103 protein-coding genes, 4 tRNA genes, 1 other RNA gene and 1 pseudogene (1 of these 109 running past the window's edge) are annotated in these 114,956 nt (G+C 60.8%); 89 read left to right on the top strand and 20 right to left on the bottom strand.

All coding sequences use genetic code 11. From position 1 onward, the window contains the following. The 15 genes from murG to AB5Z14_RS02750 form a co-directional block, all read left to right on the top strand. Positions 1-188, top strand: the end of a protein-coding gene (gene murG / locus AB5Z14_RS02820) for an undecaprenyldiphospho-muramoylpentapeptide beta-N-acetylglucosaminyltransferase (protein WP_368130185.1). It extends 928 nt beyond the left edge of the window; 188 of the gene's 1,116 nt are visible here — the last part of the coding sequence; the start codon falls outside the window, past its left edge; its stop codon occupies positions 186-188. 97 nt (positions 189-285) lie between these two features. After that, positions 286-1,704 carry a UDP-N-acetylmuramate--L-alanine ligase gene (murC, locus tag AB5Z14_RS02815; protein WP_099431529.1) on the top strand — a complete coding sequence of 473 codons (1,419 nt, stop codon included), beginning with the start codon at positions 286-288 and terminating at the stop codon, positions 1,702-1,704. Between the two features lie 5 nt (positions 1,705-1,709). Then, positions 1,710-2,621 carry a UDP-N-acetylmuramate dehydrogenase gene (gene murB / locus AB5Z14_RS02810; protein ID WP_117564655.1) on the top strand — a complete coding sequence of 304 codons (912 nt, stop codon included), beginning with the start codon at positions 1,710-1,712 and terminating at the stop codon, positions 2,619-2,621. Then, positions 2,578-3,834: a cell division protein FtsQ/DivIB gene (locus tag AB5Z14_RS02805; protein ID WP_368130184.1), complete on the top strand. Its 1,257-nt coding sequence runs from the start codon at positions 2,578-2,580 to the stop codon at positions 3,832-3,834. Before murB ends, AB5Z14_RS02805 begins: the two co-directional genes overlap by 44 nt. A gap of 199 nt (positions 3,835-4,033) precedes the next feature. After that, a complete protein-coding gene (gene ftsZ, locus AB5Z14_RS02800; protein WP_022094491.1) occupies positions 4,034-5,188 on the top strand; it encodes a cell division protein FtsZ in 1,155 nt (384 codons plus the stop codon). Positions 5,189-5,398: 210 nt separating this feature from the next. Continuing rightward, positions 5,399-6,199: a purine nucleoside phosphorylase YfiH/LACC1 family protein gene (locus tag AB5Z14_RS02795; protein WP_368130182.1), complete on the top strand. Its 801-nt coding sequence runs from the start codon at positions 5,399-5,401 to the stop codon at positions 6,197-6,199. Beyond that, positions 6,196-7,032, top strand: coding sequence for a phosphate ABC transporter substrate-binding protein (locus tag AB5Z14_RS02790; RefSeq protein ID WP_055251678.1), 837 nt, complete (start codon positions 6,196-6,198; stop codon positions 7,030-7,032). Before AB5Z14_RS02795 ends, AB5Z14_RS02790 begins: the two co-directional genes overlap by 4 nt. Position 7,033: 1 nt before the next feature. Beyond that, positions 7,034-7,960, top strand: coding sequence for a phosphate ABC transporter permease subunit PstC (gene pstC, locus AB5Z14_RS02785; RefSeq protein WP_368130180.1), 927 nt, complete (start codon positions 7,034-7,036; stop codon positions 7,958-7,960). Positions 7,961-7,963: 3 nt separating this feature from the next. Continuing rightward, the gene (pstA, locus tag AB5Z14_RS02780; RefSeq protein ID WP_006234250.1) at positions 7,964-8,869 is read left to right on the top strand and encodes a phosphate ABC transporter permease PstA; all 906 of its coding nucleotides are present in this window, start codon (positions 7,964-7,966) and stop codon (positions 8,867-8,869) included. A gap of 12 nt (positions 8,870-8,881) precedes the next feature. Continuing rightward, positions 8,882-9,685, top strand: a complete 804-nt coding sequence (gene pstB, locus AB5Z14_RS02775) for a phosphate ABC transporter ATP-binding protein PstB (protein ID WP_117564648.1) — start codon at positions 8,882-8,884, stop codon at positions 9,683-9,685. Between the two features lie 92 nt (positions 9,686-9,777). Then, positions 9,778-10,635, top strand: coding sequence for a phosphate signaling complex PhoU family protein (locus AB5Z14_RS02770; protein WP_006234247.1), 858 nt, complete (start codon positions 9,778-9,780; stop codon positions 10,633-10,635). A 119-nt stretch (positions 10,636-10,754) separates the two neighbouring features. Further along, the gene (locus AB5Z14_RS02765) at positions 10,755-11,492 is read left to right on the top strand and encodes a YggS family pyridoxal phosphate-dependent enzyme (RefSeq protein WP_138112193.1); all 738 of its coding nucleotides are present in this window, start codon (positions 10,755-10,757) and stop codon (positions 11,490-11,492) included. A 60-nt stretch (positions 11,493-11,552) separates the two neighbouring features. Continuing rightward, positions 11,553-12,275: a cell division protein SepF gene (locus AB5Z14_RS02760; protein ID WP_022094497.1), complete on the top strand. Its 723-nt coding sequence runs from the start codon at positions 11,553-11,555 to the stop codon at positions 12,273-12,275. A gap of 15 nt (positions 12,276-12,290) precedes the next feature. Continuing rightward, entirely contained in the window at positions 12,291-12,578 is a 288-nt protein-coding gene (locus AB5Z14_RS02755) for a YggT family protein (protein WP_040358293.1), read from the top strand. A gap of 61 nt (positions 12,579-12,639) precedes the next feature. Further along, positions 12,640-13,314: a DivIVA domain-containing protein gene (locus AB5Z14_RS02750; RefSeq protein ID WP_022094499.1), complete on the top strand. Its 675-nt coding sequence runs from the start codon at positions 12,640-12,642 to the stop codon at positions 13,312-13,314. Between the two features lie 167 nt (positions 13,315-13,481). Here the strand turns inward: AB5Z14_RS02750 and AB5Z14_RS02745 are convergent, their stop codons facing one another. From AB5Z14_RS02745 to AB5Z14_RS02735, 3 genes are all read right to left on the bottom strand, one after another. Then, positions 13,482-14,012 carry a nitroreductase family protein gene (locus AB5Z14_RS02745; protein ID WP_368130178.1) on the bottom strand — a complete coding sequence of 177 codons (531 nt, stop codon included), beginning with the start codon at positions 14,010-14,012 and terminating at the stop codon, positions 13,482-13,484. Positions 14,013-14,292: 280 nt separating this feature from the next. Continuing rightward, complete coding sequence (locus tag AB5Z14_RS02740) at positions 14,293-14,916, bottom strand: DUF47 domain-containing protein (protein ID WP_138112201.1); 624 nt, start codon at positions 14,914-14,916, stop codon at positions 14,293-14,295. A 67-nt stretch (positions 14,917-14,983) separates the two neighbouring features. After that, a complete protein-coding gene (locus AB5Z14_RS02735) occupies positions 14,984-16,033 on the bottom strand; it encodes an inorganic phosphate transporter (protein ID WP_117655139.1) in 1,050 nt (349 codons plus the stop codon). Positions 16,034-16,283: 250 nt separating this feature from the next. Between AB5Z14_RS02735 and AB5Z14_RS02730 the strand changes: the two genes are divergently transcribed. From AB5Z14_RS02730 to AB5Z14_RS02715, 4 genes are all read left to right on the top strand, one after another. Further along, entirely contained in the window at positions 16,284-16,622 is a 339-nt protein-coding gene (locus AB5Z14_RS02730) for a hypothetical protein (RefSeq protein WP_117746758.1), read from the top strand. Between the two features lie 79 nt (positions 16,623-16,701). Next, positions 16,702-17,397: a Bax inhibitor-1 family protein gene (locus AB5Z14_RS02725; protein ID WP_117746759.1), complete on the top strand. Its 696-nt coding sequence runs from the start codon at positions 16,702-16,704 to the stop codon at positions 17,395-17,397. A gap of 138 nt (positions 17,398-17,535) precedes the next feature. Beyond that, positions 17,536-18,651: a TIGR02452 family protein gene (locus AB5Z14_RS02720; protein ID WP_368130176.1), complete on the top strand. Its 1,116-nt coding sequence runs from the start codon at positions 17,536-17,538 to the stop codon at positions 18,649-18,651. Between the two features lie 78 nt (positions 18,652-18,729). Then, a complete protein-coding gene (locus tag AB5Z14_RS02715) occupies positions 18,730-19,389 on the top strand; it encodes a GDSL-type esterase/lipase family protein (protein ID WP_368130175.1) in 660 nt (219 codons plus the stop codon). A gap of 252 nt (positions 19,390-19,641) precedes the next feature. On the opposite strand, the gene thiD is transcribed toward AB5Z14_RS02715, so the two are convergent. Continuing rightward, a complete protein-coding gene (gene thiD / locus AB5Z14_RS02710; protein WP_368130174.1) occupies positions 19,642-20,472 on the bottom strand; it encodes a bifunctional hydroxymethylpyrimidine kinase/phosphomethylpyrimidine kinase in 831 nt (276 codons plus the stop codon). 182 nt (positions 20,473-20,654) lie between these two features. Then, positions 20,655-21,989, bottom strand: coding sequence for a phosphomethylpyrimidine synthase ThiC (thiC, locus tag AB5Z14_RS02705; RefSeq protein WP_006234165.1), 1,335 nt, complete (start codon positions 21,987-21,989; stop codon positions 20,655-20,657). A gap of 171 nt (positions 21,990-22,160) precedes the next feature. Between thiC and AB5Z14_RS02700 the strand changes: the two genes are divergently transcribed. Continuing rightward, positions 22,161-22,682, top strand: coding sequence for a hypothetical protein (locus tag AB5Z14_RS02700; protein ID WP_368130172.1), 522 nt, complete (start codon positions 22,161-22,163; stop codon positions 22,680-22,682). Positions 22,683-22,798: 116 nt separating this feature from the next. On the opposite strand, the gene AB5Z14_RS02695 is transcribed toward AB5Z14_RS02700, so the two are convergent. Continuing rightward, positions 22,799-23,623, bottom strand: a complete 825-nt coding sequence (locus AB5Z14_RS02695; protein WP_368130171.1) for a YaaA family protein — start codon at positions 23,621-23,623, stop codon at positions 22,799-22,801. A gap of 103 nt (positions 23,624-23,726) precedes the next feature. Further along, entirely contained in the window at positions 23,727-25,124 is a 1,398-nt protein-coding gene (locus AB5Z14_RS02690) for an aminopeptidase (RefSeq protein ID WP_368130170.1), read from the bottom strand. A 163-nt stretch (positions 25,125-25,287) separates the two neighbouring features. On the opposite strand from AB5Z14_RS02690, the gene polA reads away from it, so the two are divergent. Further along, positions 25,288-28,038 (top strand): DNA polymerase I, encoded by a 2,751-nt coding sequence (gene polA, locus AB5Z14_RS02685; protein ID WP_368130169.1) that lies wholly within the window; start codon positions 25,288-25,290, stop codon positions 28,036-28,038. 275 nt (positions 28,039-28,313) lie between these two features. On the opposite strand, the gene AB5Z14_RS02680 is transcribed toward polA, so the two are convergent. Next, positions 28,314-29,141: a Cof-type HAD-IIB family hydrolase gene (locus tag AB5Z14_RS02680; protein WP_117746767.1), complete on the bottom strand. Its 828-nt coding sequence runs from the start codon at positions 29,139-29,141 to the stop codon at positions 28,314-28,316. Between the two features lie 554 nt (positions 29,142-29,695). Between AB5Z14_RS02680 and AB5Z14_RS02675 the strand changes: the two genes are divergently transcribed. The 4 genes from AB5Z14_RS02675 to ndk all read left to right on the top strand — a co-directional run bounded on the left by AB5Z14_RS02675 (position 29,696) and on the right by ndk (position 33,665). Further along, positions 29,696-30,922, top strand: coding sequence for an argininosuccinate synthase (locus tag AB5Z14_RS02675; protein ID WP_035138001.1), 1,227 nt, complete (start codon positions 29,696-29,698; stop codon positions 30,920-30,922). Positions 30,923-31,155: 233 nt separating this feature from the next. Then, complete coding sequence (locus AB5Z14_RS02670; RefSeq protein ID WP_161144721.1) at positions 31,156-31,326, top strand: hypothetical protein; 171 nt, start codon at positions 31,156-31,158, stop codon at positions 31,324-31,326. Positions 31,327-31,444: 118 nt separating this feature from the next. Beyond that, positions 31,445-32,875, top strand: coding sequence for an argininosuccinate lyase (argH, locus tag AB5Z14_RS02665; protein WP_270225826.1), 1,431 nt, complete (start codon positions 31,445-31,447; stop codon positions 32,873-32,875). A 385-nt stretch (positions 32,876-33,260) separates the two neighbouring features. Further along, complete coding sequence (gene ndk / locus AB5Z14_RS02660; RefSeq protein ID WP_368130167.1) at positions 33,261-33,665, top strand: nucleoside-diphosphate kinase; 405 nt, start codon at positions 33,261-33,263, stop codon at positions 33,663-33,665. A 182-nt stretch (positions 33,666-33,847) separates the two neighbouring features. Here ndk and rpiB read toward each other — a convergent pair whose 3' ends face one another. After that, positions 33,848-34,315, bottom strand: coding sequence for a ribose 5-phosphate isomerase B (gene rpiB / locus AB5Z14_RS02655; RefSeq protein WP_055251633.1), 468 nt, complete (start codon positions 34,313-34,315; stop codon positions 33,848-33,850). A gap of 272 nt (positions 34,316-34,587) precedes the next feature. Between rpiB and AB5Z14_RS02650 the strand changes: the two genes are divergently transcribed. Next, on the top strand, positions 34,588-35,907 hold the full coding sequence (locus tag AB5Z14_RS02650) for an L-cysteine desulfidase family protein (protein WP_368130166.1): 1,320 nt from the start codon (positions 34,588-34,590) through the stop codon (positions 35,905-35,907). Here the strand turns inward: AB5Z14_RS02650 and AB5Z14_RS02645 are convergent. Next, the gene (locus AB5Z14_RS02645; protein ID WP_368130165.1) at positions 35,904-36,662 is read right to left on the bottom strand and encodes an HAD family hydrolase; all 759 of its coding nucleotides are present in this window, start codon (positions 36,660-36,662) and stop codon (positions 35,904-35,906) included. The two genes, AB5Z14_RS02650 and AB5Z14_RS02645, sit on opposite strands and share 4 nt — an antisense overlap. A 315-nt stretch (positions 36,663-36,977) precedes the next feature. Here AB5Z14_RS02645 and rpsA point away from each other — a divergent pair, with 315 nt between their 5' ends. The 3 genes from rpsA (at position 36,978) to AB5Z14_RS02630 (ending at position 39,681) form a co-directional block, all read left to right on the top strand. Then, positions 36,978-38,144, top strand: a complete 1,167-nt coding sequence (gene rpsA / locus AB5Z14_RS02640) for a 30S ribosomal protein S1 (RefSeq protein WP_022095232.1) — start codon at positions 36,978-36,980, stop codon at positions 38,142-38,144. 323 nt (positions 38,145-38,467) lie between these two features. Continuing rightward, positions 38,468-38,829, top strand: an RNA gene (gene rnpB, locus AB5Z14_RS02635) — RNase P RNA component class A. A 213-nt stretch (positions 38,830-39,042) separates the two neighbouring features. Next, the gene (locus AB5Z14_RS02630; protein ID WP_368130163.1) at positions 39,043-39,681 is read left to right on the top strand and encodes an IMPACT family protein; all 639 of its coding nucleotides are present in this window, start codon (positions 39,043-39,045) and stop codon (positions 39,679-39,681) included. 67 nt (positions 39,682-39,748) lie between these two features. On the opposite strand, the gene AB5Z14_RS02625 is transcribed toward AB5Z14_RS02630, so the two are convergent. Next, the gene (locus AB5Z14_RS02625; RefSeq protein ID WP_368130161.1) at positions 39,749-40,195 is read right to left on the bottom strand and encodes a C-GCAxxG-C-C family protein; all 447 of its coding nucleotides are present in this window, start codon (positions 40,193-40,195) and stop codon (positions 39,749-39,751) included. Positions 40,196-40,429: 234 nt separating this feature from the next. Between AB5Z14_RS02625 and AB5Z14_RS02620 the strand changes: the two genes are divergently transcribed. The 4 genes from AB5Z14_RS02620 (at position 40,430) to AB5Z14_RS02605 (ending at position 44,360) form a co-directional block, all read left to right on the top strand. Then, positions 40,430-41,713 (top strand): O-acetylhomoserine aminocarboxypropyltransferase/cysteine synthase family protein, encoded by a 1,284-nt coding sequence (locus AB5Z14_RS02620; RefSeq protein WP_368130160.1) that lies wholly within the window; start codon positions 40,430-40,432, stop codon positions 41,711-41,713. A 142-nt stretch (positions 41,714-41,855) separates the two neighbouring features. Beyond that, positions 41,856-43,160 carry an MFS transporter gene (locus tag AB5Z14_RS02615; RefSeq protein ID WP_368130159.1) on the top strand — a complete coding sequence of 435 codons (1,305 nt, stop codon included), beginning with the start codon at positions 41,856-41,858 and terminating at the stop codon, positions 43,158-43,160. 157 nt (positions 43,161-43,317) lie between these two features. Continuing rightward, on the top strand, positions 43,318-43,896 hold the full coding sequence (locus AB5Z14_RS02610) for a xanthine phosphoribosyltransferase (protein WP_022095227.1): 579 nt from the start codon (positions 43,318-43,320) through the stop codon (positions 43,894-43,896). Between the two features lie 83 nt (positions 43,897-43,979). Then, entirely contained in the window at positions 43,980-44,360 is a 381-nt protein-coding gene (locus tag AB5Z14_RS02605; protein ID WP_438265645.1) for a peptide chain release factor family protein, read from the top strand. Positions 44,361-44,446: 86 nt separating this feature from the next. Here AB5Z14_RS02605 and AB5Z14_RS02600 read toward each other — a convergent pair whose 3' ends face one another. Together AB5Z14_RS02600 and AB5Z14_RS02595 are read right to left on the bottom strand one after the other, a co-directional pair. Further along, on the bottom strand, positions 44,447-45,409 hold the full coding sequence (locus tag AB5Z14_RS02600; protein WP_368130158.1) for a diacylglycerol/lipid kinase family protein: 963 nt from the start codon (positions 45,407-45,409) through the stop codon (positions 44,447-44,449). 85 nt (positions 45,410-45,494) lie between these two features. After that, complete coding sequence (locus AB5Z14_RS02595; RefSeq protein WP_368130156.1) at positions 45,495-46,916, bottom strand: chloride channel protein; 1,422 nt, start codon at positions 46,914-46,916, stop codon at positions 45,495-45,497. Between the two features lie 211 nt (positions 46,917-47,127). Between AB5Z14_RS02595 and AB5Z14_RS02590 the strand changes: the two genes are divergently transcribed. The 15 genes from AB5Z14_RS02590 to AB5Z14_RS02520 all read left to right on the top strand — a co-directional run bounded on the left by AB5Z14_RS02590 (position 47,128) and on the right by AB5Z14_RS02520 (position 61,392). Further along, on the top strand, positions 47,128-48,390 hold the full coding sequence (locus AB5Z14_RS02590) for a molybdopterin molybdotransferase MoeA (RefSeq protein WP_368130154.1): 1,263 nt from the start codon (positions 47,128-47,130) through the stop codon (positions 48,388-48,390). Between the two features lie 10 nt (positions 48,391-48,400). Beyond that, entirely contained in the window at positions 48,401-48,880 is a 480-nt protein-coding gene (locus AB5Z14_RS02585) for a MogA/MoaB family molybdenum cofactor biosynthesis protein (protein ID WP_368130153.1), read from the top strand. Positions 48,881-49,084: 204 nt separating this feature from the next. Further along, positions 49,085-49,957, top strand: coding sequence for a molybdate ABC transporter substrate-binding protein (gene modA / locus AB5Z14_RS02580; RefSeq protein WP_368130151.1), 873 nt, complete (start codon positions 49,085-49,087; stop codon positions 49,955-49,957). A gap of 68 nt (positions 49,958-50,025) precedes the next feature. After that, complete coding sequence (gene modB, locus AB5Z14_RS02575) at positions 50,026-51,468, top strand: molybdate ABC transporter permease subunit (protein ID WP_368130150.1); 1,443 nt, start codon at positions 50,026-50,028, stop codon at positions 51,466-51,468. A gap of 3 nt (positions 51,469-51,471) precedes the next feature. After that, positions 51,472-52,542, top strand: coding sequence for a sulfate/molybdate ABC transporter ATP-binding protein (locus AB5Z14_RS02570; RefSeq protein ID WP_368130149.1), 1,071 nt, complete (start codon positions 51,472-51,474; stop codon positions 52,540-52,542). A 431-nt stretch (positions 52,543-52,973) separates the two neighbouring features. Next, positions 52,974-54,257: a double-cubane-cluster-containing anaerobic reductase gene (locus AB5Z14_RS02565; RefSeq protein ID WP_138340013.1), complete on the top strand. Its 1,284-nt coding sequence runs from the start codon at positions 52,974-52,976 to the stop codon at positions 54,255-54,257. 153 nt (positions 54,258-54,410) lie between these two features. Further along, the gene (locus AB5Z14_RS02560) at positions 54,411-55,574 is read left to right on the top strand and encodes a double-cubane-cluster-containing anaerobic reductase (RefSeq protein ID WP_368130148.1); all 1,164 of its coding nucleotides are present in this window, start codon (positions 54,411-54,413) and stop codon (positions 55,572-55,574) included. Between the two features lie 155 nt (positions 55,575-55,729). Then, complete coding sequence (locus tag AB5Z14_RS02555) at positions 55,730-56,494, top strand: acyl-CoA dehydratase activase (RefSeq protein WP_368130147.1); 765 nt, start codon at positions 55,730-55,732, stop codon at positions 56,492-56,494. An 83-nt stretch (positions 56,495-56,577) separates the two neighbouring features. Next, positions 56,578-57,627 carry a selenide, water dikinase SelD gene (gene selD, locus AB5Z14_RS02550; RefSeq protein WP_438265644.1) on the top strand — a complete coding sequence of 350 codons (1,050 nt, stop codon included), beginning with the start codon at positions 56,578-56,580 and terminating at the stop codon, positions 57,625-57,627. A gap of 57 nt (positions 57,628-57,684) precedes the next feature. Then, entirely contained in the window at positions 57,685-58,311 is a 627-nt protein-coding gene (yedF, locus tag AB5Z14_RS02545; RefSeq protein ID WP_368130145.1) for a sulfurtransferase-like selenium metabolism protein YedF, read from the top strand. A gap of 19 nt (positions 58,312-58,330) precedes the next feature. After that, positions 58,331-58,582, top strand: a complete 252-nt coding sequence (locus tag AB5Z14_RS02540) for a putative Se/S carrier protein (RefSeq protein WP_368130144.1) — start codon at positions 58,331-58,333, stop codon at positions 58,580-58,582. Beyond that, complete coding sequence (locus AB5Z14_RS02535; protein ID WP_368130143.1) at positions 58,579-59,718, top strand: aminotransferase class V-fold PLP-dependent enzyme; 1,140 nt, start codon at positions 58,579-58,581, stop codon at positions 59,716-59,718. The genes AB5Z14_RS02540 and AB5Z14_RS02535 overlap by 4 nt, the downstream gene beginning before the upstream one ends. A 67-nt stretch (positions 59,719-59,785) precedes the next feature. Continuing rightward, a complete protein-coding gene (gene brnQ, locus AB5Z14_RS02530) occupies positions 59,786-61,144 on the top strand; it encodes a branched-chain amino acid transport system II carrier protein (RefSeq protein ID WP_368130142.1) in 1,359 nt (452 codons plus the stop codon). Positions 61,145-61,235: 91 nt separating this feature from the next. Next, a tRNA-Pro gene (locus tag AB5Z14_RS02525) sits at positions 61,236-61,312 on the top strand. 6 nt (positions 61,313-61,318) lie between these two features. Then, positions 61,319-61,392, top strand: a tRNA-Gly gene (locus AB5Z14_RS02520). A gap of 774 nt (positions 61,393-62,166) precedes the next feature. Here the strand turns inward: AB5Z14_RS02520 and AB5Z14_RS02515 are convergent. Next, positions 62,167-62,634, bottom strand: a complete 468-nt coding sequence (locus AB5Z14_RS02515) for a type II toxin-antitoxin system VapC family toxin (RefSeq protein WP_368130141.1) — start codon at positions 62,632-62,634, stop codon at positions 62,167-62,169. After that, entirely contained in the window at positions 62,627-62,950 is a 324-nt protein-coding gene (locus AB5Z14_RS02510) for a type II toxin-antitoxin system RelB/DinJ family antitoxin (protein ID WP_117765829.1), read from the bottom strand. The genes AB5Z14_RS02515 and AB5Z14_RS02510 overlap by 8 nt, the downstream gene beginning before the upstream one ends. Before the next feature lie 254 nt (positions 62,951-63,204). On the opposite strand from AB5Z14_RS02510, the gene AB5Z14_RS02505 reads away from it, so the two are divergent. The 30 genes and pseudogenes from AB5Z14_RS02505 (at position 63,205) to AB5Z14_RS02365 (ending at position 99,653) form a co-directional block, all read left to right on the top strand. Further along, on the top strand, positions 63,205-63,897 hold the full coding sequence (locus AB5Z14_RS02505) for a 4Fe-4S dicluster domain-containing protein (RefSeq protein ID WP_368130140.1): 693 nt from the start codon (positions 63,205-63,207) through the stop codon (positions 63,895-63,897). A 76-nt stretch (positions 63,898-63,973) separates the two neighbouring features. Beyond that, positions 63,974-66,196 carry a formate dehydrogenase subunit alpha gene (gene fdhF / locus AB5Z14_RS02500; protein ID WP_368130139.1) on the top strand — a complete coding sequence of 741 codons (2,223 nt, stop codon included), beginning with the start codon at positions 63,974-63,976 and terminating at the stop codon, positions 66,194-66,196. 78 nt (positions 66,197-66,274) lie between these two features. Further along, positions 66,275-66,892 (top strand): 4Fe-4S dicluster domain-containing protein, encoded by a 618-nt coding sequence (locus tag AB5Z14_RS02495; protein WP_368130138.1) that lies wholly within the window; start codon positions 66,275-66,277, stop codon positions 66,890-66,892. Continuing rightward, positions 66,885-68,903: a hydrogenase 4 subunit B gene (hyfB, locus tag AB5Z14_RS02490; protein WP_368130137.1), complete on the top strand. Its 2,019-nt coding sequence runs from the start codon at positions 66,885-66,887 to the stop codon at positions 68,901-68,903. Before AB5Z14_RS02495 ends, hyfB begins: the two co-directional genes overlap by 8 nt. Before the next feature lie 12 nt (positions 68,904-68,915). Then, a complete protein-coding gene (locus AB5Z14_RS02485) occupies positions 68,916-69,842 on the top strand; it encodes a respiratory chain complex I subunit 1 family protein (RefSeq protein ID WP_368130136.1) in 927 nt (308 codons plus the stop codon). Between the two features lie 15 nt (positions 69,843-69,857). Next, positions 69,858-71,315, top strand: coding sequence for a hydrogenase 4 subunit D (locus AB5Z14_RS02480; RefSeq protein WP_368130135.1), 1,458 nt, complete (start codon positions 69,858-69,860; stop codon positions 71,313-71,315). Between the two features lie 13 nt (positions 71,316-71,328). Continuing rightward, positions 71,329-71,982, top strand: a complete 654-nt coding sequence (hyfE, locus tag AB5Z14_RS02475) for a hydrogenase 4 membrane subunit (protein ID WP_368130134.1) — start codon at positions 71,329-71,331, stop codon at positions 71,980-71,982. Positions 71,983-71,985: 3 nt separating this feature from the next. After that, positions 71,986-73,545, top strand: a complete 1,560-nt coding sequence (locus tag AB5Z14_RS02470; protein ID WP_368130133.1) for a hydrogenase 4 subunit F — start codon at positions 71,986-71,988, stop codon at positions 73,543-73,545. A gap of 3 nt (positions 73,546-73,548) precedes the next feature. Further along, a complete protein-coding gene (locus tag AB5Z14_RS02465; protein WP_368130132.1) occupies positions 73,549-75,324 on the top strand; it encodes a hydrogenase large subunit in 1,776 nt (591 codons plus the stop codon). A 1-nt stretch (position 75,325) separates the two neighbouring features. Continuing rightward, on the top strand, positions 75,326-76,042 hold the full coding sequence (locus AB5Z14_RS02460) for a formate hydrogenlyase complex iron-sulfur subunit (protein WP_196022398.1): 717 nt from the start codon (positions 75,326-75,328) through the stop codon (positions 76,040-76,042). A gap of 2 nt (positions 76,043-76,044) precedes the next feature. Next, on the top strand, positions 76,045-76,827 hold the full coding sequence (locus AB5Z14_RS02455; protein ID WP_368130131.1) for an NADH-quinone oxidoreductase subunit B family protein: 783 nt from the start codon (positions 76,045-76,047) through the stop codon (positions 76,825-76,827). Beyond that, positions 76,828-77,409, top strand: coding sequence for a formate hydrogenlyase maturation HycH family protein (locus AB5Z14_RS02450; RefSeq protein WP_368130130.1), 582 nt, complete (start codon positions 76,828-76,830; stop codon positions 77,407-77,409). It abuts the gene before it with no gap. After that, the gene (gene hycI / locus AB5Z14_RS02445) at positions 77,409-77,912 is read left to right on the top strand and encodes a hydrogenase maturation peptidase HycI (RefSeq protein ID WP_368130129.1); all 504 of its coding nucleotides are present in this window, start codon (positions 77,409-77,411) and stop codon (positions 77,910-77,912) included. Before AB5Z14_RS02450 ends, hycI begins: the two co-directional genes overlap by 1 nt. Before the next feature lie 39 nt (positions 77,913-77,951). Then, the gene (locus tag AB5Z14_RS02440; RefSeq protein ID WP_368130128.1) at positions 77,952-78,791 is read left to right on the top strand and encodes a formate/nitrite transporter family protein; all 840 of its coding nucleotides are present in this window, start codon (positions 77,952-77,954) and stop codon (positions 78,789-78,791) included. A gap of 122 nt (positions 78,792-78,913) precedes the next feature. Continuing rightward, positions 78,914-81,031, top strand: a complete 2,118-nt coding sequence (locus AB5Z14_RS02435) for a molybdopterin-containing oxidoreductase family protein (RefSeq protein WP_368130127.1) — start codon at positions 78,914-78,916, stop codon at positions 81,029-81,031. A gap of 52 nt (positions 81,032-81,083) precedes the next feature. Then, complete coding sequence (gene selA / locus AB5Z14_RS02430; RefSeq protein WP_368130126.1) at positions 81,084-82,541, top strand: L-seryl-tRNA(Sec) selenium transferase; 1,458 nt, start codon at positions 81,084-81,086, stop codon at positions 82,539-82,541. Continuing rightward, positions 82,538-84,505: a selenocysteine-specific translation elongation factor gene (selB, locus tag AB5Z14_RS02425; protein ID WP_368130125.1), complete on the top strand. Its 1,968-nt coding sequence runs from the start codon at positions 82,538-82,540 to the stop codon at positions 84,503-84,505. Before selA ends, selB begins: the two co-directional genes overlap by 4 nt. 36 nt (positions 84,506-84,541) lie before the next feature. Beyond that, a tRNA-Sec gene (locus tag AB5Z14_RS02420) sits at positions 84,542-84,638 on the top strand. A 155-nt stretch (positions 84,639-84,793) separates the two neighbouring features. Beyond that, the gene (gene mobA, locus AB5Z14_RS02415; RefSeq protein ID WP_195620618.1) at positions 84,794-85,426 is read left to right on the top strand and encodes a molybdenum cofactor guanylyltransferase; all 633 of its coding nucleotides are present in this window, start codon (positions 84,794-84,796) and stop codon (positions 85,424-85,426) included. A 15-nt stretch (positions 85,427-85,441) separates the two neighbouring features. Then, positions 85,442-85,837, top strand: a complete 396-nt coding sequence (locus AB5Z14_RS02410; protein ID WP_368130124.1) for a putative Se/S carrier protein — start codon at positions 85,442-85,444, stop codon at positions 85,835-85,837. Positions 85,838-86,094: 257 nt separating this feature from the next. After that, entirely contained in the window at positions 86,095-87,450 is a 1,356-nt protein-coding gene (gene gdhA / locus AB5Z14_RS02405) for an NADP-specific glutamate dehydrogenase (protein WP_368130123.1), read from the top strand. Positions 87,451-87,616: 166 nt separating this feature from the next. Continuing rightward, entirely contained in the window at positions 87,617-88,519 is a 903-nt protein-coding gene (locus tag AB5Z14_RS02400; RefSeq protein ID WP_368130122.1) for an FAD binding domain-containing protein, read from the top strand. Further along, a pseudogene (locus AB5Z14_RS10185) lies at positions 88,519-88,962 on the top strand ((2Fe-2S)-binding protein); the annotation flags it as partial. The gene AB5Z14_RS02400 and the pseudogene AB5Z14_RS10185, both read left to right, overlap by 1 nt. Positions 88,963-89,139: 177 nt before the next feature. Then, positions 89,140-91,350: a xanthine dehydrogenase family protein molybdopterin-binding subunit gene (locus AB5Z14_RS02395; RefSeq protein WP_438265647.1), complete on the top strand. Its 2,211-nt coding sequence runs from the start codon at positions 89,140-89,142 to the stop codon at positions 91,348-91,350. A 140-nt stretch (positions 91,351-91,490) separates the two neighbouring features. Beyond that, a tRNA-Leu gene (locus tag AB5Z14_RS02390) sits at positions 91,491-91,574 on the top strand. An 88-nt stretch (positions 91,575-91,662) separates the two neighbouring features. Continuing rightward, entirely contained in the window at positions 91,663-92,964 is a 1,302-nt protein-coding gene (gene tig, locus AB5Z14_RS02385) for a trigger factor (protein ID WP_231501567.1), read from the top strand. 162 nt (positions 92,965-93,126) lie between these two features. Then, a complete protein-coding gene (locus tag AB5Z14_RS02380; protein WP_022095182.1) occupies positions 93,127-93,747 on the top strand; it encodes an ATP-dependent Clp protease proteolytic subunit in 621 nt (206 codons plus the stop codon). Position 93,748: 1 nt separating this feature from the next. Next, positions 93,749-95,155, top strand: a complete 1,407-nt coding sequence (clpX, locus tag AB5Z14_RS02375) for an ATP-dependent Clp protease ATP-binding subunit ClpX (RefSeq protein ID WP_117639235.1) — start codon at positions 93,749-93,751, stop codon at positions 95,153-95,155. 211 nt (positions 95,156-95,366) lie between these two features. Beyond that, positions 95,367-98,063: a valine--tRNA ligase gene (locus tag AB5Z14_RS02370; RefSeq protein WP_368130120.1), complete on the top strand. Its 2,697-nt coding sequence runs from the start codon at positions 95,367-95,369 to the stop codon at positions 98,061-98,063. 246 nt (positions 98,064-98,309) lie between these two features. Then, complete coding sequence (locus AB5Z14_RS02365; protein ID WP_368130119.1) at positions 98,310-99,653, top strand: bifunctional folylpolyglutamate synthase/dihydrofolate synthase; 1,344 nt, start codon at positions 98,310-98,312, stop codon at positions 99,651-99,653. 351 nt (positions 99,654-100,004) lie between these two features. On the opposite strand, the gene AB5Z14_RS02360 is transcribed toward AB5Z14_RS02365, so the two are convergent. From AB5Z14_RS02360 to AB5Z14_RS02340, 5 genes are all read right to left on the bottom strand, one after another. Further along, a complete protein-coding gene (locus tag AB5Z14_RS02360) occupies positions 100,005-101,093 on the bottom strand; it encodes a M24 family metallopeptidase (RefSeq protein WP_368130118.1) in 1,089 nt (362 codons plus the stop codon). Positions 101,094-101,281: 188 nt separating this feature from the next. Continuing rightward, positions 101,282-101,680: a DUF1667 domain-containing protein gene (locus AB5Z14_RS02355; RefSeq protein ID WP_368130117.1), complete on the bottom strand. Its 399-nt coding sequence runs from the start codon at positions 101,678-101,680 to the stop codon at positions 101,282-101,284. Positions 101,681-101,683: 3 nt separating this feature from the next. After that, positions 101,684-103,063 carry an NAD(P)/FAD-dependent oxidoreductase gene (locus tag AB5Z14_RS02350; RefSeq protein WP_368130116.1) on the bottom strand — a complete coding sequence of 460 codons (1,380 nt, stop codon included), beginning with the start codon at positions 103,061-103,063 and terminating at the stop codon, positions 101,684-101,686. A gap of 1 nt (position 103,064) precedes the next feature. Then, positions 103,065-104,519 carry an NAD(P)/FAD-dependent oxidoreductase gene (locus AB5Z14_RS02345; protein WP_368130115.1) on the bottom strand — a complete coding sequence of 485 codons (1,455 nt, stop codon included), beginning with the start codon at positions 104,517-104,519 and terminating at the stop codon, positions 103,065-103,067. Between the two features lie 545 nt (positions 104,520-105,064). Beyond that, entirely contained in the window at positions 105,065-105,259 is a 195-nt protein-coding gene (locus AB5Z14_RS02340; RefSeq protein WP_368130194.1) for a helix-turn-helix domain-containing protein, read from the bottom strand. 171 nt (positions 105,260-105,430) lie between these two features. On the opposite strand from AB5Z14_RS02340, the gene AB5Z14_RS02335 reads away from it, so the two are divergent. The 11 genes from AB5Z14_RS02335 to AB5Z14_RS02285 all read left to right on the top strand — a co-directional run. After that, complete coding sequence (locus tag AB5Z14_RS02335) at positions 105,431-105,814, top strand: helix-turn-helix transcriptional regulator (RefSeq protein ID WP_368130114.1); 384 nt, start codon at positions 105,431-105,433, stop codon at positions 105,812-105,814. Positions 105,815-105,839: 25 nt separating this feature from the next. Next, complete coding sequence (locus AB5Z14_RS02330) at positions 105,840-106,448, top strand: hypothetical protein (protein WP_368130113.1); 609 nt, start codon at positions 105,840-105,842, stop codon at positions 106,446-106,448. Between the two features lie 89 nt (positions 106,449-106,537). Then, positions 106,538-106,876: a hypothetical protein gene (locus AB5Z14_RS02325; protein ID WP_347492224.1), complete on the top strand. Its 339-nt coding sequence runs from the start codon at positions 106,538-106,540 to the stop codon at positions 106,874-106,876. Further along, positions 106,873-107,907 (top strand): type II TA system antitoxin MqsA family protein, encoded by a 1,035-nt coding sequence (locus AB5Z14_RS02320; RefSeq protein WP_368130112.1) that lies wholly within the window; start codon positions 106,873-106,875, stop codon positions 107,905-107,907. The genes AB5Z14_RS02325 and AB5Z14_RS02320 overlap by 4 nt, the downstream gene beginning before the upstream one ends. 205 nt (positions 107,908-108,112) lie before the next feature. Next, the gene (locus tag AB5Z14_RS02315; RefSeq protein ID WP_368130111.1) at positions 108,113-108,631 is read left to right on the top strand and encodes a hypothetical protein; all 519 of its coding nucleotides are present in this window, start codon (positions 108,113-108,115) and stop codon (positions 108,629-108,631) included. A gap of 295 nt (positions 108,632-108,926) precedes the next feature. Continuing rightward, positions 108,927-109,358, top strand: coding sequence for a double zinc ribbon domain-containing protein (locus tag AB5Z14_RS02310; RefSeq protein ID WP_055251579.1), 432 nt, complete (start codon positions 108,927-108,929; stop codon positions 109,356-109,358). A 226-nt stretch (positions 109,359-109,584) separates the two neighbouring features. After that, complete coding sequence (gene thrS, locus AB5Z14_RS02305) at positions 109,585-111,348, top strand: threonine--tRNA ligase (RefSeq protein WP_368130110.1); 1,764 nt, start codon at positions 109,585-109,587, stop codon at positions 111,346-111,348. Between the two features lie 326 nt (positions 111,349-111,674). Further along, on the top strand, positions 111,675-112,265 hold the full coding sequence (locus AB5Z14_RS02300) for a hypothetical protein (protein ID WP_368130109.1): 591 nt from the start codon (positions 111,675-111,677) through the stop codon (positions 112,263-112,265). A gap of 84 nt (positions 112,266-112,349) precedes the next feature. Further along, positions 112,350-113,099, top strand: a complete 750-nt coding sequence (locus AB5Z14_RS02295) for a sugar transferase (protein ID WP_368130108.1) — start codon at positions 112,350-112,352, stop codon at positions 113,097-113,099. Further along, positions 113,100-114,203 carry a glycosyltransferase family 1 protein gene (locus AB5Z14_RS02290; protein ID WP_368130107.1) on the top strand — a complete coding sequence of 368 codons (1,104 nt, stop codon included), beginning with the start codon at positions 113,100-113,102 and terminating at the stop codon, positions 114,201-114,203. A gap of 9 nt (positions 114,204-114,212) precedes the next feature. Further along, positions 114,213-114,956, top strand: a 744-nt coding sequence (locus AB5Z14_RS02285; protein ID WP_368130106.1) for a polysaccharide pyruvyl transferase family protein, incomplete at its 3' end; no start/stop codon positions are given.

Genomic DNA, 114,956 nt, shown 5'->3' with positions numbered 1-114,956 from the left:
ATCTGGTCGACGCCGGGGCCGGCGTGCTCTGTGCCGATGCCGATATCGACGGTTCTGCCTTTGCCGATGAGCTGCTGCACCTGGTCGATGACGCGGCAGAGCGCGACGTCATGCGTCAGGCGGCGCGTGGTCTGGCTCAGGATAGGGCCGCCGCTCTTCTGGCCGATGCGGTAGAGGGTTTGCGTTAGTTAGACGGGATATCGTCGGTCGCCCTCGCGCTGATGCGGTAGGTGCGGTACAGTTAACGGGTTACAGGCAGTGTTTACGCAAGGAGTACACGAGCACATGGCTGATTCCCAGACTGCAACCTCCGCGCCCGAGTTTAAGAGCGCCCACTTTATCGGTATCGGCGGTGCCGGCATGAGCGGCATCGCCCTCGTTCTGCACGAGCGCGGTTATGCCGTTACCGGCTCCGACCTTAAGACGTCACGTTATATCCGCCAGCTTACCCGCGCTGGTGTGAAGGTGCATGTGGGCCATGAGGCAGCCACGATCGACGAGGTCAAGCCCGACGTGGTTGTTGTCTCCACCGCTATTCCGGAGTCCAACCCTGAGCTCGTGCGCGCTCGCGAGCTGGGCATTCCCGTGTGGCCCCGTGCCAAGATGCTCTCTGCTTTGGGCCACGGCTACACTACCGTCGCTGTTGCCGGCACGCATGGCAAGACCACCACGTCTTCGATGTGCGCCACCATGCTCGACCGCATGGGTCTGGATCCGAGCTTCTTGATCGGCGGCATCGTCGAGGGCTATGACACGAACGGCAAGAACGGCTCGGGAGACTACTTTGTCGCCGAGGCCGACGAGTCCGACAGCTCCTTCCTGTTCCTGAACCCCAACGTGGTCATTGTGACCAACGTCGAGGCCGACCACCTCGATCACTACTCGGGTATCGAGGAGATCGAGGCAACTTTCGCCAAATTCATGAGCCTGGTGGGCGAGGACGGCACCGTCATCGTCTGCGGCGAGGACCCGCATCTGGTCGAGCTCGCCAAGTCGACGGGCCGTCACGTGCTTTCCTACGGCTTTGCCGAGAGCAACGACATCGTCTGCGTGCACCCGGATGTCAAGGGCATCCAGAGTGACTTTATCGTTCGCTTTGAGGACGGCACTGAGCACGCTGTGGAGATCAAGAGCAATCCCGGTCGCCACAACATGCTCAACGCCACGGCGGTGCTCACCGTCGCCCATGTCCTGGGCCTTGACATCGACGCCGCCGCCAAGGCGCTCTCGAGCTTTGAGGGCGTCCGCCGTCGCTTTACCCATGTGGGCGATATCGATGGCATCACCGTGGTCGATGATTACGGCCATCACCCCACCGAGATCAAGGCGACGCTTGCCGCCGCTTCGTCGCTGGGCTACAAGCACGTCGACGTCGTGTTCCAGCCGCACCGCTATTCGCGCCTGCAGGCCCTGTGCGACGACTTTGCCGATGCATTTGCCAATGCCGATAAACTGCTGCTGATTGATGTGTTCTCGGCTGGCGAGATGCCCATTCCGGGTGTCACCTCTAAGATGCTCGCCGATACCGTGCGCGCCAAGCATCCTGGCAAGGAGGTCGTGTACTGCTCCAGCCGTCTTGAGCTCAATCAGGAGCTCGAGCAGATGGTGGGCGAGGGCGACCTGCTGCTCACCATGGGTGCCGGCGACGTTACGACCGTCGGTCCCGAGTTCATTGAGTATCTGACTGCCAAGAAAGACGCTTAAGTCTAATGGGTCTGTTTAACGCCGTCATGGCGCTCTCGGGCATGATCGACACGGATGTGATCGAGGACGAGCGCCTTGCGCGTCATACGAGCTATCGTATCGGCGGCAAGGCCGACCTCTTTGTGACGTGCCATAGCTATCATGCCCTCCGCCGCGCCGTGGCGGTGCTCGATCGCGAGCAGGTGCCGTGGGTCATCATCGGCAAGGGCTCCAATCTGCTGGTTGCCGATGGCGGTTATCGCGGTGCCGTCATTTCGCTCGGACGTGAGTTTCAGCGCACGGTTGTTGCCGATGACGGTTGTACGCTGACGGTCGGTGCGGGCGTGATGTTTGCGCGCCTGGTCAACGATGCCCTGTCGCGTAGCCTCTCGGGCCTTGAGTTTGCCGTTGGCATTCCTGGTTCGGTCGGCGGTGCGATATCTATGAATGCCGGCACACGGACCGAGTGGATTGGCTCGCTGGTTGAGGATGTCGTAACGTTTGACCCGGCATCCGGTATCAAGCATTATGCGGGGTCCGAGATCACTTGGGGCTACCGCGAATGTAGCCTTCCCCGCAATGAGATCATCCTCGAGTGCGTGTTCAAGCTTAAACCGGCGCCCAAGGCCGACATTCGCGAGCGCATGGAGCGGTACCTTACAAGGCGCAAGCGTACGCAGCCCATGGGTCGCGCATCCTGCGGGTCTGTCTTTCGCAACCCGCCCGATGCGAGTGTGGGCAAGCTTATCGAGGATTGTGGATTAAAGGGTTTTTCGATTGGCGGCGCGGAAGTTTCGCCCGTTCACGCTAATTTTATCGTTAATAACGGAACTGCCTCGGCCGATGACGTTGCCGCGGTTATTAGACATGTGCACGGAAAGGTGAGGGAGGCGTATGGCATCGAGCTCAGACCGGAAGTTAAATTCCTCGGCTTCTAGAGCATCGAAACCCACCTTCCGCCGCGCCGGAGGGCGTTCCGGCGCGCCTGCCAAACCTCAACGCAATACCGTCGCGCACTCTAAGTCTGTCGGGCATGCTCGACAGACCAGTCGTCCGGTCGTCGGCTCGCAGCTCGGTAATCGTCCGGCCGCAAAAAAGTCCTCGCGTCCCTCGGTGACGTCAAAGCCTGTTATGGGCGCCAAGCCTGCCCGTCCCATGGCAGCTCCCAAGCCCTCGACGGGAACTAAAGCGGCGCGTCCAGGTCGCACGCTGGGTGCATCGAAACCGCGCTCGCTGACATCGGTGCCGGCTACCGCCAAGAAGCCTTCGAGTAAAAAAGGTTTCAACCCGTTATCTTCACTTGGAGCGATGGCAAATAAAACATCAGACGCCGCTTCTGTCGTTACAGGCAAAGGCAAAATCGTGGGCGGCGTTCTGGCCGTCTTGGCCGTGCTCGTCGTCGTTGCCATCGTGGTGATCAACTCTGGACTGTTTACTGCCACTGATATTCAGATTCAAGGCAGCGAGCATGTGACGAAGCACGATGCTATCCAGCTGATCGACTTGCCCGAGGGAACGTCGCTTTTTAACGTCGATCCCGACCAGATTACCGAGGATCTCAAGCAGAACCCGTGGGTTTCGGGCGTGGATGTCCAGCGCCAGTTTCCCCATACGCTTATCATCACGCCGACGGAGCGTAAAGTTATCGCAATTGCCTATATCAGCTCCGATGACCTTGCCTGGGCCATCGGGGATGATGACACCTGGATCGCCCCACTGTCGACGTCGGTCGAAGTGGACGACCAAGGCAACGTCATCACGACAGGGCAGGGCTCAAATACCTTGACCGGAATCGATGCCGCGCTGGCGCTCGCTAAACATTATGGCGCGGTGCTGTTGACTGATGTCTCGGCGGATGTCGCTCCGGTTTCCGGCCAGGCGGTGAGCTCCAAAGCCGTTAAGGCCGGCCTGGATTATGTGCGTGGTTTTTCGAGCGAGTTCTTGGGACAAGTCAAGGATATTTCCACGCCTTCGGTCGAAGCCATCTCGGCAAACCTCAATAACGGCATTGAGGTGTCGCTGGGCGATTCGAACGATATCGCCAAGAAGGAACGCGTAGTCACCAAGTTGCTTTCGCAGGTAGAGGGCGTAACGTATATCAATGTGCGCTCTCCGGGCAACTACACATTTAGGAATGCTCCGACCTCGTAGCGCTGGTTGATGCTTTGTTGAGGGGCCATACCACGCCGTTTATCTGGTTTGTTTGGTTTTCACGGTCAATTATTTGACTGATACGTTCATAATGTGCAACCATAATACGGTTTACCTTTGCATTTACTTTCAACCTGAAGGTTAATGTGCGCAGGGGTCGACCCATGCTATGGCTATAACCTTTGTTCGGAGGACCGACATGCACGAGACAGAGATCAACAACTACCTTGCCGTCATTAAGGTGGTCGGCGTCGGCGGCGGCGGTACCAACGCGGTCAATCGAATGATCGAAGAGGGCATCCGCGGCGTCGAGTTTGTTGCCATCAACACCGATGCTCAGGCACTCGCGATCTCTGATGCCGATATCAAGGTGCACATCGGCACCGACCTTACCCGCGGCCTGGGCGCCGGCGCCAACCCCGAGGTTGGCCGCAAGGCTGCCGATGAGTCCCGCGACGACATTGCCGAGGCGCTCGCTGGCGCCGATATGGTGTTCATCACCTGCGGCGAGGGCGGTGGCACCGGTACCGGCGCTGCTCCTATCGTTGCCGATATCGCGATGAACGAGGTCGGCGCACTGACCGTCGCCGTCGTGACCAAGCCCTTCACCTTCGAGGGCCGCAAGCGCAAGAAGAGCGCCGAGGAGGGCATCAAGACCCTCTCCGATTGCGTCGATACCATGATCGTCATCCCCAACGATAAGCTGCTCGACATCGCCGAGAAGAAGACCACCATGCTCGAGGCCTTCGCGATTGCCGATGGCGTCCTTTCCCAGGGCACCCAGGGCATCACCGACCTCATCACCGTCCCCGGTATCATCAACTTGGACTTCGCCGATGTTAAGACCATCATGAAGCAGGCCGGTACCGCCATGATGGGTATCGGTACCTCTTCTGGGGATACCCGTGCCGTCGACGCTGCCCAGCAGGCCATCTCCAGCCCGCTGCTCGAGAGCTCCATCGATGGCGCCACGCGCGTGCTGCTCTCCATCGCCGGTTCCAAGGACCTAGGCATCCAGGAGATTAGCGACGCCGCCGACGTTGTCGCCAACGCCGTCGACCCCGAGGCCAACATCATCTTCGGTACCGTTGTCGACGAGTCCCTGGGCGATCAGGTGCGTATCACCGTCATCGCTACGGGCTTCTCCGACTCCAACGTCAACCGTCAGGACGAGCTCTTTGCTGCTCAGCAGTCTCAGAGCAAGGCCGCTGCCTCCGCTGAGCCGCAGCGCACCGCTCCTGCCACGAGCCCGGCTCAGGCCGCTCCGACCCGCAACGTCGGTGGCACCGAGCTTCCTAACTTCGGCAACGATCAGTTCGAGCTTCCCGACTTCCTGAAGCGCGGTAGCTTCTAAGTCGTTCTTTGCATTGTTGTGCACAGGGGCGTGTCCGTATGGACGCGCCCTTTTTATTTCGACTTTGTAAACTAGAACCTCCAATCTCTTTACGTTCCCTTTACGATTGCCTCCAGCGCAGCAGGTATCCTTTTAGAGAAGTATGACAGCCGTATATACGCGGGCTGTAGCGGCGATGCCGCGGTACTTGTGTTATTAGGAGGCTTTAGTATGGCAGCACGTGCGGACAACGTTTCGCGTGTCGACCATGATGGAGTTACGTTGGTGGAGGGCGCGACATCCGATGTTCGCTTTGCCTTCACCGAGCGCGCCGGTGGCGTTTCCGAAGATGCGTACTCCTCACTCAACTTGGGCTCGCATGTTGGCGATGACCCCTTTGCTGTTCAAGAAAATCGTCGTCGCGCGCTCGAGGCTATGGGTGCCGCCGAGTGCGAGCACAACCTGCTCGTTCCCAATCAGGTCCATGGTGACCATATCGTTGCGGTGACCTCGAACGGTGCCGATGACCTTGAGGACGTCCGCGAGCAGATTGCCGAGGGCTGCGATGCCATCGTCTGTACGGCGCATAACGTGCCCGTGCTGCTCTGCTTTGCCGACTGCGTTCCCGTGGTGCTGGTGGCCCCTGGCGGATTTGCCGTGGTGCACTCCGGTTGGAAGGGCACGATTGCACGCATTTCTGCCAAGGCGTGCCAGGCGCTTTGCGATGCTGCCGGCTGCGATGCGAGCGACGTTTCCGCCTATATCGGCCCCCATATCTTGGGTGACGAATATGAGGTATCCCAGGAACTCATGGATCGCTTTGCCGCCGAGTTCTCGTGCATCGATGCGAGTGCCTCTCGCATGCTCGATCTTTCCGCTGCCATTTGCGAGGCGCTGGTAGACGTCGGTGTCGACGCGGATAATATCGTGGATACCCAGCTTTCGACTGTGCGTCAGAACGACCGCTTTTATTCCTACCGTAACGAGAACGGCACCTGTGGGCGCCATGCTGCGATCGGCGTGATGCTATGAGAAAGATCGTATCGGTCCTGAGCGCCGCTGTGCTTACGCTTACGCTGTGCGCCTGTTCTTCGGGATCTTCTACCTCTTCCATTACCGTGGCCGGCTCCACGACCTGCCTTCCTATCGCCGAGATTGCGGCCGAGGGCTTTAAGGAGGAGACCGGCATCGACGTGCTCGTTTCCGGTTTGGGTTCTTCCGCTGGGATCGAGGCCGTCAGCGCCGGCACGGCCGATATCGCCAGCTCCTCCCGTGGACTCAATGCCGACGAACAGGATCTGGGCCTGACCCCCATCGTCATTGCCCACGACGGTATTGCGGTCATCGTGAACGACGACAACCCCGTCGATAACCTCTCGACCGAGCAGCTCCGCGATATCTACGCCGGCAAGATTACCAATTGGAAAGAGGTCGGTGGCGAGGACCTGAGGATTCAGGTCATCAACCGAGACGAGGCGTCCGGTACGCGCGAGGCCTTCCGTACCATCGTGATGGATGGCACGCCGTTCGATCGCCGCTCGGCTGTTCTTTCGGGTACGGGCCAGGTGCGCGACGTGGTATCTCGTTCGCGTGGGGCCATCGGCTACATTTCGCTGGGCTTCGTCGATAGCCTCAACGCCAAGACCTCGGTCAAGGCCGTCTCGGTCAATCATGTTGAGGCGTCCGAGAAGACGGTCGCGAGTGGCGGCTATCCCATCTCGCGCGACCTTTACTTCTTTGTGAAGGGTGCGCCTTCGCAGCAGGCGCAGGATTACATTGACTATGTGACGTCCGAAAAGATGGACAAGCAGATTCGCGAGGCGGGCTTTATCCCCGTCACCAACGACGAGAAGGGGAGTGAGTAGCATGGAAGCACAGGAAAACTCCCAGACTGAGCAGAATGTTCAGACGCCCAAGAAGCGCGAGCTGGCGCTCGTATCGCGCAGCACCTATATCAAGGAGAAGGCGCTGCAGTGGATCTTCTTTGCCTGCGCGTTCTTGGCGGTCGTCACCGTCATCCTGATTTTTGTCTTTACCACGTACTCGGCGCTGCCCGTCTTTACTGACATCGGTCTGGCGGACTTCTTTAGCTTTACGTGGGCGCCTTCCGAGGACCACTACGGAATCTTGTCGCTGCTTGCCGGCTCGGGTCTGGTGACCGTCGGTGCGCTCGCCATGGGCGTGCCGCTGGGCGTGGGTACAGCCGTTTACCTGGTCGAGATTGCCAGCAAGCGCGTGCGCAAGCTCATCAGCCCTGCCGTCGACCTGCTGGCCGGCATCCCTTCTATCATCTACGGCTTTTTCGGCATGATCATCATCCGCCCGTTTATCGCACAACTGACCGGCGGCCTTGGTTTTGGTGCGCTGACGGCGTGGTTTGTGCTCGCCATCATGATCGTCCCTACCATCACCACGCTCACCATCGATGCTCTCAATTCCATTCCCATGGGCATTCGCGAGGCATCGTATGCCATGGGCGCCACCAAGTGGCAGACCATCTATAAGGTCGTGCTACCTGCCGCGAAGCTGGGTATCGTTGATGCCATCGTGCTGGGTATGGGCCGTGCCATCGGCGAGACCATGGCCGTGCTCATGGTCGTAGGTAACGCCCCGGTTATTCCCGACAGCATTGCGAGCCCCATCTCGACGCTCACGAGCCAGATTGCGCTCGACATGAGCTATTCCTCGGGTCTGCACCGCTCGGCGCTGTTCGGCATGGGTGTGGTCCTGTTTATCATCTCCGCCACGCTGGTGGGCGTCGTCCGTTTGATTTCCAAGAAGAAGAGGGGGTAGGCTATGTCCGATTCCGTTGACACGACGGTCGATACGACCTCGTCGCGCGAGCGCATCAAGCGTGCCCTTTCCCACGGCAAGAAGGGCCGCATCAACAAGGACCTGTCCAACAAGATCATGCTTGGCGTGTTCCGTGCCGCGGCATACATCACCACGCTGGTGCTGGTCGCTATCATCGCCTACGTGGTCATTAACGGCCTGCCGCATATCTCACTCGACTTTATCTTCGGTTGGCCCCAGGGCGTCAACGCCGAGGGCGGAATTTGGCCCACAATCGTCTCGACCGTCTATGTGACGGCACTCGCCATGCTTATCTGCACGCCGATCGCTGTGCTGGCAGCCGTCTATCTGGCCGAGTACGCCAAGCAGGGCAAGGTCGTCGAGCTCATTCGCTACGCTGCTGACGCTTTGGCCTCGGTGCCCTCCATCGTTATGGGCCTGTTTGGCTACGCCTTGTTTGTCGAGGCTATGGGTCTGGGCCTTTCGATGGTCTCGGCCGCCCTGGCACTCGCGCTCTTGATGCTTCCCATCGTCATGCGCACCACCGAAGAGGCCATTCGCGCCGTTCCGCGCTATATCCGGTGGGGTGCGTACGGCCTGGGCGCCACCAAGTGGCAGGTCGTCTCCAAGATCGTGCTTCCTTCTGCCTTTGGCCGTATTGCCACGGGTATCGTCCTCGCCATCGGCCGTGCCATTGGCGAGACCGCGGTGGTGCTCTACACCATGGGCCAGGCCATCAATCTACCTATTTCGCCGCTCGATTCCGGCCGCCCCATGACGGTTCACCTGTACCTGCTTGCCAACGACGGCATCAACATGAACGCAGCCTATGGCACCGCGCTCTTGCTGATGGTGATCATTCTGGCCTTCAACCTGTTTGCGCGCTTCCTGTCGCGCAAGCGTCGCTAGTTAAGGAGTCCCATGTCCGTTTATCAGTCCGCTCCCACGCTGGAGCAAGCGGCCATTACGGCCAAGGATTTCAACTTTTGGTACGGTGACTTTCATGCGCTGACGGGGCTTGACCTCAACATCGCCAAAAACGCCATCACCTCCTTCATTGGCCCTTCGGGCTGCGGCAAGTCGACGTTTTTGCGCTGCATCAACCGCATGAATGATCTGATCGAGGGTACGCGCGTCGCGGGCACCATGACGCTCGACGGCAATGATATCTATGCCGAGGGTGTCGACCCGGTCGACCTCCGTCGTCGTGTGGGCATGATTTTTCAGCAGCCCAACCCGTTTCCCAAATCCATCTACGAGAATGTCGCCTTTGGCCCTCGTCTGCAGGGCGTGACTAGCAAAAGCGACCTCGATGACATCGTGGAAGAATCGCTCAAGCGCGCCAACCTCTGGAAAGAGGTATCCAATCAGCTCAACAAGGATGGCTTGGCGCTCTCGGGCGGTCAGCAGCAGCGTCTGTGCATCGCGCGCGTGCTTGCGGTGCAACCCGATGTCCTCCTGATGGACGAGCCCTGCTCCGCCATCGACCCCACGTCCGTCTCTAAGGTCGAGGATTTGATGGCCGAGCTGGCGCCCGAGATGACGATCATCATCGTCACGCATTCAATGCAGCAGGCAGCTCGTATCAGCGACTACACCGCATTCTTCTTGCAGGAAGTTGCCGGTGAGCCTGCCACGCTCATCGAGTATGGTCAAACCGACGCGATCTTCACCAGCCCGGTGGACTCGCGGACGGAAGACTATATCACCGGCCGCTTTGGCTGATCGGTGCGACTAGTCCCAAGCCGATCGGATCTGGTCCGGTGCGTATTCACTGTGCGGGCGGCATGACCGCACCCAACTGATTGGAGTGAACCATGCGCAAACTGTTTTCCCGTCAGCTCATCGAGGCCCGTCACGAGATGCTGAGCATCTACGAGGCCGTCGATCTGGCCCTCCACGATGCCGTGAAGGCCTATGTGACCGACGACCGCAAGCTCGCCACCAAGACCAAGAAGCGTACGCTTTCGATTGACGCACGCTGCGCCAACCTGGAGGCCGTCTGCTACAACCTGATTGCCACGCAGTCACCGGTCGCCTCCGACTTCCGCTTGCTGCAGACGATCATCTACGTCGACTTTAACCTGCAGCGCATGACCGATAAGGTTCGCCAGATTTGCCGCGCCACGCGTCATATGATCAAGGCCGACATCTCGCTGCCCAAGGAGCTTGTCGGCACGGTCGAGGCCGAGGCTGAGGCCGTCTACCAGGTGCTGGGCTCTTCGCTTTCTGCGCTCGTCACCAACGACATGTCCATCATCTGCAACTTGGCCGTCGAGGACGAGCCAGTGCACGCCGCCTACGAGAAGTTCTTCCGCACCTTTAACCGCATGGACACGGGCGATTTTATGGACGACGACAGCAACTATGACGACCTGCGCCGCGCCATCATGGTATCGCGCTATCTCGATCGCATCGCCTCGATTTCCATCGATGCCGCCTGCCGTCTGACCTTCCTGTTGACCGGACAGCGTATGACTGCCGGTGATATCGCCTGCACTGATGAGGATGAGCTCGAGAGCATGCGCGTGCCTTCGGGCGAGGGTGTTATCATGAGGCCCGCCGTCGATGCACGCTACGTTGCCAAGGTGCCCGTTAACGAGGTCAGCGAGGGTCTTCGCTACCTGCTCGATCATCTTGAGGATGAGGACGATGGCGAGGACGACGAGGAGTAAGTAACCCCGTTCGTCGAAAGATTGTAAATACCTAAGTGAGCGCGGCCTTGCACATGCGGGGCCGCGCTCTTGCGTTAGCATGGGACTACTTGTTTGGCTGTCAGCGGAGGCGATTGGCAATGGATAACTATTTGGACTTGATGCGCGCTCGCCGCGAGCAGATTCTGGAACGTTTTTATGCGGCGCTCGATCGCGCGGGCCGTCCCCACGACGCCGCGCGCCTCATTGCCGTGTCCAAGACCGTTGGTGTCGATGAGACCGTTGCCGCCATCCAGGCGGGGTATCGCCATTTTGCCGAGAATCGCCCGCAGGAGCTGGTTCGCAAGCTCACAGGTTTGGCGGAGCATCCGGAGCTGCCCGAGGTGCGCTTCGATATGATCGGCAACCTGCAGACCAATAAGATCAATGCGGTGCTGGGCTCAGCCGAGCTGATTCACTCGGTGGGTTCGCTGCATCTGGCGCAGGCGATCTCGAGCCGTGCTGCCCGCAAGATTGAGGCAGGCGAACTCGCCGGCCCCCAGCGTGTGCTCATCGAGGTCAATGTGAGTGGTGAGGAGTCGAAGGGAGGCTTTTCGCCCGATGAGATTCGCGCCGCCGCGGGTGAGCTTGCGGAACTTGAGGGAATTTGCGTACAGGGGCTTATGACTATGGCGCCCCGGGGGAATAAGGATGTGGCACGCCGCACCTTTGCGGGGCTTCGTGAGCTGAGGGATGAGCTGGAGGCGGCGCATCCCGATTTGAACCTGCCTGAGCTTTCCTGCGGCATGAGCGAAGACTTTGAGCCTGCCCTTGAGGAGGGCTCTACGCTCGTTCGCCTGGGCAGGGTAGTATTTAGCCCGGAGTTTGCAGTAAAATAAGGCTCTGAAGTGCGCACTGATTATCGGGGCGCCTGCACTAAACCGCGAGAGGACACAACCATGGGCTTCCTTGACGAGATTAAAAATAAGATGCACCTGGGCGGCCAGCAGGGTTACGACCAGGGTTATGGCCAGGACGACGACTACGGCTACGATGATGGCTATGACGATGGCTATCAGGGCAACGGCTACAGCGGTGCTTCGGGCGAGGGCTTCTACACCCAAGACGAGCCGAGCAACGGCCTGCTTGGTCAGACGCGCCGTGGTGAAGCTGAGTCGGTTGCCGTGTATACACGCTCCGGGCAGCTGGTCGGCGATGACTCCCGCCATGCCACGACGTATAACCCGCCTTCGCGCTCGCAGGACAGTGTTGCGAGCGGTTATCGTCCTGGTGCCTATGACACGCCGTCGAGCTACGCCGAGAACACCCGCGCCCGTGCCGCCGCTGCGCCTGCGCCTGCACCGAGCGATGCCTCGGCCTATGCGAGCAATATCATCAACGCCACACCGCAGCTGCCGGCCTATGTCCTGCGCCCCGAGAGCTATGACGACGTGGAGACCGTGGTGCGCCGCGTTCGCACCAAGCAGCCTGTCGCACTGATTTTTGTGGGCGTACGCACCGAAGTTGCCAAGCGCGTCTTGGACTTCTCTTACGGCTTTGCCTGCGGTCTGGGTGCCACGGTCAAGGAGGTGGGCGACCGCGTGTTCATGGTGCTGCCCGCCGGTTGCGAGGTCAAAGATTCCGATCTCAAGAAGCTTCGTGCCGACGGCTACCTTAAGTAAAGACAAGACGAGGAGATTCCCATCAACATCTACACTATCGTCCAGCTGGTCAATACGCTGTTCAACTTCTATTCCACGCTCATTGTCGTCTACTGCTTTATGACGTGGATTCCCATGAAGCAGGGTGGTTTGCTTCAGGATATTGCCGCGGTGCTTGATAGCGTGTGCGGTCCGTGGCTCAACCTGTTCCGTCGTTTCATCCCGCCGATGGGCGGTATCGATTTTTCGCCGGTCGTTGCGATTATTGCGTTGCAGTTGGTGCAGAGGCTGGTTCTGCAGCTTCTTATAGGTATACTCGTGTAGAACTGTCTTAGTAACTTACGTCGGGCGTGTAGCGCCGAGGCGATGAAAAAGGAGACTTGTTATGGCTATTACCCCTGCAGACATCCAGGCTCAGACTTTCTCTGAGGCCAAGCGTGGCTACGATCCTGCTGAGGTCGACGTCTTCTTGGAGACGCTGTCCTCTGAGGTTGACGCTATGCTCGCTAAGATCGTCGACCTTAAGGGTCGTCTGACTGCTACCGAGCAGCAGCTTGCCGATGCGCAGGCTCAGCTTGCCCAGGCTCAGGATGCCCCCGCCCAGGCCGTTCCTGCCGCCCCCGTGGCTGCTCCCGCCCCTGACTTCTCCGCTCAGGAGCGCCAGATTTCCGCTGCCCTGATCGCTGCCCAGCAGACCGCTGAGACCATCGTCAACGATGCCAATGAGAACGCTGAGCGTATTCGCAACGAGGCTGACGCCAAGGCCCGCGAGGTTATCCGCCAGGCTCTGACCGAAAAGCAGGCTGAGCTCGAGGAGATCGATCGTCTCAAGGCTTCTCGTGAGGAGTTCAAGGCCGAGTATCTCAAGCTCATCCAGCACTTCATGGACGATGCCCAGAACTCCTTCCCGGCCGACCTCATGGCCTCCACGCCGGTCGGTTCTGCCGCTTCTCCTGCGGTGACTGTTCCCGCCGAGCCGCTGCCCGTCGCTGACCCGGTTGTCCCCGTGGCCGATCCCTTCGCCCCGATCGACAACTTTGCTGCCGACGACCTGGACTAACATTCGGCCTACAATTTAGTGCCTAGAAAGGACCCGCAGCTTGCGGGTCCTTTTTTATGACTGTGCAGGGGCGCGCAACATAAAAAACCGAGCCCTGCACATTGTGGCGCAGAACTCGGCGAATGGGTGAGCGGTAAAAGGTAGGTTTTAGGGCATGTGCCAAAAAACTACTTGAGGAGGAAGTTGGGGAGGGGAATGGTACGGGCCTCGCGATGCTCGGGGTCGGCGATGTGGTCGGCAGGATAGCCACAGACAAGCATGTGATAGGGATAGACGCCCTTGGGCAGATTGAACTGCTCCTGTGCCACCTCAGGCTTAAAATGGCATACCCAGCACGTTCCCAGGCCCTGCTCGGTGGCCTCCATCATCATCTGATCGCACACTATGGACGTATCGATTTCACTGGAATTCATCTGGTCATACGGGCGCACCCAAGCGTCTTCGGTAACGCTACAAATAAGGAAGATGAGCGGAGCGCCAAAGATAGATCCATCACGAGCAAACCGAGGCTGACAAGCAGCAGCCTTCTCCAGAAGCTCAGGCGTATTCAGCACCATCACACGAGAAGGATGATTATTACAAGCAGAAGGAGCAATCCGCCCAGCCTCAACAATGGCATCCACCACAGCCTGCTCAACAGAACGGTCCTCAAACGAACGACAAGAATACCGACCACGAGCCAGATCCAAATAACTCACAACCAAGACCTCCAAATTCAACGAATCAATCCAAAGTAAAACAAAGGGTACCCAAAGCCCCATCCACCCAAACGTTTAAGGCGGTCCCAAAGTTCCCAATCGGGTCCAAAGGCCCCGCCAACAAAAGCCCCATCGCTTTCAAAGTATCAGCCAAAGTTCCCAATGGTGGTACGTAAGGCGAAGGGCCGGCACCTGTTTACTTTCGAACGACTCTGCCATGCAGCCGGAGTGAGAAAGCAAACAGGTGCCGGCCCTTCGCCGCCGGGACACGTACCCCCAATTAACTGTTCTTCATGACAATCGAATCCACAACATCGGCCACATTCTCACAGCAGTCAGCGCAGTACTCCAGGAAGGCGTACACGTCACGCCAGGCGATGACCTCGAGCGGGTCCTTGCCGTTAACGTGCAGGTTGCGCATGGCGTTGATATAGAGCTCGTCGGCTTCGGACTCGATGGTGTTGATCTGGATGACGAGTTCGCGCAGGGTCTTGGACTTGCGGTAGTTGGGCAGCTCGACCATCAGGTCTTTCATGGCGCGGCAGGCGTCAGTCACCTTGTGGGCGATGACGATGGCGTCGGGATGGATGCTCTGGATGTTGGTGAAGTAGACGCGCTGCACGACGCCCTCAATACGGTCGAGCACGGTGTCGAGCGCGCAGCTCATCAGATCCAGATCCTCGCGCTCGAGCGGGGTGATAAAGGCGGTGAGCAGGGCGTCTTCGAGCTCGTGGTGCTTCTTGTCTGCCGCATGCTCAATCGCATGCATCTTATTGAGCATGTCGTGAATCTGCGCGGGATCGAAGTTCTCAAAAATCTTGGTGAGCAGCTCTGCGGCCTGGACGGCGAGGTCGGCGCAAGCGACGTAGTTGTCAAAGTAGAACGAATCGGGTTTCTTTGCCATGGGTGGGTCCTTTCGAGGCGAAGACGGGTGGGCGAAGTGTTGCGGTCCGGATGGACGTTCGGTTTGATTAGAGGAACATCATGAACAGCTTGGCCATGACAAAGCTGATGAGTCCGCAGGCGGGGAAGGTGAAGAACCAGGTGAACATCATGTCCTTGACGACTCCGAAGTTGATGGCCGAGAGGCGCTTGACGGCACCGACGCCCATGATGGCGCAGGTCTTGATGTGTGTGGAGGACACGGGGATGCCGGTAAGGGTGGCAAGCAGCAGGTTCGCGGCGCCCGCGAGGTCGGCGGAGAAGCCCTGATACTTCTCGAGCTTAACCATGCTCTGGCCGACGGACTTGATGATGCGCTCACCGCCCACGCTGGTACCGATACCCATAGTGGCCGAGCACAGCAGCATAATCCAGATGGGGATGCCGGCATCGCCGACGCTGGTCTGGCCGTTTGCGAAGGCCACGCCTAAAAAGAGCACGCCGATGAACTTCTGTCCATCCTGCGCGCCGTGCATAAAGCTCATGGCCGCGGCGCTCGCGATCTGAGCGTATTTAAAGAAGACATTGGCACGTCGCCTGTTGGCGGCGGCGAAAAGAATCGAGACGAGTTTGCACAGGACCCAGCCCATGACAAAGCCCAGGCCGATGGAGAGCGCCAGGCCGTAGATGACCTTCATCCACTCGTGGACGTTGACGCTGCTCGCGCCGCCGAGGGCGATAGCGGCACCGGTCAGGCCGGCGATAAGGCTGTGGCTTTGCGAGGTGGGGATGCCAAAACGCGACGCTGTGGCACCGTAGACGACGATGGAGAACAGCGCCGCGCACAGACAGGCGAGCGCCATGGTGCTGTTTCCGCCAAAGTCGACGATATGTGAGATGGTGTTGGCGACGCTCGCATTAAAGTGCGTCATGATGAGCACGCCGAGGAAGTTGAATGCGGCGCTCATGAGAATGGCGGCGCGGGCGGGCATGCAACGCGTAGTGACGCAGGTCGCGATGGCGTTGGGCGCGTCGGTCCATCCATTGACGAAGATGGCGCCCAACGCGAGGATCACGGTGACGGCAAGGACTGGGTTCGACACAATTTGGCCGAGGAAGGTTGAGAACGTTACGTCCATATATGGGCTTTCTCGAAGTTTGCAGACACGTTACAAAAACATGATAAATCGTATCACCTCCTGCGGGTCTCTTTACCGAGTTCTGATGGGAGAAGTGAACTTTTTGGCACTAAAATTGAATAATAGCCCTGTTGACCGCGGGTGTTCTTTTTGCTAACACGCCATGCGGACACGTGCGATTACTACGACACTCCAAAACCACAGTCTGTTCGCTTTACAACATGCAAACATGCGTTCGATAATAGGAGGCATGGAATATCGACAGACAGACGGCAAAACTCGGCGCGTGCACAAGCAGTATGTGGACGTCGTGGCCCGCATCCTCGCGGGCGGACAGGTCGTGCCGGTCACCGTCTGCTGGGTCGACGGCCGTTGTTTTACGATCGACGAAATTATCTCGACCACCGGGTTTGGCCTGATGGTCCACGGCATCCGTACGGCAACATATAAGGTGCGTTTTGGCGGGCACGCGACCGAGTTGTATCTGGAGGACCAGACGCGCGAGCGGGCAGACGGCTCGCAGGCACACGTGATGCGTTGGTGGGTCTGGGCCTTTGATCGTACGCTTGAGGGCGAGCGCCGTAGGTAAGGACGTACGGCATTCGGGTACAATGACAGGAATCTTGTCAGCTACTGCGCTGTCGCGGCGCTTTTGAAAGGACGAAATTATGAACGATATTCAGGGCTATCAGAACGGCCCCATCGAAACCGGCGCAAGCCGTGCCAAGGAGATGTCGCCGCGTGCGTATAATCTTGCCATGTCTGCCCTGATCTTTTTGGGCTTTTGCGCCATGGGCGTCGGTGCTTACTTTACGAGCACCATGTCGTTTGCGCGCATGATGATGAGCGGCGCCGCTTTGCCGCTGGTCTTTGGCTCATTTATTTTGACCATCGTCGGCATGGTCATGATGTCGGCCGCCGCCAGCAAGCAGTCCGTGGGCCTGTCCCTTGTGGGCTACGTAATCTTTGCGAGCACCTTTGGCCTGACCGCGTCGTTTGGCCTTGCCAACTACGACCTGCCCACCATCAACACTGCCTTTATCGCCACGGCCGCCATCACCTTTGTCTTTGGCGCCTTGGGCGTGACGTTCCCCAAGTTTTTCCAGCGCGTATATGGCATCGGTTTTGGCATTCTGCTCGCTACTATTCTGGTTGAGATCGTGCTGATGTTCATGGGCGTCTCACAGACCATCACCGACCTGATCGTGATCGTGGTGTTCGCCGGCTTTATTGGCTACGACACCTATGTTGCCACGACGGTGCCGCCTACGCTGCCCAACGCCGTGCTTATGGCCTCTAACCTGTTCGTGGATATTATCAACGTGTTCCTGCGCATTCTGAACATCCTCGGCCGTCGCGACTAGTGGCGAATTGCGGCGGTGCTTGCCGTGCGTGCAAATCGATGCGAAAGGCGGTCCTTCGGGGCCGTCTTTTTTGTACGCGGCGGGGTATCATGGATGGGAAAAGCCGATAGCGGCAGAGACCGAGAAAGGTGACCACTTATGGCAGACGTCGACAACAGGAACCGTAACCGCAGGTCCAACCGAGCGGGTCAGCCCAATCCCAAGCGCGAGGCCCGTGCCAAGGCCGCCGAGCGTCACGTGGCAACTGTGTCCGAAGCGTGCGCCAAGGATATCGAGCGTTCGCTTGCCGGTGTTCGCGAGTTTGACGGTATGCCTGCCGGCTTTGTCTCGGCGATGAAGGCCAAGGTTCAGAGTGCTGTGGCCACCGAAGAACAGGTTGCCGAGGACGTCGAGGGCGCGGAGGCTGCCGAGGTCGAGGCAGCGCTCGAGCCCGTCGAGGAGCCTGCCGAGGAAATCGCCGAAGCTGAGTCCGCGCCTGCTGAGGAGCCCGCTCCGGTTCTGCCCGAGGTCACCGTGCTCGATGCCTCCGCCACGCAGGCCATCCTGGACAACGGTCGTGGCTATGCGCAGTTCTGCGACATGGCCGTGCTCGCCTTTGCCTCGTTCACCAACCCGGGCGGTGGCTATATTCAGGGTTATCTGGGCCAGGAGGCCACGCTGTGCGCCGATTCGTATCTGTACAACGTTCTCGATAAGCAGCGCAAATGGTACGGCGAGAACCGTCGCCGCAACATCAACTGCGAGCTTTACCGAAACCGTGCGCTGGTGGTGCCTGCGGTGCGCTTCGACCGCAACCACGTGCATGCATACGCCGACGTGATCGTGGCCGCCGCGCCCAACGTCAAGCGCGCCCGCCAGGAGTATCGCGTGAGCGACGATGCTCTGCTGGATGCCCTGCGCGACCGCATTCGCTTTGTGCTTGCCATCTGCGACGAGCTGGGTCGCGAGAAGCTCGTGCTGGGCGCTTGGGGCTGCGACAACAACGGCTTTGACGCAGAGACCGTGGCCGAGCTCTTCCGCAAGGAGCTCGCGTCGGGCGACTTTAAGGTCAAGCAGGTCTCCTTTGCCGTGCCTTCTACGCGCTGGGATGAGGATTTTGCCAAGTTCGAGCACGTGCTGGCAAACTTCCCCGAGCGCAACGAGGAGTCCTATGCCCAGGTTGCCGCTCGCGCTGCGGCAGCTCGCGCCGCCGAGCAGGCCCAGGCTGCTACCGAGGATGATGAGGACGAGGACGATTGGCGCAAGTACCTGTAATCGGTACGTGCTGACAGATAGGCCGAGCCGACGGGAGAGGCTGCTTCCGTCGGCTTTTTACTGAGCGAGGGGCTTACGATGAAAAACGTTCTATGCTTTGGCGACAGCAACACCTATGGTTACGATCCGGCGGGCATGCGCGACGGCACCGCGGTGCGCTATGCGCAGGATGTGCGCTGGTGCGGCGTGGCCCAACGTGACTTAGGCGAGGGCTGGCATGTAATTGAAGAAGGCCTCAACGGCCGCACGACGGTACGCGACGACATGTGCCATCTGGATACCAATCTTAACGGCATCCGCGCGCTGCCGATGCTGCTCGAGGCCCATAAGCCGCTGGATGCGATCGTTATTATGCTGGGAACTAACGATTGCAAGACGGTCTTTGGTGTGACGGCCTCCGATATTGCCCGCGGCGCCATGACGTTGATTCGCGCCGTCCGTGCGTTTGCCTGGACCGATGCCGCGCCCTGCCCACGGATTCTGCTGATGGCGCCTATCAAGATTAAGCCGCAGATCGCCGACGTATATATGACCGATTTTGACGAGCATTCCGTAGAAGCCTCGGAACATTTTGGTGAGTACTACGCGCATGTGGCTGAGCAGTTTGGCTGCGACTTTTTGAATGCCGCCGATTTTGCCGAGCCGGGCGATATCGATTATCTGCACATGATGCCCGAGAGCCACGAGAGCTTGGGACATGCCGTGGCAGCCAAGCTCCAAGAGATGCTCGGTGAGTAGTGCAGCCCCAAAGCGGTACAAAAGTTCCCCTTGCGGCGGCTTGTTTCGTTTGTTTGTCTTGATCTGTAACAGTACGAAGGCCGAAAACGGGCTAGATGTTACAGATTGAGATTATTCAGGTCGATATCGGTCGTTTGTCTCGATCTGTAACATCTAGGGTCGATTTTGCCGAGTTACTGTTACAGATCGAGATATTTGTGGGAACCACCACAAAGGTGCCTGCCCCTTTGTGGTGGTTTTGGGCTGCGAATCTTAATATTGCCACATATGGTTGACGGGGCCGGAACCTTTGCCCATGTCAAAGCCGGCGGCGAGAGCTCCGGTTAGGTAGGCCTTGCCGGCGTTGACGGCGTCGGCAAGATCCATGCCCTGTGCCAATGCGCAGGCGATGGCGGACGAAAGCGTGCAACCGGTGCCATGCGTGTTGCCGGTCTCGATGCGCTTGTGGCGGAACCACGTGGTGAGCGGATCGCCCAGGTGGTTGCCCTCGTCATCGAGCGGCGCGGGCTCTGCTAGCACATCGTTGGCCTCGTTGACAAAATGTCCGCCCTTAACGAGGGACGCGCAGCCAAAGCGGCGGGTGAGGAGCATGGCAGCGTTTTGCTGCGTGCGCTCGGAATCGACCTCGTAGTCGAGCAGGGCCATGGCCTCGGGAATATTGGGCGTGATAACCGTCGCTAGCGGGAACAGGCGGCGGGTGAGCGCCTCGGTGGCATCTTCGGCAATCAGCCGTGCGCCCGAGGTGGCTACCATGACGGGGTCGACTACCACGTTTGTCGCGTTCCAAGCGCTCAGGCGGTCGGCGATAACATCGATAATCTCGGCAGAGGAAACCATGCCAATCTTAACGGCGTTGGGGCGGATATCGTCAAAAACGGCATCGATCTGCGCCGCGACAATATCCGGGGAGATGTTCTGCACGGCGGTGACGCCCAGGGTGTTCTGTGCGGTGATGGCGGTGATGGCCGTCTCGGCATACAGGCGGTGTGCCGTGATGGTCTTGATGTCGGCCTGAATGCCGGCGCCACCGCTGGAATCGGATCCTGCGATGGATAGAACGGCAGGTACCTTACTGCGATCCATGTTCGCTCCCTTGTTCGGTCGGAATCAAATGGGTCTTTAAGCCAGCATTATAAAGATGCCCGGGCCGACTCTATGTCGAACCCGGGCGGGCGATGCAATCTTTACGCAAATGCAAGCAAATGTTCACACGTCAACAATTGACAGGTACCAGCTCGCCGCCAGAGGCGGCCGCGGCGACAGGGTTAGTCCTCCATGCCGAGGTCGATCGTGGTGCCCTCGAAGATCTTGTTGACGGTGCGGACGGCGCACATCTTGCCACACATGGTGCAAGTGCCCTCGGTGGCGGCGGGGGACTCCTCGTAACGCTTCTTGCCCGTAACCGGGTCGAGCGCGCACTCCCACATGGCGTCCCAGTCAAGCTTGCGGCGTGCCTGGCCCATCTTGTCGTCCATGTCGCGGGCGTGCGGCACCTTTTTGGCGATGTCGGCGGCGTGTGCGGCGATCTTGGTGGCCATGAGGCCGTCGAGCACATCCTGGGCGTTAGGCAGGCATAGGTGCTCGGCCGGCGTCACGTAGCACAGGAAGTCGGCGCCGGAACTGGCGGAGATAGCGCCGCCGATGGCAGCGGTGATGTGGTCGTAGCCCACGCCGATATCGGTCACCAGCGGCCCGAGCACATAGAACGGGGCATTGTGGCACAGGCGCTTCTGCAGTTTCATGTTGGCGGCGATCTCGTCGAGCGCCATGTGACCCGGGCCCTCGACCATGACCTGGACGCCGGCGGCCCAAGCGCGCTTGCACAGCTTGCCCAGCTCGATCATCTCAGCGGTCTCGGTGGCGTCGTTGGAGTCGTAGAGGCAGCCCGGGCGGCAGGAGTCGCCGAGCGAAATCGTCACGTCGTACTCGTGGCAAATCTCGAGCAACTCGTCGTAGAACTCATAGAATGGGTTCTCGTTACCGGTGACCTCCATCCAGCCAAACAGCAGTGAGCCGCCACGGCTCACGATGTTCATCAGGCGGCCGGTCTCCTTAAAGGTCTTGGTGACCGACTTGTTGATGCCGCAGTGAATGGTCATAAAGTCCACGCCGTCCTCGGCATGCGCGCGCACGACTTCGAACAGGTCGTCCTTGGTGAGCTTGACCAGCGGCTTTTCCATGTAGCCGATGGCGTCGTACATGGGGACGGTGCCTACCATGAGCGGCGTCTCGTCGATGAGCTGCTGGCGGAACTGGCGTGTCTTACCCGAGTTGGAAAGGTCCATGATGGCGTCGGCGCCAAAGTCCTCGGCGATCTTGACCTTCTTCCATTCCTCGGCGGCATCGGCCTTGTCGCCCGAGATGCCCAGGTTGACGTTGACCTTGGTGGACAGGCCCTCACCGACGCCAAAGGCGCGCATGCCTTTTTTGATGTGCACGATGTTGGCGGGAATGGCGATGCGGCCGTCGGCCACGCGCTCGCGGATGTACTCGGGGTCGCGATGCTCGCGCTCGGCGACTTCCTTCATCTGCGGCGTGATCTGCCCGGCACGGGCGAAGTCGATTTGCGTGACGAGCTTGGGCTCGGTCTGTGTGCTCATTGGCACGGCTCCCTTCGTTGGCATTACCCATATCAGGTTTGCGGGTCAGGGCGGGCGCGCCCAGTCTCAGCCTGCCGTCTTGTCCTGCAAGCTCCCCGTTTATGTAATGGGCTCAAGTATAGCTCGAATGGGTACGATTGGCCTAACGAGCGTGCCTGTGGGGAGGCGTACATGGAAGACAAGCATCTATATCGAGAGACACAATGGGACATATCGGCCGAGGAGGGCCGTGCGCACCATGGGTTAGTCGCGATTGGCTTTGCGGTGCTTGCCGTGCTGGTGATTGCCTTTTGTATTTGGACGTTTGGCGGTCGCGGCGGCGCTGCCTGGGAATTTGAGGCCGATGATGCCCTGCCGATTATGACGGTGAGGAGTACTGGCGGTAATGCCAATACGCTCGCCGTTCCGGGCGATTATTGGTATCCGCGCGACGAGTTTGTGCAGTTGCAGCTGAGTGGTGGATCCATTCCGGGTGAAGAAATCGAACGCGTGACGTTTGATGCAGCGCTCAAAACGCTCACGGTAAAGCTCAAAGATCAGGGGGACGTGCCCACGACGATGGATATCGCGCTGACGGAATGGCGCCTGGAGCCCCCGTCGGGTGTTGCGGTGTCCGAGGTCGAGCACGTCAAGATTGTCTATCAGGACGGTTCGACAAACGGGATTGCAAAGGCCGACGGTCTAGCAGAATAGGTGTCGAGCCTAGCAGCCAATTCATAAAAGTTGCGGTGGAATAGTTCCTGATTGTGCGATAAAAGGCTCAAATAGGAACTATTCCACCGCAAGTAATATGGAGAAAGCTGGGCGGGTCAGTGTTGGGTGCCGGCTCTAGAGTGCTCGTTGATGAACACGAGGGTGCCTGGGCATGAGAGCTCGGGAAAGTTTCGATAACCAACGTCGAACGCGGTGAGCTCGCTTGCATCCTCGAGCTTGTTTTCTGCCATCCACCGCACCATGGAGCCGCGTGCCTTTTTGCTGGCGGTCGAACGTTTGATGGGCTTGCCGTTACGGACGCCTTCGCCAAAAAGGCAGGTGATAACCGTTGTATCCTGTGCAGCATGGGGCAGAACGGCTTTGGCGTATTCCACGCTGGCAAGGTTGACGATAGTGGTGTCGGAACCGGCCGGCGCAATTGCCTGCGCGAGTCGATTCCCCCAGAAGGCATAGAGATCGCGAGCGCCGTCGACGGAGAGCTTCGCCCCCATTTCGAGCCGATAGGGCGACACGCCGTGGAAGGGGCGCACGCATCCGTAGAGTCCCGAGAGGATCCAGAGATGGTCTTGCAGCCATGCGAGCTGCGCGGAATCCATCACCTCGGGCGCCATGCTCTGGTATTGGATGCCGTGGTAGGACATGACGGCGGGGGAGATTCGACGCGCGATATCGGGATCGGCGAGGTCGGCATCGCTCAGGACGGGCATAAATTCGTGAAGCGTATCCAGGCACGTTGTAAGCAGCTTGTCGCTCACGTTCCACAGCGCCTGCAGGCCGCCGCTGCCTTCATTCCGCTCGATATCTAGCAGTGCGCGGTGGAGGCGAGCCGTCTCGTGCGCAAAAGGTGGAATGCCCAGGACTTCAAAAGCATCTTGGGCCGCGCGCATCTGCTTGGCGGGCGAAATGATGACCTGCAGCATGGACTCTCCTCTGCCAAAAAGGAAGTTGCGGTGGAATACGGTCTGTTTTAGCCGTTTATGGGCCAGTTTAGTCCGTATTTCACCGCAACTGATGAAGGGTTGGTTAGGCTCGCTCGATGAAGGCCTTGTAGCCGCGATAGGCCTCGTAGATATCGGCCTTGTTGGCGACCTCCCACAGGGCGTGCATGGACAGGACGGCAACGCCGGAGTCGATGACGTTCATGCCGTACTTGGCCATGATGTAGGCGATGGTGCCGCCGCCACCAGCGTTGACGCGGCCGAGCTCGCAGGTCTGGAAGTCCACGCCGGCCTCGTCCATGATGTCGCGGACGAGGGCCACGTACTCGGCGTCGGCGTCGTTGGAGCCGCCCTTGCCGCGGCTGCCCGTGTACTTGTTGAAGCACAGGCCACGACCCATGAAGGCTGCGTTCTTGGTCTCGAACTTGCCGGCGTAGCCCGGGTCGAAGCCGGCGGACACGTCGGAGGAGAGCATACGGCTGCGGGCGAGCGCGCGGCGCAGAGCCAGCGGGCTGTCCTCGCCGGCGAGTGTCATGATCTCGGCGACGGTGTTCTCGAAGAAGCGGCTCGTCATGCCGGTGGCGCCCACGGAGCCGATCTCCTCTTTGTCGACGATGAGCGTGATGCTCGTGCGTTCGACATTGGCCACATTGATCTGGGCGAGCATGGAGGGGTAAGCGCAGACGCGGTCGTCGTGGCCATAGCCCAAAATCATGGAGCGGTCGAGGCCCATGTCGCGGGCGGGGCCGGCGGGCACGACCTCGATCTCGGCGGAGAGGAAGTCCTCCTCCTCGACGTCATGCTGCTCCTTGAGGATGTCCAGGAACATCTGCTTGACGGGCTCCTTGGGGGCGTCCTTGTCGTCCTCATCGAACTTGACGGGACGGCCGCCCACGATCACGTCGAGGATCTCGGCATCGACGGCGTCCTTGGCGGGCTTGGCCATCTGCTCGCTCGAGAGGTGGATCAGCAGATCGGAGATGGTAAAGACCGGATCGTCGACCTTGTCACCGATGTTGATGTCGACGGTGGTGCCGTCCTTTTTGCAGATGACGCCTACGAGTGCGAGCGGGGAGGCCACCCAGTGGTAGCTCTTGACGCCGCCATAGTAGTGCGTGTCGAGATAGGCCATGTCGCCGGCCTCGAAGGCGGGGTTCTGCTTAAGGTCCAGGCGCGGCGAGTCCACGTGGGCGCCCAGGATGTTAAAGCCCTGCTCGAGCGGGGCGGTGCCCAGGTTGACGAGCATAAGGTCCTTGCCGTGGTTGGCGGCGTACACCTTGTCGCCTGCCTTGAGCTCGCGGCCTTCGGCGATTACGGTCTCCAGGTCGACGTATCCCGCCTTCTCGGCCATCTTGATGCCGGCCTTGACGCACAGGCGCTCGGTCTTGTTCTCACTCAAAAACTGCTTATAGCCGCGGCAAAGCTCCTCGAGCTCCTCGATTTGCTGTGGTGTGTACTTTTTCCATGCGCAGGGACGCTCCATGACGCAGGCTCCTTTCGGATCGATCGTGCTGGTTGATGTACCGTGAGCCATCGTATCACGCGCGGGCTCACGGTGGCAGGGGCTGATGTGCGGTAGTCGCGGGGCGGGGAGCGTGTAAACTGGAGTGAGCAAACCGTGCCCAGCCCAAAGCGAGGTATTCAATATGTCTGACAAGCGCCGCACCTTTGCCGTTATCGACGGCAACTCGCTCATGCACCGCGCCTTCCACGCCGTGCCGCCGACCATGAACGCGCCGGACGGTCGCCCCACCAACGCGATCTTTGGCTTTCTGAACATGTTTCTTAAGATGATCGATGCCTTTAACCCCGACGGCGTTGTTGTGGCGTTTGATAAGGGCAAGCCGCGCGTGCGCATGGAGATGCTGCCACAGTATAAGGCGCAGCGTCCGCCCATGGACCCCGATCTGCATGCGCAGTTCCCTATGATCAAGGAGCTGCTCGGTGCGCTCAACGTGCCGATTCTGCAGTCCGAGGGCTGGGAAGGTGACGACATCCTGGGCACTATGGCGCGCCTGGGCGAGCAGGCCGGCTGTGACATGCTGCTGGTGACTGGTGATCGCGACATGTATCAGCTTGTGACCGAGCACGTCAACGTGGTCTCGACCCGCAAGGGCTTGTCCGACGTGGCGATTATGACGCCCGAGAGCGTGGATGACCTGTATCACGGCATTACGCCGGCGCTCGTGCCCGATTTTTACGGTCTGAAGGGCGACGCGTCCGATAACATCCCCGGCGTGCCGGGCATCGGCCCCAAAAAGGCGAGCGCGCTCATTGCGCAGTACGGTAGCCTGGACGAGGTCATCGCACACGCCGACGAGGTCAAGGGCAAGATGGGCGAGAACCTGCGCGCACACATCGACGACGCGCTGCTGAGCCGTAAGGTGGCGACCATCCGCACCGATGCGCCCGTTGAGCTCGATTTTGAGGCGACGTCCTTCCCGGCGTTTTCTGCCGACGAGGTGTCTGCGGCACTGGGTACGCTCGGCATTACGGCCATGCAGAACCGTTTCTTGTCGCTGATCGGTGGTGAGGGCGGGGCTGCTGCTGCCTCCAGTGTGTTTGAGATGCCTGCGATGGTCCGCGCAGCCGCCGGCGATGCTGACGCGCTTGGTGCCGTTGCGGCTGAGGTCTCCCGCGCGATTGATGCCGGCGAGTGGGTCGCCGCCGTGGTGGACGATGACAAGGAAGAGGGCGCGCTCTTTGGACTGACGCGCACGCTGTGGTTGGCGACGTCCAAGGGCCTCTTCACGCTCGAGGAGGGCAACAGCTGCGCGGCGGCTGAGGTTGAGGGCTTCAACTTCGTCCACGGCGTGATTGCTGGCGTGCTCGCGCGTCTGTTTATGGAGGGTCGCGTGGCGAGCCCGGATATGAAGGTGCTGTTGCACGAGCTTTCGCCCATCGATTCTTCTGAGCCCGAGCTCATGGATCCGCTCGCTGCCGATTCCACGCGTATCTTCGATACCGTGGTCGCTGCCTATCTGCTGGATTCCGATCGCTCCGAGTTCGATGAGGCATATCTTGCCGATACGTATCTGCAGATGGCGCTGCCTGCGGCGCGCGGCGCAGAGGGTGCCGGTGAGGACGCTCCGGCGCCTGCCGCCCGTACTGCGGCTCTGACGCTGGCGCTCGTGGCGCCGTTGCGCGAGTGCATGGCCCGTGAGAATGCCGCCAACGTGTTCGATGGCATCGAGATGCCGCTCGTTCCGGTACTTGCCAAGATGGAGCGCACGGGCATGCTCGTGGACCCCGACCGTCTGCACAGTCTGTCCGAGGGTCTGGCGACCCAGATTACCGAGGTTGAGCGCAGTATTCGCGACCTGGCGGGTGATGAGACCTTTAACATCGGCAGCCCCATGCAGCTGTCGCATGTGCTCTTTGATGTGATGGGCCTTCCGACCAAGGGTCTCAAAAAGACCAAGCGCGGTTACTATTCGACCAATGCCAAGGTACTGAGTGATCTTGCCCGTGACCACGAGATTGTTCGTTTGATCTTAGACTGGCGTGAGAAGTCCAAGATCAAGTCCACCTATCTGGACACGCTGGGCCCGCTACGCCGTGGTGACGGTCGCGTGCACACTACGTACAACCAGACCATCACGGCAACGGGGCGTCTGTCCTCGAGCGACCCGAACCTGCAAAACATCCCGACGCGCTCGGAGCTGGGTCGTACCGTCAAGACGGCGTTTTCGGCAGGCGAGGGAAGCGTCTTTTTGGCGGTGGACTACTCGCAGATCGAGCTGCGTCTGCTGGCACATCTCTCGGGTGACGAGCACCTGGTGCGCGCCTTTAACGAGGGCGAGGACTTCCATGCCGAGACGGCGGCGCGCGTGTTTGGTGTGCCGGTGTCCGAGGTAACGCCCGACTTGCGCAGTCGCGCCAAGGCCGTGAACTTTGGCATCGTGTATGGCCAGCAGGCCTACGGCCTGTCGCAGTCGCTGCATATCTCGATGGCCGAGGCACGCGACATGATCGACCGCTACTACGAGGCCTACCCGGGCGTGCGCACGTTCCTCGACAACGTGGTGGCACGCGCCAAGCAGACGGGCTACGCCGAGACCATGTACGGCCGCCGTCGTCATATTCCGGAGCTCAAGGCCAAAAACCCGCAACTCCGCGGCTTTGGCGAGCGCACGGCCATGAACCATCCCATGCAGGGAACCGCCGCCGACATCATCAAGATCGCGATGGCCCGCGTAAGCCGCCGCCTGGAAGAGGAAGGCTTTGCCGCCCACATGATCCTGCAGGTACACGACGAACTGGACTTTGAGTGCCCGGTCGACGAAGTCGAGCGCCTGACCACCATGGTCCAAGACGTCATGGAACATGTCGTAGACCTACGCGTACCCCTAATCGCCGAAGCCAGCACCGGCATAACCTGGGCCGATGCCAAATAGGGAAGCGCTCACAATTCCAAAGTAACTAAAAGCAGAAGGGGGCTCCTTGCCAACAAGGAGCCCCCTTCATTCCAAAAAAACAGCCAAGTATCTAGACGCCAAGACGCCATCTAGGCGGCAAGCAAGTCACCGCAGGACCTGGCCGGGCGAGGCGGGTAAGTTTTTCGTAGATTCCGCACGAGCCGGAAAGCACTTAATGTGCTTTCCGAGCGAGCCCAGGACCTGACCGAACGAAAAACTTACCCGCCTCGCCCGGCCAGGTCCGACGAGCAACGTTAACGAGCCGCCAGGATGGCGTCGATGAGCGTCAGTACGCCCCCGTCGTTGTTGCTCGGAATGCGCCACTTGGCGTGCGCGTTCATGTGCTCTTCGGCATTGTCCACGATAAAGCTGTGACCGACGCGCTCCAGCATGGGGATGTCGTTGTAGGTATCGCCCACGGCGGCAGCATCGGCAATATCGATGCCCAGGTGCTCGCACAGGTGAGCGACGCCGGCGCCCTTGTCGACGCCCAGGTTCATAAAGTCGATCCACTCGCGCCCAGCGTTGGTGACGTAGAGTTTGTCCGAGAACTCGGGGCTATAGGTCTCGCGGAAAGCGGGCTCGGCGTCGTAGCCGGGGAAGAAGACCGAAATCTTGTTGGACTCGAAATCAATGCCCTCAAAGCTGTCTACGTAGTTGATTGTGTTGTAGTAGACGCTGATCTCGTCGTGGTATTGATGGTCGCGGGCAAGCACGTAGAACTCGTCGAAGCAGCACAGGACGGGGACAGCGCGAGGATCCTCCGAGGCACGGTTCAAGACCTGCTGATACAGCTCCACGTCAATATTGCTTTTATAGATATAGCTGCCGCGATAGATCACGCAAGCTCCGTTGTCGGGACAAAAGGCGAGGCGGTTCTTGATGCCCTCGAACATCTCCTCGAGCTTGGGGGCGGGACGTCCGCTGGCGGGGCAGAATACGATGCCGGCGTCGGCGAGCTTGTCCAGGCGCTCATCAAGACCCTGGGGCAGCACACGCTCGTCGGTCAGCAGCGTCTTGTCCATATCGACGGCGAGAATCTTAATGTTGCCGATGTTGGCGTCCGATTCGTAAGTTTGCATAAAAATGCGCCTTTCGTTTCGAGATTGTTTCAGACGTTATAACCATCAACTAGTAGTCGAGCGTATTTTCGCAGGAATGGTGCGTATTTGCACCACGCTTCACAAAGTAATGAAAAAACTTTTCAGAAATTTGAATTTGTCGCTTGTGCTGCGGGCACTTTAGCGTAATATAGCGACCATCGAAAACGGAGACGGAAAAACAACCGCTTACCGAGTAAAAGGTACCGTTTACGATATTTGAATTGCGCCCGGCGATACGTGAAAGGAGAGGCAGATGCAGTTCGTAAAGATCATCACCACTGCAGACAATGCCATCCGACGCCAGTGCGCAATTTCCCGACGACGATAACAATCGTCTCTGTCCGCATGGGGCGAATTGCCTCAACAGAGTCATTTTGAGGTCGTTGGGTTTTAGCACGACATTGCTGCATGTTTCTAGGGCATGTATGTGCTGATTTTTGCTATTTAACCTGATATTGCACGGTATATGACCTTGAAATGACTTGCAACTGACCGATGTTCTAACTAGCTACCAAGGGCGAAAGGAAACAGCCATGAGCAAGGAAAAAGTCGTTCTCGCATATTCCGGTGGTCTTGATACATCCGTATGTGTCAAGTGGCTCCAGGACGAGAAGAATCTCGATGTCGTTTGCGTCTGCGGCAACGTGGGCCAGGAAGAGACCGGACTGGATGCCAAGAAGCAGAAGGCGCTCGACCTGGGCGTTCTCGATTGCCAGGTGCTCGACCTGCGCGACGAGTTCTCCGATGAGTTCCTGACCAAAGCCATCGCCGCAAACTCCATGTACGAGAATAAGTATCCGCTGCTCTCCGCCCTGTCTCGCCCGCTGCTTGCCAAGAAGCTTGTTGAGGTCGCCCACGAGTTTGGCGCGACCTACGTCGCCCACGGCTGCACTGGCAAAGGTAACGATCAGGTCCGTTTTGAGGCCGCCGTCAAGGCCCTCGACCCCGAGCTCAAGGTTATCGCCCCGGTTCGCGAGTGGGACCTGAAGTGCCGTCCCGACGAGGTCGCCTATGCCCACGCCCACAACGTGCCGGTTCCCGAGGGTGCCAACGACAACCCCTACTCCATCGACGACAACCTGTGGGGTCGCGCCATCGAGTGCGGTCACCTGGAGGACCCTTGGAATGAGCCGCTCGATGACGCTTGGGTTATGACCAAGAACCCCGAGGACACGCCTGACACCCCGACCTATACCGAGATCGAGTTTGAGGCCGGCAAGCCTGTCGCCGTCGACGGCAAGAAGATGAAGCTCTCCGAGATCGTCATCGCCCTCAACAAGATTTCGGGCGACAACGGCTTTGGCCGTCTTGACCTGGTCGAGGATCGTCTGGTGGGCCTCAAGAGCCGCGAGTGCTATGAGGTTCCCGGCGCCCTGACGCTCATCACCGCCCACAAGGCGCTCGAGGACATCTGCGTCGAGGGCGACCTGCTCAAGACCAAGATCAAGCTCGAGCAGGATTGGGCCACCGCCGTGTACAACGGCCAGTGGTACAGCCCGCTCAAGAACGCGCTCGACGCCTTTATGGCCGATACCCAGAAGTTCGTGACCGGCACTGTCCGTCTGAAGTTCTTTAAGGGCAACTGCCATGTCGTCGGCCGCAAGAGTCCCTTCAGCCTCTACGACTACGGCCTGGCTACCTACGACCGCGACACCACGTTTGACGAGAAGGCCAGCGCCGGCTTTATCGAGATCGATACGCTGTCGCTCAAGACGTGGGCAAAGGTCCAGGGCCCCAGCTCTGCTGCTGCCCAGGCCTAGCGCCTCCTTCCCTTGGTATCCGCGCGGCCCATCCGCGTGATACATAACGGGCGCACGGGGTCCCTACCTTTCGTTATGCTTGCTGACACTTCTTAACATCGGTGGCCCCTACGTTCCGCCCGCATATATGATGCCGCGTCTGCGGCTGAGTCCGAGCCCCGCCGGGGTTGTCCGGCGGGGCTCCTTCTATCAATTTGGCGGCTCTGTGCCTATATATATGTGGAGTATCCATTATGTTCAATGCTATCGCGCATGCTTTGCTTGCCCTCGCGCCCGAGTTCGATGCTGTAAGGGTCGAGGACGTTCCTATGAGCCTGAAGGCCTGGATCGATGGTTCGCAGGGCAACATCCGGAGGGAGACGTTGGGCGCCAAGTGCATGGTGCGTCACTTCTTTGCAAATTAGCCACATGGCCCCGCGCGCGGCAGGGAGTGTGTAAAACTAGCGGTTGATAAATCGCTTTAGCGACAGGGCACATTGCTTTGGACGCTTGTTTTGGTATTTGGAGAAAGGAGACGGTTCCATGGCTCTTTGGGGCGGTCGTTTTGAGGCGGGCGTGGCCGAGGTCACGCAGGAGTTTGGCGCGTCGCTGCCGGTCGACAAACATCTCTATAAGCAGGATATCGCCGGCTCTAAGGCGCATGCCAAGATGTTGGCCGCCCAGGGCATCATCAGTGCCGAGGACGAGCAGGCGATTGCCAAGGGCCTGACCGGAATCGAACAGGATATCGATGCCGGCAACTTTACCTTCGATATCAACGATGAGGACATTCATATGTCCATCGAGAGCGAGTTGACGCGCCGCATCGGCGAGGCCGGTAAGCGCTTGCATACCGGCCGTTCGCGCAACGACCAGGTGGCGACCGATACGCGCCTGGGCGTCAAGGCGCTGGCCAAGGAGCTCATGGAGGCCAATCTTGAGCTGCGCCATGTGCTGGTGGATGCGGCCAAGAAGTACGACAAGGTGATTCTGCCGGGCTACACGCACATGCAACATGCTCAGCCCGTGCTGCTGTCGCATCACCTGCTGGCGTATTCCTGGATGTTCGCGCGCGACTTTACGCGTTTGAAGGCCGCCTTTGATGCTGCCGACAACTGCCCGCTGGGTGCCGCTGCGCTTGCCGGTACGAGCTATCCGCTCGATCGCCAGATGACGGCTGCCGAACTTGGCTTTGCGGGCGTGATCCCCAACTCGCTCGATGCCGTTTCCGACCGTGATTTTCTGCTCGATCTGCATTACGCCGGATCCGTCATGGCGATGCACCTGTCGCGTCTTTCCGAGGAGATCGTACTGTGGTCGAGCTCCGAATTTGGCTTTATCACGCTTTCCGACTCGTACTCCACTGGCTCGTCCATCATGCCGCAGAAGAAGAACCCCGACTTTGCCGAGCTTATCCGCGGCAAGAGCGGTCGCGTGTACGGCAACCTGGTGCAGCTGCTGGTAACCATGAAGGGCCTGCCGCTTGCTTATAACAAGGACTTGCAGGAGGACAAGGAGGGCGCGCTCGATACCGCCCATACGCTCATGCAGTGCCTGTCCGTTATGGCCGGAATGATTTCGACTTGGACCGTCAACGAGGATGCCATGGCGCGCGAGTGCGGCGTGGGGCACCTTGCCGCCACCGATGTTGCCGATTACCTGGCCAAGCGTGGCCTGCCGTTCCGCGAGGCACATGCCGTGGTGGGCCATCTGGTCCTGATGTGCGAGAAGCGCGGCTGCAATCTTGAGGATCTGCCGTTCGAGGTGTTCCAGGAGGCAAGCCCGCTCTTTGAGCGCGACATTACCGAGGCGCTCGATATCCCGTCGATTGTCGCCGCGCGCACGACCGAGGGCGGCACCGCTCCTGCCGCCGTTGCCGTGCAGTTGCAGCGTGCCGAGGCACAGCTCGTGGCTGACGAGGGCGTGTTTGGATCGCTGACCAAGGTCGTCGAGATGGGTCACGGGGCAAAGTAGAGGTTTGGCTGAAGCCGTTTTGGCCATTTATTGATAAATCGTTTTCACTTTACGGGCGCCTGCTGATGTGGGCGCCCGTATTTTGTTGCTATGGGGGAGGGGCTTGTCGAGAACTTCTGTAGGACCTTTGGGCAGGTTGTGAAGGGGTTACGTTCGCGGGCGGCAACCGACCGCCTGCTCTGTTCGATGCGGTTGATGGGCGGTCGGATGGTACTCTAATCGGGCTTCGAAACAGAAGTGACACATATGGAGCGCTTTAATAAATTGCAACGTTTCAATAAACAGCTTTTTGTTTAACTGCAGCTAAAACTCTGTTACGATGCAGTCCAGGCGGGTGCCGGAATGGGACTTGGGCACGCGCGAACCTACTTGAAAGGCTACTTTTATGGCTATCGAGAAGACCTTCATCATGATTAAGCCCGACGCCGTGCGCGATCGCAAAATCGGCGAGATTGTTGCTCGCATTGAGCGCAGCGGTCTTGTCATCGAGCGCATGGAGATGACCACGCTCGAGCGCGCTACCGTCGAGGAGCACTACGCCCATCTGGCCGACAAACCCTTCTTTGGCTGTTTGTGCGACTTTATGACGAGCGGTCCGGTCGTCAAGATGGTTGTTTCCGGTCTTTCCGCCGTCTCCAAGATGCGCACCCTTATGGGCGCCACCAACCCGCTTGATGCTGCCCCCGGCACCATCCGCGGTGACTTCGCCGTCGATGTCAACGCCAACGTGATTCACGGCTCCGACTGCCTGGAGAACGCCGAGATCGAGATCAAGCGCTTCTTTGGCTAAACCAGCTTTGACTCCTTAAAGCTGTTAGCGTGTGGCTTGGGCGCCGCGGAACTCCATCCGCGGCGCCCTTTTTATCCCAACAGGTTTTTGGTAAACGCTCACAAATCTACTAAAGAGCCCCCGCCTGGAATGTGCGTGCATTCCAGGCGGGGGCTGTCGTTAGCGTATGGCGTTGTAAGTCTTTAGGCCTCGTCGACGACCTTGAGACCGCGGGTCTGGTCGATCTCGTTGAGGAGGTTGACGCGACGCTCGTGGCGGCCACCCTCAAACTCGGCGTCGAGCCACTCGTCGACGATCATCTTGGCGAGCTCGGAACCCACGACACGAGCGCCAAAGGCGAGCACGTTGGTGTTGTTGTGCATGCGCGAGAGCTTGGCGCTGAAGGGCTCGGAGCACACGACGGCGCGAACGCCCTCGACCTTGTTGGCGGCAAGGCTAATGCCGACGCCGGTACCGCAGATCAGGATACCCAGGTCGACGTCACCGTTGGCTACGGCCTTGCCCACCTTGTAGCCGGCGATGGGGTAATCGAAGCTCTCGGAGGTGTCGGTGCCAAAGTTGACGACCTCGCAGCCGCGCTCCTTCAGGTGCTCGGAAATGATGTTCTTGAGCTCGACGGCGGCGTGGTCGTTACCGATACCGATCTTCATGGATGGTTCCTCTCTGGTCTGTGCGGCGCAAATGCTAAATGTGTTTACCGCGTTCGACTGCATGATAGCGCGACTTTTGTGTAAACGCTCGGGCGTTTTTTGGTCAAACGCTTTAGCAGGCAACAAGACCTGCTTTTCATGAATGAATGCCGCCAGTTTGTGCTTGAGCGCCGTCCGCCGGAACCATGGTTGCGGTTTTTGATGCATTGTTATCAAATAAAAGAGCTAATTATTTTCGAGAGCCCAGCCCGTTATGCAAGCAGGAGATACCTATGCCTACCGATTCCCTTCGTGATGCCGCGTTTTGCGATGTTTTGAACCGCGAGCTTGTCTGTGCGCTCGGCTGCACCGAGCCTATTGCCGTTGCCTATGCAGCGGCGTTGGCGAGCCAGACGCTCTGTTGCGAACCCGATCATATGGACGTTGCCTGCTCGGGCAACATCATCAAGAACGTTAAGAGCGTGACCGTGCCCAACTCGGGCGGTATGCACGGTATTGAAGCTGCGGCCGTGCTGGGCGCCGTGGGCGGCGACGCCAAGAGCGCGCTCGAGGTGCTCGAGAGCGTTAACGACGAAGATCGTGCTCGCGTGACCGAGCTCCTCGCTGACGCCGGCTACTGCGATGTGTCGCTTGTCGAGGGTGTGCCCAACCTCTACATCAAGGTGACCGCCACGGCCGGGGGCCATACCGCGGTCGTCGAGATTACCGATCACCACACCAATGTCACGTGCCATACGCTCGACGGTATTCCGGTGTGCGGCAAGTCGGCGGGGGAGTGTGCCGCCTGCGCCGAGCGCGTGGTGGCCGAGCGGGCGGCGGATAAGGCCGACACGCCCATGTCGATTGAGTCCATCATCGACTTTATCGAGGACGGCGACATTGAGGGCGCCCGCGCTGCCGTTGAGCGTCAGATTGAGCTGAACGGCGCGATCAGTGCCGAGGGCCTCGCGCACGCTTGGGGCGCCGAGGTGGGCCGTACGCTGCTGGGCGCTCGTGCCGATGACGTCGCCTGCCGGGCCCGTGCCCGTGCGGCCGCCGGGTCCGACGCTCGCATGAACGGCTGCGCGCTGCCGGTCGCCATTGTGTGCGGCTCGGGCAATCAGGGCATTACCTGCGCCTTGCCCGTCATGGAGTATGCCGAATACCTGCGCTGCGACCACGAGCGCCTGGTGCGCGCCGTGATGCTGTCCGATCTTATCGCCGTGCATATCAAGAGCTATATTGGTGCGCTCTCGGCGTTTTGCGGTGCTATCTGCGCCGCGTGCGGCGCCGGCGCTGCGATTACCTGGCTGTGCGGTGGCACGCGCGAGCAGATTGGCGCGACGGTTTCGAACACGCTCGGTAACGTTGGCGGCATCGTGTGCGATGGCGCCAAGGCGAGCTGTGCCGCCAAGATTTCGGCTGCCGTTGATGCTGCGATTCTGGGACATGACATGGCCATGCAGGGGCGTGGCTTCCGTGCCGGCGAGGGTTTGATCCAGGATACCGTCGAGCAGACGATCGCCAGCATGGGCTACGTGGGCCGCGTGGGCATGAAGGACACCGACGTCGAGATCCTCAACATCATGATCGGCAAGACTCGAGTCTGTTAAGACAGTTCGTCGGCTACTTGGTGTTCGTAGAAGGCTTCTACTACGGCGTTGAAGTCGCGGGCGAAGTCTTCCATGGTTCCTCGCCAGGTGGCTCGGCCGGGTTTTCCCTGACCAACATAGGCAGTCTGAATGCCGCAGGCGGGGCTGGGGAAGTCACGCTTGGGGTCGTTGCCCACCATAAGGACCTCGTGCGGCTCGAGCCCCATCACCTGAAGCTGCTCTAGATAGTAGGTGGCATCGGGCTTGCAGCGGGTGGTGTTTCCCATGTGCGTGACGAGCTCAAAGGGGGCGTCGGCCAGGTCGCCCCAACCCATGCGGCACTCGATGGCTCCCTGCGGAAAGCTGGGGTTGGTGAAGAGCGCGCAGCGCAGCCCTGCGTCCTGTACGGCCTGAAGCGCGGCGTGTGCGCCCGGCATGGCGTGGGCGTTGATGACGTCGTCATTCTTATGTGGAAGAACTTCGCGGTCGTAGTAGGTAAATGCCTCGTAGATGATAGGATCGGAGAGGCAGATGCCGCACCTGCGCTCGACCTCGGTGCGGTAAAACTCAAGATTGGTGCGATTGTCCGTGCCGCTTCGGCGGTTGGCGTTGAGGTCGACCAGGATGGTGCCGAGGCGTGCCATCGTGCCACCGCGGCTGCGGCGCCCGATATTCGCGAGCATCGACGAGACATCCTTAAAATAGCGAAGGATGAACGCGTTGAGGTTGATGCTAAGAAGCGTCTCGTCCATATCGAAAACGACTGCTTTGAGCACGCGGGCGCCTTTCTCGAAAAATCGTTCCAGAATCGTTGGTTCCGGATACTTTACCCCAAAGCCGTATGCCTAACGGCCTATCGTCAACTTACGGAGACGGTCGTCCACAAGATTGCGAAAAAGTCTCCATACGAGTAAAAAATCGCAGTTCGCGCTTGAAATCGAAGTAATTTCCCCGTAATCTATACGAACGTGATTGCATAAGCGTCACATTAGTATCTGTCGGCTCCCGAGTGTTCCTAAACGTTGTGTGCTTGTCGCACCCTTCTGTAGGTCCTAGCAATCGGGGCCCCGTAGTTCGAAAGGGGTCCACCTTTGAGTGAGATTCAGAACTCGTCCATTTTCTCTCTTGACGATGTCAACGAGGAGGAGATGAACAACCTCATCGACGGTACGATTACCGACTTTGATGAGGGCGATCTCGTTAACGGCACTGTCGTTAAGATCGAGCATGACGAGGTGCTCGTTGACATCGGATTCAAGTCCGAGGGCGTTATCCCGGTCCGCGAGCTGTCCATCCGCAAGGACGCTAACCCTGCAGACATCGTTGCACTCGGTGATCCCATCGAGGCCCTGGTTCTCCAGAAGGAGGACAAGGACGGCCGTCTGGTCCTGTCCAAGAAGCGTGCCGAGTACGAGCGTGCTTGGAACCGCATCGAGGAGAAGTTCAACTCCGGCGAGAACGTCGAGGGCGAGGTTATCGAGGTTGTCAAGGGCGGCCTGATCCTCGACATCGGCCTGCGTGGCTTCCTGCCCGCTTCCCTCGTCGACCTCCGTCGCGTCAAGGACCTCACCTCTTACATGGGCACCCGCATCGAGGCCCGCGTTATCGAGATGGACCGCAACCGCAACAACGTCGTCCTCTCCCGTCGTGTCGTGCTCGAGGAGTCCCGTAAGGCCGAGCGCTCCGAGATCCTGTCCAAGCTCAAGTCTGGTATGCGTCTCCAGGGCACCGTTTCCTCCATCGTCGACTTCGGCGCCTTCGTCGACCTCGGCGGCATCGACGGCCTCATCCACATCTCCGAGCTCTCCTGGAACCACGTCAACCATCCTTCCGAGGTTGTCAAGGTCGGCCAGGAGGTCGAGGTCGAGGTTCTCGACGTCGATCTCAACCGCGAGCGCATCTCCCTGGGTCTCAAGCAGACCACCGAGGATCCGTGGCGCGCACTGGTCAAGAAGTACCCCGTCGGCGCTATCGTCGAGGGCACTGTGACCAAGCTTGTCCCGTTCGGCGCTTTCGTCGACCTGGGCGAGGGCATCGAGGGCCTGGTGCACATCTCCGAGATGGCCAACAAGCACGTCGATCAGCCTTCTCAGGTCACCCACGTGGGCGACAAGGTTCAGGTCAAGGTCATGGAGATCGACCTCGACCGTCGTCGTATCTCCCTGTCCATGAAGTCCGCTGCTGAGACTCTGGGCGTCGAGATCGAGGTTACCCCGCTGCCTTCCGAGAAGAAGGACGAGGAGACCGACGCCGAGTAAATCGGTTTGACGATCACTTGTTTTAAGGGATCCGTCCGCAATGGACGGGTCCCTTTTTCATTTGCTGCTGAGGTGCGCGATGCTGCCCGGGCTGTCCACAGGCTATTTGGTTGTCGGTGCATGAAAAATGCCGACATCCCGCCTCGGGGTGGAGGCGGGAACGCACCGAGTAGACGGAGGGGTGCGGAGCGCGGTCGCGTCTCGACTGACGACGTTGCCCATCGACGGGACTATTGTAGCGCATGGGTGGTTCTTGGTTTATCGTGCGAGCGCTTGCGTTGTGCCATTGCCTGCGGCAACGGTGTGTTACACTCTTGCACTGCTGAGTGGGCCAGACGGTCGCGCGATGTGCTGCTTGCAGTACGCGTGAGGAAAGTCCGGGCTCCAGAGGGCGGGATGCCGGCTAACGGCCGGGCGGAGTGATCCGACGGAAAGCGCCGCAGAAAAGAAGACTCCCACCTGCGCCGCAAGGCGTAAAGGGAAAAGCTGAAACGGTGGTGTAAGAGACCACCAGCGTCGTGGCAACACGGCGGCTTGGCAAGCCCCATCCGGAGCAAGCGCGAATAGGAACGCTATGGGCCGGCCCGGTCCGCGTTCGGGTAGCGTGCGTGGAGCTGCGCGGTAACGTGCAGACAAGATAAATGACCGTTCACGACAGAACCCGGCTTATCGGCCCACTCGGCACTTTGTTGACGCTGCGAACCCGTCAGCGCGGCAATCTGCCTTTCAAACCTTCGGGCATGACCATAAGGTCAATGCCCTCGGCTTTCAAGGCACCTTGCTCGCGCTGACGGGTTCTCGCTTTCGTTGACGGAATCATCGGCGTTGCCATTCTTTTTACTAGGGTTATCGTATTATTGAGGCTGTTTGTTGCTGCGCTTTATTTTGTTGAGGGGCTTTGTTGGACAGCTATTTTACTCTGCAATCGAATATTGAGGCTTCGGGCGAGTTTGTGGACCGCAAGAGTCGGTTTATTGCCCAGCTGGTCCATATTGAGTCCGAGGATGAGGCGAATGCCTTTATCGAGGTGGTCCGCAAGCGTCATTACGACGCTCGACACAATGTTCCCGCGTGGATTTTGGTCGATGGACGCGAGCGCCAGAGCGATGATGGCGAGCCGAGCCGCACGAGCGGAATGCCGACGCTCGAGGTGCTGCGCGGTGCGGGACTTAAAAACGTATGCTGTGTTGTGACACGTTATTTTGGTGGCACGCTGTTAGGGCCCGGTGGCTTGGTGCGCGCCTATACCGCGGCGACGCAGGCGGCGGTGGCCGCGGCTCAAGAGGCCGGGCAGATCGTCGAAATGACGAGCGTCGTGCCGGTTGATGTACGTGTGGCCTATCCGCAATACGAGCAGGTGCTTCGCTTGGCGCAGGATTCGGGTGCCAAGGTTGCGGATACCGATTACGCGGATGCCGTGACGATTCATTTGGTGTTTAAGGCGGGGGAGCAGGAGCCATTTTGTGCCAAGATGCGCGAGCTTATGGCGGGGCGCGAGGAGATCGAGGTCGGCGCTCCCGAATTTGCCGAGTTCTAACGGCGACGGTCGGCGTGCTTTTGGACGGATCCCAAGCACACCGACCGTCGTTTTATGTCGCTGCCGTTTACTCGGCGAGCTGCTTTAGTACATCACAGGCGATTTCGACGGCATCGTCGATGCAACCGGGACAGCTGCGGATCGGGCCCTTGTCCGATCCGATGCCCTTGAGCGTGCCGCAGACGGTCGTCGTGTTCTTCTCGCCAAAGCGCTTGGCAATCTCGCGCGACAGCTTGTAGGTCTGGCCCTTGGTCTTCGGGTTTTCCATGCCATCGCTCATTACAAAGCCCATGATGGCCACGGCGCCCGAGATGGCGCCGCAGGTCTCGGTCATACCGCCCATGCCGGCGCCAAAGCCCTCGGTGAGGGTAAAGGCGACCTGGGGGTCGAGCCCGACAGCGGGCGCGAGCGTGCAGGCGACGGCCTGGGCGCAGTTAAAGCCACGGGCGTGGTATTCGGCAGCCTGAGCCTGACAGGCGGCAGTGTTGAGCTGGGTGGTATCGATCTGCTTCATCGTTGTCTCCTTGTTCATGGTGTACCCGCCTATGGTACCCTTGCCGGCGCATTCGCTTATCGAGACCGCAGTGCATATCTCATTGTTTTTCGCCATCGAACACTTTCTTAAGATTTGGGACAAATAAACCTGATTAATTTGTCCCATAACCTATCGGCGGGATGGGTTGAGAGGGGTACGGGGTAGCGGTATCGTGAACCGAATAAAAACAAAACCCAAGTAAGGGAGTTGGATATGAGCGAGCAGACCATCGGTACTACATGTGTTCAGGGCGGCTATCACCCGGGAGATGCGGAGCCGCGCCAGGTGCCCATCTACCAGTCCACCACGTGGAAATACGACACGTCCGAGCACATGGGCAAGCTGTTTGACCTGGAGGAGTCGGGCTACTTCTACAGCCGTCTGCAGAATCCCACGTGCGATCTGGTTGCCGCCAAGATCTGCGAGATGGAGGGCGGTACCGCTGCGATGCTCACGAGTTCGGGCATGGCCGCGAACTTCCTTGCGATCTTTAACGTGGCCGGTGCCGGTGATCACGTGGTCGCGAGCTCTGCTATCTACGGCGGTACGTATAACCTGCTCGCCCACACGATGGGGCGCATGGGCGTGACTTGCACGTTTGTCGCCCCCGACTGCACCGATGTGGAGCTGGAGGCAGCCTTTGAGCCCAATACCAAGCTCGTCTTTGGCGAGACGATTGCCAACCCTGCCCTTGCCGTGCTCGATATTGAGCGCTTTGCCAAGGCCGCGCATGACCACGGCGTGCCGCTGATGGTGGACAACACCTTCCCGACGCCCGTGATGTGCCGTCCCTTTGAGTGGGGCGCCGACATCGTTACGCACTCCACCACCAAATACATGGATGGACATGCTGCCTACCTGGGCGGCGTGATCGTCGACCACGGCCAGTTTGACTGGATGGCCCATGCAGACAAGTTCCCGGGTCTCACCACGCCTGACGAGAGCTATCATGGCGTGACGTATGCCGAGAAGTTTGGTCGCGAGGGTGCCTTCATTACCAAGGCAACCGCTCAGCTCATGCGCGACCTTGGCCCCATGCAGAACCCGCAGGCGGCGTTTTTCCTGAATAGCTCGCTCGAGAGCCTGCATGTGCGCATGCCGCGTCATTGCGAGAACGGCCTAGCCGTTGCCAAGTTCCTGCAGAGCCATCCCAAGGTGCGCTTCGTGAGCTATCCGGGCCTGGAGGGCGACAAGTACTATGACCTGGCTCAGAAGTACATGCCCAACGGTACCTGCGGCGTTGTGAGCTTTGGCTTTAACGGTGGTCGCGCGGCGGCCGAGACCTTTATGAAGAGCCTTAAACTTGCCCAGATCGCCACGCATGTGGCTGACGCCCGCACCTGCTGCCTGCATCCTGCTAACGCCACGCATCGCCAGATGAACGATGAGGAGCTCATCGCCTGCGGCATCTCCGCCGACATGGTGCGCCTGTCGTGCGGCCTCGAGGACACGGCCGATCTGATTGCCGACCTTGAGCAGGCGCTCGAGCAGTGCTAGGCTAGCTCCGTACAAGGTGCCGATGCTGGCAGAAAGCTTCGGCGACCTTTTGTTCCGATTCCGTAGGCGGGACCCCAATCGCGGCTGTTTGCAGGCGATTGGGGCCCCGTTTTTTTGCGTTGGGCCACTCGAAAGGATGGATATGGAGAAAACTGCAGAGCAGCTGCGCCGCGAGCACATTGCCCTTGAGGGCGATACCCATGGCAAGAACAAATGGGCGATTCTGTTTACCGTGCTCATCATGACTTTTATGGTGTGTCTGGATTCGACCGTCGTGACCGTGGCGCTGCCCGTGATGCAAAAGGAGCTGGGCGTGGGCCTCGACCGCATCCAGCTGGTAAGTTCGGTGTATCTGCTTGCGACTTGCGTGGCTATGTTGCCGTTTGGCCGTCTGGGCGACGTGCGCGGCAAGGTGAATGTGTTCCAGCTGGGCGTCATCGTCTTTTCGGTCGGTTCGCTGCTGTGCGGCCTTTCGGCCTCGCTCGAGGTTCTTATCCTGGCACGCATCGTTCAGGGCGTCGGTTGCGCGGCGGCCATGGCCAACAACATGGGCATCATCACCGAGTCGTTTCCGGCGCGCGAGCGCGGTCGTGCCATGGGTATTCTCGCGACCTTCGTGGCCCTCGGCATGATGTGTGGCCCCGTGCTGGGCGGCATGCTGGTGGCAAGCTTTCCCTGGGAGAGTATCTTCCTCATCAATCTGCCCATTGGCGTGATCTCGTTTATCGTGGGGCTCTACACGCTACCGCATGTTAAGCCGGAGGCCGGCGAGCGCCCTATGTCCCTGATTGAGGCTGCTCGTCGCTGCTTTGCAAATTCGGCCTTCACCATCAACCTTGCCTGCATGCTCATCGTGTTCGTTGGTATTGGCGCATCCGAGTTTATTTTGCCGTTCTATTTTCAGGACGCCCACGGCTTTGGTTCTGACATTTCCGGATTGCTCTTTTTGGCGCTGCCGATGGTGAATGCCTTTATCGGCCCGCTTTCGGGTACGGTTTCGGACCGTGTTGGCTGCGAGGGCCCCACGGCAATCGGCCTGGGCGTGTACGTGTGCGGTCTCTTTGCGGTAAGTACGCTCGACGAGCATTCTTCTATCCCTGTGATCGTGTGCTGTGTCGCGTTTATGTCGTGCGGTACGTCGATTTTCCAGAGCCCCAATAACTCGCTGTATATGGGCTCGGCTCCGCGCGAAGCGCTCGGCTTTGCGGGCAGCCTGGGTAGCCTGGCGCGCTATGCCGGCATGGCACTCGGCATTACGGTGGCGTCGCACATCCTGTATGGGCAGATGAGCGTGGCGATGGGCGAGGCTGTGACCAGTTTTGTTGTAGGCCGTCCGGATGTGTTCCTGTTTGGTTTCCGTTCGGTGTTCTATGTGTTGATGGCTGTGGCCGCTGTGGGCTTTGCGCTCGCTATGGTGCGTTTGGTGAGGATGCGCGCCCGCCATTAGCGTGTTGGGAGGCTGTCTGCCACGATTCGCGCCGTCTCAAAAAGACTGGTTTGTGGTGCGATGCGGCTTGTGGGGCGGGCGGGGGTCGGTCCGTGGTAGACTATCGAACAACGTTTATTAATCGCGCGGTATCGTTGCCGCGAGAAGGGGTTGCGCCATGCAGGAGCTTGAGGATCGTATTCGCCATGACGGCATCGTAAAGGCCGGTAACGTCCTTAAGGTTGATGCCTTCCTCAACCACCAGTGCGACGTTGAGCTGTTCGATCACATGGGCGCCGAGTGGGCCCGTCTGTTCGAGGGTGTCGAGATCAACAAGATCCTGACGATTGAGGCTTCGGGCATTGGCATGGCTTGCATTGCAGCCCAGCACTTTGGCGGCGTGCCGGTGGTCTTTGCCAAGAAGGCGCAGTCCATCAACCTCGACGGCGAGCAGTATGCCACGACCATCTACTCCTTTACCAAGCAGAAGGAGTACCCGGTCATCGTTGGCAAGCGCTTCCTGTCCGAGGGCGACAAGGTCCTGATTATCGACGACTTTTTGGCCAACGGCTGCGCGCTCGAGGGCCTTATCAAGATCTGCGAGGCTGCGGGTGCCGAGGTGTCCGGTATTGGCATTGCCGTGGAGAAGGGCTTCCAGGGCGGCGGCGATAAGCTCCGCGAGCGCGGCTTCCGCGTCGAGAGCCTGGCCCGTATCGCCGATATGGACTGTGAGACCGGCGAGATCACCTTCGCCTAAGCGCGCAACACAAGCGATTGGCATGCGATGTGACAAAGGGACCGTCCCTTTGTCACATTTTTTGTATGAAGGGAGGTGTTGATATGGACGAGAACAAGATGGGATGGCGCGAGTATGCGCGCTATGCCGAGATGTCGGTCGAGGAGTTGGCGCGCGATTGCGAGGTGCAGGTGTTTCGCGCGACGGGTCCGGGCGGACAAGGCGTCAACACGACGGACTCGGCGGTGCGCATGAAACATATCCCTTCGGGAATTACCGTGACGGCGCGCGAGAGCCGCAGTCAGTTCCAAAACCGTAGTAGCTGCCTGCGTAAGCTGCGCGCTGAGCTTGAGCGTCGCGGGCGTCCACCGCGCCGACGCGTAAAGACTAAGGTGCCTCTGCGCTCTCGCCAGCGCAGGCTCAATGACAAGCGCTTCAACGCCATTAAAAAGGCCAACCGTCGCAAGCCGGGCAGCGACGACTAGCCTCCTCATAAGTTGCGGTGAAATAGGGACTGTTTTGCGGCTTTAGCTGCATAAACAGTCCCTATTTCACCGCAACTTAGGTGGGGTTAGCGGGTTGGGCGCCAGACTTGGAGGACGCCGGGTAGGATGTCAACTTCGATGCGCGAGGCGACGATGGGCTCACCGTCGGCCTGGATGGGGTAGTCGGGCTCCTCAAAGGTGAGCTCGGCATGGCGGCAGCGGCGCATGCGTACCGGCGGCAGCTTGGTGTGGTGTCCGTCCTTGGCCGAAAGGAACATGGGTAGGGCGACCGCACGGGGGACGGGGCCGCAGGCGTAGCAGACGTCGAGTACGCCGTCGCAGGGGTCGGCATCAGGGCAGATGCGATAGCCCGAGCCATACGTGGGGCCCAGCTGAATCGCCATGATGATCGCCCTCACGCGCTCGGCGGGCGCGCCGTCAAAGCTGGCTGTCATGGGGTAGTTGCGATAGCGCAGGCCAAACTGCTCAAGTCCCGAGAGGGTGTAGAGAGGAGCACCCGTCAAGCCGGTCTTTTTGCGCAGCTCGGTGGTGCCAAGGCCGATGGCGGCATCGATGCCGACCGAAAGCGTCTGGTCGTAGTACTCAACGGTAGCCTCGCCGCTGCCGCTCGCAGGGCTCCATGAGCGAATGCGCCCGATATCTTGATGCTGCAGTTCGCAGGTGAGCAGCGTGCCAAAATCCTTACCGGAGAAATCGTCGATGCCGAGCGTCTGGGCAAAATCGTTGCCGGAGCCCACGGGCAGGACGGCAAGAGCGGGGCGGGCGTCCTCCTTTTGCGTCATAAGCCCGTTGACGACCTCGTGGATCACGCCGTCGCCGCCGAGTGCGATAACGGTGCGATAGCCCTGAGCCTGCGCGGCCAGCTCCTTGGCGTGTCCCATACGTTCGGTCAACACCAGGTCAAACTGGGATGCGCGTGCAGTCATGTCCAAAAAGCGTTGCAGGCGCTCGGCAACTTCGCGTGCCGCAGCCGACTGGGCGGCTGGGTTGGCGATGATGAGCGTGCGACCAAAATCAGTTGCGTGCATGGGGCGACTCCCGGCGTGTGACATGACGGTGCGGTCGCGCTCGGGTTGCGTTGCCCCGATTGTGGCTGCACGGCGATTATTACATCTACTCTATCAGGTCGTTGTGGCGCTCGATAGCATCCGCTACCGTACCGCCCTCATCCACAATAAGCGAACGGCGCTTGGGTGAGATGATGCGCTGGGCGGGGTACACGCCGCGGTGTCCGCCGGTTAGGTAGCTGATAAAGGCCACGATGACAAAGAACCCGGCGGCCGTGCCGTGGAACAGGTCGATGGCCATCATGCAGGTGGTGATGGGCACGTTGAGGCCGGCGCAGAACACGCCGAGCATACCGAGAGCCGCCAGAAAACTGGGGTCAAGCCCGGTGAGGCAACCGATCCAGCCACCGAGTGCCGCACCGATGCCAAACAGGGGCGTGACCTCGCCGCCTTGGAAGCCCGCGCCCAGGGTAAGCGCTGTGACGACCAACTTGATGGCTGCGTCCGCCAGGGTGGTGTTGCCGGCAAATCCGGCGCCGGAAAGCCACGTGGAAAGGCCGGCGTAGTTCCAGGCGTCGAGGAGGGCATAGGCGGCTAAAACCGCGAGTGCGCCTATGAGTGCGCGAACGAGGTAATTGGTGATAAAGCGACCGTACAGGCTCTTGACGGTTCGAACCGACCAGGCAAAGAGGCGTGCCGTCAGGCCGAAGATAATTGCGCTGATAACAACGATGACAACCGTCCGTGGTGTCATGTTGGGAACGCTGGCGATGACATTCGCTTCGTACTCGGTACCCAGGGCGAGTGATGTAAAGTAGCCGGTAAACGAGGCGACCAGGCAGTAGATGCCTGCGGTGTAGTCGATCTTGCCGATAAAGCACATCTCCATACCAAAGAAAGCTCCGGCAAGGGGCGAGCCGAACACGGCGCCAAAGGCCGACGAGATGCCGGCGAGCATGAGGTCGTGGTGGTCGTGCTTTTTGAGGTGGGCCAGGCTAGATACATTGCTGGCGATGGTGCCGCCAATCTGCACCGCGGCACCCTCGCGACCGGCCGATCCGCCCGTTAGGTGCGTGAGCGTGGAGCAGACGAAGGTGAGGACGGCCATGCGCATATGGATGAGGCGTGTGCCCAGAGCGGAGTCGATGACCAGGTTGTTACCTCGTTTGGCGGCAAGGCCGTGGTTTTTGTACACCCATGCGGTGGCAATGCCCACAACGGGAAGCAGCGCGTAGACCCACGCATGGTGCTCGCGATAGTCGGTCGCGATATTCAGCGAGGCCAAAAACGCCCAAGCGGCAACGCCCATGGCGAGCGAGACGATGACGACGAGCATGAGCAACTTGGCGCTCGCGAGTAGGTTGCGGGCGTTGCGGCGCGTGTCGGCAGCCAAGAGATGCTCGGAGCGGGTGAGCTGTTGCCTGCCTGCCATGATGACGTCATTAAGGGAGAAAAAGCCGCCGTCGTCGAGCGACTGGGAATGATCCTGCGCCTCGTTTGCGCTTTCGGGTTTGTCGGTAAAAGCCATACGTTCCTCTTCTTGATTGCAACACGAGCATTATAGAGCGTGCCAAACGTGACAAACCGGCGGGTTGGTTTCGGTTCTGTTTCGCGGCTTGCGGCCGACAGGTGTATTCGTGGGTACGGGCCGTGTCGCCGTCGTGCGGCGGGGGATTATACTGAGATAAACATAAAGAATCGGCGCCCGTGGTGTGCGCCGCTGCATGCTAGAGGTGTATATGGCAGAGAAACTCATTCCGTTGGAGGACGCACAGGCAATCGTCTTGTCGCACGTGAATCGCACCGAAGTTGTCGAGATTCCCGTGTGGCAGGCCGCCGGTCTTCCCTTGGCAGAGGACGCGGTGGCGGATATCGACATCTCGCCGTTTGCCAACAGCGCTATGGACGGATATGCCGTGCGCTCGGCGGATTTGGCGCAGGCATCTGGTGAGGCGCCGGTGACGCTCGACGTTATCGGACACGAGGCCGCGGGCCATGTGTTTGAGGGCACAATTGGCGCGGGCGAGACGGTCCGCATCATGACGGGCGCGCCGGTGCCCGAAGGTGCCGATGCCGTGGTGAAATACGAGATCGTTGATGTGCTCGGCGGCGATGGCAACGAGGGCTCGCGTGCGAGGTTCTCGGCGCCGACAAAGGTGGGGGAGAACGTTCGCTCTGCCGCCGAGGAGGCCCATGCCGGCGATATCGTGATGCGCGCCGGCGAGGTTGTGGCCCCGGCCGGCGCCGGCTTGCTGGCAAGCGCCGGTTACGCGAGCGTGAAGGTCCATGCCGCTCCGCGCGTGGGCATTATCTCGCTGGGGACGGAACTGGTCGCGCCGAGTGAGCTGCCGGCGCGCGGGCAGATTCGCGACTCCAACTCGTCCGCGTTGATGGCCGAGGCACTCGATGCGGGAGCCGAGCCGGTGTTCTTTGGCATTGCGCCCGATGATGAGCAGACGATTGCCGAGCTGGTGCATCGTGCCGTGCAGGAGTGTGATTTTGTCATTACGAGCGGTGGCGCCTCGGCAGGCGACTACGACTACGTGACGGCGCTCGTCCGGCGCGAGGGTGAGGTGCTGTTTGACCGCATCTCGATGCGTCCGGGCAAGGCCATCACGTTTGGCTTGCTCGGGGGTAAGCCCTACCTGGGGCTTTCAGGCAATCCGGCCGCGGCGTATGTGGGCTTTGAGATGCTCGCCCGTCCGGCGATCCGCAAGATGCGCGGCTTTGCCGAGGGTGCGCGTCCCGTACAGCAGGCGACGCTCACGCACGGCGTGAAAAAGCGACAGCATCGCCGCTTCTTCGATCGCGCCACGGTTTTGCGCGACCCCGAGACCGGTGAGCTGTTGGTGACCGAGGCCAAGACGCAGAATTCGGCGCTGCTTGGAACTATGCAACGTGCGAACTGCCTGTTGCGTGTTGACGAAGGACCGTGCGACCTCAAGGCGGGCGACGTCGTGGACGTTGCTCGCGTCGACCTGCCCGAGGGCGCCGTGCTATAGGAGGAACGCTATGGAGTTGAAGATTTCGATCGTGACGTGCTCGGATACGCGCGACCTTGCCCAGGACGAGGCGGGTGCCGCGCTCGAGGAACTTATCGAGGCGCAGAGCTGGACGGTCGCCTCACATGTGGTTGTGCGCGACGACGTCAGTGAGATTGGTGATGCCATTGTGGAAGCCGCCGATGAGTGCCACGCCAATGTCGTGCTCACCTGCGGCGGCACGGGGCTTTCGATGCGCGATGTGACGCCTGAGGCGACGCGTGCCGTCTGCGACCGCGATGTGCCGGGTATTGCAGAGGCAATCCGTGCATACTCCATGACCAAGACTCGCCGCGCCATGCTCTCGCGCGCTATTTGCATGCAACGAGGTCATACACTTGTCGTAAACTTTTCCGGTTCTACGAAGGCCGCCCGCGAAAGCTGGGAGGCCATAGCGGATCAGCTGGAGCATGCGGCTCAGATGACAGCGGGCGGCGGACATACCAACTAAGCGATTTACCTGCGGCGGAGCGACCTGAACGGCTGCTCCGCCTTTTATTTGCGCCCAAGGGGACGGCATTCTGTAGGCATGCCTGAAACTATATTCTCAGAAGAGAATAATTTCTCATAATCATTATTCGCACCGAAGTATAATCTGATTACAGATTAAAGTCCGCGGTGGGGTACCCGGGCACAAGGTCCGAAAGGGTTGAACATGTTCGATATGGTTTCTCGCCGCGGATTCGTCTCGCTTTCTGCTGTCGCCGCTGCCGGCCTTGGTCTTGCCGGCTGCTCGGGCAACAATACGTCCGAGCCGGCCGGATCCGATGCCGGTTCTGCTAAGGCATCTTCCAAGAAAGCTGTCGAGCTGCAGGTCTTTGCCGCCAACTCGCTCGAGAAGGCTCTGCCCGAGGTCCAAGAGCTCTACACCGACCAGACCGGTACCACGTTTGTCGACACGCAGTTTAAGGCGTCTGGCGACCTCGTTGAGCAGATGCGCGCCGGTGCTGCGGTCGACGTACTCATCACGGCCTCCAAGGGCACCATGGACGACGCCGAAGCCGCCGGGCTCGTCGACACCGACACCCGTGAGGATATGTTCGTCAACGACCTCGTGATCATTCGCGCCGAGGGCTCCGACACCAAGGTCGAGGCCATCGCCGACGTCGCGAACCTGGACGGCAAGATCGCCATCGGCGACGCCAAGACCGTTCCGGCCGGTAAGTACGCCAACCAGGCGCTGGCCTCTGTGGGCCTCTACACTGGCACCGAGGGCGACGACGGCGAGTACGCTCCCGAGATCGCCGACAAGGTCGCGCTGGCCGATAAGGTCGGCACCGCTGCCGCCTACGTGTCCACGGGCGACTGCGTGGCCGGCTTCGTCTATAGCTCCGATATCTACCGCTACGACGGCATCGAGGAGGCCTTTGTGTGTCCCGGGGACTCGCATAAGCCCATCGTGTACCCGGGTGCCGTCGCCGAAAGCTCCGAGCATGCCGATGAGGCCAAGGCGTTCATCGACTTCTGCCTGTCCAACAAAAAGGCGCAGAAGATTTGGGCTAAGTACGGCTTTGAGCTTTCCGAGTAGTGCGGCTTGGCGCGATAATTCCATCGTTTTGTGTTTCACTCCGTCCTTGTATTCGCTTGGAGCTTTTCGTGCTTAATAGATTCCGCATGCTTGTCGCCTGTGCTTTGACCTTCGCGCTTTGCTGGGTGCCGGGATTTGCGTTTGCTGGGGACGCTGCGGACGGGGCCCAGGTTGCTGCGACCGCTCATGGGCTTTCCTATGGGATCGAGGGTTTTGAGCGGTTGGCCAAGGGGACCGCTCGTGCCATGGAGGGCCAGCCTGAGGGCTACCGGTTTCCCGTTGACGAGGACGTGGACCTTGTAGTGGCGCCTGCTGCCGATCGCGTTGTGGTGTGGATATCGCCCAAGGCGGTCGAGAAGTATGGATTGGATCCGCAGGATAACGAGTGCGTATCGGGTCTCAGGGCCCTCGTCTGTAAGCTCGACAGCGCAAACTGCATGGGAGGTGCGCAGCTAGGGGACATGGATCTTCCTTGGTATGTCACGGCGGAAACAACGTTTGATGCCGGCGGGTATACCTATGGCTTTGACGAGCGCGGTGCGGATGGAGACCGCTATGTGGTGATTGCATCAGCCTCGGGTGATGCCAAGGGCGGCGCGCGTTGGCTTGATAGCGCTCAAATGGTAGAAGCATCGTCTGTCGTGTTGCGGAATGAGCAGGGGCCCTTGACCTCTTTGGCCTCCTTTTTAGGCGGCATCGACTACCGCCCGTTTTGGGTGTCTATCAAAACGAGCGGCCTTGCCCTACTGATTGCCTTTGCACTGGGCCTGTTTGCCGCGTGGAAGACTATGGGTACCTCGAGTCGCATCAAGGGCCTGCTCGATTCGGTCTTTACGATTCCTATGGTGCTGCCGCCCACGGTCTGCGGCTTTCTGCTCCTCATGCTGTTTGGCCGCTCGACCGGGGTGGGCCAGTGGCTCATCGCGCACGGCATCTCGATCGTCTTTACCTGGCCCGCGGCGGTCATTTCGGCCGTCGTTGTGTCGTTTCCGCTGGTCTACCGCACGGCACTCGGAGCCTTTGAGAGCCTCGACACGCAGATGCTCGATGCGGCGCGCACTCTGGGCTGGTCCGAGCGTCGCATCTTCACCAAGCTTATGATGCCGCTTGGCTGGCCCTCGATTGCCGCCGGCACGGTGCTCGCCTTTGCCCGCGCGATGGGCGAGTTTGGCTGCACCCTGTTCTTTGCGGGCAACTACGCCGGTATTACGCAGACCATTCCCATCGCCATCTACTTTGAGTGGATGGGCGGCAACACGTCGGTGGCCCTCTTTTGGGTCGCCGTCGTGATCGTGTTTAGTTTCCTGGTCATCCTATTCATCAACATGTACACCGCTCATTCGCAAAAGTATCGCGAGCGGGGCCTTTCCCGTGCGGAGCGCAAGCAGGCCAAAGATCTCGCCGGACAGGGCGATTCGCTCGACCCAGCGGGCGGCGATGCCTTGCGTATCGATCGCGAGGCGCTGGCCGAGCTCATGCGCGATGATGCTGCGCCGCAGGGAGGTCGATAGGTCATGTCACTCGTTCTGGATATCAAAAAGCGCTATCCCGGGTTTATGCTCGACATGCAGCTTGAGGCCGGCGAGGAGCGCGTGGCGCTGCTGGGTGCCTCGGGTTGCGGCAAGAGCTGTACGCTGCGCTGCATTGCCGGTGTGGAGATGCCTGACGAGGGCAAGATCATCGTCAACGGCGTGACCTTTTTTGACTCGGCGGCGGGCATCAACCTGTCCCCCCAGGAGCGAAAATGCGCCCTGTTGTTCCAAAACTATCAGCTGTTTCCCAACATGACGGTGGCCGATAACGTATGCGCCGGTGTAAAGGATGCGGGCGACGCCGCCGCGCGCAAAAAGCTCGCCGAGCGCTATCTGAGCATTTTCGGCCTAGCCGATTTTGCCGACCGCTATCCCGCGCGACTCTCGGGCGGTCAGCAGCAACGTGTGGCGCTTGCACGCATGGTGGCGGCGCATCCGGGCATCTTTATGTTCGACGAGCCCATGAGCGCACTCGATTCCTATCTTAAGAGCGCCCTCGAACAGAACATGCTCGACCTGTTCGATGTGTGCAACCGTACCGTGCTCTACGTGAGCCATGACATCGACGAAGCGTGCCGTCTGTGCGAGCGCATTTGCGTGATGCACAACGGGCACGTTGAGGAGATCGGTTCTGTCGAGGACGTGGTCCGTCGCCCACAGACGCTGGCAGCGCTGCGTCTGACGGGCTGCAAGAACACAAGCCGCGCACGAAAGATCGGGCCCGAGGAAGTTGAGGCGCTCGATTGGGGCATGACCTTTAACGTGGGTCGCGAGGTTCCCGATAATGCAGCGTACCTGGGCATTCGCGCAAGCTACTTCCATGTTGACAATCGCGCGGAGCGGGGCCGCAACAGCTATGATTTGCACGTGGCCCGTGTGAGCGATTCACGCTTTGAGCGGCTGGTGCTGCTGGACGTGCCGCGCTTCGATGCGCCCACGCGTCTGCAGTGGAAGGTCAACAAGGTGAGTGTGCCTGTCGACGAGCTGCCGCAAGCGGGGGAGACCCTGCGCATGCATTTCGACGCGAGTAGGATTCATCTCGTTTGTCGATAGCGCCGGGTAATGCCGTCGTGGATATAAGCCTCAGCGGCTTTGTCTTGCCGCTCACCGAATGAGGGATGACAAACTCTTATCAATTAAGATAATTATTTATTAAACGACGGCACACGACGCTGTCGTACGAATGTCAACGGTGTTCGCATGGTCGATGCCCGCTGATATAGTTGCCTTCGATAAGAAAAAAGGAGGGTGCGCACATGCCGCAGACGACATACATTCGCCGCGTTGCGGCGCGCGCCCTGTATATGGCTCGGAGCCGCATATGAGCAGGTATGTTCACGGCTCCGGGAGAGACGACGCACAACTAAATAATCAGCTGCAAAGCGGGTTCCCCAAAATTCCGGGTTTGAGCACGGCTGGGTTTTCGCCACCCACCGTGCAGCAATACCGTAGCTATTCATTTTTGGTTCGAGAGGGGAACCGTCATGGCTGAAGAATTCGATTTCCATCCGATGTGGGAGAGCCTCGGCATGAATCTTGCCGACCACGACATGCTTCTGGGCGCCGTGGGCCAGATGTACGGCGATATGTTCCTGACGCAGAACAATCGCCCCAAGTCCACGTCCTACCTGGATTTTGTCGCCACCAACATCCACAGCGGCCGTATTAAGGAGATGCTCGACAAGAAGGAGGCCGGCGAGGCCACCAAGATCGTCGGTTCGTTCTGCGTGTACGTGCCCGAGGAAATTGTGCTCGCCTGCGACGGTATCCCCGTGGGTCTGTGCTCGGGTGCCGATTGGGCAACCGATAAGGTCGAGGAGCACCTGCCGCGCAATACCTGCCCGCTTATCAAGAGCTTTGCCGGCTTTAAGCTGGGCGAGGTTTGCCCCTACATTGAGTCGAGTGACCTGGTGGTGGGCGAGAACACCTGCGATGGCAAGAAGAAGGCTTATGAGTTTTTTGCCACGCAAAAGAACATGTACGTCATGGATATTCCCAACGTACACGACGAGTCGACGCTCGTGACCTGGAAGGCCGAGGTCAAGAAGCTCGCCGCCAAGATCGAGGATGAGTGCGGCGTCAAGATTACGCCTGAGCGTCTGAAGGCCGCCATCCACGCCGTCAATGAGAAGCGCCGTGCCCTGCAGCGCCTCGCTGCCACGCGCGCTGCCGACCCGGCGCCCATCAGCGGTCTCGACAGCCTGCTGACCGTTCAGGCCGCCTTTATGGACGACACGCCGCGTCTGACCGGAGCCATCAACGATATGGCTGCCGAGTGCGAGCAGCGTGTCGAGGCCGGCGAGGGTGTGGCACCCAAGGGGACCAAGCGCATCCTGTACACCGGTACGCCCATGGCCGTGCCCAACTGGAAGCTGTTCAATCTCATCGAGAAGGCCGGCGGCGTCGTGGTGGGCGAGGAGTCCTGCACGGGCTCGCGCTACTACAAGGACCTGGTCGACGAGTCCGGTGAGACGGTCGACGAGATGCTCGACGCCATCGCCGAGCGCTACTTTAAGATCAACTGTGCTGTCTTTACGCCCAACGACCAGCGTATGAAGGACATTGTCCAGATGGCCAAGGACCTGCATGCCGACGGTATCGTCGACGTGGCCTTGCAGTTCTGCACGCTCTACGAGATGGAGTCGTTTGCCGTGGAGAAGGCCGCCGAGGAGGCGGGCATTCCGTTTATGCACATCACGACCGATTACGCCGGCGAGGATGCAGGCCAACTGCAAACCAGGATAGAGGCTTTCTTGGAAACCATTTAGGGCTATCCGTCCCGGCGGCTTCCCCGGGACCCGATCTTGCCGTTCAAACCGTCGCTTGCGTACCAAAGTACGCGGCGCTTCTCTTTCACGGCAACCTCGGGCGCCTGGGAAAGCCGTTTCCTTGGTCGGTTAAAAGGTTTGTTAAGGAGTTATATGTCGGAAAATATTGAGCAGCCGTTGCCGTCCACGTTTGAGGAGTTCAACGAGCAGCGCAAGGCGGCGTTTATTCGCGTCAAGGATTATAAGCAGGCGGGTAATCGCCTGGTCGGCTTCTTGTGCAGCTATACGCCACTCGAGATTATCGATGCCGCGGGGGCCGCAAGTGTCGCTCTGTGCGGTACGTCCGATGAGGTGATTCCCGAGGCCGAGAAGGTGCTGCCGGCAAATCTGTGTCCGCTCATCAAATCGACGTACGGCTTTGCCTACTCGCAAAAGTGCCCGTTTACGTACTTTAGCGACATGATCATCGGCGAGACCACCTGCGACGGCAAGAAGAAGATGTACGAGCTGCTCAACGAGCTCAAGCGCACGCACATTCTGCACCTGCCGCAGGGTCGCGATCGCGCCTACGAGCGTGAAGGCTGGTACGAGGAGTGCCGCCTGCTCAAGGAGGAGCTCGAGAACTTCTACGGCATTACGATTACTGATGACGACCTGCGCGCCGCCGTCCGTCGTCGCAATCGCCTGCGTGCTGCCCAGCTTGAGATGTTTGCGCTGCAGGCTAACCAGCCGGCGGCCATGAGCGGTGTCGACCTGATGAGCACTATGTTTGCCGGTACGTTCAGCTTTGATATCGAGTCCTATACGCAGCAGCTGGAGCAAAAGGTTGCCAAGCTGCGCGAGGCCTACGACGCGGGCGAGCGCCAGGTTGCGGCGGATGCCAAGCGCATCCTGATCACCGGTTGCCCGGTGGGCGGTGTGATCAACAAGATCGGTCGCACCATCGAGTCCAACGGCGGTGTGGTCGTGTGCATGGACGACTGCTCGGGTGAGCGCACGGCGGCCATGATGATCGACCCGGAGGCCCCCGACATCCTGCGCGCCATCGCCGACCGCTACCTTGACATTAACTGCTCGGTCATGACGCCCAACGACGGTCGTATGGAAAATACGCTGGCCATGTGCGAGAAGTATCACGTCGATGGCGTAGTGGAGAGCGTGCTCCAGGCGTGCCACACCTTCAACGTTGAGAGTGCGCGCATGCAGGAGGCCGTCGAGGGTGCGGATATTCCGTACATGAAGATCGAGACCGACTACAGCAACGGCGACATGGGTCAGATTGAGACCCGCATCGCCGCCTTCATCGAAACCCTCTAGCTTTCTCAGGCACCGGATCTTGCCCCTCAAACCGTCGCTTGCGTACCCAAAGTACGCTGCGCTCCTCTTTCGGGGCAATCTCCGGCACCTGAGAAACCTAGAGCTAAGGCGCCTGAACGCGCCGCTGTCTTTGATGTTTAGATTGGGAGAGAGCCATGATAGGGGTCGGGATCGATATCGGGTCTACGGCGGCTAAGGCTGCTGTGGTCGACGGGGAGGGTTCGGTGGCGTGGACGTGCGTGCAGCCAACCGGGTTCTCCTCGGTCGATGCTTCCGAGCGGCTGCGCGAGGCACTGGCAGCGGCGGGTTATGACGTGACGGGTGACGATGTTCGCGTGGTCGCGACTGGCTACGGCCGTGTCGCCGTGCCCTATGCGCACAAGGTCGTGACCGAGATCACCTGTCACGGTACCGGTGCCGTGCGCCTGTTTGGCGACCACGGCACCGTGATCGACGTGGGCGGCCAGGACACCAAGGTCATTCAGCTAAAAAGTGGCCGCGTGGCCAAGTTTGCCATGAACGACAAGTGCGCCGCCGGCACGGGGCGCTTTCTGGAGATTATGGCCGACCGCCTGGGCATTACCCAGCAGCAGATGGCCGACCTTGCGCGTTCCGGTGAGCCCACCAAGATATCCAGCATGTGCACGGTCTTTGCCGAAAGCGAGGTCATCAGCCTGATCGGTCGTGGCGAGCCGCGCGAGAACATTGCGCGTGGCGTGATCGAAAGCGTCGTGTCGCGCGTGGCGACTATGGCCGGCCAGGCGGCGGGCGTCCCGTACTATCTGACCGGCGGTCTGTGCGAGAACACCTACGTTGTGGAGCGGCTGGCCGCGCTGCTGGGCTCGCCGGTCACCACCTCGCCCCAGGCTCGCTTTGCCGGTGCCATCGGTGCGGCGATTCGCGCACAGGCGCTCATGTAAGGGGCGGTGTCATTCGCCGTCCGCTCTCGGCGCCGCCATGCGTATACTGGGAGGAACTGATTGACCTATGAGAGGAGGAATCGATGGCTGACGATGTTATTAAGCTCACGCAGATGACCGCTGCCTCTGGTTGAGCTGCTAAGTTGGCTCCTGGAGCCCTCGCCCAGGTCCTGGGCGATTTACCCAATGTGCATAACGACAACTTGCTCGTGGGGTTCGATACCTCCGACGATGCGAGCGTCTTTCGCGTTGGTGATAACTTAGGCCTCGTGCAGTCAATCGACTTCTTCCCACCGATGGTCGACGACCCGTTCCTGTTTGGCCAGATTGCCGCGGCTAACTCGCTGTCGGACATCTACGCCATGGGCGGGCGGCCGAGCCATGCCATGAACCTGCTCTGCATACCCAGTTGTCTGGGCGTTGAGGTTGCCGGCCAGATTCTGGCGGGCGGCGCCGACAAGTGCGTCGAGGCCGGCTGCTCCATCGCGGGCGGCCACACCATCAACGACGACGAGCCCAAGTACGGCCTGTCCGTGAGCGGCTTTGTCGCGCTCGACCGCATGCTCGCCAACAGCGGTGCATGCGTGGGCGATGTCCTGCTGCTGACCAAGGCGGTTGGCTCGGGCATCATCACCACAGCCATCAAGGGCGAGCTCATCGAGCAGGACGAGGCCGCAGCCATGTTTGACTCGATGTGCACCCTCAACGAGGCGCCGATTCGTCTGGCCGAGGGACTTGAGCTTCACGGCTGCACCGATGTCACGGGCTTTGGCCTGATCGGGCACGCGTGCGAGATGGCCGAGGGCTCGGGCGTGCAGGTTGAGCTTGCGTCGGGAGCGGTACCGCTCTTTGATCAGGTGCTCGACATGGCGCGCCTGGGCATTATCCCCGCGGGCTCCTACCGCAACCAGGACTTCTTTGGCCCGCGTGTGGCTGCCGGCGAGGACCTGGAGCCGGTCATGTTGGATGCGCTGTACGATCCGCAGACCTCGGGCGGCTTGCTCATCGCGGCGCCTGCTGCCGATGTGGATGAGCTTGCGCGCCGTCTGCATGCCGAGGATCGCATCGCCGCCGTTATCGGTCGCGTGTGCGAGGCGGTGCCGGGCGGTCCTGCCGTCCACGTTGTCCGTTAACGACACGTTTATTGAGCTATGTACCGTTCTAAAACGATTTATTCGAAAGGAAAAGCTATGTCTACCAAGATTGAAGTCAATGCCATGGGCGATGCCTGCCCGCTGCCCGTTGTTAAGACGCTCAAGGCGCTCAAACAGCTCGATGGCGAGGGTGCCGTGGTGACCTCGGTCGATAACGAGACCGCCGTCAAGAACATCTCCAAGATGGCGCAGGAGAAGGGCTGCACGGCCTCGGTCGAGAAGGTTTCTGACGCCGAGTGGCACGTGACCGTGGCGACCTCTAGCGCCGTTGCCGTGGCTGATCCCGAGCAGGATGGCGCTGCCTTCTGTGATGCCAGCGCCGGCAAGGGCAAACTTGTCATTTCCGTCTACACCGATTGCATGGGCCGTGGCGACGACGAGCTGGGCCACAAGCTCATGAAGGCGTTTATCTTCGCCGTGACGCAACAGGAGGAGCTGCCCGCGACCATGTTGTTCTACAACGGCGGCGCCAAGCTCACCGTCGAGGGCTCGCCGGTGCTCGATGACCTGAAGGGGCTGGCGGAGCAGGGTGTCGAGATTCTCACCTGTGGTACCTGCCTGGACCACTACGGCATTAAAGACCAGCTTGCGGTGGGCGAGGTCACCAACATGTACGTGATCGTGGAGAAGATGGAGCAGGCCGTGCGCGTCGTGCGCCCGTAGCGTATTGGTTGGAGTTGCCATGAGGGAGAAGCGCCCGGCGCTTGTCATCACGTTTCCCACCACGGCGGCCGCCATGGGTTGCGAGTCCCTGTGCATTAAGCGCGGCCTTCCCGGGCGCACGATTCCCGTGCCCGGGGAGGTCGCTGCCGGCTGCGGCTTGGCGTGGAAGGCGCTGCCTTCGGATGAGGACCTGCTGCGCGGCGAGCTTGCCGCGGCGGGCGTCCCCACCGAGGGCTTTACGGTAATCGACATGTGGGAGGTCGTGCGATGATCTACCTGGATAACGCGGCGACGACCATGCATAAGCCGCAGACGGTGATCGATGCCGTGACGCAGGCGATGTGCTCGCTCGGCAATGCCGGACGTGGCGCGACGTCGGGTGCCCTCGATGCCGCTCGTACGATTCACGCTTGTCGTGCCAAGCTCGCGTGCCTTTTGGGTTGCCCGAGAGCGGACCATGTATGCTTTACGCCTAACTCGACGGCGGCGCTCAACACCGTCATCAATGGCGTGGTGCGCCCCGGCGATCGTGTGGTTACGACGGTGCTCGAGCACAACTCTGTGCTGCGTCCGCTCAACCGCCTGGCGGCAGAGCAGGGCGTGACCGTTGAACATGCGGGCTGCGACGCGAACGGCGCGCTCGACTACGACGAGCTCGGGCGGTTGGTCACGCCGGGCACGCGTGTCGTGGTTGTGACGCACGCCTCCAATGTGACCGGCAACGCGGTCGACATTGCGCGCGTAGCAGCCATGGCCCATGCGGCCGGCGCGCTGGTGATCGTCGATGCCTCGCAGTCTGCCGGCACGGCGCATATCGATATGCAGGCCATGGGGCTCGACGTGGTGTGTTTTACCGGCCACAAGGGGCTCATGGGACCCCAAGGCACCGGCGGCCTGGCCGTGGCAGAGGGTATTGACGTAGCCCCTTGGGCCATGGGCGGTACGGGCGTGCACAGTTTCGATGCGCTGCAGCCGCTTGAGTGGCCCACGCGCCTTGAGGCGGGCACGCTCAACGGCCACGGTATCGCCGGCCTTTCCGCTGGTCTCGACTTTATCGAGGCCCAGGGTGGGGTCGAGGCGATTGCTGCCCACGAGCGTGCGCTTGCCGATCGCTTCCTTGCCGGCGTGCGCGAGATTCCGGGGATTAAGCTCTACGGTGCCTTTGACCAGCCGACGCACTCTGCGATTGTGTCGCTCAACGTGGGCGATGTCGATTCGGCCGAAATCTCGGACGCGCTTATGCAGGGATGGGGGATTGCGACCCGTCCCGGCGCCCATTGCGCTCCGCTCATGCACCGCGCGCTGGGGACCGAGCGTCAGGGCGTCGTTCGATTCTCGTTTGGGTACTTCAACACAGACGAGGAAGTCGACACGGCAATTGACGCTCTGCGCGATTTAGCCTGCTAGAGCGTATATACTTGCGGGACGGGTGTTTTGCCCGTCCTGATTTTGTTTCGACCCGAAAGGTGGCCCCATGGCTTCATCTGCCCCACGCGGCCTTCGCTCCGACCATGTCGTTACCGTCGGCATCGCTCTGTTCTCGATGCTCTTTGGTGCCGGCAACCTCATCATTCCGCCGTTGCTGGCGCTCCAGGCCGGCACGGCCACGCCGCTTGCCATGGTCGGCTTTTTGATTGCCGCCATCGGCCTGCCCGTCATGGGCTTTATCGCCGTGGCGCTTGCCGGAACGGCGCGCGAGCTGGCCGGTCGCGTGCACCCCAAGTTTGGCGAGTTCTTCGTCGCGGCAGTGTACCTGGCGATCGGTCCGTGCCTGGCCATTCCGCGTACGAGCTCCACGGCCTTCGAGATGCTGGTGCCGCTGCTGCCAGAGGGCGTTTCGCTCGGCACGGCTCGCCTGGTGTTTGCCGTCGCCTTCTTCGTCGTCGCGTTTGCGCTTACGCTGCGCCCGGGCGTTATCACGCGTGTGCTTGGTCGCATTACGGGCCCCGCGCTCATCGCGCTCATTGTGCTGGTTGTCGGCGCTGCCGTGATCTCACCGCTGGGTCCGGCTGCCGCGCCGCAGGCTCCCTATGATGCGGGTGCTGCCGTGCAGGGCTTCTTGACCGGCTATCAGACGATGGACCTGCTTGCGTCGCTCGCCTTTGGCATCATCATCGCCGAGACTATCCACGAGCTCGGCGTTACCGATGACAGGCGTGTCGCCTTCGAGATTTCGCGCTCCGGCGTGATCGCCGGCGTGCTCATGGCCATCATCTATTGTGGCTTGGCCCTTGCCGGTATGCAGCTCGGCACCGTGATGCCCGACGCTACCAACGGCGCTGCCATCCTTGCTCGCTCAGCCTCCATGCACTTTGGCCTTGCCGGCACGGTCGTGGTCTTCGCGATCTTCTTCCTTGCCTGCATGAACGTGTGCATCGGCCTCATTAGCTGCTGCTCGCGTTACTTCTGCGAGACGTATGTGGTCGAAGGGGGAGCGGAGGCTTCCGAGGAGGCCATGCGCCGTCCCTTCGCGATTCTCGCCTTTGTGTTCGCGGCATTTTCGTGCGTGCTTTCCAACGTGGGCCTCGACGTGATCCTTATGTTCTCGGTGCCCATGCTCAACGCTTTGTATCCCGTCGCCATCGTGCTGGTGCTTATGGGCCTTGTTCACGGCTTTTGCGATGCGCATCCGCAGGTGTGGGTCTGGGTCGGCGGCGTTGTCGCCGTGCAGAGCGTGATCACCTCGGTTCGCGATGCGTTCTTTGCGGGCGCGTGGCTGCCGTTCGATGCGCTGCCGCTGGCAGAGATTGGTGCCGCGTGGGCGCCGGTTGCCGTAGTGGCGTTTGTGATCGGCCTGGTTCATAGCCGGTTTGTCGCACATTCGAGGAGCTAGGGTTTCTGCGCTTGCACAGGCGGGGAGTCTACCCTATAATTTCCTTCGCTTTGGGACACGCAAGGTTTAGACCTTAGCTGCTCAACACCTTCGGGACGTGGCGCAGTTTGGTAGCGCGCCTGCTTTGGGAGCAGGATGTCGCAGGTTCAAATCCTGTCGTCCCGACCATATCTTGCGGGCGTAGTTCAATGGTAGAACCCCAGCCTTCCAAGCTGATGACGCGGGTTCGATTCCCGTCGCCCGCTCCATAAGATAGTTTTAACGGCTCTGGCTCCATTTGGTGCCAGAGCCGTTTTCATAAGCGTGCCGGGCGACGGGAATCGAACCCGGCAGGGTGCGAAGCTGAGAAAATGCGTGAGCATTTTCCAGCGCAGCACGCAAGGGCCAATGGCCCGCAGCGAAACAAGGGTTTGCGAAGCAAACCCTTGGACTTCCCGTCGCCCGCTCCATAAGATAGATGAATGGCTCTAGTTCCTTTTGGGACCAGAGCCATTTTCGTAAGTGTACGAGGTGCGGGAATCGATGCCGCCCCATGCCCCACCTAAGTTGCGGTTAAATACGGACTGTCGTTTGGCTTTTGCGAACCCACTGAAGGTCGGGGTAGCTAATTTGGGACGGGGCTTTTTTGACTACTCTAGCAATCGGCTGGCAAATGAGGTCAAAAAGCCCTGTCCCAAAATGACTGGTCCGGGGTTGAGCCACGAAAACGGCCCATCTACTACGTTTGGCCCGCAGGGGTCGACCACAGCAGCATTTTCGGAAAATCGGCAAGCCGTCTACCAGCGGTTTTGATATTTCGGATTTCGGTATGGTCGAGGGTAATCGGTTAAACGTAGTAGATAGGCCCATTTCGTGGCGAACAGTAGGATTCGCGGTCCAAGGCTGTCGGTTTCGGATGGCCAACCTGGAAGTTGCGGTGGAATAGTTCCTAAAAGGCCCGTGGAAGCTTGAAAACAGGAACTATTTCACCGCAACTTAGGAGGGGATGGGGCTGAGGGGCGGGCGATGCCGTTGCCTGTCGGTTAGTGGCGGGATTGGTGGCGGGATTGGTGGCGGAGCTTGTCGATGGTGGAGTCGGTGCTGCGGTTGCGGGCTTCGGCTGCGGTTTGGCGCTTGTGGCGGTAATCGATCATGCCTTGGATGATGGGCTTGCCAAAGCTCACGACATCATCGTTGTAGATGGCGGTTCGGGCTGCGAGGAGGCAGTCGGTAAAGTCCATATGGGTCTTGCCAAAGAGTTTGACGGCAAGGGCGACAACGGTGGGCTCGTCGACCATGACGTCATCGAGCAGCCTTTTCATGGCCGCAGCAATCTCAACGCGGGGAACCTTATAGACGTCGCGCAGCGTGACCACGACGCGAGTGATGATCTCGGGGTAGACACGAGCGGTGCGCGTGGCGATGACCTTGGCGGCGCGCGGTGACAGAACTTCGTCGTCGTCCAGCAGGTAACGTAGTATGACGGTCTCGTCGATGATGGTGCTACTCATGGATATCTACTTCCTCGGGACCCAAAATCGAATCGTCGCTTTCTGTGGCAAGGTACTCAATCCAGGCATTGCGCTCCTCGGAGCGGCGATTGGGGTCCCCATATGCTTTGAGCGATCCATAGGCGGCGGTGCCGTCCTTTGAGCGCACGGCGACCGGCTGAAAGGGGAGCTTGCGCATCAAAATGCTCTGCGCGACAAAAAGGCGCACGGCCTCGGCGAGCGATGTGCCCATGGCGTCGTAGAGACGCTCGGCATGCTGCTTGTCTTCCTCGCGAATGCGCACCTGCAGGATGGCTCGTTTTTGAGTCGATGACATCACTGGCATCCCTTAATGAGCGTGCAATTTGAATAGTCAAATACAGCATCGGCTAATAATAGCCAATCTTACTACCACTACTTTATTGCACTAGAGTAATTGACTGTAAACGATATTACAAACGTACTACATCCTTCAGAAATGAGCGTGAAATCTTTCTTGGGCGTACGCATGTAATACACTCACCTTTATAGCTTCTAGAGAATAATTCCAACCTGCCAAAATTCCTGCAATACACCCGTATTGCAGGGCCTATGCTCAAGTTTGCCCCCTGCAACTGCGTATATTCAACCTGTATACCGTTGGAGAAATTCTACCGAGTGCCTGTTTCGCCGCATGCACTCGATATGCCGATGCCGGACCACGGGCGGTCCGGGGCAACGTCGACAGGGTCTCTCCGGCATGGGATTCAGGAGGGAGTGAACAACATGGGCAATAAACGAGTCGTGGCTGATTCTTCACGCTGCATTGGGTGCCAAACCTGTATGGCGGCGTGTATCGAGGCACACGATATTCCCGGCAACATCGCCGCACCTCGCTTGCGCGTGACGCGCACCTACGAGATTTCCGCGCCGGTGGCATGCCACCACTGCGAGGACGCTCCGTGCGCCAAGGCCTGCCCCACGGGCGCCTTGTTCTTTGATCCAAAGAACCATCGTATCGGCGTTAACGAGGACAACTGCATCGGCTGCAAGAGCTGCGTCATGGCTTGCCCCTTTGGCGCCGTGAGCGTGGCGACCACGCAGGTCCCCGTCTTGATGGGCGACGTGCGCGTGGGTTCGCAGACCAAGAGCTTCGTGCTCAAGTGCGACCTGTGCGTGGACCGTCCCGGCGGTCCGGCGTGTGCCGAGGCGTGCCCGACCAAGGGCCTCACCCTGGTAGACGAGGAGCGCCTGGCGGAACTGACCGCCGAGCGTGCCCGCGCCACCATCGAAAACGAGGCGTAGGCGGGCGGCCATACAGGCCCAACGATTGTCAAATACGTACCGATTAATCGGTAGCAGAAAAAGGAAGGAGGGTGTCATGGAGAAGCATAAAGTGATCTGCCCGTACTGCGGCGCCGGTTGCCAGTTTAACCTCCTGGTCCAAAACGGCCAGGTCGTGGGTACCGAACCGCTCAACGGCATCACCAATCAGGGCGAGCTGTGCCTTAAGGGTATGAGCGGCTACGACTTCATCAACGACACCAAGATCTTGACTCCTCGCGTACTGCACCCGATGATCCGCCGCACTAAGGGCGCGGATCTTGAGCGCGTAAGCTGGGACGAGGCACTGGATTTCACCGCATCTAAGATGCAGGCCATAATTGACGAATATGGTCCTAACGCTGTCATGACCACTGGCTCTTCGCGAGGCGGCGGCAATGAGGCGAATTACGTCATGCAGAAGTTTACGCGCGCGTGCATCGGCACCCACAGCGTGGACAACTGCGCCCGTACTTGACACGGCCCTACTGTCCTCGGTCTGATGGACACGGTTGGTTCAGGTTGCATGTCATGCTCCATCCCCGGTATGGAGGATGCGGGCTGCATTTTCCTCTTCGGCTATAACCCTGCCGATTCGCACCCCATCGTCGCAAGGCGTATCGTGCGAGCCAAAGAAAAGGGTTGCAAGATCATCGTCGCCGATCCGCGCCATATCGAAACCGCGCGTATCGCCGATCTCTACCTTCCGATCAAGAACGGTTGCAACGTTGCGTTCCTCAACGCCTTTGCCAACTGTCTGGTCAACGATGGCCTCTACGACAAGGAATTCGTCGCCGAGCACACGAACGGCTTTGACGAGTGGTGGGAGACCATCAAGAACTACACTCCCGAATCCGTACAGGACATCACGGGTGTCGAGCCCGCGTTGATCCACCAAGCTGCCGAGATGTACGCCACGGCGAAGCCCTCTGCCATCATTGGCTGGGGCATGGGCGTATGCCAGCAGAAGCAGAACCTGAAGACGGTGCACACCATCGCCTCCATCGCCTGCGTTGCCGGCCAGATCGGCAAACCCAATTCCGGCCTCGCGCCCGTGCGCGGTCAGAATAACGTCCAGGGCTCCTGCGATATGGGCATGCTGCCCAACCTGTACCCTGGCTACCAGAAAGTCACCGACCCCGCCGCTCGCGCCAAGTTTGCCAAGGCTTGGGGCGTGCCCGAGGAAAAGCTCCCCTTGGAGGAGGGCTACAAGCTCACCGACCTGGGCCACCTGGTCGACGAGGGCAAGGTGCATTGCTTCTACAACTACGGCGAGGACCCGGTGCAGACCGAGCCCGATTCGGCCGGCATGCGCAAGACGCTCTCCGAGCTGGATCTGTTCATTTGCCAGGACATCTTTATGACGCAGACGACTATGCTCGCCGACGTCATCCTGCCCGCTACTTCTTGGGGCGAGCACGAGGGTGTCTTTACCGCATCCGACCGTAGCTTCCAGCACTTTGATGCGGCTGTTCCGCCCAAGGGCGAGTGCCGCCACGACTGGGAGATCTTCGCGGACCTGTCTACGCGCATGGGCTACCCCATGCACTACGACAACACCGAGCAGATCTGGAACGAGTGCATTAGCCTGTGCCCCAACTTTGTGGGCGCAACCTACGAGAAGATGGCTCCCGAGGGCGGTTACGCCCAGTGGCCCGTCAAGAGCACCGATGTGAACGACCACGGCACGGCCGACATGTTCGCTGGTGGCAAGTTCACCACCAAGGACGGCCGCGCCAACCTGATGGCGCACGACTGGGAGGCGCCCTCCGAGCTTCCCGACGATGAGTACCCGCTCATCCTGTGCACCGTCCGTGAGGTCGGCCACTACAGCTGCCGCTCGATGACCGGCAACTGCAAGACGCTGGCGCTGCTCGCCGACGAGCCCGGCTTTGTCCGCATGAATCCCGCGGACGCCCAGGCGCGCGGCATCAAGAACGGCGACATCGTCTCGATTCACAGCCGCCGCGGCCAGGTATACAGCCGCGCCGACGTGAGCGACCGTATCAACAAGGGCACGGTCTATATGACCTACCAGTGGTGGATTGGCAAGTGCAACGAGCTGACCATTCACAAGGTCGACCCGGTCTCGCATACGCCCGAGGACAAGTTCTCCGCCTGCCAGGTCGACGCTATCGCCGACCAGGTCTGGGCTGAGGGCGAGGTCGAGCGTCAGTACACCGAGCTTAAGCAGGCTCTGGTGGACGCCGCCGCTCCTCAGGACGTTGAGCCCGGCGCCGCCAAGTTCGACGACGAGACGCACGTGAATCAAATCGTGTAGTCCCGTTCTCGTTGGCTTTTTGGGCCGGGCGTCCCGTACGTTCGGGAGCCCGGCCCGTTATTTTGAAAGGAAGTGGGGATGAACCGCTTCATCGACATCAACCCGGAGAGGTGCATCGGCTGCGGAACATGCCAGTCCGCCTGTGCCGACGCCCACCGGATGCAGGGTCTTCAGGATACGCCGCGTCTGGCGCTCGTGAAGACCGGCGGTATTTCGGCCGCCCTTGCCTGCCACCATTGCGAGGGTGCCCCCTGCGCCGAGGTCTGCCCGGTGAACGCCATCGAGCACGACGGCGACCGCATCCACGTCAAGGAGCAGGAGTGCATCGGGTGCAGGCTGTGCGCCATCGCGTGCCCCTTCGGTGCCATCCATCCCGATGGCACGTCCATTGCCGGCGTCGCAGGCATGTGCGACCCGACACCGTCCTACCCCAAGTCCCTGAGCAGCCTGCTCACGTGGGCGCCCGGTCAGTACACCTGCGCCGTCAAGTGCGACCTGTGTGCCTTCGACCCGGACGGCCCCCACTGTGTGGCGGCGTGCCCCACCAAGGCGCTCACCGTCATGGGCGGCTCGGCCGATCGTGAGCTGGACGAGGCTAAGCGCCTGCGTTCGATCGAGAACGGTCCGGCTGTCGACGTGGCTGCTGTGGCTCAGGGCCTGTCCGAGAAAGCAGAAGGGAGCGTAAGCAATGGATAGCATGACGCTGTTTATCGCATCGCTTGCCGTCTCGTGCATCGGTGCGCTCGCCTCGGTTCTGCTGATTAAGTCCGACAACGCCGCCAAGACCGCCGGCTGCCTTATCGGTGCCGTCGCCGCGGTGCTCTCCTTTGTGGCCGGCATTCAGGCCGTGCTCGGCGACGTCACGTCGGTCGACACGATCGTCTTCTTCCCGTTCGCGCATTTCCAGCTGCTGCTCAATCAGCTGTCCGGCCTGTTCGTGGCGCTCATCTCGGTGCTGGCGTTTGCTGGATCGATCTACGGTCTCAATTACTTTGATGAGTATCCGGGCAAGAAGGGCCGCGCCGGCTTCTTCTTTAACACGTTTGTCGCCTCGATGATGCTCGTCATCACGGCCGACAATGTGTTCTGGTTCCTGGTTGCGTTTGAGCTCATGTCGCTCACCTCGTACTTCCTCGTCGTGATCGAGGAGAACGAGAACTCCATCCACGGCGGTTGGCTCTACTTTGTGATCGCGCACGTTGGCTTTGTGCTCATCATGGCGAGTTTCCTCACCATGACCAACTTCGCCGGCGGCTCGTTTGCGTTTGCCGATTTCCGCGCTACGCAGTTTAGTCCTGCGGTCGCATCCGTGTGCTTTGTGCTTGCCTTCTTTGGCTTTGGCGCCAAGGCCGGCATCATCCCACTGCACGGCTGGCTGCCCAAGGCGCACCCCGAGGCGCCGTCCAACGTGTCGGCCCTCATGTCCGGCGGCATGATCAAGATCGGTATCTTCGGCATTCTCAAGGTGGGTCTCGACCTGCTGAGCGCCTCGGGCGTTCAGGTCTGGTGGGGCCTTATGGTCATGGTCTTCGGTGCGATCTCGTCGGTCCTCGGCGTGGCCTTCGCCCTGCAGGAGCATGACATCAAGCGCCTGCTGGCCTACCACTCCGTCGAGAATATCGGCATCATTCTGCTCGGCGTCGGCGCCTCCATGGCCGCCATGGCGCTCAACTCGGTCGGCATCGCCGTCCTGGCTCTGATGGCCGCCCTCTACCACACGTTTAACCACGCGATGTTTAAGGGCGAGCTGTTCTTGGGCGCCGGTGCACTGCTGTACTCCACGGGTACGCGCAATATGGAGAAGATGGGCGGTCTGTTCCGCCGTATGCCGGCAACGGCCATCTGCTTCCTTATCGGCGCGCTCGCCATCTCGGCTATTCCGCCCTTCAACGGCTTTGTTTCCGAGTGGTTCACCTACCAGTCGCTCTTTAATGCGGCTATGCAGGGTGACAAGGCCGTCATGATCGTGGCCGTGTTCGCCGCCGTCGCGCTCGCCATTACCGGTGCGCTCGCCGTCACGTGCTTCGTCAAGGCCTACGGCGTCTCCTTTGCATCCGCTCCTCGTTCCGAGGCCGCGGCCAACGCCAAGGAAGTCCCGGCTCCCATGGTGTTTGCGCAGGGCCTGCTCGCTGCAGTCTGCATCGTGCTGGGCATCGGCGCTCCCGTGATCGCGCCCGTGCTGGTCGATGTCGCCGCGTCCGTGCTGCATCCGTACGGTGGCGTGTTTGCCGCCGAGGGCATGGAGCTCATGAACCAGTACTCCGGCGCTGCCACCTCCACGCCCGCGATTGCCATCGCACTCGTGGTGCTCGTCGGCCTTGCCTGCGGTTTCCGCAAGCTCAAGACCGTTGGCAAGGTGCAGAAGTCCCAGCCGTGGGCATGCGGCTATGCTCCCAACGAGCATATGCCCGTCGTGGCCACGACCTTCGCTTCCGAGGTCTCTTGGTTTATGCAGCCGCTCTACACGCTGCGCGACCGTTGTACGGCCGTCTGCTGGTCCATCGCTCACTTCTTCCAGAAGCTCACTGGCGTGGCCGAGGCCGTGGAGTCCGTGCCCGACAAGGTTCTCGTCGATGCCCCGCATAAGGGCGTCGAGAAGCTCGCCGACCTCGCGACCAAGCTCGAGGGTGGCAACTACAGCATCTATATCTGCTACATCGTCGCGGCGCTCGTGGTGTTCCTCGTGCTCGCCGTGCAAATGGGTTAAGGAGGGGAGAGCATGAACAACATCGTACTTGCCGTTCTGCAGGGCGTGGTCGTCATGGCCGTCGCTCCGTTCTTCTCCGGCCTCGGCCGCGTGATTCGCGCCAAGATGCATAACCGTCGCGGACCGAGCATCATGCAGGATTACCGCGATATCGCAAAGCTCTTCGCACGCCCCGAGTCCCAAAGCGAGGATGCGAGCTTTGCGCTTCGCATCATGCCGCCGCTGTTCTTCGCCGTCACCTTTATGCTCGCCATGGGCCTGCCGCTCTTTACGGCACAAAGCCCCATTCCGGTCTTTGGTGACGCCATCACCATCATGTACAGCCTGGCGCTCGCCCGCTTTTTCTTCGCCCTCTGCGGCGTCGATTCCTCCAATGCCTACGCCGGCATCGGTGGTGTCCGTGAGCTGCTCATGAGCGTGCTCATCGAGCCGTCCATGCTGCTGGCACTGTTCGCCGCAGCCCTTGTATGCGGCTCCACTGACATCGCCACCATGGGCCAGCACATCATGACGGGTGCCGTCGATGCGCCGGTCGCCGTGATCCTTGCCGGTATCGCCTTTGCCGTTGCCTGCTATATGGAGCTGGGCAAGCTGCCGTTTGACCAGGCTGAGGCTGAGCAGGAGCTTCAGGAGGGCCCGCTTGCCGAGCTTTCCGGCCCGTCGCTTGCCATGGCCAAGCTCGCCATGTCCATGAAGCAGGTCCTTGTCGTCGCCTGGTTCTGCGCGATCTTCGTCCCTTGGGGCGAGCCTGCGGCCATCGGCGCCGCGGCCGTCTTGGGAGCCGTCGTGTTCCTCGTGAAGTGCCTCATCGACTTTGTCATTTGCGGCGTGATCGAGAACTCCTGCTCGCGCTCGCGCTTTAAGGTGCTCGGCAACCAGACCTGGATCGTCGTGGGCATCGCCGTTTTGGCGTTTGTCTTCGTGATCGTCGGCGTGTAGGAGAAGGGAGAAACAATGTCATTCGCAGTCAGTCTGTCCCTTCTCGGCTTGGTCGCTATCGCGGCCCCGATGGTGGCCTCGGTGCTTGTCGCCCTGTTCCCCCGTCCGTACGCCAAGTGGTTCAGCGTCTTGGGTGCTGCCGTCTCGACGGCCTGCACCATCGCCCTCGCCGCGAACTTCGCCGGCGCCGGCATGCCCGATACGCAGGTCCCCCTGATCTCGTTTGGGCAAACCCTCGTCATGGGATTTACGTTTGACCGTATGAGCACGCTGCTCGCGCCCGCCTTTGTGGGCATCGGCCTGCTCGTCGTGATTTACTCGATTCCCTATATGAGCGAGAACAACCGTGAGCACCCCGATGCGCCTCGTCGTCGCTTCTATGCGTACCTCGCGACGTTTATCGGCGCCATGGCCGGTCTTGTGTACAGCTCGACCCTTCTGGGCCAGCTCGTGTTCTTTGAGATCACGGGCGCGTGCTCTTGGGGCCTCATCAGCTACTACATGACCCCCACCGCCAAGAAGGCCGGCATGAAGGCCCTCATCATCACGCATATCGGCGCGCTCGGCCTGTACCTGGGTGCCGCCATCGTGTTTGCCCATACCGGCACCTTCGCCATTACCGCGATTGCCGGCCTGGACTCCAACCTTAAGGCCATCGTCCTTCTGCTCGTGCTGTTTGCGGCCTGGGCCAAGTCCGCGCAGGTTCCCATGTACATGTGGCTGCCTTCGGCCATGGAGGCGCCGACGCCTGTTTCGGCCTACCTGCATGGCGCCTCGATGGTTAAGGTCGGCGTGTGCGTGTTCGCGCGCGCACTCGTCTCTGCCGGTGAGGTTCCCGAGGTCGTGGGTTGGGTCGCCATTATCGACGCCATGGTCACCATGCTCTTTGGCTTCCTGATGTACCTGCCGCAAAAGGACATGAAGCGCCTGCTGGCGTTCTCCACGATCGCCCAGCTCTCCTACGTGTTCTTTGGCCTGGGCCTTTCGGTCTTTGGCAGCCAGCTCGCCTTTGACGGCGCCGTCTGCCATATCTTTAACCACGCGTTTGCCAAGACCCTGTTCTTCCTGATTGCCGGCTCGTTCTCCTTTACGCTCGGTACGCGTATGCTGCCCAAGCTGCGCGGCATCGTAAAGAAGTACCCGATTTCGGGCGTGGGCTTTGGCGTGGCGGCGCTCGCCATTGCCGGCGTGCCGCCCATGAACACGTTCTTCTCGAAGTTCCAGATTATCGCCGGCGGCTTTTCCGTCGGTGCCGGCAACGTCGCGATCCTGGTGCTCGTGTGCATCATGGTCGCCGAGACCGTTGCCACTTTCGCCTGGTTCCTCAAGTGGATGGGCTATTGCCTGCCCGGCGAGCCGAGCGAGGAGGTCGCCGCGGGAGCCCCGCTTCCCCGTGCGATGGCATTCGTGTTCATCGTGCTCATCATCATGGTCATCGTCAGCGGCCCGCTTTCGGCCAGCTGGATCGGTTAGGAGGTAGAACGACATGGGATATTCAATCGTCAACATCCTTGGCGGCCTTCTGATCGTCACGTCCACCATGGTGGTCATCTCCAAGAACATCAAGCACTCCATCCGCTGGTATGCGGTTCAGTCGCTGGTGCTCGTGGGACTGCTCGCCACGCTCGGTGTCACCACCGGTGCGCAGGAGCTCCTTATGTGGGCCGGCTCCGCCTTTATCACCAAGGTTGTCCTGGTTCCGTACATTCTTAACCGCGCGTACAAGAAGATGGGTGAGCCGAGTGACGCATCGCTTGCGGCCGGCATCAAGCCCGCATGGGCCATCTGCCTTATCGCCGTCGAGGTTGCCGTCTGCTTTGCCGTCGTGACGCAGATCAGCCTGCCTACGGCCGAGGTCGCAACCCCTGCGCTCGCCATCAGCTTCGCCCACTTCTTCGTGGGTCTCACCTGCATCATCTCGCAGCGCAACATCATGAAGCAGATCTTCGGGTACTGCCTCATGGAAAACGGCAGCCACGTGACGCTCGCGCTCCTCGCGCCCACCGCTCCCGAGATCATCGAGATCGGTATCGCCACCGACGCCATCTTCGCTGTCATCATCATGTCCATCGTCGTGCGCCGCATCTGGGACGATTCCCATTCGCTCGATTCGCACGACCTGTCCGAGCTGAGGGGGTAGTCCATGGAAACGTTGATTCTCGCCCTGCTCGCGACCCCTTTGGTGTTCTCGCTCATCATGGCGTTTTTGCCCAAGGGCACGTCTTATAACGTGTTCGCCGGGCTCAACCTGGTCTCCGTCGCGGCCGTCCTCGTGCTGTCGATCATGACGGCCGGCGAGGTCCTTATGAGCGGCGACACCGCCGACGCCCTCGGCCTGTGGTTCCACCTCGATTCGCTGGGCTCCATCTTCGTGCTGCTCATCGGTTTCATCGGCTTTCTCACGGGGCTCTTCTCGCTACCCTACGTCAAGGCCGACATCGAGGAGGGCACCATGCCCGCCGAGCGCGCCAAGCAGTATTTCGCGCTGTTCAGCCTGTTCGTCTTCACCATGCTGCTCGCATGCCTGTCGAACAACATGATCCTCACCTGGGCCGCCGTGGAGGCAACCACGCTGTCCACCGTGTTTTTGGTCGGTATCTACAAGAACAAGACCGCCCTCGAGGCATCTTGGAAGTACGCCATGGTCTGCACCGCCGGCGTGGCTTTCGGCCTCTTCGGCACGCTGCTGATCTATGCCAACGCCGCTGACGTGATCCCCAACGCCCACGAGGCCGCATTCCTGTCGTGCGTGCTGCCGTATGCCGACCAGTTCGACCCGACGCTTATGCGCCTCGCCTTTGCGTTCATCGTCATTGGCTTTGGCACCAAGGCCGGCCTGTTCCCCATGCACACTTGGCTGCCCGATGCCCACTCCCAGGCTCCGAGCCCTGTCTCGGCGCTGCTCTCGGGCGTCCTGCTCAAGTGCGCCATGCTTGTGATCATGCGCTTCTACGGCTTTACCATCCAGGCTGTCGGCGCCGACTACCCCCAGCTTCTGCTGCTGATCGTCGGTACGCTGTCCATCCTGGTGGCGGCGCTGTCCATGTTCCGCCAGGACGACCTCAAGCGTCGTTTCGCGTACTCGTCCGTCGAGAACGTGGGCGTCATCGCGCTCTGCCTCGGCATCGGCGGCCCGCTGGGTATCGCCGCGGCCCTGCTGCACTGCGTGTTCCACGGTTTCACCAAGACGCTCGCTTTCTGCGTGTCGGGTAACATCCAGCACGCCTTCGGAACGCGCAGCCTCGCCAAGATCCAGGGCGTCGTCGAGGTCGCACCCGCGACCGCCGCGCTCGCCATCCTGGCGCTGCTCGGTCTTGCCGCCTTCCCGCCCTTCGGTATGTTCATCTCCGAGTTCCTGACGTTCGCCGCCGGTGTCACCGCCGGCCCGATGTGGCTCGTCGTCGTGGTGGCCCTCGGCCTCACCGTCGCCATCTCGGCGCTCACCCGCATCGCGCTCAAGTCGGTCTTCGGCCATGCGCCCGAGGGCATGGGCAAGCATGAGGCCCCGGCTCTCATGCTGATCCCCGAGATCATCCTGGCCGTCATGATCCTCTGGTTCGGAATCGCCACGCCCACGCCGCTCGTCCGCGGTGTGGAGACCGCGACCGGCATCGTGCTCGAGCAGAGCACCGAGGAGCTTCATGCGGCGCCGATGTACCGCGCTGTGTTCGGTACCGAGACCGCTCAGAGCGAGGTGGAGTAACCAATGACAGAAACTACCGATAACAAGGTGTATGCCCGCCGCTGCGAGAGCCATGTCGAGGCCCTGCGCCGCGCTGTTCCGGGCTGCATCGAGAAGGTCGAGTGGCAGTGCGAGGACCAGCTGACGATCACCGTCAAGCAGGACAAGCTGCCCGAGGCCGTCCACTACCTGTACTACGAGCGCTACGGCTGGATTCCCGTGATCGTCGGCAACGACGAGCGCAGCCTGTGCGGCCGCTACGCCGTGTACTACGTCATCTCCATGGAGGGGGAGGACCCCGGCTGGGTGACCGTGCGCACCGAGGTCGACCCCGCCAAGATGACGTTCCCGTCCGTGACGCCGTTCGTCCCCGCCTGCGTGTGGGGCGAGCGCGAGCTGCGCGATATGTTCGGCCTGATTCCCGAGGGCCTGCCCGATCGCCGTCGCCTGGTGCTGCCCGACGACTGGCCGAGCGGCCTGTACCCGCTGCGCAAGGACTCCATGGACTACCGTTATCGCCCCGCTCCCGCGAGCGATATGGAGAACTACGAGTTCCTGGCCGATACCAAGGGCAAGGAGACGACGCTCGTCCCCATGGGACCGCTGCACATTACCTCCGATGAGCCCGGCCACTTCCGTCTGTTCGTCGAGGGTGAGACGATCGTCGACGCCGACTACCGTCTGTTCTACGTGCACCGTGGTATGGAGAAGGTCGCCGAGACGCGCTTGAACTATGACGCCGTGACGTTCCTTGCCGACCGTATCTGTGGCATCTGCGGCTGCGCCCACTCGGTGGCCTATGCCGAGGCCGTCGAGCGTGCCCAGGGCGTCCACGTCCCGCCGCGCGCCCAGTACATCCGCGCCATCATGCTTGAGGTCGAGCGTCTGCACTCGCACCTGCTCAACATTGGCCTGGCGTCGCACTACACTGGCTTCGACTCCGGCTTCCAGCAGTTCTTCCGCGTCCGCGAGAAGTCGATGGACCTGGCCGAGAAGCTCTCCGGTCACCGCAAGACCTATGGCCTCAACGTGATCGGCGGCGTGCGTCGCGACATCCTGGCCGAGCAGAAGCTCTCCACGCTCACGACCATCCACCAGCTGCGCTCCGAGGTCCAAGAGCTCGTTGACGTGCTGCTCTCCACGCCCAACTTTATTGAGCGTACGAGCGGCATCGGCATCCTCGACCGCAAGATCGCCCGCGACTTTTCGCCGGTCGGCCCGCTCATGCGCGGCTCGGGTTATGCCCGCGACGTGCGCTTCGATCATCCCTTCGATGGCTATGCCGACCCCGACATCCAAAAGATGCACGCGGCCACGGCCGACACCTGCGATGCCTTTGGCCGTACCGCCGTCCGCATCCAGGAGGTCTACGATTCGATCGATATGATCGAGACCATGCTCGAGAACTGCCCGTCGGGTCCCATCCTCACCACGGATTGGGAGTACACCCCGCACAAGTACGCCATCGGTGCTACCGAGGCGCCGCGCGGCGAGGACGTGCACTGGGCCATGCTCGGCAACAACCAGAAGTGCTACCGCTGGCGCGCCAAGGCCGCTACGTACAGCAACTGGCCGGTCTTGCGCTACATGTTCCGCGGCAACACCGTGGGCGACGCGGCGCTCATCGTCGGCTCGCTCGACCCGTGCTACTCCTGCACCGACCGCGTGACGGTGACCGATGTCGCCGCCAAGCGCGACCACGTGCTCGACAAGGAGCAGTTCGAGAACGTCTGGCGCGACAAGTCGCCGCTTGCGGGCGAGGGCACCATGGCCTCTCCGCTCGATGAGGAGGCGCTCTAATATGCTGAAGCTTTGGAAGGTTAACGCCAAGGCCGGCGACGCGACGGTCAAGTACCCGTTTGCGCCGTTCCCCACCAATAAGGACATGCGCGGCAAGCCCGAGCACAATGCCGAGCTCTGCATCGCTTGCGGTGCCTGCGGCGTGGCGTGCCCGGCCGATGCCATTCGCATGGACACCGACCTTGCGGCCGATACCATCACCTGGTCGATCGACTACGGCCGCTGCATCTTCTGCGGCCGCTGCGAGGAAGCCTGCCCCATGGAGGCCATCAAGCTCACCGAGGAGTTTGAGCTGGCCGTCATGAGCAAGGACGACCTCACCAGCAAGAGCGTCTATACGCTCGAGCACTGCTCGCGCTGCGGCAAGCCGTTTGCCCCGCACAAGGAGATCGACTACGCCAAGCGCCTGCTGCAAAAGGCCGGCGGCATGGAGGCCGAGCAGGCCGCCCGTACCGTCGGTATGTGCCAGGAGTGCAAGCGTGAGCTCGACGCCCTGCGCGCCGCCTCGGCCGTAAAGACCGGTAACGCGCACGGCATGGCTGCCAACGAGACGCTTGCGTCCGGCGAGCCCCAGGGCCCCGGCATGGAGTATCTGGGCGGCCACGGCGTGAACCCGGAGTATATCGACCGCGAGCTCAACCCCGATGCGCCCGAGATTCCCGCCGGCCCGGCGCCGGTCGAGGGCATCATCATGGATTTTGAAACGAAGGAGGAGTAACCATGGCCGAACCCACGCTTTTGCCCGAGCGGCTCCAGTACCGCCCGACCAAGATCGAGCTCGACGAGAGCATCGAGAAGGCCAAGGCGACCCTTCTTAAGAAGATCAAGCGCTCGGTGTACGTCTACCGTGTTGACTGCGGTGGCTGCAACGGCTGCGAGATCGAGATCTTCGGTTCCATCACGCCCGTCTTCGACGTCGAGCGCTTTGGCATCAAGGTCGTGCCCTCGCCCCGTCACGCCGACGTGCTGCTGTACACCGGTGCCGTGACGCGTGCCATGCGCATGCCGGCCCTGCGCGCCTTTGAGGCCGCACCCGATCCCAAGATCGTGGTGTCCTATGGCGCTTGCGGCTGCACCGGTGGCATCTTCTACGACAACTACTGCGTCTGGGGCGGCACGGACAAGATCTTGCCGGTCGATGTCTACATCCCCGGCTGCCCGCCCAGCCCCGCGCAGACCATCTACGGCTTTGCCATGGCGCTCGGTCTGCTGGACCAAAAGCTCCATGCCGAGACCACGGTGGAGGCCGCCGGCGAGCAGGCCGATATCCTGCACCCCGGTGTGCCGTACAAGCTGCGCGTTGCCATCGAGCGCGAGGCTCGCGCCATGAGCGGCTACCGTTACGGCCGCGACTTGGCCAACGAGTTTATGGACACGCTTGAGGGTGCGCCCAAGGGCGATATCCGTGGTGCCATGGCGCTGCTCATCGACAAGCAGGACGATCCGCGCCGCGTTGAGGTCTACTCGGCGCTGCAGGATCTGGTGCTGGCCGGAGGTTGCTAGATGGAGCTCACGGACCGCTCTGGTTACTTTGCGGGCCCCGGCATGCTCGGCGGCTCCTTCGGTGACGCCTCGCGCGCAAGCGTCGAGGCCGCCGAGGGCGTCGCCGACCCCTGCCTGGGGCATGCGCCCGACCAGGTGGTCTTCTACGAGCTCACGCGCAAGTTTGTCGAGACCGAGGAAGACGTTCCCGAGGAGGCCTGCGACGTGCTGTACTATACGCTCGCCGTGGGCCACCACACCGGCGTGCTCGATTGCTTTGAGCCGCGCCTGTCCGTGCCGGTGGATGTCTTCTATTCGCTGGTCGATGCGCTGCCGGAAGGGGAGGCCAAAATCAAGTTTGAGGCCATCCGCTCCTTTGGCGAGTGCCAGCTCGACAAGGCCGCGGTGCCGTCCCTGCTCGAGGCGTGCGATGCGCTGCTCGACGAGCGCGGCTTTCGCGGTTCGGCCAAGGCCGGCATCTCGGTGTTCGATGATGACTTTGGCCTGCATGCCCAGCAGGTCGCGTTTCTGATGAAGTTCCGCGATCTGGTGGAGCGCGTGCGCGACGTGTCGGGCGTGTATCTGACGGGGAGGCTGCAGTAATGGGCCGCGTTGTCGATGGCCGCGTGAACGATGCGCCCTTTGCGGGCATTGTGCTCACGGCGGGAAGCGTGCTGCGCGCCGACGATGCCGCCGGCCCCGTGCTCTCCAAAAAGATGGAGGACGCGCCTCTTGCCGGCTGGTACACCATCGACGGCGGCCAGACGCCCGAGGATGACATCATCGAGGTCAAGCGTGAGCGTCCGCCGCGCCTGGTTCTGGTCGATGCCGCCGACATGGCCCTACCCGTCGGATCCATCCGTCTGCTCGATAAGACCGACGTCGCGCGCAAGTCGATGTTCACCACACATTCGCTTCCGCTCTCGATTCTGATCGAAGAGATCGAGCAATCATGCGATGATATCGTCTTCGTAGGGATTCAGCCGGGCGACACGGAGTTCTACAACCCCATGTCCCCGGAGGTCTTTGACGCCGTCGACGCCGTGTACGACGCCGTGGCCGCCAACGACTTTTCCCGCTTTGTCCGCTTGGGGCAGGAGCTGTAGGAGCGCTTGTCCCTGCTGATTTGGAAAGAAGTGATTGACATGGCAGATACCAAGGTGGAGTATCCCGCTCCCGATTGCCTGGCACCCGCCGCGATCGAGGCAAAGACCGAGGCCGCCGGCGTGACCAAGGCCAACCTGCCGGTCGCCAAGGCCTTTGTCTTGGCAATGTTCGCCGGTGCGTTCATCGCCTTCGGCGGCCTGTTCTTTACCGTGTTTTTGAGCGATAGCACGCTCGGCTGGGGCGCCCAGCGCTTTGTGGGCGGCTTGAGCTTTTGCCTGGGCCTGGTGCTCGTACTGGTGTGCGGCGCCGAGCTGTTTACCGGCAACTCGCTCATGGTCTGTGCGCTCAAGAGCAAAAAGATCACGCTGCCCCAGATGCTCAAGGCGTGGGTCATCGTGTGGGTCGGTAACCTTGTCGGTGCCCTGTTCATCGTCTTTTTGGTGTACATGGCCGGCATCTACAAGCTCAACGGCGAAGCGGTCGCCAACTCCATGGTGAGCGTGGCCGCCGGCAAGGTGACGATCGACTGGGTGACGATCTTCTTCCGCGGCATCCTGTGCAATATCTTTGTGTGCTTGGCCGTGTGGATCGGCACCGCCGGCAAGACCGTGGTCGATAAGGTCGTGGGTATTCTGCTGCCCATCGCCGCCTTTGTGGCCTGCGGTTTTGAGCACTGCGTTGCCAACATGTACTTTTTGCCCATGGGCGCCGTGATGCACGCGTGCGGCTACGGTGCCGACGTTGCCGGTGCCGATGCTTTGAACGTCGCAGGTATCGCGTTTAACCTGTCTGCCGCCACGCTGGGCAACATCGTGGGCGGCGCGGTCCTGATCGCACTGGGCTATTGGTTTATCTACGCCAAGAAGTCCGAGGCGTAAAAGGTCTGTTTGCTGGGTGTTGAGCCTCCCGCGGGGCGTTGCCGTGCGGGAGGCTTATTTGGCCTTGGGGCCTGTTGATCGCCCGTTGGTCTTTGTGCTTTGGTTGGAAAGGAATAATCGAGATGGCATCTGCTGTTGAGTGTGACGGTCGCGCCGTGGTGACCACGTGCGGGGGATGCTATGCCGATTGCGCCTTTGCGGCCCATATTAAGGACGGGCGTGTGGTGGCCGAGCTGCCGGTGCCGGGGCATCCGTGTGCGGCGCGCGCCCTGTGCGCCCGCGGGCGGCATCGCCTATCCATGCCGTTTGACGAGCGCGACCGCATCTTGCACCCCATGCGCCGCCGTGAGGATGGCTCGGGGTTCGATGCGGTGAGCTGGGACGAGGCGTTTGCTCAGATCGCGGCGCGCCTTGCGGGGATAGTGGACGCGCATGGCGCCCGTGCGCTGGGCATGACGCTCGGCGTGCCCTCGTTCGACCGGTATTGGGCCTATCGCTTTATGCATGCGCTGGGGTCGCCCAACGTGTACGGTGCCGATGGCGCCTGCGAGGTGAGCCGTCTGACCGGCTGGGAGCACAGCTTGGGCTACAGTCCGGCGTCCGACCTCGCGCACACCGATTGCATTATGTACCTGGGGCGCTCCATCGTGGATTCGTCGACGATGGGGGCTGTTGATGCGCTCAACGATGCGCGCCGCCGCGGCGCCAAGATCATTGTGGTGGATCCGCGGCGCAGCGGCTCGGCCGCGCTTGCCGACCGCTGGCTGCGCGTGCGCCCGGGCTGCGACTTGGCATTGCTTTTGGGTATTGCGCACGTGCTGATAACCGAGGACCTGTACGATCGCGACTTTGTGGCCCGCTATACCACGGGCTTTGATGAGCTGGCGCAGGCGGCTTGTGCCTGGACGCCCGAGTGGGCTGAGTCGATGTGTGATGTGCCGGCCGACGAGATTGTCGCGACGGCGCGAGATTTGGCCGCTGCGGCGCCCGCCGCCGTGGTCGATGCGGGCTTCCACGGTGGCATTGGCATCGCGTATGCCAACAGCACCCAGACGGCGCGCGCTATCTGCCTGGTCGATGTGTTACTGGGCTGCCTGGGACATGTGGGCGGTGCACTCAACCCGCCGACGCCGCTTGCGCTGGGCGACTTGGACCCTGCGCGCTTTGCGACGCCGCCGGTGCCGCGAGAGCCCAAGTTGGGCTCCGAGCACTATCCGCTCGTCGATCCGGTGCGCGGTCTGTGCACGACCATTGGCCAGTCCATTCTTGCCGGTGACCTGCGCGGGCTCATCGTCTATGCCAGCAATCCCGGTGCGGGCTATGGCAACGCCGATGCGTGGCTTGGCATCTTGCAGCAGCTCGACCTGCTCGTGACCATCGATATCCGCTGGTCCGAGACGGCGCGTGCGTCCGACTTTGTCCTGCCCGATGTGACATATTTGGAGGCCGACCGCGGCGTGGGTACGGTCGTGGGTCGCAACGATGCGCGCGTGTTCTACCGCAACGCGGTGCTGCCCGTGCTGCATGACGACACGCGTCCCGGCCGAGAGATTTTTGCCGGCCTGGCTGCTGCCTGCGGCGTGGGCGAGTACTTTGACTTTTCGCCGGATGACCTTGCGGCGGCCCAGGTGGCCCCGTTTGGAATCGACCTGGCTACGCTCAAGGAGCGCGGCTGGGCCGACACGGGCGTGCCGCTGCCGCCGCGTACGGGCGAGCCGGTGATTCCGCTCGACGGTGGCAAGATTTCGCTGGCAAGCGACGTGTGGGAGCGCGCCGGCTTGGGTCATGTTCCCGGCTGGATTGCGCCCATGGTGGAGCCCGGACCGGGGATGTTTCGCCTCATTAGCGGCAACCGGCCCTTTGAGTCGCATACGTCGCGTAGGCTCGCCGCGGCCGGTGCCGCCGAGTCAGGCTCCGACCTGGATGCCGTGCAGATGAATGCCGACGTCGCCGCGCGCATGGGCATCGCCAACGGCGAGGTCGTCGAGCTGGTGAGCGACATGGGTCGCGACTGTGTGCGCGTGGAGACCACGCCCTATCTGCATCCGGCGTGCATCTTTACGTCGGCGGCTCCGGGCGGGCGTTCGTTCGGTGCTGGTGTGGATGGTGCCCAAGCGCTTGGCGTCGGCCCGCTCGACCACATGCCGCTGCGCTGGGATCCCATTACGGGTGCTGCGCTCACCCAAGAAAACGCCGTTCGCGTGGAAAAGATTGCGCCGCGCGGGGATAATGACGAGTAATTGACTCAGCCGATTCATTTGGCTGATCCACGTTTGTTTTGAAAGGCCGCACATGAGCGATAGCCAGAACATTTCCGATGAGGTGCGCGCCTGTCTGCGCGCCATCCCTTCTGTCAACGAGTTGCTCGCCGAGTGGCCGGTGGTGAAGGCGGCGGGGGAGACGTGCGACGCGGTGGTCCATGCCGCTGTCACGGCCGAGCTCGACGAGGAACGTGCCGCCATCCGCGCCGGCGCTGCCCCGCGTTCCAAGCGCGAGCTGGCATCGGCCATCGAATTCCGTGCGCATCGCTCTGCGCTGCCGAGCCTGCGCCCGGCCGTTAACGCCACGGGCGTGGTCATCCATACCAACCTGGGTCGCGCTCCGCTCGCGGAGTCGGCTGCCAAGGCCGTGGCCGAGGTCGCGCGCGGGTACAGCACGCTCGAGTACAGCGTCGACACCTGTTCGCGCGGGTCGCGCAAGGAGCACGCCGCACAGCTGATTCGCTCGCTTACCGGTGCCGAAGATGCGCTCGTTGTCAATAACAATGCCGCCGCGGTGCTGCTGGTGCTGGCCACCCATGCCGCGGGCAAAGAGGTCATCGTGAGCCGCGGCGAGCTCGTCGAGATCGGTGGTAGCTTCCGCATCCCCGATGTCATGGCAGCCTCGGGTGCGCGACTTGTCGAGGTCGGTGCCACCAACCGCACGCACCTGGTCGATTACGAGCGCGCCATCACGCCCGACACGGCTATGATCCTGAAGGTCCACCCTTCCAACTACCGCATCGAGGGCTTTCACGAGGAAGTGAGCTCCAGGGAGCTTGCCGCGCTGGCCCACAAGCATGGACTGCTGTTCTACGAGGACCAGGGCTCGGGCGCGCTGCTGCCCGACGACATCCTGGTCCGCGGCGGCGAGGAGACCACGCCGACCTCGGTCGCCGCCGGGCTCGACATCGTGTCGTGCTCGGGCGATAAACTGCTCGGTGCCGCGCAGGCGGGCATTATCATGGGCCGTCGCGACCTGATCCAGGCCTGCGGCTCGCATCCGCTCATGCGCGCCCTGCGCCCGGGTAAGCTCGCGCTGACGGCGCTCGAGGCTACGCTGCGCATCTACATGGACGGCGCCGATGTGGCCCATCGCGACATTCCGGTGCTCAGCATGCTTACGCTTCCGCAAGCTCATCTGGAGCGTCGTGCACGCAAGCTGCGCGACCTTATGGCGGCTGGGCTCGATAAAGCCGGCTGCCCGTGCGCCGTTGAGCTGGAGATCGTCGAGGAGTCGTCGACCCCCGGTGGCGGATCGCTGCCCACCGTTGAGCTGCCGACGATGTGCGTTGCCGTGCGCCTTGTTGACGAGCGCCTGACGGTCGACGCACTCAAGCGCTCGCTTGTCCAAGACTTCGACACGCCGGTCGTCACGCGCACCTCGCATGATCGCATCCTGTTTGACGTTCGCACGCTCGTGGGCGACCGCGATATCGAGACCGCGGCCTCGACGCTTTCCGCGTGCGTTGCCAAGGCGGCGCGCCGATGAGCCCGGATAACACACTCGTGGAATGCCCCGTCATCGTGGGCACGGCGGGCCACGTCGACCATGGCAAGTCGGCGCTCATTGAGGCCCTGACCGGCAAAAACCCCGACCGCTTGGAAGTTGAGCGTCGCCGCGGCATGACCGTGGAGCTCGGCTTTGGCGAGCTGGCCCTGCCGAGCGGCAAGATCGTTGGCCTGGTCGATGTGCCGGGACATGCGCACTACCTGCGCGCCATGGTGCAGGGCGCCACGGGCATCGATGTGGCCGTACTGGTGGTTTCGGCCGTCGAGGGCGTGATGCCGCAGACGCGCGAGCACGTGCATGTGCTGGAGCTGTTGGGCGTTTCGCACATGGTGGTCGCGCTGACGATGTGCGACCTGGCTGATGCCGAGATGACCGAACTTGCCGAGCTCGATGTTGATGACTTTTTGTCGGGCACGGTATTTGCCGGCTCTCCGATCGTGCCCGTGTCGTCTAAGACGGGCGTGGGGATTGATTCGCTGCTGGCCGTGCTCGACGAGTGCGTGGATGCTTGCTGGGATGCTTGCCGCGGTCGTGCCGAGCGAACCGACGCCGCGCCGCGCCTGCCGATTGACCGCTGCTTTACGATCAAGGGCGCCGGCACAGTCGTGACGGGAACGCTGCACGATGCGCCGATCGCGGTGGGCGACGAACTCGTCGCGCTACCGCCGCGTACGACCTGCCGCGTGCGCGGAATTCAGGTGCATGGCGACACACAGCGGGCGCTGCCCGGTCAGCGTGTAGCGCTCAACCTGGTAGGCGATGGCGTCGCGGTGCTCGATCGCGGTGAGATGCTCGGCGTAGAGGGCCGCTTAGGCCAGACGCTGCGCTTTATGATGACGTTTACGTATCTGGGCCGCGAGGGCGCCAAGCCGCGCGTGCTCGAGTCGGGTGCGCGTGTGCACGTGATGGCGGGTACGGCCGAGGTCGTCGGTCGCATCATGTTCATGGAGGGCGAGGCCCCCATGGCGGTGGGCGAGACCCGTATTGTTCAGGTGCGCTTGGAAAACTCGCTGCCGCTACGCGCCGGGGACCATGCCGTGGTGCTGTCCTATTCGCCCGTGATGCTTATTGGCGGCGGGCGCGTGATGCTTTCGCGCTGCCGTCGCTCGCGCGAGCTTGTCGAAGGGGAGCGTGCGCTGTATGCGGCGCTCGAGTCCGGCGATATCGCGGGCGGTGTGGGCGCTTGGCTGGCGTTGCAGGCGCTGCCGGTTACGGCGGTTGATGTTGCCGAGGCTTTGGATCTTGGTGTCGGCGAGGTCGATGCCGCACTGCGCGGGTTTGTGGCGCAGGGCTCCGTTCGCAAGCTTGCCGTGGGTGATGCGGATCTCTTGGCGGACGCCGCGGTGCTCGACGCCGCGATGGATGCGCTGGCGGCGACCCTGTCAGCCATGCACGCGGCGGCTCCCAAGGAGACGGGCTTTACGCCCGGCGCCGTTGCCCATGCTGCGTGGCCTACCGCTGGTGATACAGTTGCCGCAGCCCTGATTTCCGAGGGCTGCTCGCGCGGCGTTTGTGCCGCCGAGGGCGCCGAGGTGTTCGATCCGCACTCCGCTGCCGCCGCGGCGCGTGTGGTGCGCGAGGCCTGCGAACGTATCGTTGCCTTGCTGGATGAAGCCGGCCTCGATGCACCGACGTTGCCCGAGATGGGCGAGCGGTTGCAGCTCGATCGCGACACCATGACGCGTGCCCTGCGCGAGCTTTCGCTCAACCGTTCCATCGTGAAGATCGAGCGCGACGTTGCCTTGTCCGACACCGTGGAGTCGCACGCGCGCGAGCTTGTCGCCGCCGCTATCGCCGATGCCGGTGGCGCTGCCACCACGAGTGTATTGCGCGAGGCGCTGGGCGTGTCGCGCAAACGTGCCATCAGCATCTTGGAGCACCTGGATGCTGTGCGCTTTACAGTGCTCGACAAGGAGGCCGGCGGCCTGAGGTCCCTACGCTAGATTGACTGCTCGGTTTGGTAAAATACCTCCGCACTTGGGAACGGATGGGCTCCGGTGGGCTCCGCGGTCCTCAAAACCGTTGCGAGGCGTGCAAAACGTCTTGGATGTGTTCGATTCACATACGTTCCCGCCATATGCTATCAGCGCTTTTGTGCTCGCGGTCTTGCTGCGTGCCGCAAAGGCGCTGTTTTGTTTTTGCGCGGGTTTGCCGTGCCGTCCGCTTTATCGGCGACGGTATTTGGCTTCGTGTGCCGGGTTTTGAGTATGCCGATGGGGGTGGTTTGCCGTATGACTACCGTAAGACGGGCCGATCTTTCTTGTGTCGTCCAGGCGGGCGGGCTGTCCTCGCGCATGGGCTGCGATAAGGCGCGCATGGCGTTTTGCGGCGAGCCGCTCATCGAGCGCGTGCTGGGTCGGCTGGCGCCAGTTGCCGGCGAGTTGGTCGTGACGACTTCGCGTCCCAGCGAGCTTGCCTACCTTGAGGAGCACACGTTTGGCGGCCTGGTGCCGCGTGTGGTGGCGGATCTTGAAGGGTCGGCGGGCGCCATGCGCGGCATCGCGAGCTCGTTGGCCGCGGCCCGATTGCCGCTCGTGGCGATCGTTGCCTGCGATATGCCGTTTGTCTCGCCGGAACTCATCGGCGCGCTTGCCGATCGTGTTGAGGCCGAGGCGCTCGATGTGTGCGTGCCGCGCGAGGAGCGGGGGATTGAGCCGCTTTGCGCTGTCTGGCGCCGTGACGCGTGCGCGCCGGTTGCCCAAGAGCTGCTCGCCTGCGACCGCCAACGCATTCGCTGCCTGATCAATCGCGTTCAAGCTGGTTATATGGATGAGCCGCAGATCGTTAAGGCCGCGGGCTCGACGCTCTGCTTCGAGAACGTCAATACGCCCGAGGAGTTTGCGGCGGCCGAGTTGCTTGCCTAGACGATTGGAGTTGCCATGTCTCACGATATTTGTCCCGACACGGGAGAACCTTGCACTTGCGACGGGTCCGAACCCTGTACCTGCGGCTGCGGAGGCTGCGGGCATACCGCGGAAGAGGAAGCGACCGCCGCGGCGTATCGTGAGGCACACCGCGAAGGCCCGTCCGGTGATGCCCTCGACCACGAACGCAAGATCATCGTATCGTTCGACAGCACGTTCGATGTGATGGAATGCGAGCAGCTGTGCCTTGCCGCCGGTGTTCCCGGGCGCATCATGCCGCTGCCCGGCTCCATCACCGCCGGCTGCGGACTGTGCTGGGCCATGCCGTTCTCGGGCGATGCCCTCGCCGCCTTCCGCGCCGCCACCGAGGGCCGCGTAACCCCCGCCGACTACCACCAACTCGTCCTCTAACCACCAAAACCACCACATTGGGGACAGGCCCCTTTGTGGTGGTTTGGAACACGTGGACGAAACAGGTTTGAAACACGGGTTTTGCACGTCAGGCACTCAAAAACGCCTCTACCTGCATCGTAATCAAAACGAAACATCTGCCCGTCGGCTTATGCGTAACTTTGCTGCAACAGTGCGATATTATCCATACTCGATAAAGCTCACGGCGCATGGGGCGCCGCGAACGACACCTTTCTTTTCCATCAATTGGAGGAAGCATGAGCTACACGCAGAAAGTTCTCGACGAGCTCAAGGCCCGCTATCCCGAGCAGCCTGAGTTCATCCAGGCCGCGACCGAGATCCTCGGTACCATCCAGCCGGCGCTCGACGCCCACCCCGAGTACGAGGAGGCCGCCCTGCTGGAGCGCCTCGTCGAGCCCGAGCGCATCGTTATGTTCCGTGTCCCCTGGGTCGACGACCAGGGCAAGGTCCAGGTCAACCGCGGTTACCGCGTCGAGTTCAACTCTGCCATTGGACCCTACAAGGGCGGCCTGCGCTTTAACCCGACGGTCACCCTGGGCATGCTCAAGTTCCTGGGCCTGGAGCAGATCCTCAAGAACAGCCTGACCACCCTTCCCATGGGCGGCGGCAAGGGCGGTTCCGACTTTGACCCCAAGGGCAAGTCCAACAACGAGATTATGCACTTCTGCCAGTCCTTCATGACCGAGCTCTATCGCCATATTGGCCCCAATACCGACGTTCCCGCCGGCGACCTGGGCGTTGGCGGCCGCGAGGTTGCCTACATGTTCGGTCAGTACAAGCGCCTGACCAACGAGTGGACCGGCGTCCTTACCGGCAAGGGCCTCTCCTTTGGCGGCTCGCTCGCCCGTACCGAGGCCACCGGCTACGGTCTGGTCTACTTTGTGGACGAGTTCCTCAAGAGCCGCGGCGAGTCCTTCGAGGGCAAGAACGTCGTCGTTCACGGCTCCGGTAACGTCGCTATCTACGCGGTCCAGAAGGTCGCCCAGCTCGGCGGCAAGGTCCTGGCTTGCTCCGACACCCACGGCTGGGTCGAGGATCCCGACGGCATCGACTACACCGTGCTCGAGCATGTCTACAACAAGAAGCGCTCCGGCCACGACAAGGGCGTCACGCTCGCTATGTACGTTGACGAGAAGCCCAATGCCACGTGGCACGAGGGCGACGGCCGCGGCGTGTGGCAGCTTCCCTGCGACATCGCGCTGCCCTGCGCTCGCGAGAACACGCTGTTGCTCGAGGACGCCCAGGCGCTCGTCGCCAACGGCTGCAAGGTGGTCGGCGAGGGCGCGAACATGCCCACGACCATCGAGGCCACGACCTACTTCCAGGAGAACGGCGTCGCCTTTATGCCCGGTAAGGCTGCCAACGCCGGCGGCGTGCTCGTGTCCGGCCTGGAGATGAGCCAGAACGCCGAGCACCTGTCCTGGACCTTCGAGGAGGTCGACGGCAAGCTCGAGCAGCTCATGCGCGGCATGTTCCACAACGTGGACGACACAGCCAAGGAGTACGGCGAGGAGGGCAACTTCGTCATGGGCGCCAACATCGCCGGCTTCCTGAAGGTCGCCGACGCCATGCTCGCCCAGGGCGTCTGCTAAATCTTCGCTCGATATAGCATCGCAGAAGGCTCCCAGTCATCTTGGCTGGGAGCCTTTTTGATCCGCATGCGACGGAGGAAAACGGTTCATTTTGTCCCGACACGAGCTGTGCCCCCTCGTTTGGTACACTTAAAGGTACTGGACAAGTGGAGAGATGGGGGAGAACGTGCTCAAGTTCGGTACCTACGTCCGTGTTGGAAACGCGGCCGAAGCCTATGAGCTCTTGCAGAAGAACCGCAACAACAAGATTGTGGGCGGCGGCATCTGGATGCGCCTGGGTTCGCGTCGTGTGGCGACGGCGATTGACCTTTCGGCCTGCGGACTCGATCAGATCGAGGAGACCGAGACCGAGTTTCGCATCGGTGCCATGTGCACCCTGCGCCAGCTCGAGCGTCATGCCGGGCTCAACGCGCTTGTCAACAATGTCTTTGAGTTCGCCGTCCACGACATCGTGGGCGTGCAGCTGCGCAATACCGCCACGGTGGGCGGCAGCATCTACGGCCGCTTTGGCTTCTCGGACGTTCTCTCGGCGTTCCTCGCGCTCGATTCCTATGTTGAGCTGACGGGTGCCGGCCGCGTGTCGCTCGCGGAGTTCGTGGATATGGGCTATGTGCGCGACGTGATCGAGCACGTCGTAGTCGTCAAGCACGATTACCGTGCGAGCTACGAGGCCGTGCGCAAGGCCGCGACCGATTTCCCCTCGCTGAACGTCACCGCCGCATGGTGGGACGGCTCCTGGCACGTCACCGTGGGCGCCCGCCCGTTGCGCGCGACCCTGCTGCAGGGCGAGGCATGTGGCCTTTCCAGCGAGCAGCCTTCCGAGGACGAGCTTCGCGCCCTTGCTGCATCCGTGCGTGCCCTGAGCTACGGAACCAACCTGTGGGGCTCGGCCGACTACCGCCGTCGCATCTCGGCCCCGCTCGCCGTCCAGGCCGTGCGCCGCGCCGCCGGCATCGAGCTTTCGGCCGCGCTTGCGCACGAGCTCGAGGGCGTGCAGATTCCTAAGTTTGCCACGGACGAGTATTCCTGCCGCCGCGTGCCCGGCGTCGATTCTAGCGAGGTGCGCTAATGGCTGCCAAACTCATCGATCTTTCCTTTACGCTCAACGTCCGCAAGGTCAAGGTTCAGATTGCCCCCGACACCATGCTCTTTTCGCTTTTGCGTGAGCAGGGTTGCGCGTCGGTGCGCTGTGCTTGCGAAACCACCAACTGCGGTCTGTGTACGGTGTGGCTCGACGGCGACCCGGTGCTGAGCTGCTCGGTTCCCGCCGCCCGTGTTGAGGGCCACACCATCACCACGCTTGAGGGCCTCAAGGCCGAGTCCGAGGCGCTTGCCCGCGCGATGGCTGCCGAAGGCGCCGAGCAGTGCGGTTTTTGCGCCCCCGGCCTTATCATGAACGTGCTGGCGCTTGCCCGCGCCGCCAAGGAGGACCCGAGCCTTGTCGCCACGCGCGAGGAGCTGTCGCGCCAGCTCGCCGGCAACCTCTGCCGTTGCAGCGGCTACGAGAGCCAGCTGCGCGCCATTGTCCGCTTCCTCAACGAGTCCGGCGTGCAGGTGGGCTTTGAGATGCCCGAGCTGCCGGTCAACGACACCAGCTGCGACGGTGTCTCGTACAAGCAGATCACCCACAAGCAGCCCAAGAAGGACTCGAAGGCCCTGCTCGAGGGCCGTCCCGTCTACGCGGGCGATATGGTGCCCGCCGGCGCGCTCATCGTCAAACTTAAGCGCAGCCCCTATGCCCGCGCCAAGATCCGCTCCATCGATACGTCGCGCGCCCTGAAGGTGCCTGGCGTGGTGGGCGTTTACACCTACGAGGACGTGCCCAAGCGCCGCTTTACCATCGCCGGTCAGAGCTATCCGCAGCCGAGTCCCTACGACCGCCTGATTCTCGAGAACCTCGTCCGTTACCAAAACGAAGAGGTGACGATTGTCGCCGCCGAGACCGAGGAGGCTGCCGACAAGGCGCTCAAGCTCATCAAGGTCGACTACGAGGTGCTCGAGCCCCTGCTCGACTTTACCCAGGCGCTCGATAACGACATCGTGGTCCACCCCGAGGGCGACGTGACCTTTATGTTCCCGCAGGGCGGCGACGTCCCACGCAACCTGGTGTGCAGCGGCACGAGCGACTTTGGCGATCTTGACGAGGCCTTCGCCCAGAGCGACATCGTCTTTGAGCGCACCTACACCAGCCAGGCCACGCAGACCGCGCCCATGGAGACCTTCCGCGCCTTCGCGACGACCGACGCGTTCGGCCGCATCTCGGTGACCACCTCTACGCAGGTGCCCTTCCACGTGCGCCGCATGGTCGCGCAGTCGCTCGACATTCCGCAGTCGCAGGTGCAGGTCATTAAGCCGCGCATCGGCGGCGGCTTTGGCTCCAAGCAGACGGGCTGCTGCGAGATCTTCGTGGCGTTCGTCACCCAGCAGACTGGCCGTCCGAGCTACTGCTGCTACACCCGCGAGGAGACCATCACTGCGGGCAACTCGCGCCACCAGATGCAGATGACCGTTAAGCTGGGCGCCATGAACGACGGCACCATCACGGCCATCGACCTGCACACGCTGTCCAACGCCGGAGCGTACGGCGAGCACGCCACCACGACGATCGGCCTTTCGGGCCACAAGAGCCTGCCGATTTACAACCATGTAAAGGCGAGCCGCTTTAGCTGGGACGCTGTCTACACCAATACCAACCGCGGCGGCGCGTATCGCGGCTACGGTGCCACCCAGGGCCAGTTTGCCGTGGAGAGTGCCGTCAACGAGCTCGCTGACATGCTGCACATGGACCCCGCCGACCTGCGCCTTAAGAACATCGTGCGCGAGGGCGAGATCATGCCGCAGTACTACAACGAAAAGCTCAACGCCTGCGCACTCGACCGCTGCCTGCTGCGCGCGATGGACATGGTCGGTTGGCGCGACAAGCCGCTGGCCGTCGACCTGGGCGACCGCGTGCGTGCTCTGGGCTGTGCGCTCACCATGCAGGGCTCGGGCATTTCCAACGTGGATATCGCCGGCATCGACATGCGCCTGGAAGAGGACGGCTTCATTTCCATCGGCACCGGCGCCACCGATAACGGCATGGGCGTCGACACGATCCTGGCGCAGATTGCCGCCGAGGAGTTGGGCGTGGAGAGCTCGCTCATTGTGGTGCGCGGCGTGGACACCGACGTGTCGCCGTTCGATGCCGGCTCGTACGCGAGCTCGGGTACGTACGTGACGGGCCTGGCAGCCAAGAACGCCGCGACCGAGCTGCGCGAGAAGATCTGCGCTAAGGCCGCCCAGATGTGGGACGTGGACGCCGCCGACGTGGTCTTTGATGGCCAGTACGTGCGCCTGTCCGACGAGCGTGCCGCGCGCGAGCAGAACCGCTACCTCACGCTGCGTGACTTTGCCAACCTGTGCGTCAAGAACATCGCGGGAGGCGACGCGCTGACCTCGCATGCCTCTGCCTGCCTGCCCGTTTCGCCTCCGCCGTTTATGGCCGGCATTGCCGAGGTCGAGGTCGACAAGGCCACCGGCAAGGTGACTGTGGTGGACTATGCGGCGGCCGTCGACTGCGGCACCGTGATCAACGAGGCGCTCGCGCGCGTCCAGGCCGAGGGCGGCATTGCCCAGGGCATCGGCCACGCGCTCTACGAGATTGTCGAGCACGACGACCGCGGCCGCCTGCGCACCGGCAACTTTATGAGCTACAAGCTGCCCACGCGCCTGGATATCGGCAGTATTCGCGTGGCCTTTGAGCCGAGCTACGAGCCTACGGGCCCGTTTGGCGCCAAGTCGATCGGCGAGGTCGTCATCAACACGCCGCTCGCCGCCGTGGCCTCGGCCGTGGCACACGCCACCGGCCACCAGGTGCGCTCGCTGCCGATCACGCCCGAGAAGGCCCTGCTGGGGGAGTAGCGGGTCGGCGAACAAGTCGTAATGGGCGGGGCGGGGCAACTCGCCCCGCCTTTCGCACTCGTGGTGAGGTCGTGAGCCTGTAAAACGTGTGCGTGCGCTTGTCGTTCGTATCTGCTATCATTCCTAGTCTGTGCGCTCATGCGGGCGTGGCGGAATTGGTAGACGCGCCAGATTTAGGTTCTGGTGGGATTCCCGTGAAGGTTCGAGTCCTTTCGCCCGCACCAACGCATCTGCGTCGGCTTCGGCCGTCGCGACTCTTTGTTGCATAAAGGTACCAGCACCTCAGATAAGCTGGGCAGTATGAGGAGGAACGTGTTGAACATCACCGCTTCTGACGTCAAGGACGCCAAGCTCACCGCTACGGTCACCATCCCGGCCGCCGACGTCGACGCCGCGATCAAGAAGGCCTACAAGGACACCGCCAAGAAGTACCGCTTCCCGGGCTTCCGTGCCGGCAAGGCTCCCCGTCCGGTCATCGATTCCGCTCTTGGCGCCGAGGCTACCCTCGCTCAGGCCACCAACGACCTGATCGCCGCCAACGAGCCCGCCGTCCTCAACGAGCTGGACATCGTCCCCACCAAGAGCGGTGACTACAAGGAGCTCGACCTCGCCAAGGATCACGAGGACTACACCTACACCGTCGAGTTCTCCCTGCGTCCCGCCGCTGAGCTCTCCTCCTTCGACGCTGTCGAGATCGAGATGCCCCCTGCGGAGGTCACCGAGTCCGAGATCAACAACCAGGTCGAGATGCTCCTCAACTACCGTGCCACCTTCGAGGACGTCGAGGGCCGCGCTGTCGAGTCCGAGGACTACGTTACCGTCGACCTCAAGGCCGTCGAGAACGCCGACAACTTTGCCGCCGAGGGCCGTATGCTCATCGCCGGTAGCGACAGCAACCCCGCCGAGTTCAACGAGGCTCTGATCGGCGCCAACGTTGACGACGTCAAGTCCGTCACCTGGACCGACGAGGCCGAGGAGGGCGAGGAGGCCGAGACCCACACCGTCGAGGTCACCGTCAAGGGCATCAAGGTCCGCAACACCCCCGAGCTCACCGACGAGCTCGTCAAGTCTGACTTTGGCTTCGACAGCATCGACGCTATGCGCGACGCCATCAAGATCGAGATCGAGCAGGACAAGGCTTCCCGCCTCCCGGCCGAGAAGGAGAACCGTTGCGTCTCCGCTCTCGCCGAGCGCCTGCAGCTCGACGAGATGGACGCCGACTACGAGCAGTCCGTCTTTGAGGAGCTTGGCCAGAACTTCCTGTCCAACCTCGCTGCCCGCGGCATGACGCTGGACACCTGGCTGCCCGCTTCCGGCCTGACCATGGAGCAGTTCATCGGCGACCTGCACAAGCAGGCCAACGACGTTGCCCGTGAGTCCCTGGCGCTCGACGCTCTCGCCCGTGAGCTCAAGATTGAGGTCACCGAGGACGACATCAACGCCGAGTTCGAGAAGGCTGGCGTCAAGGACGTCGAGGCTTCCAAGGCCGAGTTCATCGCCGATGGCCGCATGCCTGCCGTCCGCGAGTCCATCCGTCGCTCCAAGGCCGTCGATCACCTGGTCGAGAACGCCAAGGTGACTGAGGTCGACGAGACCGCCAAGGACGCCGAGTAATTCTCGCCACCTTGCACGCGAGCGCATGTATGTGCCCGTGATGGGGTAAAGTTATAAGCCGGTTATCCGGTTGCTTCGTACGGTGCCAGCCAATGCATAGCATGCGGGCACCGTACGTTTGTCTAGAGCCACTATTGGTCCGTAAGAGAAATGGAGATGCGTATGATCGCTAAGTTCGATTCCGCCCTCGTGCCATACGTTATCGAGCAGACGCCGCGCGGCGAGCGCAGCTACGATATCTATTCGCGCCTGCTCAACGACCGCATCATCTTCTTGGGCGAGGAGATCAACTCCGTCAGCGCCAACCTGGTCGTTGCCCAGCTGCTGCATCTTGAGAGCCAGGATGCCGAGAAGGATATCTCGCTCTACATCAATTCGCCCGGTGGCGAGGTTTACTCTGGCCTGGCGATTCTTGACACCATGAACTTCATCAAGCCGCAGGTCTCCACCATCTGCGTCGGTATGGCCGCGTCTATGGCTGCCGTGCTGCTTTCGGCCGGCGCCAAGGGCAAGCGCTTCTGCCTGCCGCACTCCAAGGTCATGATTCACCAGCCCAGCGGCGGTGCCCAGGGTCAGCAGACCGAGATCGAGATCGTGGCCGAGGAGATCAAGAAGACCCGCCGTGAGCTCAACCAGATCCTGTCCGATGCCTCGGGCCAGCCGATCGAGAAGGTCCAGGCCGACACCGAGCGCGACAACTACCTGACCGCTGCCGAGGCCCTCGACTACGGCCTGATCGACCGTATCGTCACCTCGCGCGATCTCGCCGCGAAGGACGCCTAGGATGGCAGGAAACATGCAGGACAACTTTGACGAGAACGGCAACCCCATCCGCTGCTCCTTCTGCGGAAAAGAGCAGGGGCAGGTTCGCCGCCTTGTAAAGGGTCCGACCAACATCTTTATCTGCGACGAGTGCGTTGCCGCCTGCTCCGAGATCCTTGAGGAGTCGCTGGCTTCGGACTTTATGGACGCTGCCCGCAACGGCAAGCTGCCGGGCTTCCTCAACGACCACGGCCAGGCTGCATCCCAGCCCGCCGCGGACCCCGAGACCGAGGGTTTTGAGCTCGAGGACGATCGCCAGGTCATCACGCACGTGCCGACGCCGCACGAGATCTATGACGAGCTTTCGGCCTATGTTATGGGTCAGGAGGACGCCAAGCGCGCCATGTCGGTGGCCGTGTACAACCACTATCGCCGCGTGATTGAGGGCGGCGCTGCGGTGTCTGCCTTTGATGACGACATGGGCTCGCAGTTCGATGACGATATGGACGAGGTAGAGCTCGCCAAGTCCAACATCCTGCTGCTCGGTCCCACCGGTACCGGTAAGACCCTGCTGGCCCAGACGCTCGCGCGCATTCTTGAGGTGCCGTTTGCTATCGCCGATGCCACCGCGCTCACCGAGGCCGGCTATGTGGGCGAGGACGTGGAGAACATCCTACTCAAGCTCATTAATGCTGCCGATGGCGACATTGAGCGCGCACAGGTTGGCATCATCTACGTTGACGAGATCGACAAGATTGCCCGCAAGGCTGAGAACCTCTCCATTACCCGTGATGTTTCGGGCGAGGGTGTTCAGCAGGCGCTGCTTAAGATTCTTGAGGGCACGGTGGCCAGCGTTCCGCCCACCGGCGGCCGCAAGCATCCCCAGCAGGAGCTGCTGCAGATCGACACGACCAACATCCTGTTCATCTGCGGCGGTGCCTTTGTGGGTCTGGATAAGATTATCGCCGACCGCGTTGGCAACAAGGGCGTAGGCTTTAACTCCGAGATCGCCGGCCCCACCTCGGTCGACGAGAACGACCTGCTGCGCCAGGTGCTCCCGCAGGACCTCAACGCCTTTGGCATGATCCCCGAGTTCGTGGGCCGTACGCCCGTCGTCACCCAGACGCAGGCACTCGACGAGGACGACCTGGTGTCGATCCTGACCGAGCCAAAGAATGCCGTGGTGCGCCAGTACCGTAAGATGTTCCAGCTCGAGGACGTTGAGCTTGAGTTTGAGGCCGCGGCCCTTCACGAGATCGCCCGTATGGCGCTCGCCCGCAAGACCGGCGCCCGCGGCCTGCGTTCCATCTGCGAGGACGTGCTTCAGCAGACGATGTTCGACCTCCCCAGCGAGGAGGGTGTCGCCAAGGTCATCGTGACCGAAGCGGCGGTTAAGGGCGAAGAACAGCCCCAACGCATCTACGGGTAAACCAGCCAAAAACGTGCTTGCAAATAGCCTCCGACCATCCGCGGTCGGAGGCTATTTTATATATACGCAATAACCCCAACTACCTGTGTTATTCTGTGTGTTTGTTTAAGCCTCAGCGAAGTCATATCAGACTGAAGTAATCGATACCTAAGGGGAGGAATGCAGACCCTAGCGGGCCTACATTCCTCCCCGGCGGGACAGGGAGAGATATATGGAAGAAATGCCCAAGAACTACGATCCGTCGACCAACGAGCCGGCGATCCTGCAGAAGTGGCTTGACGGCGGCTACTACAAGCGCCGTGAGGGCGTGGGCGACTGCACCGTCACCATTCCGCCTCCCAACGTGACCGGCAAGCTCCACATGGGTCACGCTACCGACGACTCCATCCAGGACGCCATCGTCCGTATGGCCCGCATGCGCGGCAAGTCCACGCGCTGGGTGCTGGGCACCGACCACGCCGGTATCGCCACGCAGACCAAGGTCGACAAGAAGCTCAAGAGCGAGGGCATCAGTCGCCTGGAGATCGGTCGCGACAAGTTTGTCGACGCCTGCTGGGACTGGACCCACGAGTACGGCGGCATCATCGTCGAGCAGATCAAGCGCATGGGCTGCTCCGTCGACTTCGATAACGAGCGTTTTACCATGGACGAGGACTACGCGCAGGCCGTGCGCAAGGTCTTCTGCGACTGGTACCACGACGGTCTGATTTACCGCGGCAAGCGCATCGTCAACTGGTGCCCCAACTGCACTACCGCTATCTCGGACGACGAGGCCGAGTATAAGGACGAGAAGGGCCACCTGTGGCACCTGCGCTACCCGCTGACCGAGCCGGTCAACGGCCAGGACTACATCGTCGTCGCCACCACGCGCCCCGAGACCATGCTCGGCGACACGGGCGTTGCCGTCTCCCCGAAGGATCCCGAGAAGGCCGCCTTTGTGGGTAAGACCGTCATGCTGCCGATCGTCAACCGCGAGATCCCCATCTTCTCCGACTACCACGTTGACGCCAACTTCGGTTCCGGCTTTGTCAAGGTCACCCCGGCTCACGACCCCAACGACTACGCCATGGGTCAGGCCCACGACCTGCCGCAGATCAACATTTTCGACGAGCACGCGGTGGTCGTCGAGGGCTATGGCGAGTTCACTGGCATGAACCGCGACGAGTGCCGCGAAGCCGTTATCAAGTGGTTCGAGGAGCACGATCTGCTCGACCACGTCGAAGAGCTCGACCACTCCGTCATGCACTGCTACCGTTGCGACTCCGCCCTGGAGCCGTGGCTGTCCGAGCAGTGGTTTGTGGCCGTCGACAAGCTCAAGGGGCCGGCGCTTGACGCCGTCAACTCCGGCAAGGTCACCTTCCACCCCGCGCGCTGGACGCAGACCTACACCACCTGGATGGAGAACCTCAAGGACTGGTGCATTAGCCGCCAGCTGTGGTGGGGCCACCGCATCCCCGTGTTCTACTGCGAGGACTGCGGCTGGGAGGACGCCCTGACCGAGGACACCGACGTGTGCCCCAAGTGCGGCGGTCATCACGTGCATCAGGACGAGAACGTGCTGGATACCTGGTTCAGCTCACAGCTGTGGACCTTTGCCACGCAGGGCTGGCCGCAAAAGCCCGAGCTGCTCGAGGGCCATCACCCCACGACGGCGCTCGTCACCGCGCGCGACATCATCGCGCTGTGGGTCGCCCGCATGGTCATGAGCTCGCTGTACTTCCTGGACGAGGTTCCGTTTAAGGACGTCGTCATCTACCCGACGATCCTTGCCAAGGACGGCAGCCGCATGTCCAAGTCCAAGGGCAACGGTGTTGACCCCATGGACCTCATTGGCATGTACGGCGCCGACGCCATGCGCTATAACCTGCTCACGCTGTGCACCAACAACCAGGACGTCAAATTTGATGCGAACATCGACAAGAAGACCAAGAAGCTTATCGACAGCCCGCGTACCGACCAGGCCAAGTCGTTTGTGACCAAGATCTGGAATGCCAGCCGCTTCCTGCTCATGAACATGGAGGGCTATACGCCAGGTGAGCCCGTCGTGGAGACGCCGGCCGACGCCTGGATGTTCAGCCGCCTTGCCAAGGCCGTCAAGATGGTCACCGAGGGTATCGAGCAGTACACCTTTGGCGACATGGCCCGCGGCGTGCAGCAGTTCTTCTGGAACGAGGTCTGCGACTGGTACGTCGAGGTCACCAAGGCCCGCCTGAAGGGCGAGGGCCGTCTACAGGCTCAGCGCAACCTGATCTTTGTGCTCGATACCTCCATTCGCCTGATGCACCCGCTCATGCCGTTCGTTACCGAGGAGATTTGGGACAACATGCCGGCGAGCGTGCTCGATCTGGACGCCGAGGGCAACGTGGACCGCGCCGAGGCGCTCATGATCGCCAAGTGGCCCGAGCCCGCCGACTACGCCAAGTATGTCGACGAGGACGCCGAGCGCGCATTTGAGCTGTGCCGTACCGTCGTGTCTGCCGCCCGCGCCACGCGTTCGCGTTATCGCTTGAGCCCCAAGGCTGAGCTCGACGTGGTCGTGCGCGCCGGTGCCGAGGACATCGAGAAGCTCGAGAGCCTGCGCTCGACCATCGAGCCACTGGCCAACACCGCCTCGCTGGTCATGGGTACCGACGTCGAGAAGCCGGCCGCGAGCATTGCCGTGGTCGATAGCGGCGTCGAGGTCTTTGTGGTGCTCGAGGGCAAGGTTGACCTTTCGGCCGAGAAGGCACGCCTGGAGAAGGAGATCGCCGCGGCCCAGAAGGAGCTTGCCGGCTGCGAGAAGACGCTCGCCAACGAGGGCTTTGTGGCCAAGGCCGCGCCCGCGGTGGTCCAGAAGAAGAGGGACCGTGCGGCTGAGCTCAAGGAGATCCTTGCGGCGCTGACTGCTCAGGTTGCTGACTTCTCGTAAGGTTTACTCGGGGGCGCGTCCCGATGCTTTGCTCTCCGCTGCGGACACCTATTCCGCCGTTCTAACGAACGGCGGCTGACTCGACGCTGCAAACGCCTCTGATGGCCAATCTGCCGTTCAACTTCGGGCGCATGGGCATAAGCCCTATGCGCCCTTGTTTCACGGCACCTTGGCTCATCAGAGGCGTTTTCGCTGACTATCCTCAACCTATACTGTTTTATTTTTCTATGAATGGCGGTTCTAAAAATGCCTAAGCGTTCTGGCTTGTATACCGTTCCTTTTGAGTTTGATTTGCTTTCGTTTGATGAGGCTGTTGGGCTGGCTGCTGATACGGGGCGGATTTCTGGGGATGCTGGTCCTTTGCTCGAGACGGTTGTCGATATGCTTGATGAGCTTGGGCGTCCGGACGAGTATTTCGATTGCATTCAGGTTGCCGGTACCAATGGCAAGACTTCGACCACGCGTTTTTCGGTTGCCATCCTTCGTGGTGAGGGGTTAAAGACCGCGCTGTATACGTCGCCGCAGCTGGTGCGCTATCCCGAGCGCATGGAGGTCGATGGGCGCGTCGTGAGCGATGAGGCCTTTGCCCGTGGCGTTTCCGCCGCTGTTGAGGCGGGACATCGCGTGAATGCCCGTCGTGTGGCGGCGGGGGAGCGCGCCTATACCATCACGCCGTTTGACCTTTTGACGGCTGCTGCACTTGTGGTGTTTGCCGAGGCTCGCGTGGATGTTGCCGTGCTTGAGGTTGGCATGGGCGGACGCTGGGACGCCACGAGTGCGACCGATCCCGTCGCCGTTGCCATTACGGGCATTGGGCTCGATCACACACGCATTTTGGGCGATACGCTCGAGGCCATTGCGGGGGAGAAGGCTGCGGTTATTAAGCCTGGACGCCTGGTTGTTTTGGGCGAGGGTACGCACGAGGCGAGCGTTCAGCGCGTGATGGATGCACGTTGTCGCGAGTGCGGCATAGTGCCGCTGGTGATGAACCATGCCACGACCAAGGTGCCGGCACATGTGGGCGACACGGTTGAGTTTAGCTGCACCACGCCGCGTGCGATCTATACGTCTAGCATGGTCAAGCCGGCGTATCAGCCGCAGAATGCCGCGTGCGCGATTATGCTGTGCGAGGGGTATCTGGGTCGCGAGCTCGATCATGACAAGCTCGATGCGTCGCTTATGGGCTGCCCCACGCCGGGTCGCTTTGATGTGCTGGGAACCGATCCGCTCAAGCTGATTGACGCCTGCCATAACCCTCAGAGCTGCGAGAACTTTGTGAGCGCGCTGGACGAGATCGATCCGTGCGTGGAGAACCGCCCCACGTTGCTGTGCGCCGCGCTGGCCGATAAGGACGTGGCGGGTATCGTCGACGTGCTGATCCCGGCCTTCCCACGCGTGGTCGTGACGCAGACCGATTCCGATCGTGCCTTGCCCGCGCAGGAGCTTGCCGCCCTGGTGGATGCCGACAAGCTTGCGGGCGTGTATCCGAGCGTACCCGAGGCCCTCGCTGCCTTCGATGCCGCGGGCGAGTCCTTCGTAGCCGCCGGCACCATCACCCTAGCCGGCGAAGTAGCGGGCTTGCTCCGTTAACCCATCCCCTCATCAGTTGCGGTGATATACGGACTGTTTTTCAAGCCAGAAGCCTCAAACAGTCCGTATATCACCGCAACTCAAAAGCAGTCAATTTGGGACGGGGCTTTTTTGGCTGCCCTGCGCCCCGAGTTGACTCGCTTGCCACGAAATGGGCCTATCTACTATGTTTTAGCGAATACCCCCGACCACACCGAGAATCGCAAAATGAAAACCGCAGGTAGACGGCTTGCGGGTTTTGCGAAAACCCAGTTATGGTCGACCCATGCGGGTTAAACGTAGTAGATAGCCCGTTTTCGTGGCGCGACGTTAGCGGAATGTGTCAACGGGACTGTCCCTTTGCCACATTTGCTAGTCTAGGCGGACTGGGTCGTGGGGGTAGGCGTTGAGAATCTCGACGCCGGACTTGGTAACTAGGGCCAAGTCCTCGATGCGGACGCCGGTGCGGCCGGGGAGATAGATGCCCGGTTCGATGGAGAACGTCATGCCCGGCTCCACGACCTGCTCGTTGACCAGCGAGACGTCGCCCGGCTCGTGGTCCTGCAGACCGATCGAGTGGCCCAGGCGATGCGTAAAGTATTTGCCGTAGCCCGCGTCTTCAATCACATCGCGTGCGGCGCGGTCCAGGTCGCACATGCGCACGCCCGGTTCGATGAGAGCCTCGACGGCCTCGTTGGCGCGGCGTACGATGTCGTAGACGTGCGCGGTCTCCTCGTCCGGCTCGCCCCAAAAGAACGTGCGTGTCATGTCCGAGCAGTAGTTGCGATGGCGTCCGCCAATGTCGAACAGCACCACGTCGCCATGCTTGAGCACGGTATCGTCGGGTTCGTGATGCGGGTCGCCGGCGTTGGCGCCAAAGCTCACGATTGGAGGAAAGCTAAAGCCCTCGCAGCCGTGCTTGCGGTACAGGCCGAGCATTTGGTCGGCGATTTCGCGCTCCGTCACGCCCTCGTGGACGAGTTTGATCGCGTCGGCCATCACGGCGTCGTTGGCTGCCGAGGACACGCGCATGAGCTCCTGCTCGGCGGCGTCTTTGTAGGTGCGCGCGGCGGTGACGGCAAAGTCGCCCAGGAAAAACTCACTTGCGGCGTGGCGCTCCATAAGCGGCATCAAAAAACCGGAGCGCATGACGGTGTCGATGCCGAGCGGTTTGGTCGGATCGATCTCACTCGCGATGGCGTCGGCCACGACGTCGGTATCGGTGTGGTAGGCGATGCGGGCATTGTCGTATTCCGGCAGCTGGTGTAGAGCGTTGACCAGGATCACGGGCTCGGCATTGCGCGCGAGCAGCACGCCGCTAAAACGCTCGAACATATCGGCATAGAAGCCGGTCAGGTAATAAATCGACCACGGGTCGTTTACAAGCAGCTGCGCGCCGGGGTGCTGAGCCTCGAGCGCATCGAGCACGCGCGCCACGCGCTGGTCATCGACATGTGCCATACATCGTCCTTTCGCTAGGTTGCCACCATGGTATCCCAAGCCCGGCACATGGGGACGTTCCTTTTATGCCGGCACCTTGGGACACTCCTTTGCATATCCCATGCGGCCCTCATAAGTTGCGGTGAATTACGGAGGAGGACCGGGTGGATGGCGGGGTAGCTAAAAGAGCTCCGTCCCCAATTAGCTGCTTAGGCTGGATCGATGTTCATGCTGGCGACTAGGTCAATGTTGGTGCCGAGAAGATCTTCCAGCACGACGTCGCCCATGCGGATGGGGGCGTCGACGACCAGGGCGCGGATGAGGTCCATGGCTTGGGCATGGATCGCCAGCGGGATGGCTTCGGCCGTGCGCACGGGGAGCAGGGCTTCGTCGCCGCCGGAGACGGCCACGGTGGTGGTGAGCACGCGCATGGGGCAGGTGAGCTCCTGATGTGCGAACTTATCGCCGCGCGGGCAGTTGTTGCCGGTTACGGAGCGCACTTCTACCACGGCGCCATTGGCGTCGCGCTCCACCTCTACGGTCAGAAGGCATTCGGATGGGCAGGTCGTACAGTTGAACTGCAGCGTTTCGGTCGCATTCGTGCTCATGAGCTATGCCTCCTCAATGGGATCGACGGACAAGACAATCTTGCTGGCACTCAGGTCGAGCGCTTGTTTGATGACCTTTGCCGGCAGTGGGAAGCTTTCCATAACGCTCGGCTTAAACGCGCGGACCTTGCCGGCGAACAGTTCTTCGTCGCCTGCCAGAATGCGCACGCGGGCGGCGTCGACTGGCCGGCGCACGCGGAAGTTCAGCTTGGTGAGCGCCACGGCCGTAATGCGTCCCGGCAGCGCGAATCCCGCAATGCCGGCAGGGGAGACCGTGAGCTCGCAGCCCGTGTCCTCGACCGCGTTCGTTTCGGCTCCGCCACCCAGCGCGTACGCCGCCGCAGCTGCGCCAGCCCTCTCGGACTCGGTTGTCACGTTGTCGGCCAGGTCGTGCACGTGCAGCACGTTGCCGCAGGCAAAGATGCCCGGCACGCCCGTCTGCAGGCGCTGGTCCACCACGGCGCCGCGTGTGCGCGGGTCAAGCTCTACGCCCGCGGCAACCGAAAGCTCGTTCTCGGGAATCAGGCCCACCGAAAGCAGCAACGTGTCGCACGGAACAATGTGCTCGGTCCCCGGAATGGGCGCCAGGTGCTCGTCGACTTGGCTCACCTCGACGGCTTCCACTCGGTCGTGCCCGATCACGCGCGTGACCGTGGTAGACAGATGCAGCGGAATGTCAAAGTCGTCCAGGCAGTTCTTCACATTGCGGCGCAGCCCGTTGGCGTACGGCATAAGCTCGTACACGCCCTCGACCGAAATCCCCTCGAGCGTGCAGCGACGTGCAATGATGAGCCCGATATCGCCCGAACCCAAAATGACGGCGCGCGAGCCGGGTTTGAGATTTTCGATATTGATGTATCGCTGCGCCAGGCCGGCCGTAAACACGCCGGCGGGTCGGCTGCCGGGAATCTTTATCTCGCTGCGGGTGCGCTCGCGGCACCCCATGGCAAGGACGACCGCATGCCCGGTGAGCTGCATCATGCCGGTAGGGCTCATGAGCGTGACGGTGCGGACCGCGGTGTCTTCCGCAGGCTCGCCTGAATCAATCCCAATCACCATGCTGTTCAGGAACAGCGCAATGTCGGTTGCGTGCACCTGGTCGATAAAGCGCTGCGCGTACTCGGGACCGGTGAGCTCCTGTTTAAAATGCGACAGGCCAAAGCCGGGGTGGATGCATTGGCGGAGGATGCCGCCCAGGTGCTGCTCGCGCTCCACGATGGCCACGCACGCTCCAGCCTTATGCGCGGCCAGCGCGGCCGCCATGCCGGCGGGGCCGCCGCCGATAACGACCACGTCAAAGACTTGCGTTTGTACGGGCGCTGCAGCTCCGACCTCTGCGGTTCCGGCCTCCGCGCGTCCGTTGCGCACATCGATCGTCGCCATTCTAGCGCACCCCCTTCAAAGGACCCTCGACCAGCCAGGAGCCGGCGTCCTCCAGTAATACCTCGCTGGGGTCACAGTCCAGCTCTCGGGCAAGAATCGCCACCACGCGGCTTTGACAGAAACCACTCTGGCACCGACCCATGCCGGCACGGCAGCGGCGCTTGACGCCCTCGACCGAAACCGCGCCCGGCTGGCGTCGGATCGCGGCCACAATCTCGGCCTCGGGAACCGTCTCGCAGCGGCAGACAATCTGGCCCCACGCGGGATCGGACTCAATGAGTTCTTCCTTGCGCGTAAGCGTCGCGCGATCAAAGTCGTCTGGCGCGCGGCGAATTGGGTTCCAGTCCGTCCGCTCGTGCAGCTCCACGCCCGCCTCACGCATCACATGCTCCATGCGCTCGGCAATGGCCGGCGTGCTCGCCACGCCCGGCGACTGAATGCCCGCCGCCTGGAACAGCCCCGGCACCACGGCCGACTGTCCAATAAAGAAGTCGTTCGTTTCCTGAATGACCGGACGCCCGCCGGCAAATGCGCGCACCACGCGGCGCGTATCCAGATCGGGCACCAGCTTGCGCGCGCCGCTCAGCAGCGCGTTCACATCGCTCGCATAGGTCTGCGTGTCGCTCGGTTCGCGCACGGCGGCCGTCGCGGTGATCACGGTGTTGCCGTGCACGGTGCCCGTCACGATAACGCCCTTCGACACCGGCGTCGGCACGGGGTAGAGCGGCATGAGCGTGCGCGGCTCCTTATCCAGCACCACGATGTTGCCCTGACGCCAGACCATCTGAAACTCCTCGGCGCCCGCCATATGCGAGATGTCGGCGGCGCCGTTGCCCGCGGCGTTGATCAGATAGCGGCAGCGCACGTTGCCAGCGGGGCACACCAGTGTAAAGCGCGCGTCGTCGTTCGAGCCCGCGACTTCAATCGCCTCCACCGACGCGGACCGCATAAACGTCACCCCGTTGGCCACGGCGTTCTCCAGTGCGGCGATGGCAACCTCAAACGGGTCGACAAACCCAGTCGAGGGGCACCACAGCGCGCACGTCGCCTTGGTACTGGCGCGCGGCTCTAATTCGTGGATGCGGTCGGGTCCGACGATCGACAGCTCGGGCACACCGTTGACATGGCCGTTGCTGCGCAGCTGCTCCAGCTGCGCACGGTCCTCGTCGTTAAAGCCCAACACCATCGACCCGGTGCGGCTGAACAGAAAGCCCAGCTCCTGGGCCCACGTACCGTACAGTTCACAGCCACGGGCGTTGACCTGCGCCTTTACGGTGCCTGGCGCCGGATCGTAGCCGGCGTGCACCAGGCCGCCGTTGGCCTTCGACGCGCCCAGCGCAATATCGTTAGCCGCCTCGACCACGCAAATGGACAGGTCAAACCGCGCGAGCTGCCGCGCGATGGCGCATCCGGTGATGCCCGCGCCGACAATCGCGATATCAAACGTTTCTGTCACAGTGCCTCCCAGACGAGTTGACAGGCTGTCAATAAGACTATCCTACGGTCTACACACCCCCAGCGCGGCGGCAATGCGGCGAACAGCCCCGCAATACCCGCCAACGTGAGGAGAGGGGGAGGCTCAACAAGGTAGACAACCTTGCCTGCCGGCTTTGATGTCGGAGGTTTGTCTCGTTCTGTAACAGTAAGCTGAGGATTTGGGTTCCAGTTGTTACAGATTGAGATTGAAGCCGGGGAGAGATTCTTCTGTCTCAATCTGTAACATCTGGGGGCTGTTTTGGGGTCTAGATGTTACAGTGCTGACCAGTAAGAACGACAAAATCGAACACACTGCTTACCTGCGGGTTTAAGTACGGCAACAACGGCACAAGCGCGTAAAAACGGGTTGGCACACGCACTTGGGATAATTTGGGGATACGAAAGCCACGCGGACGTGCACCCCAAATATCCGTGTTTATTAACACAAAGATCACCATGCCGCCCAGGGTCGTGATGTCGTCGGGCAGTTCGTAGCTCCTCCCAGTCATTCCTCTTCCTCCATCCCTATGCGGCCTCGTCCGTGTTCCAGGCCATCAGGTCGTTGCGCGGACAACCAGGAACCTGCGAGATAGCCAAGAGCTTGTCGGCTCCAGGAATGTAATCGCCACTTTCGTACTTCGCGAAAGTGCTGACGTTCACTCCGACCTTGGAAGCGACCTCAGCCTGAGAAAGGCCAGCTCGGGCGCGTGCGGCGCGGATATTCCCGCCAGCTCCTTACTGAAATCCATTCGTTCCTCCTTAGAGACGTTTTTCTGTCTGTCGAATTTCATTATGAATAGTTTTATGTCCCTGTTGATCAAATAAGCAACATTTTTTTGCGTAAAGACATTTTATGTTTACTATTCACTTAACGTAAAGAAAGGAGTGAGGATGAACCTTCGTCTAAGAGAGCGCCGAGAAGCCCTGGGGCTAAACCAAAAGGAGCTTGCACAAAAAGTCGGCAAGTCATTCCGAACTATTCAGTCTTGGGAGCGCGAGGAGAGCTATCCGAACGCAGAGCTCGTAGGCGCGCTCTGCGAAGTATTCAAAACCGACCCCAACGACCTGCTCGGATGGTACGAGGAGCATCCCGAGGGCAAGCCGACGGCGCCGGCAGGCGCGGAGGGCGAGCTGATCACTTGCTACCGGCAGAGCACCGAGAAGAGGCGCTCGAAGATCCTGGAGACGGCACGCGACCAGGCCGAGTTGTCCAAAGCTCAGGTTGCAGCGCCTGAAGGCGAAGGGCTGGAAGCGGATCAAGTAAGGTCCGCGTAGGCATTCAAAGGAACCACCTGCGAGAGTGGCAGATAACATGGGAATGTACGATTCAATCGACCGCCTGGTGGATTTGTGCGACGAGGTCATTGAGAGCGACCTGCCCGGTCTCAGGCAGAAGGTGGTGGCTAGGTACATGACGACATTCGGAAATATTATCGAGCGTGAGACCGGAACGAGGGTGACGGCCGTCGTCAACCCCGGCATGATCGACATCACGTCCATCGAGACGATCCGCGACCTGTTGCTCGACTACAGGGACCGCATGGAGTACGAGTACATGATGGCCAAGGCGACCTCCGACCAATTCGAGTCAACCGAGACGGCCACCGTCGAGGCAACCGTCGCGGTCGACTTCAACCAGACGATCAAGCGGATATCGAGCAGCCAGGGCCTGTCGCCCGAGGACCTCGCCGTGAAACTAGCCCTCGCCGACCTGCGGTTCGCCGCCGAGGAAAAGACGAGGGAGGCTTCGCCGGGAAGGCAAAGGACACGCTCGACCTCGCATCCAAGGGCGCGGGGCTCGTCCCCACATTCGCCAGCGCCATCGGCACGCTTGCAAAGCTGTTCGGTGCCTAGGCAGGCTGCCACGAATCGAATCGTTGGCAAACTCAAGGCTTTATCTGTCATTTGACTAGGCGCAAGAGGTCGAATCCACAGAATCACCTCGATTTCTTCACCATCATTGTAACTAATTGATTACACTTCTTGCTAAGGAGAGGGATGGACAACATAGGGCTCTTCCTTCATTTTATGAAGGAAATCGTGGACAAGAACAACTTCATCCTCGTGGAACGCGAGGCAAGTCTGGAGTTCATGGCGGGCATGGGAATCACCATGGACGAGCTCAAAAGCGTGATCTTATCGCTCACGCCAAGAGATTGTTTTGATGGACCCGAGGCGGACCGCGACTCGCGATACCCGGGATGGATAGTTGCCGAATTCTCACCCAAGGCATTCGGCAAGACGCTGTACCTAAAGATGTCCATAAAACGCAAGGCCGAGCGATGCAAATGCCTCTCTGTAAAGTTGTACCGGGATAGATCGGAGGTCCCGAGATGAGCGAGATGAAGAGCACTTTCAGCACCTATTGCATTGAATGCGACCAGGAAGTCGAGGCACGCGTAGAGCGTCGTACCGAGACGATGCGCATCAGAAAACAGGATATTACGTATGAGGCCACGGTCGCGGTATGCCCCGTCTGTGGAGCGGTTATTGCGGACGCACGCATAGAAAGCGAGAACCTCGCAGCCGCCTATGCCGCCTATCGCGCCGCCAATCACTTACTTTCCCCCGAGGAAATCAAGGCCGTCCGTGAACACTACGGCCTGTCGTTGAGAGATTTCAGCCGCTTCCTTGGCTTCGGTGAGCAAACTGTGGCTCGATATGAGTCTGGCGCGCTGCAGGACGAGGCTCACGATGGAATGATCAGGCTGGCAGCAAGCCCCGCTGGCGCCCTGTCACTTTTAAACGTAAAGAGAGACCAACTGTCTGAGAAGATCATCAGCGCCGTCGAAAACTTTGTCGACTCCCAGGCTCCGAATCGCTTCAGCACTTTAGATTTTAGCTGGCCGCCACTTGAGGCATACTCGCCGTCGAGGACGAACGGATACCGACCGTTCGACTGGTCGCGCGTGTGTGGCGCCGTTGTCATTCTTGCCCACCGCTGCAAGAGGCTCTATAAGACCAAACTGCAGAAGGCCATGTTCTTCCTCGACTACTACTGCTACGGCATGACGAGCACCTCCCTCACGGGAATCGAATACGCACATGCCGACTATGGCCCCGTCATAAACGATAAGGACACTTTGCTCTATGCCCTGCAGCAACAGGGCAAGATAGAGCTTGTCCCCAACGGCTGGGGCGAAATCGTAAAACCACTCGTCGAACCAGAGGAAACGTTTGACGAAAAGGAACTCGAGTATATCGATCTTGTAGCCAGATTCGTCGACACGTTTGACACCGCAAGCGAGATATCAGAGTTCTCCCATGAGCTATCGGCATGGAAGGAAACGGGGAGCGGCAAGGTCATCGACTATCCAAAATATGCAGCGGAGGTCGTAGACGCTGTTGACACCAGGATGGCAGTCTAAAGGACCTCTGAAGGAACAGGGCAGGTCCCAGCAAAAGGCCAGTTATTGCAGATGACGCAACAACTGTTCCAGACATAAAGAAACCCCACCGCGCACGGCTGGAACCTTGGCGCGGTGGGGTGACAACAAGGATGCCGGAGCAACATGGAGATAGCTCCGGGCAACCTAGGGACATTGTATGACACGCAGGCAGAGGCGCCGCGCGTTGGGCTCAATCACCGAGGCCAAGCGTGGCAAGAAATGCATCCTCCGATGGCAGGAGAACACGCCATGCGGACGCAAACGTAAGACCAAGACGGTATACGGCACCTACCGCGAGGCATGCACCGAGCTCGATCGCATCCACGTCGAGCGTGCCAACGACAATCCCGTGCCTACCATCGCACAGGCGTACGGCACATGGCTCGAACCGAGTATGGAGGCGCTGGTGGCCGCCGGCACGCTCGCGCCGAACACCCGCAACCTCGTCACAAGGTCGTGGGCGAACTACGTCGGCCCCACATGCGGCACGATGCCGGTCGACCAGCTGCGCCCCGTGCATCTGCAGGAATGGCTCCTGACCCTGTCGGCGGCAACGGCGGACACTGCCGGTTGTCCGTACATCTCGATCTGTAACAGTTGGCAGGTTATTTGGGTCCTTACTGTTACAGATCAAGATGTAGGTTGGGGAAAAATCCTTCTGTTGCGGGGGAGAGATTCTTCCGTCTCGATCTGTAACAGTTAGCTGATGATTTGGGTTCTAGATGTTACAGATCGAGACAAACCTTCCGGCGGATTTTGAATGTCTTGATTTGTAACAGTAAGAGGGGTTTTGCGGCCCAAGATGTTACAGATCGAGATTGAAGTCGGGGAGGGACCCCTGTGTCTCGATCTGTAACACCTAGACCCGGATTCCGCTCCCACTTGTTACAGATTGAGATGTTTGTGTCCGCGTCAGCCCCGTATCCAGCCGTGGTCCCATATAAACAAACCCCGTGGTAAACTTGAGCGAGCTGTAAATATTCCGAAAGGTACCCGTAATGTCCAAGTACATCTCCGAGCTCATGTCGCCGCAGCTTATGGGCGTCGTCTATGCCTTCGTTGGCTTTATCATCGCCCTGTATGTGCTGTCGGTCGTCTATGTGTTCATCGACGCTCGCCGCCGCGGCGCCAGCGCCTACGTGGCATGGGGCATCATCGCCCTCATCCCGTTTGTGGGCCTCATTGCCTACCTGGTCCTGCGTCCGCACTCCTATGCGTCCGACCGCGAGGAGCAGGAGCTGGACATGGCCCTGCGCGAGCGCCAGCTTGCCCAGTACGGCACCTGCCCGCAGTGCGGCGCGCCCATCGAGAAGGACTTCGTCGTCTGCCCGGTGTGCGATACCCAGGTTCGCAACGTGTGTCCCAGCTGCCATCGCCCGCTCGATGCGCACTGGAAGGTCTGCCCCTACTGCCGAACTCGCATCCAGTAACGCATCCATCGCCGGGCCGGCCGCAAGCCACGGGCGCCTCACGCGCCACAAGCCACACGCGCAACCCGCCCCACACGATGAAGCATGCGTAGAAAATCGCCCGCCGTGCCATTAAGGTGCGGCGGGCGCTTGTATACCAAGGCAACCTGCCTATAATGATGCAAGTTAAAACGCCGAGCGCATCGCACGCACTTGCATCAGGCATCCGAGAGGAGAAAACATACCCATGAAGGCACTCTACAATGACGGTTCGGTGGCCGAGCTCCCGCAGGACGAGGTCACGCACGTCATCCGTCACTCCGCCGCGCACATCATGGCGCAGGCCATCAAGCGCCTGTACCCCCAGGCCGACTTTGCCTATGGCCCCGCGACCGACAACGGCTTCTACTACGACGTTGACCTGCCCGAGGGCGTCAAGATCAGCGAGGACGACTTCCCCGCGATCGAGGCCGAGATGAAGAAGATCGTCAAGGAGAACCTCAAGTTCTCCGTGTACGAGAAGCCCCGCGCCGAGGCCATCGCCCTTATGGAGGAGCGCGGCGAGAAGTACAAGGTCGAGCACATCGGCGACCTGGACGACGACGCCCGTATCACCTTCTACCAGCAGGGCGACTACATCGACATGTGCGTCGGCCCCCACATCTGCTACACCAAGGCGCTCAAGGCCTTTAAGCTCACCGGTGTCTCGGGCGCCTACTGGAAGGGCGACAAGGACAACAAGATGCTCACCCGCATCAACGGCGTCGCCTTTGCCACCAAGGAAGAGCTCGACGAGCACATGCACATGCTGGAGGAGGCCAAGAAGCGCGACCACCGCAAGATCGGCCGCGAGATGGACCTCTTTATGATGCGCGACGAGGCCCCTGGCTTCCCGTTCTTCCTGCCCAACGGCATGATCCTTAAGAACACGCTGCTGGACTACTGGCGCGAGATTCACCACAAGGCCGGCTACGTGGAGATCTCCACGCCGCTCATCATGAACAAGCAGCTGTGGAAGACCAGTGGCCACTGGGATCACTACAAGGACAACATGTATTCCACCGTCATCGACGACGAAGAGTACTGCATTAAGCCCATGAACTGCCCGGGCGGCGTGCTGGTGTACGCCTCCAAGCCGCATTCCTACCGCGAGCTGCCCATCCGAGCCGGCGAGATTGGCCTGGTGCACCGCCACGAGCTGCGCGGCGCCCTGCACGGCCTGTTCCGCGTGCGCTGCTTTAACCAGGACGACGCCCACCTGTTTGTGCGTCCCGACCAGCTGACCGACGAGATCGTGGGCGTGGTCAACCTCATCGATTCCGTGTACCAAAAGTTTGGCTTTAAGTACCACGTTGAGCTTTCCACTCGCCCCGAGGACTCCATGGGCTCCGACGAGGACTGGGCGCGCGCCGAGGAGGGCCTGCGCACCGCTCTGGAGAAGCTGGGCATGGACTACGAGGTTAACGAGGGCGACGGCGCCTTCTACGGCCCCAAGATCGACTTCCACCTGGAGGACTCGCTCGGCCGTACCTGGCAGTGCGGTACCGTCCAGCTCGACTTCCAGATGCCGTTCAACTTTGACCTGGAGTACGTGGACGCCGACGGCACCAAGAAGCGCCCCATCATGCTGCATCGCGTGTGCTTTGGCTCCATCGAGCGCTTCATCGGTATTCTGATTGAGCACTTTGCGGGCAAGTTCCCCACCTGGCTGGCTCCCGTGCAGGTCAAGGCCCTGCCCGTGTCCGAGAAGAGCCGCGACTACGCCCACGAGGTGTGCGCCAAGCTGGAGGAGGCCGGCATTCGCGTTGTCTGCGACGACCGCGACGAGAAGATCGGTTACAAGATCCGCGAGGCCCGCAGCATCGACCGCGTGCCCTACATGCTCATCTTGGGCGAAAAGGAGGTCGAGGCCGGCAACATCTCCGTCCGCGATCGCTCCAACGAGACCGTTCAGATGAGCGTTGACGAGTTTGTTGCTAAGGTGCTCGAGGAGATCAAGACCCGCGCCTAACGTAAACTTCACAACAATTAATAAAGGCGACCGTCCACAAAGGGCGGTCGCCTTTTTTCATGCCCAAACAAGAAAAGCCGCTGGTTGAGCGGCTTTTTTTGTTGCACAAAAAGGTACAGGTTTTTGTATCTTTCAGCAGATGACATTATACGAGCAATTAATCAGCGTTTTCCCAGATTACGCAAAATGTACTGCCAGTAGGTGCATCTCCATACCCCTCTACAAAAACCTGTACTTTTGCGACTGCGCCTAGCTGCGAGCGAGAAGCCTGTTCTAAACGCTCCTGCATTTGCGTACATCGCAAAGCCAAAAGAGGGGGCGAGAACATGGAACAGACGGCACGGCGCCAAGAGCAGCTGCCGGGCGCTTTTAACGGCGCTACATCCAACAGCCAGCATGGCCGCGTCCGCTGGTATCTGGTCCACACCCCCAATGGAAAAGAGCGCGAGACCTGCGAAAAGGTTCGTCGCATTATCCCGCACAACCTGATGCAGGACGCTTTTGTGATGCAAAAGGAGTTCTGGTTTAAGCGGGATGGCGCCTGGTCGCTCCAAACCAAACCTATGTACAAGGAATATTTCTTCGTCGCCACGCACGATGCCGCTGCGCTCGATAGGGCCCTGGCCCAGTTGAGCTTTGGCTGTCGCATCGCCGGCAGTAGGGAGCGGGCGTACATGCCCATGCCGGACGATGCGCAGGATTGGTACCGCAGCGTGCTCGACGACGACGGCGTGGTGCGCAACAGCGTCGCCCGCATAGAAGACGGCGTGTTGCACATAGAGCAGGGGCCCTTGATGGGGCAAGAGGCCCGCGTAAAGAAAGTCGACCGTCATAAACGCTGGTGCCTGGTAGACGTGGGCGAGGGTGACTCCACATTTAGGGAGCTGCTACCGCTTGACGTTCCTAGCAAAACGTAAGGGAGACGTTGCACCAGCTATTCGTTTGCATTTTTGATTTTACCGATTGGGGGATCCCTAGGGAACGGGGATGTATTTTTGACTGTGGCTGCTAAAGAAGTAACAAAGAGCTGTGCGCCTGCGGGGGCGGCACTGATTGCCCAGGCCATGGACCGGCGCGAGGGCGCCGGCCGTTACAAGGCCATGCAATCCATCATGGACTGGGACCGCTCGCGCTTGGCATATAGGGCAGTGAAGCGCGCATTCGACATCGTGTTCAGCGGTGCCGTGCTCGTCGTCATCGCTGTGCCCAGCCTGGTGCTGGCCGCGGCCATCCGACTGGAGAGCGAGGGCAGCCCCTTCTATAGTCAGATCCGCGTTGGCCGCACCCGTCCCGACGGTAGTTTGACTACCTTCCGCATGTGGAAGTTCCGCTCCATGTACAAGGACGCCGACGAGCGCCTCGCCGAGCTCAGGGAGCAGAACGAGATCGCCGGCGCCATGTTCAAGATGAAGAATGACCCGCGTGTCACCAAGATTGGAAAGTTCATCCGCAAGCACTCCATCGACGAGTTCCCGCAGTTCCTGAACGTGTTCATGGGTCAGATGTCCGTCGTCGGCCCGCGCCCGCCGCTGCCCAACGAGGTCGCGGAGTATACCGAGTACGACCTGCAGCGCTTGGCTGTGAAGCCGGGCATTACCGGCTGGTGGCAGGTGACTGACCGCAACGATACCGACTTCGACGGCATGGTCCGCCGTGATTTGGAGTACATCGCCAAGCGCGGCCCCATCACGGACTTGAAGATTGTTCTCCTCACGGTCGTTGAGGTCTTTACCGGTGGAGGTGCTTGCTAAATGACTGAACCGGTTAGGGTGGCTCAGGTTGTTGGCAAGATGGTTGGTGGCGGCGTCGAAGCTGTCGTTATGAATTACTATCGTCACATCGATCGCGGTAAAGTGCAGTTTGACTTTCTTGTTGATTCCGATTCGACGCTTGTTCCCCGTGACGAGATCGAATCGCTCGGTGGCAGGGTCTTTGAGATACCGCCCTATCAGCATGTAGCTGAATACCAGCGAGAGCTTCAGCGTCTCTTTAAGCAAGAGGGCTGGAAGATTGTCCATAGTCACATCAACGCGCTTTCGGTCTTTCCTCTTCGTGCTGCGAAGAAGGCGGGTGTCCCCGTGCGTATCGCCCATAGCCACTCTACGAGTGGTAGGGGTGAGTATGCCAAGAATGCCCTGAAGGCCGTGCTGAAAACGCAATCAAACCGGTATCCGACTCACCGTTTTGCATGTAGTAAATTCGCTGGTGAATGGTTATTTGGATCGAGTTCTCAATTTGTAGTCATGCGTAATGCTGTCGACTTGTCTGTTTTCGCGCCAGATGATGAGGATCGCCTAAGGACGCGGCGATCGCTTGGTGTTGCTGATGGACAGCTTCTAATTGGGCACATTGGTCGTTTTACAGAGCAGAAGAATCACTCATATTTGCTTAATATATTCGATCAGGTTTTAAAGATTCGTAATGATGCAGTTTTAGTTTTGGTTGGTTCTGGTCCGTTGGTTGAAAAGATAAAGGACCAAGCTGATTGTCTGGGGATTAGCCATTCTGTTCGGTTTTTGGGCACTAGAAGCGACGCAGCATCTTTATATCGAGCATTTGATGTTTTCTGCCTGCCGAGCCTGTATGAAGGCCTCCCAATGGTCGGAGTTGAATGCCAGGCATCGCATACACCCATTCTTGCGTCTGATACCGTTACCTCTGAGACCGCTGTTACATCCATGATGCAATTTGAATCACTTTCTAGCTCCTGTATAAAGTGGGCCGAAAGACTTATTGAGTTGAGCACAGAGGTCTTCGCGCCTGGCGACGATGCCGGTTTGCAGGTATTTGAAATTAATGCTGCGGCCAGAGTGTTATTGGATTGTTATATGACCTATTTAGGTTCTGTTGATTAAGGGGATAGCTTGACTATTACATGTTCTAAGCGAGTCGCAGTCGCGTCGTGTCATGACAAAATCAACTTTGGCAGCGTTCTTCAGGCGTACGCGACCCAGCGTGCCCTTGAGGAGCTGGGAGTTGAAGTCAATACTATTGATAAACGTGGCCTGGGTCATGCTATTTCTGAAGGACGCAATGATTACTATCTTGAGCATCTATTTGATGTAGATCTTTATCGTGCAAAGCTGGGTTTTGTAAAGCATCGCATCAAGCAGAAGCTTGATGCTGACTTTGGAAAGAAAATGGCAAAGAGGAAAAGTGCATTTTCATCTTTCGAGTCAACACATTTTAGTTTTACTCCTCAAGCCGCTTCGTTTGAAGAACTTGGGGCGCTTGTGGCTGATTATGACAGCGTTGTTGTTGGCAGCGATCAGCTTTGGCTGCCTGTTAACATTGCTGGTAGGTACTTTACACTATCTTTCGTGCAGCCTCCTGTCCGCAAGGTGTCTTATTCCACTAGTTTTGGAGTATCTTCCCTTTCTGAAAAATATCTTCGTAAAACAAAAGATTTTCTTTCCGATTTTTCGGCCATTTCTGTTCGCGAGGATACGGGAGCGGATTTGGTAGAGAAAGCTACGGGCGTCCGATGCTCTGTTGTATGCGACCCTACGATGCTGCTAGCTAGAGATCAGTGGGCAAGCCTTGCTTGTTCCTCTTCGATTGACGTTCCTGACGAGCCCTATGTTTTCTGCTATTTCATGGGTAAGAAT

The sequence above is a fragment of the Collinsella aerofaciens genome (assembly GCF_040910265.1).
GTDB lineage: Bacteria > Actinomycetota > Coriobacteriia > Coriobacteriales > Coriobacteriaceae > Collinsella > Collinsella aerofaciens_BK.
Note: the sequence above shows the minus strand (reverse complement) of the source record. Positions and strands in the feature narration are given on the sequence as shown.

Excerpts from the sequence above, each read along its gene's own strand:
- AB5Z14_RS02335 (WP_368130114.1), top strand. The coding sequence starts at position 105,431 with ATGAACCTTCGTCTAAGAGAGCGCCGAGAAGCCCTGGGGCTAAACCAA.
- AB5Z14_RS02700 (WP_368130172.1), top strand. The coding sequence starts at position 22,161 with ATGGAAGACAAGCATCTATATCGAGAGACACAATGGGACATATCGGCC.
- AB5Z14_RS02610 (WP_022095227.1), top strand. The coding sequence starts at position 43,318 with ATGCAGGAGCTTGAGGATCGTATTCGCCATGACGGCATCGTAAAGGCC.
- AB5Z14_RS02515 (WP_368130141.1), bottom strand. The coding sequence starts at position 62,634 with ATGAGTAGCACCATCATCGACGAGACCGTCATACTACGTTACCTGCTG.
- thiC (WP_006234165.1), bottom strand. The coding sequence starts at position 21,989 with ATGAGCACACAGACCGAGCCCAAGCTCGTCACGCAAATCGACTTCGCC.
- hyfE (WP_368130134.1), top strand. The coding sequence starts at position 71,329 with ATGGGATATTCAATCGTCAACATCCTTGGCGGCCTTCTGATCGTCACG.
- selB (WP_368130125.1), top strand. The coding sequence starts at position 82,538 with ATGAGCCCGGATAACACACTCGTGGAATGCCCCGTCATCGTGGGCACG.
- AB5Z14_RS02770 (WP_006234247.1), top strand. The coding sequence starts at position 9,778 with ATGCGCAAACTGTTTTCCCGTCAGCTCATCGAGGCCCGTCACGAGATG.
- AB5Z14_RS02595 (WP_368130156.1), bottom strand. The coding sequence starts at position 46,916 with ATGGCTTTTACCGACAAACCCGAAAGCGCAAACGAGGCGCAGGATCAT.
- pstA (WP_006234250.1), top strand. The coding sequence starts at position 7,964 with ATGTCCGATTCCGTTGACACGACGGTCGATACGACCTCGTCGCGCGAG.
- AB5Z14_RS02560 (WP_368130148.1), top strand. The coding sequence starts at position 54,411 with ATGTCGGAAAATATTGAGCAGCCGTTGCCGTCCACGTTTGAGGAGTTC.
- AB5Z14_RS02505 (WP_368130140.1), top strand. The coding sequence starts at position 63,205 with ATGCTCAAGTTTGCCCCCTGCAACTGCGTATATTCAACCTGTATACCG.
- AB5Z14_RS02675 (WP_035138001.1), top strand. The coding sequence starts at position 29,696 with ATGAGCAAGGAAAAAGTCGTTCTCGCATATTCCGGTGGTCTTGATACA.
- AB5Z14_RS02690 (WP_368130170.1), bottom strand. The coding sequence starts at position 25,124 with ATGGAGCGTCCCTGCGCATGGAAAAAGTACACACCACAGCAAATCGAG.
- AB5Z14_RS02300 (WP_368130109.1), top strand. The coding sequence starts at position 111,675 with ATGGAACAGACGGCACGGCGCCAAGAGCAGCTGCCGGGCGCTTTTAAC.
- AB5Z14_RS02460 (WP_196022398.1), top strand. The coding sequence starts at position 75,326 with ATGCTGAAGCTTTGGAAGGTTAACGCCAAGGCCGGCGACGCGACGGTC.
- thrS (WP_368130110.1), top strand. The coding sequence starts at position 109,585 with ATGAAGGCACTCTACAATGACGGTTCGGTGGCCGAGCTCCCGCAGGAC.
- murB (WP_117564655.1), top strand. The coding sequence starts at position 1,710 with ATGGGTCTGTTTAACGCCGTCATGGCGCTCTCGGGCATGATCGACACG.
- murC (WP_099431529.1), top strand. The coding sequence starts at position 286 with ATGGCTGATTCCCAGACTGCAACCTCCGCGCCCGAGTTTAAGAGCGCC.
- yedF (WP_368130145.1), top strand. The coding sequence starts at position 57,685 with ATGTCTACCAAGATTGAAGTCAATGCCATGGGCGATGCCTGCCCGCTG.
- selA (WP_368130126.1), top strand. The coding sequence starts at position 81,084 with ATGAGCGATAGCCAGAACATTTCCGATGAGGTGCGCGCCTGTCTGCGC.
- AB5Z14_RS02495 (WP_368130138.1), top strand. The coding sequence starts at position 66,275 with ATGAACCGCTTCATCGACATCAACCCGGAGAGGTGCATCGGCTGCGGA.
- AB5Z14_RS02310 (WP_055251579.1), top strand. The coding sequence starts at position 108,927 with ATGTCCAAGTACATCTCCGAGCTCATGTCGCCGCAGCTTATGGGCGTC.
- AB5Z14_RS02615 (WP_368130159.1), top strand. The coding sequence starts at position 41,856 with ATGGAGAAAACTGCAGAGCAGCTGCGCCGCGAGCACATTGCCCTTGAG.
- AB5Z14_RS02535 (WP_368130143.1), top strand. The coding sequence starts at position 58,579 with ATGATCTACCTGGATAACGCGGCGACGACCATGCATAAGCCGCAGACG.
- AB5Z14_RS02485 (WP_368130136.1), top strand. The coding sequence starts at position 68,916 with ATGAACAACATCGTACTTGCCGTTCTGCAGGGCGTGGTCGTCATGGCC.
- AB5Z14_RS02455 (WP_368130131.1), top strand. The coding sequence starts at position 76,045 with ATGGCCGAACCCACGCTTTTGCCCGAGCGGCTCCAGTACCGCCCGACC.
- mobA (WP_195620618.1), top strand. The coding sequence starts at position 84,794 with ATGACTACCGTAAGACGGGCCGATCTTTCTTGTGTCGTCCAGGCGGGC.
- AB5Z14_RS02695 (WP_368130171.1), bottom strand. The coding sequence starts at position 23,623 with ATGCTGCAGGTCATCATTTCGCCCGCCAAGCAGATGCGCGCGGCCCAA.
- AB5Z14_RS02365 (WP_368130119.1), top strand. The coding sequence starts at position 98,310 with ATGCCTAAGCGTTCTGGCTTGTATACCGTTCCTTTTGAGTTTGATTTG.
- AB5Z14_RS02355 (WP_368130117.1), bottom strand. The coding sequence starts at position 101,680 with ATGAGCACGAATGCGACCGAAACGCTGCAGTTCAACTGTACGACCTGC.
- AB5Z14_RS02470 (WP_368130133.1), top strand. The coding sequence starts at position 71,986 with ATGGAAACGTTGATTCTCGCCCTGCTCGCGACCCCTTTGGTGTTCTCG.
- ftsZ (WP_022094491.1), top strand. The coding sequence starts at position 4,034 with ATGCACGAGACAGAGATCAACAACTACCTTGCCGTCATTAAGGTGGTC.
- thiD (WP_368130174.1), bottom strand. The coding sequence starts at position 20,472 with ATGGATCGCAGTAAGGTACCTGCCGTTCTATCCATCGCAGGATCCGAT.
- AB5Z14_RS02510 (WP_117765829.1), bottom strand. The coding sequence starts at position 62,950 with ATGTCATCGACTCAAAAACGAGCCATCCTGCAGGTGCGCATTCGCGAG.
- AB5Z14_RS02320 (WP_368130112.1), top strand. The coding sequence starts at position 106,873 with ATGAGCGAGATGAAGAGCACTTTCAGCACCTATTGCATTGAATGCGAC.
- AB5Z14_RS02395 (WP_438265647.1), top strand. The coding sequence starts at position 89,140 with ATGGTGCCCGCCGGCGCGCTCATCGTCAAACTTAAGCGCAGCCCCTAT.
- AB5Z14_RS02480 (WP_368130135.1), top strand. The coding sequence starts at position 69,858 with ATGTCATTCGCAGTCAGTCTGTCCCTTCTCGGCTTGGTCGCTATCGCG.
- AB5Z14_RS02465 (WP_368130132.1), top strand. The coding sequence starts at position 73,549 with ATGACAGAAACTACCGATAACAAGGTGTATGCCCGCCGCTGCGAGAGC.
- AB5Z14_RS02290 (WP_368130107.1), top strand. The coding sequence starts at position 113,100 with ATGACTGAACCGGTTAGGGTGGCTCAGGTTGTTGGCAAGATGGTTGGT.
- AB5Z14_RS02440 (WP_368130128.1), top strand. The coding sequence starts at position 77,952 with ATGGCAGATACCAAGGTGGAGTATCCCGCTCCCGATTGCCTGGCACCC.
- rpiB (WP_055251633.1), bottom strand. The coding sequence starts at position 34,315 with ATGAAGATCGGTATCGGTAACGACCACGCCGCCGTCGAGCTCAAGAAC.
- brnQ (WP_368130142.1), top strand. The coding sequence starts at position 59,786 with ATGGCTTCATCTGCCCCACGCGGCCTTCGCTCCGACCATGTCGTTACC.
- AB5Z14_RS02750 (WP_022094499.1), top strand. The coding sequence starts at position 12,640 with ATGGCTATTACCCCTGCAGACATCCAGGCTCAGACTTTCTCTGAGGCC.
- AB5Z14_RS02765 (WP_138112193.1), top strand. The coding sequence starts at position 10,755 with ATGGATAACTATTTGGACTTGATGCGCGCTCGCCGCGAGCAGATTCTG.
- AB5Z14_RS02740 (WP_138112201.1), bottom strand. The coding sequence starts at position 14,916 with ATGGCAAAGAAACCCGATTCGTTCTACTTTGACAACTACGTCGCTTGC.
- AB5Z14_RS02325 (WP_347492224.1), top strand. The coding sequence starts at position 106,538 with ATGGACAACATAGGGCTCTTCCTTCATTTTATGAAGGAAATCGTGGAC.
- AB5Z14_RS02625 (WP_368130161.1), bottom strand. The coding sequence starts at position 40,195 with ATGAAGCAGATCGATACCACCCAGCTCAACACTGCCGCCTGTCAGGCT.
- AB5Z14_RS02410 (WP_368130124.1), top strand. The coding sequence starts at position 85,442 with ATGTCTCACGATATTTGTCCCGACACGGGAGAACCTTGCACTTGCGAC.
- AB5Z14_RS02585 (WP_368130153.1), top strand. The coding sequence starts at position 48,401 with ATGGAGTTGAAGATTTCGATCGTGACGTGCTCGGATACGCGCGACCTT.
- AB5Z14_RS02720 (WP_368130176.1), top strand. The coding sequence starts at position 17,536 with ATGGCAGACGTCGACAACAGGAACCGTAACCGCAGGTCCAACCGAGCG.
- hyfB (WP_368130137.1), top strand. The coding sequence starts at position 66,885 with ATGGATAGCATGACGCTGTTTATCGCATCGCTTGCCGTCTCGTGCATC.
- hycI (WP_368130129.1), top strand. The coding sequence starts at position 77,409 with ATGGGCCGCGTTGTCGATGGCCGCGTGAACGATGCGCCCTTTGCGGGC.
- AB5Z14_RS02600 (WP_368130158.1), bottom strand. The coding sequence starts at position 45,409 with ATGCACGCAACTGATTTTGGTCGCACGCTCATCATCGCCAACCCAGCC.
- AB5Z14_RS02590 (WP_368130154.1), top strand. The coding sequence starts at position 47,128 with ATGGCAGAGAAACTCATTCCGTTGGAGGACGCACAGGCAATCGTCTTG.
- AB5Z14_RS02435 (WP_368130127.1), top strand. The coding sequence starts at position 78,914 with ATGGCATCTGCTGTTGAGTGTGACGGTCGCGCCGTGGTGACCACGTGC.
- AB5Z14_RS02350 (WP_368130116.1), bottom strand. The coding sequence starts at position 103,063 with ATGGCGACGATCGATGTGCGCAACGGACGCGCGGAGGCCGGAACCGCA.
- clpX (WP_117639235.1), top strand. The coding sequence starts at position 93,749 with ATGGCAGGAAACATGCAGGACAACTTTGACGAGAACGGCAACCCCATC.
- ndk (WP_368130167.1), top strand. The coding sequence starts at position 33,261 with ATGGCTATCGAGAAGACCTTCATCATGATTAAGCCCGACGCCGTGCGC.
- AB5Z14_RS02730 (WP_117746758.1), top strand. The coding sequence starts at position 16,284 with ATGGAATATCGACAGACAGACGGCAAAACTCGGCGCGTGCACAAGCAG.
- AB5Z14_RS02605 (WP_438265645.1), top strand. The coding sequence starts at position 43,980 with ATGGACGAGAACAAGATGGGATGGCGCGAGTATGCGCGCTATGCCGAG.
- AB5Z14_RS02715 (WP_368130175.1), top strand. The coding sequence starts at position 18,730 with ATGAAAAACGTTCTATGCTTTGGCGACAGCAACACCTATGGTTACGAT.
- AB5Z14_RS02450 (WP_368130130.1), top strand. The coding sequence starts at position 76,828 with ATGGAGCTCACGGACCGCTCTGGTTACTTTGCGGGCCCCGGCATGCTC.
- argH (WP_270225826.1), top strand. The coding sequence starts at position 31,445 with ATGGCTCTTTGGGGCGGTCGTTTTGAGGCGGGCGTGGCCGAGGTCACG.
- AB5Z14_RS02760 (WP_022094497.1), top strand. The coding sequence starts at position 11,553 with ATGGGCTTCCTTGACGAGATTAAAAATAAGATGCACCTGGGCGGCCAG.
- AB5Z14_RS02565 (WP_138340013.1), top strand. The coding sequence starts at position 52,974 with ATGGCTGAAGAATTCGATTTCCATCCGATGTGGGAGAGCCTCGGCATG.
- AB5Z14_RS02790 (WP_055251678.1), top strand. The coding sequence starts at position 6,196 with ATGAGAAAGATCGTATCGGTCCTGAGCGCCGCTGTGCTTACGCTTACG.
- AB5Z14_RS02670 (WP_161144721.1), top strand. The coding sequence starts at position 31,156 with ATGTTCAATGCTATCGCGCATGCTTTGCTTGCCCTCGCGCCCGAGTTC.
- polA (WP_368130169.1), top strand. The coding sequence starts at position 25,288 with ATGTCTGACAAGCGCCGCACCTTTGCCGTTATCGACGGCAACTCGCTC.
- AB5Z14_RS02725 (WP_117746759.1), top strand. The coding sequence starts at position 16,702 with ATGAACGATATTCAGGGCTATCAGAACGGCCCCATCGAAACCGGCGCA.
- AB5Z14_RS02360 (WP_368130118.1), bottom strand. The coding sequence starts at position 101,093 with ATGGCACATGTCGATGACCAGCGCGTGGCGCGCGTGCTCGATGCGCTC.
- AB5Z14_RS02620 (WP_368130160.1), top strand. The coding sequence starts at position 40,430 with ATGAGCGAGCAGACCATCGGTACTACATGTGTTCAGGGCGGCTATCAC.
- AB5Z14_RS02650 (WP_368130166.1), top strand. The coding sequence starts at position 34,588 with ATGCCTACCGATTCCCTTCGTGATGCCGCGTTTTGCGATGTTTTGAAC.
- pstB (WP_117564648.1), top strand. The coding sequence starts at position 8,882 with ATGTCCGTTTATCAGTCCGCTCCCACGCTGGAGCAAGCGGCCATTACG.
- AB5Z14_RS02370 (WP_368130120.1), top strand. The coding sequence starts at position 95,367 with ATGGAAGAAATGCCCAAGAACTACGATCCGTCGACCAACGAGCCGGCG.
- AB5Z14_RS02540 (WP_368130144.1), top strand. The coding sequence starts at position 58,331 with ATGAGGGAGAAGCGCCCGGCGCTTGTCATCACGTTTCCCACCACGGCG.
- AB5Z14_RS02555 (WP_368130147.1), top strand. The coding sequence starts at position 55,730 with ATGATAGGGGTCGGGATCGATATCGGGTCTACGGCGGCTAAGGCTGCT.
- AB5Z14_RS02735 (WP_117655139.1), bottom strand. The coding sequence starts at position 16,033 with ATGGACGTAACGTTCTCAACCTTCCTCGGCCAAATTGTGTCGAACCCA.
- gdhA (WP_368130123.1), top strand. The coding sequence starts at position 86,095 with ATGAGCTACACGCAGAAAGTTCTCGACGAGCTCAAGGCCCGCTATCCC.
- AB5Z14_RS02380 (WP_022095182.1), top strand. The coding sequence starts at position 93,127 with ATGATCGCTAAGTTCGATTCCGCCCTCGTGCCATACGTTATCGAGCAG.
- pstC (WP_368130180.1), top strand. The coding sequence starts at position 7,034 with ATGGAAGCACAGGAAAACTCCCAGACTGAGCAGAATGTTCAGACGCCC.
- AB5Z14_RS02680 (WP_117746767.1), bottom strand. The coding sequence starts at position 29,141 with ATGCAAACTTACGAATCGGACGCCAACATCGGCAACATTAAGATTCTC.
- modA (WP_368130151.1), top strand. The coding sequence starts at position 49,085 with ATGTTCGATATGGTTTCTCGCCGCGGATTCGTCTCGCTTTCTGCTGTC.
- AB5Z14_RS02795 (WP_368130182.1), top strand. The coding sequence starts at position 5,399 with ATGGCAGCACGTGCGGACAACGTTTCGCGTGTCGACCATGATGGAGTT.
- AB5Z14_RS02570 (WP_368130149.1), top strand. The coding sequence starts at position 51,472 with ATGTCACTCGTTCTGGATATCAAAAAGCGCTATCCCGGGTTTATGCTC.
- AB5Z14_RS02805 (WP_368130184.1), top strand. The coding sequence starts at position 2,578 with ATGGCATCGAGCTCAGACCGGAAGTTAAATTCCTCGGCTTCTAGAGCA.